Raw genomic sequence first — 115,343 nt, 5'->3', positions numbered from 1 at the left:
TCAGGAGTTCTGTACAACAGACTTGCATGATAATATTGAATGATGATGAGGAAGCAAAAGATGCTACTCAAGACATCTTCTTGAAAATCTGGGAGAATAGATCGGAGCTTGATGAGGTGGTTTATCCTAAGGCTTTTATGATAAGAATAGCAAAGAATTATTGCTTAGATAAGTTGCGGAAACAAAAAAATGATACATCAGTAAGAATTGATGATTTCGATATTGATATTCCTGCTCAAGCTAAGGATGCTGCTGAACACCTAATAGCAAAAGAAAATCTGCATATGGTAAGTCAATGGATCCATGATCTCAAAGAGCCTCATAGATCTATAATAAAACTGACTCACATAGAACAGATATCCAATAAAGAGGTTGCCGAAAGGCTCTCTATCTCAGAAGGAAATGTGAGAGTAATACTCTCGAGACTAAGAAAAGAAATAAAAACAATAATAGGAAAAAACTATTGATATAAAAGTCATGAATGTTTTAGATAATAATAAGATCAAAGAACTCCTCGAAAGATATTATGAAGGGACATCCAGCAGAGAGGATGAACTAAAATTATACCTTTTGTTGATGGATGCGGATGAAAATTCGCCCTATCATGATGATGCTTTAATTATTCGCTCACACTTCGAAAATGACGAAGCTACCCTTCATGTATTAGAAGATGAAGATATAAAATTAAAAACGATGTTGGAGAGTAACTCCACTTCTCTAAAAGCACAGCCGATTACTCGTAAAAGAAATATATCATTATTATTCAAAGCTTCTTTAAAATATGCAGCCGTGGCACTATTGGTTATATCCTTAGTAGGAATTACTGTATATAAAATAAATATTCTCCATAATGATGTATCTACCAAAAACGGGATTCCCCTCACTAAAGAGGAAGCCAATAGAGAAGCCCTGCAAGCCATGACAATCATATCAAGTACACTGCAAATAAGCCGTGATGCGCAGAAGCAAGTACAATATCAATTGATGCAAATTGATCAAAAATTAAATAACTATTTGTCAATATTTAATCCTCAAATAAAAAACGACAATGAAAAAAATTAGCTTCAAATCCGCATTATTAGTGATATTATTGATCTTAATATCATATGCGAGCAAGGCACAGGGTGTTAATTTTCAGAAATTAATGAATATTAAGGAAATAAACACTGTGTATATCACGGAAGCCATGCTCAAAAATGCATCAGGAATGATAGGACAGGAGGCCGGCTCTGATAATAAAATGATGGGAGATATGGTGAAAAGTACAGAACAAATGTACGTCTTCACTGCTCAAGGAGATAAAAATAAACAAGTTCTCAAGCAAGAATTCGAACCCATAATGAGTGGCAAGGATAAGAAAGCAGAGGTATTAATGATCTCTAAGAATGGTAACAATGAGAATAGGATTATTGGCTATAAGAACAATAAAGGAGGCTATAATACTATTTACATCATTAACGAGGCCGATAGTACTATGAATATCGTGAGCATGCTTGGAAACTTCTCGAAAGAGTCCATCAAAAACTTCTCAAAATAAAATGGAAAATAAGTGATAGAAAGATAGCATAATCTCTATTTTGCAGGAGGGTGTGTCAAGAGAAGTATTTCTCTTTGACACACCCTCAGCTTTTTTGAGACCGTTGTATAGCAGGCAAATTGCTTCGTTGCTTGCGAGATTCGCGCTTGGTCATTTACCTGAAACAATAAGCTCTTGTCTATAAAGCGACACCGATACAACGCCTAGGCCATGTAGAGCTGTTTGGTTATATTAACATCACGTGAGTTCGATATAAGGGATAATAGGAATAATAGAGTTTAGAAAGTGTTGTAAATCAGTGTAATTTCTTATGTATTTCATTGCAAAAGTGGTGAATTATTTGTATCTTAGTAGTTGATAATCAATAAGATATAAACAAACAAAACACCACTTTATGAAAACAAATATAGTTGAAATTTTCTGTCTTACCGATGATTTTTCCAAACTTTTCGATACCTTGATTCAGCAAAGAACCCTTTGCGAAGGAAACAAAAAGCGAAGAAATCGCAAGTTTAGGATGTCCGATGCTGAAATCATGACTATTCTGATTCTTTTCCATCATTCGAGGTATCGCGATTTTAAGTCCTTTTATCTTCAATATATTACGCAACAATGTCATTCGGATTTTCCTTCGTTGGTCTCTTACAATCGTTTTGTGGAATTACAAAGCAAGGTGGCATTCAAACTAATTTCATTTCTCAATATGTGTTGTTTGGGCGAATGCACCGGTATCTCATTCATTGATTCCACACCTTTACGCACCTGCCATATCAAGCGGGCACACGGGCATAAGACCATGAAAGGATGGGCCCAAAAGGGCAAATGCAGTATGGGATGGTTCTATGGTTTCAAACTGCATATTGTGATTAACGACCGGGGTGAAATCATTCAATATCAAATCACACCGGGGAATACGGATGACCGTGCTCCACTTAAAGGCGGAACCTTCACGAAGAAACTTTTCGGCAAACTTGTTGGCGACAGAGGATACATCTCACAAAGTCTTTTCGATAAGCTCTTCATTGACGACATACACATGATTACGAAGATAAAGAAAAACATGAAAAACACACTGATGAGCCTGTATGATAGGATATTACTCAGAAAAAGAGCACTTGTGGAAACCGTTAATGACCTACTCAAAAACGTTTGTCAAATAGAGCATACACGACATAGAAGCGTCAATAATTTCGCCATTAATTTGATTGCCGGCATAATTGCCTACAATCTGCTACCCAAAAAGCCGGAATTAAACCTAGAAATCATACACAATCCATCAACCCTCTTAGTACACCACGCTTAGACCGAACTCACGTTAACATCGATTTCCCCTCCCTAATACTAAGGATCGTATGGGTAGTTATTTGCTTTTTATCTTATTCCTTTATTCGCTTTAAAACAGAATCCATCACAAAACATATCGCTTGCTCGGTTTTTATCATTGTGACCATACATTAGCAAAATACTTTGAAAAGATGGCTTTTACCGATTGAACCTGAGCTTGAGTAGGCTCCACAACTCCATCAAGTTGATATTTCTCTCCAAGTGATTCGTATTTGTGCTTACCATACGTATGGTACGGCAATACCTCTACCCTTTCAATATTGGAATATGATCCGAAATGCCTCCCTAAAGCTTCCAAATCATTTACATCATCTGTATACCCCGGAACTAATACATACCTCAAGCGTATAGGCTTATTTATTACAGACAAATAATGAGCTGTAGCCAGAGTCTGCTTATTGTCACGTCCTGTGATTGCGAGATGTCTTTCAGAATTGATTTCTTTGCAGTCGAGCAACACCATATCCACAATACCAAACAGCTCTTTCACATCATCATTCATAATGCTGCCATTGGTATCTATACAGATATGTATGCCATTTTCTTTGAGCATGCGACATAAAGGGATCAAAGCTTTTGCCTGAAGTGTAGGCTCTCCTCCACTAAAAGTAACGCCGCCTCTGCGTCCAAAAAAAGGTTTTTCACTCACGGCTCTCCTTACAATCTCTTCAGGAGATACAAACTGTCCCCCCTGATTACAATTTATCGTATCAGGGTTTGCACAATAAAGACACTTGAAGTTACATCCTTGCAAGAAGATGACGAGCCGGAGACCCGGCCCGTCAAAAGTTCCCATTGATTCGAAAGAATGAACTCTTACAGGAAGATTCATTACAGTTATCGCATACGTTTGTGGAAAGAACGAGATATCACCTCAAGCTGGTGTTCACGACTGAGTTTCGTGAAGTTTACAGCATAGCCGGATACACGTATGGTAAGCTGAGGATAATTCTCAGGATGCTCCATAGCGTCTTCCAACATTTCTCTATTGAGCACATTTACATTCAAGTGGTGAGCACCTTTGCTAAAGTAACCATCCATCATACCCGTAAGATTCTCTACTTGTTCACCTTTATCGGAGCCCAATGAATGAGGTATGATTGAGAAAGTATTGCTGATACCATCTTCTGCATCTGTGTAGTCAAGTTTAGCAACAGATGTAAGTGAAGCAATTGCACCGTGATTGTCACGTCCGTGCATAGGATTAGCACCCGGAGCAAAAGCTACCCCTTTTTCACGTCCATCAGGAGTAGCTCCTGTTTTCTTTCCATACATTACATTACTTGTAATGGTAAGGACTGACAAAGTAGGCTGTGCATTTTTATAAATAGCAAGTTCCTTGAGCATTTGGCTGAAGGTATGGGTAATGTTTTTGGCTATTACATCCACTTGGTCATCATCATTACCATAGCATGGGAATTCACCTTCCGTATCAAATCCGACAGTAAGTCCTTGCTCATTTCTGCGAGCAGTTACTTTGGCATGCTTGATAGCCGAAAGCGAGTCTGTAGCGATAGAAAGTCCTGCCACTCCGTATGCAAGGTTGATTCTGGGATTGGTGTCAATAAATGCCATTTGGGCGCGTTCATAATAGTATTTGTCATGCATGAAATGAATGATGTTCATAGACTCATTGTATACACGAGCAACTTGTTTGAGTACGAGCAAGTAGTTGGCCCATATTTCATCAAAATCCAATACATCACTCTTCAGAGCAGGAATACCTTCAATCATAGTTGTTCCGGTAAACTCGCAACGTCCGGCATTCATGGCTAAAAGTAAAGCTTTTGCCAAATTGGTACGTGCTCCGAAGAATTGTATCTGTTTTCCTATTTCTTGGAAAGACACACAGCAGGCAATACCATAATCATCACTGCATCTGGTTTCTCTCATCAAATCATCATTCTCATACTGAATAGATGAAGTATCAATGGAGACCTGAGCACAAAAATCTTTGAATCCTTGTGGCAGAGATTGTCCCCACAGTACAGTTAGGTTAGGTTCCGGACTTGCTCCAAGGTTATAAAGAGTCTGCAAAAAGCGGAATGAGGTCTTAGTCACTTTGTGACGGCCATCAGCTAAGCTTCCTCCTATAGACTCTGTTACCCAAGTAGGGTCTCCGGCAAATATTTCGTTGTATGAATTCATTCTCAAGTGACGAACCATACGAAGTTTCATTACAAATTGGTCGATCAATTCCTGAGCCAACTCTTCTGTAAGGCCTTTATGATCCATATCGTATTGGATATAGATATCTAGGAAAGATGAAACATTACCCATAGACATGGCTGCACCATCCTGATCTTTTACAGCGGCAAGGTAAGCAAAATAAACCCACTGAACAGCTTCCTGAGCATTCAATGCAGGGCGATGTAAATCAAAACCATACATCTCACCCATTACAGCTATTTCTTTGAGGGCTTTGATCTGCTCGCTCACTTCTTCACGTAAGCGAATACGATCTTCGGTCATCGGGCCCACAAGGTTCTTAAGATCTTCTTTTTTTGCCTCAATAAGCCTATCGATACCATATAGAGCAAGTCTGCGATAGTCTCCGATCACTCTGCCTCGAGCATAATTGTCAGGCAAACCGGTAAGAAAGCCTAATGAACGGAACGAACGAATCTCATCGGTATAAGCATCAAAAACTCCGTCATTATGAGTTTTTCTATAGTGTGTAAAGATATCGGTCACTCTCTCATCCACCTCAAGACCATTCTCTTTTACGGCTTTTTCCACGACTTTGTATCCACCCAGAGGTTTCATCGCTCTGCGCAGTACTTCGTCGGTCTGAAGACCTACAACAACTTCGTTGTCTTTATCTATGTATCCGGGTTTGAATGAAGTAATAGAGGAAATTGTCTTAGTGTCTATTGAACGAACACCATTGTTGTCACGCTCTTCTTTTAGGGCTACTAAACATTTTGCCCATACAGCTTTGGTTTTTTCCGTAGCAGGCTTTAGAAAAGAGGCATCTCCATCATAAGGAGTCACATTTTTCATCACGAAATCGCGGACGTTTATTTCTTTTTCCCAAACTCCGCTTTTGAAGTTCATTGCTTCTTCCATTAAAAGTATGATCTATTAGGTTTATAATAGGCTATTTTGCAAACTACAGTTTGCGTTTCGACCACAAAAATAAGACAATTATTGAAATACAGAAATATTTAGAGATTGCTAATTATAAAAATAGCACTAAATAGGTAGAAATATTGTAGAAAAAAACATTAAAGAATAATCTCACGATCTTGGAATATTATTTTTTTAACATGAAATAACCTGTTCATATTACAAAACAATATCAATATTTTGCACATAAAAAACCAATGATATAATACAACACTTATTAATCCAAGAAATAAATATAGCAGTATGCTAAAAGAAAAAAATGAATAAATTATTTTGATAAATTCTTATGCCCCCCCTTTTTTCACATAGTCACAAATCGGTATCATCAAAAAACAAAATGTAATCTGTAGACATCGCACCTATACAATAGAAAAATGAATATATCTACAAAAGCTGATAGACTTAAAGGAGATCTATCCCATTTTGATCCAAAAATAAGGTAATGGCACAGCAAGCCTCTGCATCTGCCATAGCATGGTGGTGGTGGCTTAAGTCAAAGCCACATCTATAAGAAACAGTATGGAGTTGGTGATTCGGTAATTCTTTCCCAAAAATTCTTCGAGAAGTTTTGCAGGTACAATAGAACTTATAACTTTCCGGATATTCAAGGTTAAAATATTGATGTATAGCTCTGAGGCAACTTTCATCGAAAGGACTATTATGTGCTACAAAAGGCAAACCCTCCACTTGCTCCTTGACATAATCCCAAAATTCATAAAAATACGGTGCCGGATCAGTATCTATCTTGGAGAGCCCATGTATGGCTGTATTGCCCGGCGAGTAATAATTGGGTATAGGATGTATGAGGCTATATATTTTGTCTTGGATAATACCATCTCTTACAATAACCAAACCCGCACTACAAATACTTGATCGTTTGAAATTGGCTGTTTCAAAATCTATAGCGACAAAGTCTTTCATATCAATATGGGAATCTCTTTATTTGGGAGGTGATACAATATAAATAAAAAGGCTATGCTCCTATAAAAATTATAGAACATAGCCTTTGAGGTATCCACTCTATAACGTGTTTATTCTTTTACACGGCCTATATAAGACCCATCGCGAGTATCTATTTCGATGAGCTCACCTTCAGTAATAAACAAAGGCACACGTACCTCAGCTCCTGTTTCTACAGTAGCAGGTTTGAGGGTGTTAGTAGCAGTATCGCCCTTAAGTCCGGGCTCTGTATAAGTTACTCTCAATATAACATGAGCAGGAAGTTCGCAAGTGAGAATGCTTTCAGACTCGGCATGTACCATAGCTTCTACCATATCACCTTCCTTCAGGAACTGTACACCATCGATAGCAGCTTCAGGAATAGAAATTTGATCAAAGGTTTCAGGATGCATGAAATTGAGTCCCATATCATCCTTGTAGAGGAATTGATATGGACGACGTTCTATGCGTACTTCATCCACCTTTACACCACTATTCCAAGTTTTGTCAATCACCCTGCCTGTAGTAACATTCTTCAATTTAGAGCGAACAAAAGCGGGACCTTTACCGGGTTTAACATGGAGGAATTCAACAATGAAATAGTATTGTCCGTCGATATCAAGACACATACCATTGCGAAAATCTGCTGTACTAGCCATAAATAAATTATTCTTGTATGTATTTGTTTATATTTTGGAGATTACAAAAATAATGAAACAATCCGAATAATAAAGAATCCTTCATGACAATGCTTGCCATAGAAGAATATAGCTTACCTAATGGTATTATTTCTCGTTATTAATAATCTTTCTGGTCTTTAGTGGTGTAGCTCCAAACATTTTACGTGAAAATACACACAGGTAACTAATAGACGAAAAGTGATACCTGTCCGCTATTTCCTGTAGAGTCATTTTTTGTTCCGCAAGATCTCGGTAGATATATTTGGCTCTTTGTTCGTGCATCCATTTCAGAGGAGGAATACCAAATTCTTCCAAAAACATCCTTTTGGCACTACTCGAAGAAATACCTATCATCTCTGAAAGCTCCTCGACCGTTTTACATTCCAGGTGATGCCTGAAGACAAATGACCGAAAACCAACATTACGACAATGATATGACACAAGGAATTCGTCCAACTCAATTGTTGTAAGGGATAAGCGTAACACGTAGAAAAACTCACGTAGCTTAATCTCATAGACGGAGATATTCTTTGTATCATTCTCAAGGTAAAACAATACGGAGTTTAACCAAGAAACCATAGCTCCTTTAAATTGTAAATTAGTTATTCTACCATCTCGTCTGCCTGATGAAGTGTGGCAAAAATTATGCTTCCCTAAATGGCGATTAAGATCATGGGGGCATTTGCCCAAGCAAAGATTGATACTGGGCGAAAAGTGAAAAAGCAAGAATTTAGCTCTCTCCTGAGCATGAACCTCGAAAAGCTTACCCATGGGAATGAGATAAACGTGATCATGAAAGAAGTCCACAATCTTCTCACCCATAGAAGTAATTTTGAGGGATCCCGATATTAAAAAGACAAAAGCATAATCCCCCTTAGTCTCAATAAAATAAGGCTCATCTTTGCCAAGTTCCAAAAGCAAAGGTATATCTACTACAGAGTTGGCAACAGTATGCGTAAGGGAGTTGTCCGAGAACATAAGATCTGCATCTATGTCAACCGGTGAAGTTATATTTTGGGTAGAAGTCATACTTTACAGTGAAACGGGTTAATGTTTAATAGCAACTAAGATGTAAAATTAATAAATTTGGCTTTTATACTACCTATTTTTAAAGCAAAAAATCCCTCTCAAGTTACATATTTTATTCAGATAAAATTTTATTCTGAAAAATTTAACTTTACAAAAGTACCATTATACCTATTATCTTTCAAAATACACTTAACATCAGGGGTATAACAACGTAAATATTTCAGGAAGATATTTACATAAATCAGATTATTAAAAGATATATCAATATTTATTTGAGAATGAAAAAGAATACAAAAATCAACAAAAAACTTATTGAGCTAAACGTCATAAAAAGCATTGAGTATTTATGACAAAAAGAAAGAATCGATCTCCATAAATCACAACAAGCGAAAAAATCATATTAACACAAAATCAAACGAAATAAAAACAAAAAAACACAATACGCCAACATTATAGTTTTTTTTAATATCTCAGGACTGTACATTTATCCATAAAAGAAGGGAAAAATAAACCGATGTTGATACGCCATATAAATCTAACTAGGCTTTTTCAGATTCTTAGTTAGGTTCTATTATTTTTCTAACTACGCTTTTAGATTTTCTTAGTTAGAAAAAAATAAATTCTTAGTTAACGTGAGTTCGGTCTAAGCGTGGTGTACTAAGAGGGTTGATGGATTGTGTATGATTTCTAGGTTTAATTCCGGCTTTTTGGGTAGCAGATTGTAGGCAATTATGCCGGCAATCAAATTAATGGCGAAATTATTGACGCTTCTATGTCGTGTATGCTCTATTTGACAAACGTTTTTGAGTAGGTCATTAACGGTTTCCACAAGTGCTCTTTTTCTGAGTAATATCCTATCATACAGGCTCATCAGTGTGTTTTTCATGTTTTTCTTTATCTTCGTAATCATGTGTATGTCGTCAATGAAGAGCTTATCGAAAAGACTTTGTGAGATGTATCCTCTGTCGCCAACAAGTTTGCCGAATAGTTTCTTCGTGAAGGTTCCGCCTTTAAGTGGAGCACGGTCATCCGTATTCCCCGGTGTGATTTGATATTGAATGATTTCACCCCGGTCGTTAATCACAATATGCAGTTTGAAACCATAGAACCATCCCATACTGCATTTGCCCTTTTGGGCCCATCCTTTCATGGTCTTATGCCCGTGTGCCCGCTTGATATGGCAGGTGCGTAAAGGTGTGGAATCAATGAATGAGATACCGGTGCATTCGCCCAAACAACACATATTGAGAAATGAAATTAGTTTGAATGCCACCTTGCTTTGTAATTCCACAAAACGATTGTAAGAGACCAACGAAGGAAAATCCGAATGACATTGTTGCGTAATATATTGAAGATAAAAGGACTTAAAATCGCGATACCTCGAATGATGGAAAAGAATCAGAATAGTCATGATTTCAGCATCGGACATCCTAAACTTGCGATTTCTTCGCTTTTTGTTTCCTTCGCAAAGGGTTCTTTGCTGAATCAAGGTATCGAAAAGTTTGGAAAAATCATCGGTAAGACAGAAAATTTCAACTATATTTGTTTTCATAAAGTGGTGTTTTGTTTGTTTATATCTTATTGATTATCAACTACTAAGATACAAATAATTCACCACTTTTGCAATGAAATACATAAGAAATTACACTGATTTACAACACTTTCTAAACTCTATTATTCCTATTATCCCTTATATCGAACTCACGTTAGTTAGAAAAATCCAAACACGTAGTTAGGAAAATAGCATAAGACAGTTAGAAAAATAGCTCCACCTAACTAAGAAAAAAGTATCATAGAGCTCAAAAACAAAAAAAGCCGTAAAGAGGTGTATACATCCCCATTACGGCTTTTATTGTTAACGTCAGGTGCCTTTTTACATTCTGACAATTTGATATTTATTTCTCATTACCTTGTTTTGACAAAATGATAGTTTAGCTATAGTTAGGATACTTCGATTACTTTATTAAGTTTTACTCTCTTCACAGGTCTCACTTTTGAGTTTATAATACACTTAGATTTGATTATAGTTGATATCATGATTTCGTTAGTATAAATTTGGATATGGACAAAGATACAACATCCTCCCTCCTGTTGTCAAGAGCTCACTGTTTTTTATGATATAAGTCCTCCACGCATATGCAAAACAGAATGGTGTTTGGTCTCTTAATATACATAAATTACGACTAATAGTAATCCATTTATATGGAGTATAAGCTTAGAATAATAAAATATCAATTTATATGGATCCTTCTTAGAAAATGATTGCAAGATTTTTATCTTTGTATAAAAAGATAAATAATTAAAGATGGATAATATTATTGATAATTATAATAGTGTAGCGCGTTTTTCAGATATTGAGATACTTCGCTATCATGTGAGCGATTTTGAGACCTTACCGCTGGAACACAAGATATTGATATTTCATTTATCTCAGGCAGCTTTGTCCGGTCGTGATATTATCTTTGATCAAAACTTTAGCTTCAACCTTAGAATAAGAAATTTATTAGAATCTGTATACACACTATATTCAGGGGATAAGTCTACAAAAGAATTCAAAGATTTCGAGGAATATCTATTCAGGGTTTGGTTTTCATCAGGGATCCATCACCATTACAGTAATAAAAAGTTCAAGCCCTCCTTTCCAAGGAATTTTTTGCTTGATATGATCAAGCAGATTCAGAACAAAGGACAATTACCCGCTTTTACTCCTCGTGAAATCACTCCCCTACTTGATGTTATTTTTGATCCTTCTATAGCACCCAATAAAACGGAGCAGAGCGGAAATGCTGACTTGTTACAGAGTTCATGTGTCAATTTTTACGACCATTCTATCACCCAAAAGGAAGCCGAAGAGTTTTATAATTACCAACGATTACATCCACAACCTGAAACAAAAGATACACCTTCTTCTTATGGGCTCAACAGCAGGTTGGAAAAGGATGAAAACGAAAATCTATTCGAGCGTACTTATCAAATAGGAGGGCTTTATAGCAAGGCTCTTAGTCGAATAACAGTGCATTTGGGACAAGCTCTTCATTATTGCCAAACTGAAGAGCAAAGCCGAGCCATGAAATCACTGATCGACTACTACAATACAGGAGATCTCCAGCTATACAATGACTATTGCATCTCATGGCTGAGAGACACAGTAAGCACCGTCGATTATATCAATGGTTTTACTGAAACATACTCAGATCCCATAGGGCTCAAAGGTAGCTGGGAAGGATTGGTACATATCAGAGATATTGAAGCAACAGAAAGAACACAAAAAATCAGCCAAAATGCCCAATGGTTTGAGGATCACGCACCTATTGATCACAGATTCAAGAAAGAAAATGCTGTGGGAGTCATTGCCCATGCCGTAAACGTAGTGATGTTGGCCGGAGATTCATATCCTGCTACTCCCATTGGGATTAATCTCCCAAATGCTGACTGGATAAGAGCAGCTTACGGCTCAAAGTCTATTACGATAGAAAATATACAGCAAGCATATAATATAGCTTCTCAAAACAATGGATTACTTGAAGCTTTTGTGACAGATGCGGATATGATATCCAAAATCAAGCAATACGGACCAATAACGGATCGTCTTCATACAGATCTGCATGAATGTCTGGGACATGGATCAGGTAAACTACTGGATGATACTTCTCCCGATTCCCTGGGACAACACGGCTCCACATTGGAAGAAGCCAGAGCAGATCTTTTTGCTCTCTACTTCATAGCTGATCCCAAGATTCTAGAAATAGATCTTTTGGACGATCCCGAAGCCTACAAAGCTTGTTACTATCAATATATCCTCAATGGTCTCATATTACAATTGTGCCGTATCAAACCTGGAGAAAAGCTTGAAGAAGCTCACATGAAAAACAGGGCTCTTATCGCCCGATATATTTTGCACAAGGGTACTTTGGCGGGCTATCTGAAGCTTGAAAATACTTCTCTCACAATCAGTAATTATGGAGGTATAAGAGGAATAATAGCAGAACTGCTAGCAGAGGTGCAAAGAATAAAAAGTGAAGGAGACTTTGATGCAGCCGGTAAATTGATTGAGAAATATGCCATAGATGTAGATAAAAAACTTCATAAACAAGTATTGGACAAATATGAGAAGCTTAATATAGCCCCATATAAAGGTTTTGTAAATCCCAGGCTTACTCCTGTGTATGATACTGTAGGCAATATAATAGATATTACTATATCTTATGGAGAAAGATACGCCGAACAAATGCTAAGATATAGCCGTGACTACAGCTATATGTCACTCAACCCCACCCTCAGCGCCCGTATAAAGGAAGATAAACATATCAGCAAGCGTACGCTGGATATCGCCAATGAATTGAGAAAGAAATTACGTATCAGTATGGATGGTGTAGTATCTACCATGATGCGGGAAAAAGGGCTCAGCTACGGTATAAACTTCGGCCTCACACGTGAGTATATTACCAAATTGGCAGCAACCCTACCCCATGATCTTGAATTGGCTCGTTATTTATGGCACAGAGATGTAAGGGAGCTGAAGATAATAGCGACTATGATTTTCCCTGATGATAAGCTTTTCTATGAGGAAGCAACAGAGATGGCTGTAACAGCATCACAACATGTAGAACTCAGAGAGCAGCTCACCATGAATCTCTTGAGCAGATGCAAAGAAAGCCCTCTTTGGGCTGCAGCGTGGCTATTGAGCAAAGGAGACCCGCATCTCAATGAAAATAAGCGTGAAAAGCTCTCTATGGTTGCATTGATATTATTAGCTCGGATGGCAAGGAAAGGATTGAGTCTAAATCATATTTTACTAAAAAAATTGCTTTTCAGGACTTATGATATAATGCTGGATCTCCATAAACCATCTACCACTGACTTCACCGATGCCCGACAACAAGCTGCGGTATTATTTCTAAAACGAATAGCATGTACCGGAGATTTGGAAGAATCTATGGTGAAAGAATTAATAAAAGAATTGGGTAGCTCATCAAATCCTATCGAAAAAGAATTTTACGATGATATCATGTTTGATATTGAATTTAACACTAAGGATTAAGCAATAGCAAATACTGTTGATTTTAATACATTTATCAGGTATTTGTACTCAAAAGATAAGGTAATGTCTACCCAGCAATAGATATTATCTTATTATTTTTTGATAGTATCTGAAGCCTTTTTTTGCATCGTCTGATAGTAACGACAATATGGTGTAAGCCCACACTCATTACATTTGGGCTTCCGAGCCAAGCAGACATATCTGCCATGTAATATAAGCCAATGATGAGCCTTGGCGATGAGAGGCTCGGGAATATACTTGATCAACTCTAATTCTGTCTGTAAAGGAGATTTGGAGTTAGTAGTAAGTCCTATTCGATTGGATACTCTAAATACGTGAGTATCGACAGCCATAGCAGGCTTGTCAAATATGACTGATGCAATCACATTGGCTGTTTTGCGACCTACTCCCGGAAGCTTTATAAGATCACTCACTTCATCGGGAACTTCAGAGTGGAATTCCGAAACCAACATTTTAGCCATGTTGCTAAGATGCTTGGCTTTATTATTAGGGTAACTGACACTTCTGATATAAGGAAAAATATCCTCAGGTTCGGCTTTAGCCATAGCCTGAGGATTTGGATATTGCATAAGTAATGCAGGCGTAATCATATTAACACGTTTATCAGTACATTGAGCTGACAAGATTACTGCTACCAGCAATTCAAATGGAGTAGTATAATGAAGCTCTGTTTCTGCAATAGGTCTGTTTTCTTCAAACCATTGAATTACGTGTCTAAAACGCTCCGCTTTTGTCATAATATTAGTGCACGCTCTTGAACTGCTCCAAGAATCTCTGATCATTTTCAGAGAATAAGCGTAAATCCTTTACTCTATATTTAAGATTGGTAATACGTTCTATCCCCATACCCAAAGCATAGCCTGAATATATAGAACTGTCGATACCACAATTTTCCAAAACATTAGGGTCTACCATACCGCATCCCAAAATCTCTACCCAACCTGTATATTTACAGAATGCACATCCTTCGCCTCCACAGATATTACATGAGATGTCCATTTCCGCTGAAGGTTCGGTAAAAGGAAAGTAAGAAGGACGTAATCTTATTTTTGTATCAGGGCCAAACATCTCTTGGGCAAAATACAATAAAACTTGCTTAAGATCAGCAAATGATACATTCTTATCTACATACAAAGCTTCTACTTGGTGAAAGAAACAATGTGCACGGTATGAAATCACCTCATTACGATATACTCTACCCGGACAAATGATACGAATAGGAGGTTGTGTCTCTTCCATTACACGGCTTTGGACTGAGGAAGTGTGTGTACGCAATACTACATCGGGCTGATGCTGAATAAAAAAGGTATCCTGCATGTCACGGGCGGGATGATCCTCTGCAAAATTTAAAGATGAAAACACATGCCAGTCATCTTCAATCTCAGGACCTTCTGCAATGCTAAAACCCATACGAGCAAAAATCTCACATATTTCCTCTTTTACCAAAGTCAAAGGATGTCTGGTACCAAGCCTATGGGGATACGCAGTACGCGACCAATCAATACTATCAACCTCACTATGCTGTAAAGAAAGGTTTTCCCGTAATTGATTGATGGTATCGGTAGCTTTGTTCTTGAGCTGATTCAACTGTTGCCCCAAAGCCCTCTTCTCTTCCGCTGAAACCGTTTTGAAGTCATCAAATAATTTGGCAACTTCTCCTTTTTTACTAAGATATTTGATACGGAGAGCTTCTACCTCTTCCGTGGTTACGGCTGTAAGATTTGCTATCTCTTCTAACAGCGCCTTGATTCTATTTTGCATATTCTTATAATTTCACCATGCCAGATTACAAATTTAGCTGTTTTTATCGAACTATTAAGATTTTTTGAATTATTGCTAAACAAAAAGAGCTGCCATATATGACAGCTCTTTATGTATTAAATAAAACCTTTAAAGTTTCCTTACAATATCTTTGAAGGCATTATTATGCCATACCGACCATACCCGGTACAGAGTTGAAGATAAGGATAGACACAAGCAAAGCCAAAATAGCATACAGCTCAGGGAATACGGCCATCACCATTGTAGCAGAGAAGACATTGTGTCCTGATCCGATAGCCTGAATACCATTGGCACAAACCTGAGACTGGCGAATGGCTGAGAAAAGGCCAACAACACCCAAAGCCAAACCGGCTCCGAAAATTGCCCATGCAGCCACAGCTCCCAGTGCTTGAGCAGCAACCAACTTACCGATCAGCGATGAAGCCATAAAGAAACCAACGAAACCATAAAGACCCTGAGAACTTGGTAATGCGCTCAAAGCAATGTAAAGACCCAAAGAATCAGGATTCTTTCTCATAGCACCAACAACAGAGTTACCGCAGATAGTTACACCAATACTACTACCTATACCGGTAAGTCCGACCATAAGTGCAACTCCTAAATAAGCCAACATTTCGTTCATAACAATTCAATGATTTGATATTAATTATACTTTTAATTATTTGTTTTTTTATTTCTAAAAGGTTCGTATTGATTACCCCCACCCTCAAACTCACTATTCTTGTAAAACTCTACATAGGTAAGACGAAGCGGGTGTACCAAAGATCCGATCATAGCTAAACCAAAATTTATAGCATGCCCCACAACAAGGATAATAAGCATCACAGGTATGCGGGCAAGAATAGGCATCGACTCCGTTTGTACGACTGCCAACTGATTAAATACCCCCCCAAGAATAGAGCCGGTAAGGCCGATAGCAAACAATCGGATGTAAGATAAGGTATCGCCCAATAATCCGGATGCATTGTTGTAAGTATCCCAAAGCCCTGTGCCGAAATTGATAAATATGTTTTTTCCGGGTGTATTGTAAAAATAAGCCACTAACAAACCTGCTAATGCTACTCCCCACAATACATTTCCTATCATAGAAGGAGCTGTAGGGGCAAGCTTTGGGAAAGCCAAAGCAAGTAAAGAACATAGAATTACAACCACCCAAGCAAAACGAGAAAGGCTGTATTTGATACCCTTCTGTTTTTTTACCTTGATGGCAGCAAGAACTTTTCCGTACAATATCTGAATAAGTCCTATTATAAGGGACAGAATCATCAGATTGTTCTGATTGAGGAAATAGTCTTCCGGTTTGGCATATCCCAATGTGACACCAAAAAAGGATCCCATAAGCATACCCACCACAAAGGCAGAACCGCCCAACCATTGCATAAGTCCCAAAATAGGCTTTTTATCAGGTTTAGCCTTGATTTTGAGTAATGTGCAGAGAACTAATACAAACAGTCCATATCCGCCATCACCAAAGCACATACCAAAGAAAAGCATAAAGAAAGGCGCAAATAAAGGGGTGGGATCCAACTCATAATAATTAGGCAAAGAGAACATCTTGGTTAGAGGTTCAAAGAGCTTTGTAACCTTATTATTTTTGAGTTTAATAGGCACTTTTTCCCCCTCTATTATCTCCATTTTATGGAAATAATAATTATTTTGGCTCAATGCATTCTCCATTGATAAGGCTTTATCCTCAGGCACCCAACCTTCCAGAACCATCAACGCATTTTCTGCTTGAAGATCAGCCTGTAAGATAGCATTGCTGAAAGAAAATTTATTATCGAGGTAAATATCATACTGAGCTAAGAGATTGGCTTTATGATCAGCAAATTGCTTAAGCTGCCCAACGACTTCTTTTTGCTCCTCAATAATTACCTTTTGCTCATGGTCAAGAGTAGAAAGACTTTTGACAGGAGCTTTCACAATATCAGCCTTGGGACGTTCATAGTCATCATCAAATTTATTGATGGTGATGAAGTGTACCTGAGACTTATCGCTAGTTACCTCTATAGCATTGAACTCATTGACCCAATCAGGGGAATAATTTGATTTGGATGTCACATAAAAGTCAATGACATACCCTGCTTTACGAAGTTTTGATACTTGCTCTACATCATAGTCTCCCCATACCTCAACATCTGTATATTCTTTGTTCTTGGCAAGGAACTCCTGATCCAAACGATTCTTTTTATCGAGCAATTCTTTAGCCTCGGCTAAGACCTTTTGGCCTATTTCCTCTGTAAAGTCATCAGAAAGTTCTACTTTTTCCTCTTCAAGTTTAACGTCGGTTCCGAAAGAAGCAACATTATGCCTGACTTGGGTAATCTCCTTACGAAGATTGAGCAGATCCTGTAATTCTTTAATTTCTTTAGGGTTCTTAGACTCCTGAATATGCACTACGCCTAAACTCCGAAGCTTTAATAAAAAGTCATGATACTCTTTATGGAAAATTACAAAAGAGTATTTGTTCATTGTAGTTATCATAATGAAGCCTCCTCAATTTTTTCGTATTTCTTTTCCAAATTTGCCCTCATAATCTTTTGAGCTGATTTGGAAAGACTCTCTTCATCTTCAAGGAAACGCTTGATCTTTCGAATAGCATCTTGGTAACCGGGAATCTGCACTTTCTCAAAAAGATTGACCTTTTGAGTAGTTTTCTTACGTGCATGCTCCAGAAACTCCAGCTTTAGTCGCAAAAACTCAGCCTCAACACCTGTAGTGGCCAAACTCTTGAGGAGATCAATCCCCTCTGCATACCACGAAGGTGAGTTGAAAAGGCTAAAAGGCTTTACATCATAATGTATATGATCCAAAACAGGAATGACCACTCCGGCAATCTTCTTTGTAGACAAATCTACACTATTGACTGATATAAGCTCCGGATTAAACTCATCCCACAAACTCACCATGCTTTGGTAACCTTGAATTTCCTGCTCAAGCTGCTGTTCCAATCGGTCAACCTCTCTTTTGGTCTGCTTCACCTGAACACGCAAAGCACTCTCCTTGCTCTTGATTGTAGGCAGGGTTCGCACACGCATTTTCAGGTTCTTTTCCTGTTGCTGAAGAGATGTTTTATTATATTGAAACTTTATCGCCATTTTGAATTATTTATCAAGCGTTTTCTTTCCAGTATTTATCTACAAGCTGCTGCTTGATATTGACTTCTGTGGGTTTGAAATACTTTGAGAACAGATCCCAAGCTGTATCCAACATTTCGGTGGTATTCAGATTGACGTCGATAGCGAGCAACTCTGTTGCATAGTCATCGGCAAATTTCAATGTTCTGTTGTCATAGTCTGTCAAATCGAAACCATTCTCCATCTTTGTTTGAGCATTGGCAGCATCAGAGAACAAACGTACAGCGGCATTCATAACCTGCGGATGATCTTCTCTTGTTTTCTTACCAATTACAAGTTGTTTGAGACGAGACAAACTTCTGAACGGATCCACAATAACTTTACCCACATTAGCATCACGTCTTAGATACAACTGTCCTTCTGTGATGTAACCGGTATTATCAGGAACAGCATGGGTAATATCCCCTCCTGAAAGTGTAGTAACTGCAATAATAGTAATAGAGCCGCCTTCAGGAAACTGTACAGCCTTTTCATAAATCTTGGCCAAGTCAGAATAAAGAGAACCCGGCATAGAGTCTTTAGATGGAATTTGATCCATTCTATTGGATACGATTGCTAAAGCATCGGCATAGTTGGTCATGTCTGTTAGTAACACAAGCACCTTCTCATTTTTCTCCACAGCAAAGTACTCTGCTGCAGTAAGTGCCATGTCAGGGATAAGTAATCGCTCAACGGATGGTTGTTCTGTAGTATTGATAAAACTTACAATACGATCCAGAGCTCCGGCATTACTAAATGTATTTTTGAAAAATAGATAATCATCATTGGTCATACCCATACCACCAAGAATGATCTTATCACTCTGAGCTCTCAATGCTACCATGGCCATTACCTCATTGAAAGGCTGGTCAGGATCGGCAAAGAAAGGTATTTTCTGACCGGTAACCAATGTATTGTTCAGGTCAATACCCGCAATACCTGTAGCAATAAGCTCTGAAGGTTGTTTACGTCGGACAGGGTTTACTGAAGGACCTCCGATTTCTACTTCATTACCATCAACAGCTGGGCCGCCATCAATAGGATCTCCATATGCATTGAAGAAACGACCGGCCAACTGATCACCAACTTTGAGTGAAGGAGCTTTCCCCATAAAAATAACTTCGGCATTCGTAGGGATAGCTTCAGTACCACCAAATACCTGCAAAGTTACCTCATCCCCCATAATCTTTACTACCTGTGCCAAACGGCCATTGATTGTAGCAAGCTCTTCATTACCAACGCCGGTAGCCTTGAGCATACAAGTAGCCTTGGTAATATTGGTGATTTTGGTATATATCTTTTGAAACGCTTTTGTAGCCATATCTATATTTATCTTATTTAGTACTTAAACGTTTATTTACAAGCTCTTGAAGTTGTGATTCAAACTTCTTGAATTCTTCGCTGTTAAACTCCGAATAATTCATTTGCTTAAATATATTGATCATTTGCTTGAAGTACTCGCTGACATCAACAAATGTGTCAAAAGTAAAATTGGAGTGACAAAGCTCCATGACCTTTTTGAGCATATATTCTTGACGTTCAAGGGAGGTATTACAGTCTACATCATCGAAAGCATCTTGTTGAAGGATAACAAAATCTATCAATTCAGCCTTCCAAAAGACTACGTGATATTCCAAAGGCACACCATCATCCCCGAGGATATTGATTTGCTCTGAAATTTCTTTACCCTGGTGAAGTCTCATTTTCACTTCATTTACCATCTCAATCCATTTGTTTCCTACCTTCTCAGCAATATATTGCTCAAACTCGGGATATTCCAAGTACTTTGAGTAACTATCAATAGGATTTACAGCAGGATATCTCTTCCTATCAGCACGTTCTTGTTCCAATGCATAAAAACAGCGTGCTACCTTCTTGGTATTTTCAGTAACTGGCTCTTTCAGGTTACCTCCCGCAGGAGATACTGTTCCGATAAAGGTTACCGAACCTGTAGCATCATTATTCAAATGCACAAAACCAGCTCGGGCATAGAAATTGGCGATGATTGCAGATAAGTCCATGGGGAAAGCATCAGGCCCGGGAAGTTCCTCAAGACGGTTGGACATCTCTCTCAAAGCCTGAGCCCAACGAGAAGTAGAGTCGGCCATCAAAAGGACTTTGAGTCCCATGCTTCTATAATATTCGGCGATGGTCATAGCCGTGTATACTGACGCTTCACGAGCCGCAACAGGCATGTTAGAGGTATTGGCAATAATGATGGTACGTTCCATCAATTTACGTCCTGTATGCGGGTCAATCAAGTGGGGGAACTCGGCAAAGATCTCCACAACCTCATTGGCACGCTCACCACATGCTGCTATAATCACAATATCAGCCTCGGCTTGCTTAGATATGGCATGCTGTAGCACTGTTTTACCAGTACCGAAAGGTCCTGGGATAAACCCCGTACCACCTTCTACAATAGGATTGATAGTATCAATAACACGTACTCCTGTTTCAAGAAGTTTGTGCGGCCTGGGCTTTTCTCTATAGCATGTTATAGCTTTTTTTACAGGCCATTTCTGAACCATAGAGATATCATGGTCATTGCCCTCGCTGTCTGTAATAACAGCTATAGTATCATTTACCTTATATGAGCCTTCGGGCGATAGACTTTTTACAGTATAACTCCCTTGAAAAGTAAAGGGAACCATAATTTTATGTGGTTGGAAGTTTTCATCCACTTGTCCAAGCCAAGCTCCACATTGTACTTTATCGCCCACTTTCGCAAGGGGCTTAAACTCCCACTCTTTATCATCGTCCAAGGGGTAAGTATATTCTCCTCGTTTAAGGAATACCCCATCCATCTTATCCAAATCATGTTGCAAACCATCATAATTTTTGGAGAGCATACCCGGACCCAGAGTAACCTCAAGCATATGTCCTGTAAATTCTACCGGGTCATTGATACGCATACCGCGCGTACTCTCAAAAACCTGAGCATATGCAGAGGAACCTATCACCTTAATTACTTCACTCATCAAGGCAATACCATTGACTGTGATGTAACAAATCTCATTCTGAGAAACAGGCCCGTCAACTTCAATTGTCACCAAGTTGGAGACAATTCCTTTAACAATTCCTTTTGTAGCCATTATAGTATTATTTCTGTTGTTTACGTTTAAATTCATCTAAGGACTTGCGACTTTCCTGTTTCAGAGAGTAAACTATTTTTCTAAAAGTTTCTTCTCCCTTAACTTCATTGAGATTAACCCACCTCTCAATAATACCAAGCTGCAAATAATACCCCAACACATGCTCTATACCAAATACATTTCTGAAGTATTTTTCCTCAATCCAATTCCATCTAAATAAATCTAGCATTCTTTCGCGGCGAGTAATATCCGTCTCCTCTGCAATCTGTATTATAGAAGGCAAATAATCAAGCTCTTCACTCAACCCAAAATCTTTGGAAGAAGATGTTCTCAATTGTTTTTCAATGTGCGAATCTCCTATAATAAATTGATTGGGATCCCACCCTAACTTACGACAAGTATAAACAGCCAATATGTTTTTTATATTGAGATTGAGTTTGAACCAATCTGAAACAAAATCATTGGATTGTTTAATGGCGTATTCATAGTATAGCATGGAAAGCCTATCTTCAGGAGAAAGGACTTTAAGGGGATCATGCTCTCTCTCTCCGTCTTCTTTTTCAGAGTACTCATAATCTAAGAAAGTATACACGTAAGAGGGCAGGTTTTTATACAAAGGAGGTTTCATCCCTTGCATATAGAAAGATATTATGGTATTGATTTGATTAGAATCAAAATAAACATCTTGTTCAGAATCTTCATCAGAGTGAGGTACAGATTCTTGCGTGGTTGTTTGTATAGCGTCTAAATCTATATTCTTTTCCTTATCCGGCAGTATCTTCAACAAGTGTCTATTGAATTGCTCCAGCTCAAGAAGTCTAAAGCTTTTATAATCATAACTCGTCAGAACATCTTTGAGCTCCTCACCGAAATCCTTTTGAGAAAAAGGCATCTTTCTTTGTTCTACTGAAATATCTGGAAGACCGGAAACTAACGCATAGTAATTAGCCATAAGATCTTAATTTCAGAATAACATTTTGGACAATTGTGGTCTCAGGAAACTTTTGAATAGTTCGACAAACTCATTTTCACCAAAGACAATTTTATACGAACCGTCTTTAGGGGAGATCTGGAATGATGTAGCATGCCCACCTACTTCTTTTATTTCAACTCCTTTGTCCAGTAAATCCTTGGCATTTGACTCGAAATAAGAGCGTAAAGAGTCGGCTTCCGGAGCTTTGATCTCAACTCCTTGTGAAAGGTCCCAGTTTTTTACTAATTCAAGGATTACTTTTTGCATAAAATCTTTATCGGATACAGCAGCTTTTACATTTTGTGATACAATATCACCTGAGATTTGATCTGCAATAGCACTTTTCACTGATTCTACTACCTGATCAGCGTAAAGCTTTAGTTCCGATTCCGTATTGGAGCGCAAAGTCTGAGCTTGCTTCTCAGCATCTTTGATTATTTGCGATGCTTTACCCTCCGCATCCTTTACAATGGCATCGTGTTGCGACTGCGCTTGGGCTATTATCTTTTCAGCCTCAGCATTTCCTTTTTGAACACCTTCGTTGTAAATCTTTTGGGTTAATTCTTGGATTTTAGAGTCCATATGATAGATGTAATTAATAGTATTGATCCTTGATTATTTTTTAACAGCACAAAGTTAAAATAAATCATAATTGTAGCATCATGAATACCAAATTATTAGAACCAACAGGTTATTTTTCTTTAGTCTTTTCTAAATTTTATTTATAAGCATAAAGATAAGACTTACTTATTAAATATATAGCATTTTAAATGTAAATTTTTGTCGATATATAATGATTGTATTTAAATATAGGTTTTATTCTTAAGTTTATAAGGTGGAATGTAAAATGTATTTCAAAATAAACTTCTGGTCTATATATCAATAAAACACGAGTCCTAAAATTCCGGCTATTACAATGAGCAGTATAGGGTGAATCATTTTCTTTATTGTAGCTATAAATGCAAGAACAAAAAAGATAAGACTTTTGGTGTCAACAAAATTCTCAGTAACCACTATGCTTCTCAGAGAAATCTCACCGGGATGAGCGATATAAGTGAGCAAAGCTTGAGCGTTGAACGAAAGCAATAGAGCAGCAGAAGCTACCAGGCCTATAGTTGTAGGCCTTACACCCACAAAAACGGCTTCAACATACTTATTATTTTGGAATTTGGAAAAGAAATATGAGATTACCAAGACTAAAATAAATGACGGTAACATGACAGCTAAGGTAGCAGCCATAGCTCCCCATACGTTTCCTGTAACAGTATACCCTATATAAGTAGCACTATTGATTCCGATAGGGCCGGGAGTCATTTGACTTATAGCAACAATATCAGTAAATTGCTGTGGAGTAATCCAGTGGTAATTATTGACGACATCATCTTGGATTAGAGAAAGCATAGCATAGCCTCCACCGAAGCCAAACAAACCTATCTTTATATAAACCCAGATCAATTGCAAATAAATCATAACTATACCCTATTGATTTTGTGTTGAATATAAAATGTATAAATGAGTCCACCTATTGCTCCTGCAATAATGATGATAATAGGCGAAATGCCTAATAACCATACAAGCAATGCCGACAAGGCGGGGATCCATACAGCCGTTTTTTTCATTTTCATTGTTTTCCACATCACAAATACCGGAGCTGCTATCATAGCAATAACTACCGGTCTAATGCCCTTAAATATCCTTTCGACCACAGGATTCTGATTGAATTGGGCAAAAAAGATGGCGATAGAAAGAATAATCAGAAAAGAAGGCAATGTTGTGCCTAGTGCAGCCAGAAAAGCTCCTTTGAAGCCCCTTAGTTTATATCCTGTGAATATGGAAATATTTACGGCAAATACCCCCGGCAATGACTGTGACATGGCAAAGAGATCCAAAAAATCCTTCTGCTCCATCCAATGATGCTTATCGACAATTTCCACCTGTATAAGGGGAAGCATAGCATAACCTCCGCCAAAGGTAAAACCACCTATTTTGAAAAAAGTGGTAAATAATTTGAAATAAGGTACACTTTCGTTCATCAATAATGAAGTTTTTAAAATAAAATCAAGGCATATCCTTCATTTTATATACAACATCAATACAAAGACCCAACCGAATCCTTGCACTGCTTACAACATACGTACAAGCCATGTGTTTACTGATAACAAGTTAGATTGAGAGTAATGAGAGATTGTTTTTTTGTTGTCAATACACATATTCTGGTACATGCTCAAAGTTAGAGTATTCTTTTTAGTCGGGCAAACAATAAACTATTTCATACACAAATAAAATTCATCTCTTGATTCATAAAATTTTAAAATGAAATAGCCATCCATATATATGGATGGCTATCAAATGACGTGAAAAACATAGGACTATATTTCCTCAACGGTAAACTCAATCAAAGGACTGTCGCCTTTGGACGTTTTACCCGTCAGCCTGATGTTATCTTTTGTTTTTTTGATTTCAGGACGAGTACTATTATGCTCCAAATTTTGTTGGGTGATTTCACCGAACTCAACCAAAATATTATTGGTATACGCCCAAGACCATGGAACGTAGGTACCAAAGCTTATATTTTTACCTCTAATTAGATATGAAAGCTGATTGAAGACTCCGGTAGCTTGCCCAGTATTGTGTGTAGCCAGTACTACTCCGTATTTACCCGCAGGTATCGATGTGGGTGAGGTATAGAAAGTACTGTTGTACCATGAGGTTTTATTTTTAAATAAAAGATCCTCTTTTGTTTTATTATGAACAATGATACGTGCAGTAGAACCGGTCCCGTATGAAGACAGGAAACCATCAATATTTCTTTTGGCCTCCTCATAGTTATTCGCGGTGTATTTATTATCCAATTGTATTTTTTTCTTCAAAAGCAATGTTGCTTCCAAAGCATAATGATCAGAACACGGAGCTTCTTTATGGAGTGAAGGAGAATTATACATACAGCGATTGTTAATTGCTGCGGATACAGGTTCTAATCCATCAGAAACCAAGAAATAGTCGAGGCGTTGACGTGATGCACCATATTTCTTTACGGGGAAAAAGTAATCAGCCAAATCATTGATAGTATTGTCATATGAGAAACCCGGTGATTTTGTAGTATCAGGATTTGTCTCTCTATATGAGTCTTTAAAATTCGAGAAAAAGCCTTTTACAATATCCTTATATTCGGCAGATACATCGCCTATGACATTCAAATCTCCTACAATCATAGCAGGTACACCATTGAGATCCTGCATAGACTGTTTCATCTGTTCAAACTGCATTTTGCGGGTTCCTGCTTTATCCTCATCAGCTTGAGTATGGGTAAAAAAGGAGTAAAAGTCACCGTAAGGAGTAGAAAAACGAGTTTTGTGAAACCCTTTGGGAGTAAACCAATCAAAGCCCTTTCCCTTACGAAATACACTAAAATGATTTTCCATAATTGGAAATTTTGAGAGGATCAGCAAGCCATCTCCCTGATTTATATTTACAGCATTGGAATGTATAGAATAAGGATAAATATCCTTCAGGGATTCAGCCATTTCATTCTTAACATAGTCACTCCATACTTCAGAAAAAAACAAAACGTCATTGGAGCGCAGGTCTTTTCTTACAAAGTCTACAATCGCTTTTTGCCTCATTCCGTCTTCAAAAAGAACGGGCTCCAGAAACATATGAAGATTATAGGTAGCTACTTTTATAGTATTACTTTGAGTTTTCAGAAACGAGTGATTACTTGCATCTTCTTTTGAGTTTTTACCTAAAACAAAGTCATCCTCTTGTTGGCTACAGCCAATACTCAATAAGGGTAAGAGAATGAAAAACAAACGTATAAATTTCAATTCTAATTTCATCTCGTTTTGGTTTTAAAAATTAATAAAAAGTTTTTGATTATATAGAATAAGCATATACACGGACTATTAATATATAATAGAGTGTTTGATATACTTACTCTATTTTCACAAAAATGTAAAATTCTCCTTATTCATACATATACACGAATATACAATTAATATCTATGATTCAGTTAATGGATCGATTAATTTTTTCAATGGTATACATTGATTAATGAATGATTTATAAGAAAATTTTAATTGAAACCAGAATTCTTATACATACAATATATTCATTGTCATGACACAATTTACCTTAAAATACAAGGGGGGGGGGGATAAAATAAGAATATAGTGATTTAAAGTGGTGTGAAAAATGGATTCATGATATGTAAGTGACTCGGGTGGGACTCAAACCCACGACCTTCAGAACCGGAATCTGACGCTCTATTCAACTAAGCTACCGAGCCAATCGGATGCAAAGATACATTTTTGTTGTAATAAAAACGAATATAAAATCCCAACTTCAGCCTTTTTTATATAAGATAATCATTAATAGCCTGACACTAATGATTGTATATTAATCACATCTGCGGGTACAAATAATAAATGTTTCGGCTTGATAACGGGCGCTGAAATTCTATCATACAAAGTCAACGATTTTATCCTAATAGGTCGAACGTTTTATCCTAATAAGTCGAACGTTTTATCGTACACAGACAATCATCCTATTATGATAAGATCTTCAGCACATCATATAAGAATTGAGGATGCCCTATCAGCATCCTACAAGGACTTTTAAAAAGAAGAATTTAAGGTTAGGAATTATCATAAATATAGAAAGAATGAAAAAGGAATGACACCTTTACCTATAAGCATAATAATTCGGGGGTAAATTTACGACCGATGAGTTCTACCCCATTGCCCGCATCATACTCCTGATTTTTTACAAGTCCATTTCTTATTTCTAACGTTACGGCAATATTTGTAGCATTTTCAAATTGAGCTGTAAAGGTCGGAGTCTGTCCAAAATTCCATTCCCAAGATTTATACCTGCTCGAGAGTTTATCTTTGATCTCATCATTCTCTTCTTCTGAAGGATGGTATGATGACAAAGCTCCGTAAAAAGACTGATATTCGTCTAATAACAGATCTCTAAAAGCAGATATTGTCATGTGAGATTTAAGATGCGGTAAGATATTATCGACAGGGCTTTTTACAGAGCTTACCGCTTTGGAAGCTGTAGGTATAATTGATGGTTTGAGTGCTTGTCTGAGGTCATCCAAAACAGAATCGAACAATAGACAACCATGATAGAGCATTCTTTTCTTCTTAAAAGCTTGTGCGGTACCACAGATCTTCTTTCCATCAATGAGAATATCTCCTCGTTCACTTCGAGTAGAGTGTACTCCTAACTTGTGGAGTAATGTATGTATTGGGGTAGTAAATTCTTTGAGATCCAAAGGCTCGTTATCAATCTGATTCTTGATGACAGTGAAATTCAGATTATTAAGATCATGGTATACTGTGCCTCCGCCGGAAATTCTTCTTATTACAGGTATCCCTTTATCCTCAGTGAAGCACAAATTGACCTCACTCCACGGATTTTGATATTTACCTATAATAACTGATGGACTGTTGATCCATAATATCACAATCACATCGACATGCGTGTACTTTTTATAAAGTAACTCTTCAATGCTGAGATTATAATACGGATCAGTGGATGGACTAAGAAAATAAAACATAAAACAAAAGTATGGGATTACGACTCATCATTATAAATAAGAAAGAAAGCATCGCAAGAAGTCAATATTATATAAGTATTGGTCTTTTGCGATGCTTATCTTTAACATTATAGCAGTTTATTTCTTCTTAGGAGGAAGGTGTATTGCCATTCCCAAAGTATCAGCACAAGCTTCATATAAAGCTTCGGAAAACGTAGGGTGGCCATAGATCGTTTTGATAACCTCATTCACCGTAATCTCCAACTCCATGATAAGTGAAGCCTGATTGATAATTTCTGCAGCAGCCGGGCCTATGATATGTATACCCAATATCTCGCCATACTTATTATCAGCTATGACTTTGACAAAACCATGTCCTTCATTGGAAGCCAAGGCACGTCCGTTAGCTGCAAAATGGAATTTTCCAATGCGGATATCATCATTATAAAGCTCTCGGGCTTTTTCTTCAGAAAGTCCTACCATAGCAACCTCCGGCTGTGTATACACTACTGAAGGAGCTGAGATCAACTTGATTACTTCGGTATTACCTTTTACAGCATTTTCGGCTGCTACCTCACCCATGCGGAATGCTACGTGGGCTAACATCTTTATACCATTGATATCGCCAGGAGCGTAAATACCCTTGACACTGGTTTCCATGTATTTGTCCACTTTGATCTTTCCTTTTTCGATTTCAAAGTCTATCTCACCAATGCCCTCAAGATCCGGAATACGACCTATAGACACCAATACCTTATCAGCTTCTATGATCTTACCATCATTAAGTTTTACACCGACCTTGCCACCTTTGTCCAAAAGCTCAGAAACTCCTGATGATGTAAGGATCTCTATTCCTTTTTTGCGCAGAAGATCGGCAAGGGTTTGTGACAGTTCACCGTCAAGAGCAGGTATAATGCGATCCGCCATTTCCACAATGGTAACTTTGGTACCCAAAGCTTCATATGCCTGAGCCATCTCTACCCCTATAACGCCTCCACCAATAACAACCAAAGATGAGGGCAATTCCTGGAGAGATAAGATATCATCACTTGTAAGCACATTAGGATTATCTATTCCAGGAATATTGATCTTAGTTACTTTGGATCCTCCGGCGATGATGATTTTATCAGCTTTGATGATCTGCTTACCATCGATCACAATATCCTTGTTCTTATTGATCTTTGCAACTCCCTTGTAGATATCCACGCCATTGCCCTTGAGAAGCGAAGCTACACCTCCGGTGAGCTTTTTGACAATACCGTCTTTATACTTCACCACTTTGGGCATATCTACACTAAACTTAGGACTTTCAATATTGATGCCTCTCATAGCGGCTATGGTAAGACCTTCTATGATTTCAGCATTTTTGAGATATGTTTTAGTAGGAATACAGCCTTTGTTGAGGCATGTGCCTCCTAACTCTGATTTTTCCACAATAGCCACTTTGGCTCGCAGTTGAGCAGCTTTTATGGCAGCAACATATCCGGCAGGGCCACCACCGATTACCGCCACATGATATGAATCCTCCATAGAAGGAAGGTCTGCGGCATCTTCCACTTTTTTTACAGGCTCTTGGTCTTCTATTGACTTACTCTTAACTCCTTCAATAGACTCTCCTTGGTCTCCGATGTATGCGATCACTTCCGCAATAGGTACAGTCTCACCTTCATGATGTAATATTTTGAGTAGATAACCGGAGGCTTCTGCTTCTATTTCCATGCTTGTCTTGTCAGTCATGATTTCAAGGATGATCTCTCCTTCCTCTACTTTATCACCTTCCTTCTTTAGCCATTTAACAATTTCGCCTTCAGTCATGTCAATACCGGCCTTAGGCATAATTACTTCTGATATCATCGTTGTAGTACTTTTATATTAATAATGATAAAGGATTCTCAAGAACTGACTTGAGATCTTGCATAAATTTAGCTGCAGCGAGGCCGTCTATCACCCTGTGATCACTGGTAAGACTTACTTTCATGATAGGTTTGATTACAACCTGTCCATCTCTAACCACAGCAGTATCCTTGGTGCCGGCTACACTAAGTATGGCACTATTGGGCTGATTTATAATAGAGGTAAAGGTGTCTACACCATACATACCCAAGTTGCTGATTGTAAACGTACTGCCGCTCTGTTCTTCAGGAAGCAGTTTTTTGGACATAGTACGCTCTGTAAGATCTTTGAGTGAAGCCACCAACTCGCTCAGGGACATTTTTTCCGCATTTTTCACTACGGGAACAACAAGTCCTTCGGGTAGACCTACTGCCATTGCCAGATTTACATAATTATGGTAAATAACTTTGGTACCATCCTCTGACAATGATGCGTTGATAGCTCTGTGCTTCATCAGCAATTTTACTACTGCTGCAGAGATAATATCTGTTACAGTAAGCTTCTTGCCTATACGTTCCATGATAGGATCTATCAACTTCTTGCGAAGAGCTAAACTCTCAGTCATATCCACTTCATAGGTTACTATGAAAGTTGGAGCAGAGAAGTAACTCTCAGACATTCTTTTGGCGATGATCTTCCGCATCATATTCATAGGCACCTCTTCCGTATCGGCAACAACGGAAGGAGAAGTTACAGCAGGAGCAGGTGCAGATGAAGAAGCCACAGGCTTATTCGACATGTTTTCGGAAGCCTTGTGAGTAGGTTTGAGAGACTCAGCAAAAATATCCAGCGAAAGCTTCCTCTTGGCTGCTTCATCCGGAATAAGATTCACAATATCGTCTTTCATAATCTTACCACGGTAGCCCGTGCCCTTGATCCCATTCTTCCAATCTATACCATGAACCTCCGCAATGCTGAGAGCAAGGGGAGATATAGCTACCTTGTCAACATAATTGAATCCTGCAACATCATCTTTGTGTATACGTCCTTTCAGTCCCGTACCCTTGACATCAATCAGGTTTACACCCAACCTTTTTGCCAAAGTACGTGCTGCAGGAGTAGCTTTTATTCTTTCTGTGTTCATTTTGTACTCTCCCCTCTTATCTTTTGTTTACCAAGTGAAGAATCTCTTGTTTGATCTTCTCAACATTGGGCAACATAGCTGTTTCCAAAGTATGGTTATATGGTACGGGTACATCTTCAGCAGCTAATCGTATAATCCTATTATCAAGATAGTCAAAAGCTTCGCTCTCAGCTATCATAGCAGCAACTTCGCCAATGAAACCATTTGTTTTGTGAGCATCATTTACAAGCATCAAGTGCCCTGTCTTCTTCACTGATTCTATAATAGCTTCTTTATCCAAAGGTATCAGTGTAAGTAAGTCTATAACTTCCACGCTCACACCGTCAGATTCTTTCACTTGATCTACAGCTTGAAGCACTCGCTCAAGCATTCGGCCATAAGTGACGATAGTCAGATCGGTACCTTGCCTCTTAATATCGGCTTTGCCCAAAGGCAATACGAAGTCGGGATCCAATGGTACTTCTCCTTTTTGATTAAATAAAGCTTTATATTCAAGAAATACCACGGGATTATTATCTCGTATAGCTGCTTTCAAGATTCCTTTTACATCAGCAGGTGTGCCAGGAGCTACTACTTTAAGACCCGGAATATGACAGAACCAAGATTCCAGTGATTGGGAATGTTGAGCAGCCGATCCTACTCCGGACCCTGCTGCACAGCGAAATACTACAGGGATAGTACCTTTACCACCGTACATATAACGAGTCTTCGCTGCCTGATTGACAATATTGTCCATCATATATACAGCAAAATCCATAAACGTAACATCTACAATGGGACGCAAGCCTGTCATTGCAGCACCAATAGCACAACCTGATATAGCATTCTCTGATATAGGTGTATCTCTTACCCTATCTTTCCCAAATTCTTCTAACATACCTACAGATGTACCGAAGTCACCTCCGTAGATGCCTACATCTTCGCCCATGAGAAACACATTCTCATCTCTTCTCATTTCTTCTGACATTGCCATGATAATAGCATCACGCGTTGTCATCAGTTTTGTATTATTTTCCATTTATATAATAGTCGTTTTTATTTTCAATGATTAATCTGCGAATATGTCTTCATATAGACTGTCGAGAGATGGTTCCGGGCTTTCGATACCGAATTTCACCGCTTCTTCTATAGCATTCTGCGAATCTGCATCGATCTTCTCAAGCTCTTCAGGCGTAGCAATATTATTCTCGATCAGGTGTTTTTGGTAAGCAATTATAGGATCTTTGGCTTTCCAGTTATCCACTTCTTCTTTTGTTCTATATTTGCCGGGGTCAGATGTAGAATGCCCAAACCAACGATAAGTAAGGCTTTCTATAAATATAGGGCCATTACCTGCGCGTACATACTCGGCAGCCTCTTCCATCTTTTTTCTTACTGCCAAAACATCATTACCATCTTCCACCAAATGTCCGGGAATGCCGTAAGCTTCCGCTCTCTGGTAATTGTAATCCACATTGATCACACTTTTTATAGGTGTACTGATAGCGTAAAGATTATTGATAGAATAGAAGATTACAGGAAGTTTCCACACTGAAGCCATATTGACAGTCTCATGGAACGTACCTTCATTACAAGCTCCATCTCCAAAGCAGCAAAGAACTATCTTGCCTGTCTTCTTGAGCTTTTGCGTAAGAGCAGCACCAATGGCTATCCCCATTCCTCCGCCAACAATACCATTGGCGCCAAGATTACCATTGTCAAGATCCGCAATGTGCATTGAACCACCTTTACCTTTACAAGTACCGGTAGCTTTACCCATGATTTCAGCCATCATTTCATTCAGATTGATACCCATGGCAATGCTTTGTCCATGACCTCGGTGATTAGATGTTATTAAATCACCTTTGTCCAGTACAGCCACTGCTCCTACATTTGCTGCCTCTTCTCCTACCGAAAAGTGTGTCATTCCCGGCACTTTACCCTTTCTCACCATCTGGTTCACCCTGAGATCAAAATGCCTGATATCAAGCATCTGACGATACATCTTCAAGTGATCTTCTTTATTTAAATCTTTCATCTTTACTTTGAATAATTATGTTAATTGCATTCTATCTTATAACACCTATTTTGCTAAATAAGATTAGCAAAAAGCGCCTAAACTTACAGTTTTTGGAATAGAATTTTATTAAATTATATCAATCGCTGTATTAATTTTATCAATTAAGGGCCTAATTCGGCCTTTAAAACAATAGACTTCGCATCTTCTTTTCATAAGAAATACACCCAATACATCTATAATAAAGATGTGATATGATTCATGAATATAGATCTGAGCTTTTGAGATATTCTCTACTTATCAAATAACATTCCCGGATAAGGCAATTATAGATTTGGGGAGAAGGAAAACCTTTTAAATTATTGAAGCGGGGCTATTGGTGATGTTAAGATTATGCCTATCTTTACAACAGTGTTAATAAATTACTAATACATGTTGTAATGAAAAAAACTCCTTTTACAGACATTCATATTAATCTAGGTGCAAAAATGCACGAATTTGCAGGTTTTAATATGCCCATTGAATATTCGGGAATTATAGAGGAACATATGACAGTTGTTAACGGCGTAGGCGTTTTCGATGTATCTCATATGGGTGAAATTTGGGTCAAAGGCCCACATGCTCTCGAATTCCTCCAAAACGTCTCCAGCAATGATGCTTCAAAGCTGAAGGTTGGCGATATACAATATACATGCTACCCCAATGATAAAGGAGGCATTGTAGATGATTTCCTTCTCTACCATTATGAGGATGAAAAATACCTTATGGTAGTAAATGCTTCCAATATTGAAAAGGATTGGGAGTGGTGTCAAAAAATGAATAAGGTGGGAGCAGAGTTGGAAAACGGCTCTGATCGTACAGCCCAGTTAGCTGTACAAGGGCCCAAAACTGTGGCTGTATTACAAAAACTAACAGATGTAGACCTGTCAGACATCCCTTATTACACATTCAAAGTAGGCAAATTTGCCGGATGCGATGAAGTTATTATCTCCAATACGGGTTATACCGGTGCGGGTGGATTTGAATTATACTTCTATCCGGAATATGGGGAGAAAATATGGAATGCTATTTTTGAAGCCGGCAAAGAAGAGGGCATAAAGTCCATAGGCTTAGGAGCACGTGATACACTCCGTCTTGAAATGTGTTTCTGCCTTTATGGCAATGATATTTGCGATACTACTTCGCCCATTGAAGCCGGTTTAGGATGGATCACCAAATTCGTTGACGGCAAAGAATTTCCCAGCCGTAAACTAATGGAAGATCAAAAAGCAGGCTCACTTACAAGAAAGCTTGTGCCATTTGAACTCAAAGACAAAGGAATTCCTCGTCAGCACTATGAAATAGCCAATGAGAATGGTGAGATTATTGGAGAGGTAACATCGGGAACAATGTCACCCTATCTCAAGAAAGGCATTGGTATGGGTTACGTGGCTAAAGAATATGCCAAAGTAGGTACCCCTTTAAAGATCATGGTCAGAGGCAGGGGCTTAGCTGCAGAGGTAGTAAAAGGCCCATTCAGGAAATAAACTATTGACAGACTTATTATACACTTAATACTTCAGAGAGGTAGATACAAATGGCACCATTGGAGTATAAGATATAATCAAGTCGAGTTATATCTCATCCGGCAAGAAAGTTTCTTGCCGGATGTTTTTTGTCACATGTAGCAAGTATCCTCGACCTATTTCCATAATTGAAATTGACCTCATATCTCTCAAAATACTTAATCATTCATCACATTTAACAATCTGATTATTGAATATTTCAAAATTAAATACTATACTTGAATAAGCTATCATTAAAAAGAATTTGAGATAAGAGAGCTATTAACTTGATTTAAAACCTATGAGAATGCCTATAATGAAAGACATATTTAAAACACTCATCCTTTCGCTATTGAGTATCAACTCACTACAAGCTCAAGCACCGATCAATCTTAGGATACACTATGAGACGAAATACCAAGATGTATATATTGAAGACAAAATATGCAAGTACAAAGCTGATGAAATGATACTTGATATCACTCCTACAAGCTCCGAATTTTACAGTTTATGGAAGAGGAGTTATGATGCTTCCGACAAAAAAATATTTGATAAAGGAGGTACGCTTGCCGATGCAATCAAAGCTCGTGAGCAACTGCCTTACCCTAAAAGCCAAAATTCTGAAATATTCTATAAGGGCTTACCGCAAAAAGGTATGATCACTGTAATTGAGGAAAGCTTGGCTAATATAAAATACTCAGACAAAGAAGTAAAAATCCAATGGGATATAATACCCACAGATACACTTACAATAGCCGGTTACCATTGTAATAAAGCCATTGGCTCCACATCAGGCAGGAAATGGATAGCATGGTATGCTCCTGATATTCCTGTGCCCAATGGACCACGCATGTTAGGGGGATTGCCGGGACTCATTCTCAAAGCTTATGATTCACAAGAACATTACATCTATGTTTGCTCTGGTATCGAAACCGAATTTTCACAGAAAGAGAATGTACAATTACTCAAAAAGCCGCTAAAAACCATATCACACAAAGAATACAACAAAATAAGAAAACTATTTTGGGAGGACACCAAGACCTATATGCAATTATTGGGTCAGTACTATGATCAAGGTGTAGGAGCAGATGGCAGACCATTGAAGCAAATAAAAAGAAAAAGCAATTTTATAGAACTAATGCCCTGAATTTTATCTCATGATATTTTCTCGCTTTTATATTCTACTAAGTTTTATTATTTTGCATGGATGCTTGTGCCATGCTCAATCCCCAATCCATGGCAAAATAGTAAATAAAAAGGATTATCATCCCATATCTGATGTTTCGGTAACAGTGTTGGACGGACAAAAAGTGTTGGAATTTACTTTCTCTGACAACAATGGAAACTTTCGGCTCAACAAAGTCTATGACCCAAAAATCAATGCTCAAATAAGCTTCCGTTGCATGGGATTTACGGTACTTACTTTACCACTGCACCAACTTTCCCAAAATCCTAATATCAGCTTAGTGCCAAGCGATATAAAACTGAAAGCTGTAGAGGTAACCACTCAAAGGATCAAACAACGCAACGATACTATCATATATAATGTAGTGGCAATGAGGGTGAAACAGGACAAAACCATAGCAGATGTACTGAAAAAAATACCGGGGATTGAAATTGGGAAGACGGGGCAAATATCATACATGAACAAACCTATCAACCGATTTTATATTGAAGGCAATGACCTTTTGGGTAATAGATACACTCTTGCCAGTAACAATATCAGCCCTCAGGATGTAAAGGATATAGAAATTTTGCAGAACCATCAGCCTATAAAAAGTCTCAATCACAAAATTGCCAGTGATCAGGCTGCAATCAACCTTAAGCTCAAAGGAACTGCAAAAGGGAGGATAGTCAGCTTTTTTGACCTTTCAGGAGGTATCAGTCATAAACCCTCCGATTTACTTTATGACGAAAATATCATGGGGTATCTATTTGCCAAAAAAATGCAAAATCTTAGTATATACAAAACAAACAATACCGGTAAAGACTATTTACAAGAGAGCAATACCGTAAATCTTATTTCTGACATACACTCACTGTATCATGATCCAGAAGAATCGAGTATACTTTCAGAGGATAACCCTATGATACCCTTAGAGTCTCAAATCCAACGGAATAATCAAAGCCATTATATCAGCACCAATCATTTGTGGAATATAAATAAAGACGGTTCTCTGCGACTATTGTTCGATTTCATGAAAGATCAGAACAAATATGAAGAAACAGCGAATACTTCTTACTTCTCAGGTGATCATATTGTGGTATTCGATAATCAAGAATACGGGCACACCTACAACTTCAAATACAGAACAAATATCAATTACGAGTTCAACAGTAATAATAAATACTTCAAAAACAACCTTTCAATCGATATTCATAATTATCGATCAGATGTCTCCCTACTCTCTCGAGGACAAGATCTTTCTTTTCATAAAAAGATCAATCGATATACAATGAACAATGATTTTAGATATATCAAAGCCATAAAAGACAATATCTTTGAATTCAAGAATATCACTGCTTACACATCATTACCCGAAAGGTTACACATTAACCATAAAGACCTACATCAACAGATATATCTCACAAGTGTCGAAAATACATCTGCCTTGAAATACCGACACAAAATATTGGGTATATATGTTAATTATGAAGCAGGTTTGAATTTAAAAAGCAAAATGCTGACATCGGACTATGATAATAGGCTTGGAAATGAACCATCAACAACACTCCGCCTTTCTAATGATTTAAAAATCAAAAATGCAACCTTGTATCTATCACCTTCTATCAATATTCACTCCGATAGGCTGGATTTTACTGCGCAAAGTCCTATTCAGCTAAAATATTTCAACCTCACCTATACCAAACCGGAAAGTCATAGCACATCAAAAAATATGCTACTATGGTCTCCATCCTTGAATATGCAATACAAACTGTCAGGTTATTGGACACTGACTACATCAGGGAAATATGACAATATTGAGCCTGATATTCATGAGCTATACATTGCACCTATTCTCAAAAGTCCAAGGAGTATATCGGGCTACAGCAACAAACTCAATTATCTTCGTAAATTGTTTGTATATGCATGGCTGAACTACAATAATCCCTTGCATGGATTTACCATGAGATTTGGTTCTACCTATGATAAAGAATACAGGGAAAAAACTACTCGAATAGATGTTGATGAAGACTTTGTAAAGTTTGTTCAGATTGATATTCCCTCGCATAGGCGGTTGGTCGGAGTAAATGGAATAGTGAGTAAACTTTGGGATTGGAATAAAACGTTTATGAAATTACATTTATCAGCAACACAAACAGTAGATGGGCAGATATTTGGATTGAATGAGACAAGCTTAACGTCTTTGAAAGTTAATGACATAAATGCAATACTATCTCTTTCCATGCAACCGTCCCGCTTTATCAATTATGAATTATCATCGGCATTGTATTGTTCTCAGATCAAGAACTCTTCAGTGACCCCATCCTCTAAAATTTATAATTACATCCATCAAGCAGAAATAAATCTGCAATTATCAGATAATCTTACGATAACACAACTTTTCAAGCTTATACATGGAGATAAATCAATAGTAAGTACCCCATTCTTCGCTGATATGCGAGTGATATACAATGTCAAGAATATCGAATGGGGATTGGATGTAAACAATATATTGAACAACAAAGTGTTCTATCGCCATTATTACTCAGGAGCCTCTGAAACGAATCAGATCAATCAATTACGCTGTAGACAAATACTGTTGCGAATGGCTTTTAGACTCTAATATTTTATTCGATCTCGCAAATAACCTATCAAATGATTCTCTAACCGGATTGTAGTTCCCGGCAGACGGATAATTTCAGCAGGTTATTTATTCCCAAATTTTGCAAATGACAAAAGGTTGTAATATCAAATTCTAAAAACATAAAAATATATCTGATAGCAAACTAAAAGCCGTATAGAAGATAGTCGCTCCTTAATGCTGTCTTTTTATTTGGGGAGACTGTTGCAAAAGTCAACAGTCTTGTGGATTTTGGAGGCAAAGCCGACAAAAGACACTTTGACCGGGCAGAGAGGGTAAAGTGCAAGGCGCTAAGAGTGAGTGCACAGGGTGTTTACTTCAGGTAAATGACCAAGCGCGAATCTCGCAAGCAACGAAGCAATTTGCCTGCTATGCAACGGTCTCTTTGGAGGTTAATCCGGTTTTTCCTAACTATGTTTCATAATTTTTCTAACTACATTCTAATATTTTCCTAACTAAGTGTTTGCATTTTCTTAGTTACAAAAATAAGACAACCTAACTAAGAAAATAATACAACCAAGTTATAGAAATATTGAGAGCCTTTAGGCTGCTATTTTAGGATCATTATACTTGAAAAATCAGTAAGATGGCATATTGTCAAGCTTTTTTTACACTTTTAACAGGATAATTTATCACAATTTAATGCTCAATCATATAACTCTCAGCCATTAAATAACAAGCTGATACTGAGCGTTTATTTCATGTGTCGTTTACAATAAATTGCTTGAAAGTTGGAAGAACAACGTATAAACTCGTATCTTTGACAAAAATAAAGGGGCAAAAACTAAAATATGGTTACTGCAGAAAGATATCACGATATATGTATGGGACATAGAGTTGTCGGACACGAAAACAAATGCCGACACCTCCATGGGCATAATTACAGAATATTTTTTAAATGCACTAGTGATCAACTCGACGAACTTGGGAGGGTCATAGACTTTGCCGTGATCAAAGAAAAGCTATGCATGTGGCTGGAAAACCAATGGGATCATAAAATGATACTATGGGAAAAAGACCCCTTACTCAAAGACTTGAAACAATTGATTCCTGAGGATATTATAGAAGTGCCGTTCAACCCCACTGCTGAAAATATTGCTATGTATTTGGTAAACAATGTGGGACCTGAACAATTGGGTGATACCGGGGTTACTTTGATAGAATGTCGAGTGGAAGAAACAAGAAAGTGTTCTGCCACATATCACACCGATTGATAGAATATATGATTATCAATGAAATATTTTACAGCCTGCAAGGTGAAGGAGCTAATTGGGGTAAAGCAGCCATCTTTATTCGTCTCACCGGTTGTAATCTGAGATGTCATTTCTGTGACACAGAATTTGATACAGGGAGCAAAATGTCTGATGAGGATATTTTGAACGCAATATCCCAATATCCCGGTAAATTTATTATTTGGACAGGTGGGGAGCCTACATTGCAATTGCGACTGCAGACAGTGATGTTTTTCAAAGAAAAAGGATATTATCAAGCTATTGAGACTAATGGCACACAGGCTGTTCCAGAAGGTATTGATTATATAACATGTAGTCCCAAACCTGAGGCAATACAATTACTTCATGATAACTTCCCAAACGGGATAAATGAGTTTAGGTATCCGATACAATCAAAAGGGTCTTTACCTCCTCCTGTAACAGAACTCCCACATGCGGATAACTACCTTGTAAGCCCGGTATTTATAGGAAGAGAAGCTATAGAACTTGACAAAGAAGCCCTGGAAAGATGCGTTGAGTTTGTCAAAGCTAATCCTGAATGGAGACTCAGTATACAAATGCATAAGATATTAGGTTTTCGATAGTCAACCGACCTTTGAATTCTAAAGCTTTTGTATATTTATAATTCACCAATGTAGCTTACAGCTCCCCTATTCTATCCAATTAAATGAATTATTTATGACAAGGCTTGTATCAATTACAGAGAATCTATTTTTCTCGCAGAAAAGTAAAACGGTATTAAATAAGATCACTGTAATATCCGCCATATTACTTTATACCTTACATATCATCTCCGTATTCTTCTTTGCAGGCAACCGTGATTGGACTGATGCCATCTTACGAGCCATCTACACTCCCTTTACCATTATCCTTGCATACGAGCTCTACCTGATAGCATATTATTTTCGCAAATCCACATCATATTACATTTTTATGCAATATGAGATTATCACATTGGTATTTGTGAGGGGCATTCTGGGATACCTGTCTAAAACGAACTATAAAAGTGTAGATAACTTCAAGTTCATTTCAGAAACTACAGTTCTATTATTTGGCTTGTTCATCGTAATACTATTGGTCAACTTGTTCTATAAACGTATCATTATCAAAAATGAAGTCATTAATCAAGATCATACACCTTCTCTTTTCAAGCGCATTGCTTCTATAGGCTTGATGCTTTTTTTGCTGTATAATCTGGCAACAGATTTGTATATAATTATTCAAGAACTTTTAAGGCTTTCTGATATTACGGTATTTTATTCTGTAAACTGGCTAAGCAATAGCACTTTTATCAACTTCTTCACATTACTTATTATTTTGGAAGTTTTGATGTTATTATTTTCACTTCTAAGAGATGAATCATTTCCTATAATTGTAAGGAATACATCATATATTATTTCCACAGTGCTACTCAAGCTATCGTTCAGGTTTTCCGGTGTGGAAAATATGACAATCATACTTATTTCCATCTTATTTGGTTTTGGAATAGCATACTGGTATTATAATAATAGGAAATGCAAATGACATAGCTAAATAACAAAAAAGTCCTCACAGGCACCTGTGAGGACTTTTTTGTTATACATGATATCCTTCGTGTTATAAATATAATATCAAATTTATAATGAGCAGGGTAATCTTTTTACAACAGCTTGATAGCCATGAATTAGATCATCAAATATCTGAGCTACGGTTTCGGGTTTATTAGTAAGAGAGCATATCTGGCCTATTTCGAGTTCCCCCTCAATCATATCTCCTTCAAAAATACCTTTCTTGGCACGACCTTTACCCAGGAGAGCTTTCAACTCATCCGCCGAAGCAGCACGACTTTCCAGAGCCACCACTTTCTCATAAAAACTGTTTTTCAATAATCTTACAGGAGCAAGTTGCTTCAATACCAATTTAGTATCACCCTCTTGCGCTTTATAACACAGGTCCTTGAATGCATCAGATGCAGAACTTTCTTCTGACACGGCAAACCTGGATCCTATCTGTACTCCTTGAGCCCCCAAAGCTAAAGCAGCAGCAATGCTACGACCATCATATATACCACCAGCAGCAATCAGAGGAATAGAAAGATTGGGGGCAATAGACGGAATAAGACACATGGTAGTAGTTTCATCACGTCCATTGTGACCTCCGGCTTCAAAACCTTCTGCAATTACGGCATCAACACCTGCTTCCTGGCTTTTTAAAGCAAATTTTGCACTACTTACCACGTGCAATACTTTTATGCCGTGTTCGTGCAACTTTCCGGTATATGTCTTGGGATTACCGGCGGAAGTAACTACAATAGGCACCTTCTCATCTATAATAAGGTCTATGATGCTATCCAATTCGGGATATAACATAGGTACATTTACTCCAAAAGGCTTTTCGGTAGCAAGCTTACACTTTCTGATGTGTTCCCTCAAAGTTTCCGGGTGCATAGAACCTGCTCCAATAAGCCCCAATCCACCTTGTTCACTTACAGCAGAAGCCAAACGCCAGCCACTACACCATACCATACCGCCTGAAATAATTGGATATTGTATCCCAAGCAGTTCACATAATTTATTCATCAATATTTTTTTTTAGGAGTTTATCTCATCGAGTTGTACCAACTTGTTCATAATAGCATAAATAGTCAATCCACTCGGGCTATGAATCTGAAGTTTCTTAGAAATATTACGTCTGTGCGTAATAACTGTGTGTGTGGACAAAAACAACGCATCTGCTATCTCCTTGTTTGTCATACCTTTTACTACACATACTACAATTTCCTTCTCACGATTAGTCAATGTTTGAGTATCCATCACAGGAGTACTGCTCTTTTCTTCATCCATAAGCTTACCTATGATATCCTGAACATTTTCAAGGGAACTGTCAAGTTCCAAAACATCATCATATTCTTTGAGCAAGCATTTATGAATGAAAGTAGATATTATGGCTACCGTCTTAGATTCCTCAGGAATATTAAACGAGCGAGGATGCAAACCACATATAATAGGATTCAAGATGTAAATATCAGCCGAAAGATGCGAAGATATCTCCGTAAGTTCATGTCCATTGTCTTCGGAAAGCCACAGGATTTGTACTTTATAATTATTGAGTCTCTTTAGCATACTTTCAATACCTAACCTTATTATAGTTGAAGGTTCGGCAATAGCTATTTTGAGATATTTTGTTCCACTCATAGTTTTGGTTTAAATTAATTAGCTCTGCGATCTTGTTGCTCCATCAATTCAATAAGAGGAACAAAGATGTGGTCTTCAACATAATTGTGTGAAGCCAAATCCTCTTCCGATGAGAATATATCGTGCAACACGCTATTAAGTTCATACCCGCTGGGCGACGGATAATATTTAATCAAAATATTCTTGAGCTCTGTGATCTTCATCTCTATCTGATCATGTCTTTTACTAAATATCCCGATATTATAATTCTTATCTATACCTTTTTTTTCTAAATCCAAAGCATAAGGAAAGACTATTTTCTCTTCATAACTCATATGCTTTCTCACTTCCTCCACATAATCATCAAAAAACTTTCTAATGACAAACGCGACTTCAGCAGGGCAATCTGTTTTATTGATAGCATCCAGGAGCTGTTCTCTAAGATAAGGCAATCTGAAATCTAAAAAGAATGAATGAGAATTTCTTAAATACTCTATAAGACTTGAAAGCGAGATTTTCTTGAGTTGTTCATTACTCGGTTTATCATGAGTATTAATAAGAGTATTCAACACAAGTAACAAAGTATTTTTGTCCACATTGTGCTTCTGACATACTTGTTCCAAATTACTATCACCAAACCCTAACGGTATACCGAAACGTGTTATTACAAGGAGTAGTCCGTAGTTATCACATATCAGATCACTCATTTTAGTTTTAGCGGTTATGGGTTTATGAGTTTTACAACAAGTGTTACTATAAGATGATGACATATTTAATTACTTATTTTTGTTTAAGACAAAAATAATCTATTCGATTGTTATAAGCAATCATTATGATTAGGTAGTCCCTAAAATATATATCAATATTTATAGGTATAGGAGTCAATGCTATTTAGGTATACCTTTGTATCAGTAATAATAGAAAGCCTATCAACCAAGGCCAGACTAATCTTACTGTAACCGTTTAAGTGATATATCTCAGAATAATTTGTTCGGGAGAATAGATTATATCAATATTAAAAAGGGGTTTGAGTCGAAAAAAAGGCTTAGATCCCTTTTTTTATCAGGGTTTTCGCTTGTTTTATTAATAAAGATGATTATCTTTGCGGTGCTATTTAAGTAATGAGCCTTTAACCAAGACCTCATTTAAGGGAATTCGGTGTAAATCCGAAGCTGTTTATACAGTCACTCATCTTTTTTACGACTGATTATGCAATTCTTTCACCTCGTTCATGGTGATTTCGAAAAAGCTCAGATTGTAAAAAAAACAAAAAACCCGCTTACATAGTTTTAGTGTGCTTTTTTCACCTTTGTAAATACGAAGGGGGGATAGGAAGTCTATGTTGTAATTTATTTTAACTTATGATATAATTTTGATTTTTCGAGTCGATTATTAGGACAAATAAAACCTTACACATCAAGGAAGGAATATACGCCCCAAATCAGACTCATAAAGATACCGGAGCATACGTTAACAATCTATTAACCAAAGCCTACTTTTCAGCTCCGCAAATCCCTCAATTGAACACGTTGAGGGATTTTTTATTTCCATTCATTTCTGCAAGCTTACTTTGATATAAATACCTTATCTTTAGGCCGATTTAAATTTTTAATATTATGACATACATTACTAAGAACATCAAAAAGCTTTTTATCCTTACCTTATTATTATGTGGCAATGTAGCCTTGGCTCAGGACAAAACCATCAACGTGGGCGTGTTTAAAGGCTTTGGAGGTGCAGTAGAGTGTGTGGAAGAGGCTTATTATTCATGCCTCATTGATCCTGATATGAAAGTCAACTATATTACACCCGAGCAACTGGCCACATCACAGATAAAACAGTATGATATAATTATTATTCCGGGAGGAAGTGGCAGCAAGCAATATCTTGATATGGGAGGATATAATAGGAATAAGCTAAAAAGTTATGTCTCACAAGGTGGATCACTCATGGGTATTTGTGCAGGGGCTTATATGCTATCATCCACTCCAGAATATTCCTGTTTGTCTATGTCAGGAGCACAAGCTATCGACATTGAACATGATAACCGAGGACACGGCTTGTGCAAAGTTGCACTCTCTGAGGAGGGCAAAAAAATATTTCCTGAATTATCCGGTAATGATATAGCATATATGATGTACTATGAAGGCCCGGTATTAATTCCTCATAATTCAGGCATGCCTTACGAAACTATGGCCGTAATGAAAAGCGATGTACATAGTGAGGGAGGTGCACCGGCAGGTATGACTACCGATAAACCATTCATCATCAAAACAAATTATGACAAAGGCAAAGTTATCTCTATCGTCGGTCATCCTGAAGCTACTCCGGGAATGCAATGGACAATCCCCCGCCTCATCAGGTATACCTTAAATAAGAAATTGATACCATATTCTGCACAAGCAGTTGCTCCCAATGTATATGGAAAAGAGATCATATGTACAGAAGCGATGCTCAAAGAAGAAAAAGCACATTACAAAAAGCTTATCTACGGAAACGCAGAAGAAAAGCTGAAAGCATTGGAATATTTCGATAAAATTGTTTCATGGGATGCAAAAGAATGGATAAAAGGATTACTTTTCGATGATGATGCAAGAGTTAAGATACGTACAGCCGAATTAATAGTCAAATGCAGATATTTACGACTCCAACCGGCTCTATCGGCTGCTGCTATAGCAGAGAAAGACCCTGCTACAAAGAAGACTATGATGAAGATGCTCACGGAACTTAATAAAGCTTCAGCACAACTACAATGAGCATGTATAACTAGAGGAAAAATAAGAAAACCTCTGACAGAATTTGTATACCTATAATGCAACCCTCAAAACATCATAATTAATAAAAAGCGAATCTCAACCTCTTTTGAGGGAATAACATAAAAGAGAATACAATCCGGCTTCTTAGTAAAACTGTTTATAACGACGATCTAATACACTCAATATGACAAAATGAATGGGCAATACACATCTATTGCAACTTGTCTATAAAAATTATTATTCGTACCTTTGCCACGCTAATTTTATCAAATAGTACCAAAAAAGGTTGATTATCAATTGCTTTTATGCTACTTTCTCTTCCTAGAGGAAGGCTTTTGATGTTTTGTGTCCGAGACGTTAAAACTGAAGCACTAAGCAAAGGATTGAAATCTTTAACAAGTCTATTATTAACAAATTAAACAATTAAGAAGTGGATACTTTAAGTTTTAAGACCGTTTCTGCAAACAAGGCAACTGTTACCAAAGAATGGGTTATCGTTGACGCTGAAGGTCAGTCATTAGGCCGTATTTGTGCCAAAGTGGCTAAATTGCTTCGCGGAAAGTACAAGCCCAACTTTACTCCTCATGTAGATTGTGGAGACAACGTTATTGTCATCAATGCAGACAAAGTAGTTCTCACAGGTAAAAAGTGGGACGACCGTGTTTATCTGAAATTTACCGGCTACCCAGGTGGTCAACGTCAGTTTAGCCCTCGCCAATTGCAGGCCAAAGGTTCAGACCGTCTTTTTCGCAAGGTAGTAAAAGGTATGTTACCTAAAAACCGTTTGGGCGACAAGATCTTGAACAACTTGTATGTGTACGAAGGAACAGAACACAAACAAGAAGCTCAAAAGCCTCGCCTTATTGATATTAACACACTTAAATAAGACAAACAATGGAAGTAGTAAATGCTATTGGCCGTCGTAAGGCCGCCGTTGCCCGTGTGTATGTATCAGAAGGCACCGGCAAGATTACAATCAACAAACGTGATATTGCAACTTATTTCCCCTCTTCTATCCTTCAGTTTATCGTACGTCAACCTCTCAACAAGCTTGAAGTTGTAGAAAAATACGATATCAAAATCAACCTGAATGGTGGAGGGTTTAAGGGTCAGAGCGAAGCAGCTCGTTTGGCTATCACTCGCGCTCTTATTAAGATCAATCCCGAAGACAAACCCGCATTGCGTGCAGCAGGTTTCGTAACCCGTGACCCACGTACTGTTGAGCGTAAGAAACCGGGTCAACCGAAAGCTCGTAAGAGATTCCAATTCAGTAAGCGTTAATATTTGGGACTTATCCCTTATATTATTTCGCGTTTAGTATCTAAATTCCTCGGATTTCAACCTCAAGGGATTTGATCTACCGGGCGAATTGAAAGTAAATATTATTACATTTATAGAACGTAAACGAAATTATGTCAAGAGTATCTTTTGAACAATTATTAGAGGCAGGTGCACACTTCGGACACTTAACAAGAAAGTGGAACGCTGCCATGGCTCCTTACATTTTTATGGAGCGCAACGATATACATATTATCGACCTACACAAAACAGTTGCCAAAATAGACGAAGCGGCTGAAATTGCAAAAAACATGGCTAAGAGTGGCAAAAAGATTCTTTTTGTTGCCACAAAGAAACAAGTAAAAAGCCCTGTTGCAGAATTAGCAGCATCAGTTGGTATGCCTTTTGTTACTGAGCGTTGGCCGGGCGGTATGCTCACCAACTTCCCTACAATCCGTAAGGCTGTAAAGAAAATGACTCAGATTGACAAAATGACCAACGACGGTACATTTGATAATCTTTCAAAACGCGAGAAACTCCAAATAACTCGTCAGCGTGCAAAGCTTGAGAAAACATTGGGATCTATCGCAGACATGAACCGTTTGCCTTCAGCTCTTTTCGTAGTAGACGTTATGAAAGAGCACATCGCAGTACGCGAGGCAAACCGTTTGGGAATTCCTGTATTCGCTATCGTGGACACTAATAGCGATCCTTCAAACGTTGATTATGTTATCCCTTCCAACGACGATGCTTCAAAAGCAATCGAACTTATTATGGGAGCAATCACACAGGCTATAAGCGAAGGTCTAATGGAACGTAAAGCCGAAGGCAAGGGAGAATCAGACAACGAAGAAGAACCTCGTCGTGTACGTCGCTCACGTAGTGGCGCCCGTCGCGAAAGAATCAACCGCAAGGATGATGAAAAACTCGACAACGAAGGTGAAGAAATTGAAGAAAGCAACGAAGAAGTAAGCTCTACAGAAGAATAAACTTTTTCTTTCTTTAAAAACAATTTCAAATTCAACGGCTAACGAGGTTCAAGATTTTTATATACGTCTTGACCTCGTTGCTTTGTTAAATTAGGAAAAACATAACTTATTAACTCAATCAATATGGCTGTATCTATTCAAGACATCGCTAAATTGCGCAAGATGAGTGGCGCAGGTATGATGGACTGCAAAAAGGCTTTAGAAGAGTCAAACGGCGACTTCGATAAAGCAATGGAAATTATCCGCAAAAAAGGTCAGGCGGTTGCCGCTAAACGCTCTGATCGTGATGCTGCCGAAGGATGTGTTTTGGCTGCTGAGCAAGACGGCTTTGCTGCTCTTGTCGCTCTTAATTGCGAAACAGACTTCGTAGCAAAAAATCAGGAGTTTATTGATCTTACACAAAATATCCTGAATGTAGCAATGGACAAGAAACCGACTTCAAAGGAGGAACTTCTGGCTTCTACTTTTGCTGACGGACGCTCAATCCAAGATCACATCACTGACCGTATCGGGGTTACAGGCGAGAAAATGGAAATAGGTGCTTACGAATTTGTAAACGGAGCAACTAGTGTTTCATACATCCACCCGGGAAACAAACTGGCTACAATTGTTGCTTTCAATGAAACTGTAGACCATCAGGTGGCTCGTGACATAGCTATGCAGGTTGCTGCTATGAATCCGCTTGGTATCACCTCAGAAGACGTTTCTCAGGAAGTAAAAGATCGTGAGCTCGAAATCGCTCGTGACAAAGCACGTGAGGCCGGCAAACCTGAAAACCTTATCGATCGTATTGCAGAAGGTTCTTTGCAGAAATTCTTCAAAGAAAATACACTTCTTCAACAAGAATTCGTTAAGAACAACAAAGAAACTATCGAACAATATCTCCACTCTCAGAGTAAAACCTTGAGTGTTGTAGCTTTCAGACGTTTCACACTCAACGCAGAATAATAATTCTGCACATAGCTCAATAGCTACTGTACAGAATACATCCGCAAAGCGCCTCGAAGTTAATTCTTCGGGGCGTTTTTTTGTTTTTTAGTATATTTGTAATGATCAGATTCATTTTGGCAATAGCTTTTATTATGATGCCTTGTCTGATTTTAAGAAAAGGAATTCTATTCCAATCATTTTAGATTCAAAGCGGTTAAGCAATAAATTACATATGAGTGTAACTCCCGAACATTACTTACTAGTAGTCTCTTTATTAATATTTATCGGCATCCTTGCCGGAAAAATCGGTACTCGTTTCGGGTTACCGGCTTTATTACTCTTTCTATTTACAGGTCTTATCTTCGGACCAGAAACTATAGGTCTGAAATTCTTAGACACATACTCTGCACAATATATAGGTGTCATAGCTCTGTCAGTCATTCTTTTTTCAGGAGGAATGGATACAAAGACAATCGACGTACACAAAGTATACCGTGAAGGTCTTACGCTTTCTACTTTGGGGGTAATACTTACCACCGTAATCTTTGGAGCATTCCTTTACTGGATGGGTAAGTTCAGTTTTACCCCGTTGCATCTATCCTTCCCCATATCATTATTGCTGGCAGCCACTATGTCCAGTACAGATTCGGCGTCAGTATTCGGAATCTTACGTTCCAATAATATGCACCTCAAACAAAACCTGCGTCCTACACTCGAACTCGAAAGCGGTAGCAATGACCCCATGGCTTATATGCTTACCATTGCGTTGATACAATATATCACTGCGGGAGCAAACGTAAGTGGATGGGATATTGTAGGTAATTTCATGCTCCAATTTGCTGTGGGAATTTGTATGGGGATGCTGTTGGGGCGTTTTGCTGTCTATATTCTCAATAAGATCAATATTGACAACTATACACTATACCCTATCATCTTGGTATGTATTGTTTTCTTCACTTATGCTTCCACAAGTTTTCTCAAAGGAAACGGATACCTTGCAGTGTATATAACAGGAATCATCGTAGGGAATAAAAAACTTGTACATAAGAAAAGCATCCAGCGTTTTTTCGATGGTTTTACCTGGCTGCTTCAGATCATTCTATTTATTACATTAGGATTGCTTGCCAATATACACGAAGTGTTTTCTGTAGCCCCCTTTGCATTGCTGGCAGGGCTGTTTATGATTTTCATGGCCCGACCGCTGGCTGTCTTCTTATGCCTTATTCCATTCAAAGGCATAACATTCAGAGGTAAAGCTTTCCTTTCATGGGTAGGTCTTCGAGGCGCTGTGCCTATTATATTTGCCACATATCCCATGATGAGTAATGTCCCCGGAGCTGATAAGTTGTTCAATGTAGTCTTCTTCATTACCTTCTTATCACTTCTCATACAAGGTAGCAGTATACCCCGAGTAGCTCAATGGCTAAAACTTGACGAAATTATAGAGGCAAACCCCACTCTTTTCGGAGTAAAGATACCCGAAACAACCGGAGCTCAAATGGAGGAGCGTCTCGTAACCGAGGGGATGTTAGATGGAGGGAACAAACTTATGGAGATAGATCTCAAAGAAGAAGAATTGGTTATACTCGTTCGTCGGGGGGACAGGTATATGGTGCCCAAAGGCAAACTAGAGCTTCACTCCGGAGATGTATTGCTTATAGTCTCTGAGAAAGATACTATAACTGAATAAAGCACATCTCCAAGTAATGCTTAACTATAAATTTCAATACAGATGAAAAAAATAGCTCTTTCTTTAAAACTAATGAAACGACTCGAAGACGTCTCTGTTATCAGAGATTATCAAAAAGGGCAAACCATCCTTGCTGAGCAGGCTTATATCAACTCCATTCCTGTAGTTCTTTCAGGAAGTCTCAAAGTGTTACGTACCGACGAAGACGGGCGCGAGATATTACTGTATTATATACGTCCCGGCGAAAGCTGCATTATGTCTTTTCTTGGCAGTATGCATCAGGAGGCCAGTATGGTCAAAGCTATTGCATCGGAAGAAAGTGAGATCATGTTTGTTCCCTTGAAAGAAAGTAATATACTGGTTCAGGAAAATCCTGAGTGGATCAATTATATTTTGAGACTTTACCACATGCGGTTCGAAGAGCTTTTGCAGGTAATAGACGACATTGCCTTCAGGAAGATGGACGAAAGACTCCTCAACCTTCTACATAAAAAAGCCGCCGTTTATGGGACAAAAACCTTTAAGATCACGCATGAAGAACTAGCCAACGAGTTGGGAACAGCACGGGTAGTCATATCAAGGCTTTTAAAAAAAATGGAAGAACAGTCTCTCGCTACTTTGGGGAGAAATAAAATCACTTTATTAGATTAATCAAAAGGTATTCATAGCTCCAATAAATGTAATTCATGGCATTATTTGGGCGCAAATTAAATCTTTTTGAAATTTTTTTCATGAAAAATTTGGCAGATTGATTTTTTATGACTAATATTATCATCGAAGAATACATTATATCCTCTAGTTTTATTGCCTCGGACTTTGGTCTTTTATAAGTAAAGACTTTACTCTACTTTATATTTTCTGCTGATACGATTTTTTACGTTTCCATTTGATCACTTATTATAAAACACTTACGCCTATAATTTTTACAATAAGTAAACATCTGATCCTACATTACTGTAGAGTGTAACATTTGTAACAATAGATTTAATATGTTTTACTCAATTTTGTAACAAGAAAACTACTATTAAGTTACAGCTATTACTAAACGTAAATAAGAAAGAAGATGTTTAATTTTTTGAATAACCTGATTGGAGGAAATAATGACTCCGAAATAGAACAAGCGATTAAAGACGGAGCTATACTTTTAGATGTACGTGAACCCATCGAATTTAAAATGGAAAAGATACCGGGGGCTATTAATATCCCTGTTGGTATTTTGGGAGGCAATATTTCCAAACTCTCCAAGGAGAAGCCAATTGTAATTTTTTGCCTTAGTGGAAGCAGGAGCTCTCAGGCAATGAGAATCCTGAAAAGCAAAGGTTTTGAGAAAGTAATTAATGGAGGCTCATGGATGCATGTTGCTAAAATTATTAAAAGGATAAAGAGCTAGTTATATTCGTGCTTTTATTTGATTTTATCTTTTTTCAACTGAGGAAAAGATTGAAGAGGGGCTGTCCGTTTACGGGCAGCCTCTGCTGTTTAGTTTTATACGCGTATAGTTGTTTATAATCAGTTGTGCTCTCAAGTTGAGACCGTTGCATAGCAGGCAAATTGCTTCGTTGCTTGCGAGATTCGCGCTTGGTCATTTACCTGAAGTAAACTCCCTCTGCACACACTCTTAGCGCCTTGCACTTTACCTTCTCTGCCCGGTCAAAGTGTCTTTTGTCGGCTTTGCCTCCAAAATCCACAAGACTGTTGACTTTTGCAACAGTCTCAAGTTGTAACAATTCATAAGTAAATAAAAAACTTATACTTCACGAAACAATATTTATTAGTCATAAGTCGTATAATTTTGTCTTTGCTCTTGACAAGAGGGGGTGTAATGTTGTATCTTTGCCTGTATACCAAATTATATTCAATACTTATATTTACAAAATTTATGATAACAACTACAATTCAACCTAAGTGCATTACCTATTCCTATCCAAGACATTTGAAGAGCATAGATCGTATAAAACGGGTGAAAAGATCCATAAACACATCACAAGTATCATTTTGTCAGAAATAATAATAGAGAACTAAAATATCAAAAACTAAAAAGGCATAAAATCATGTTAATAAATGTCCGTAAACAGACTTATTTAGCCTGTTTGCGGATTTTTTATTAGCCCTTTACCCCCACGGATTTTCTTAACTAAGCCATGATTTTTCTGTAACTATGCTATGATATTTTCTTAACCTGGAAGCAAGAATTTCTTAGTTAGAAAAATAATAAAACCTAACTAAGAAAATATTTCATTGCAGTTAGGAAAAAATAAGAAGCCCCAAATATTTTCTGGAAGAAAAAATAAAAGCACAAAGTAAAATACACAATGATAAAATTAAAGGCTTTATAAAATCAAAAAGTATAACAAAAACCCAAAATAACAACTATTTTTCAAATAGTTCAAACTACTCTTGTCATTAAATACCTTGCAAAATAGATAAAAAACATTTAGATAAAAACAAAACGTCAGATTATTAATAAGAGTTTGACAATAATATTTGTAAAGGGGAAAAGTTGTTAATCTATATTTCTTACAAAACTGCTACATTCCTTTTCTTCAATGTATTCTCTTTTAATAGCATAATGGCTTTCTAAGTATATATCAATAAAACATTTCCCCACATCCAAGAGTACAAAAAGAGACCGTTGCATAGCAGGCAAATTGCTTCGTTGCTTGCGAGATTCGCGCTTGGTCATTTACCGGAAGTAAACTCCCTGTGCAATCACTCTTAGCGCCTTGCACTTTACCCTCTCTGCCCGGTCAAAGTGTCTTTTGTCGGCTTTGCCTCCAAAATCCACAAGACTGTTGACTTTTGCAACAGTCTCCACAGTCTCAAAAAATCTTTTCGAGAGAAAGGCTCTAAAAGAAGAATCCGCAGTAATACCGATGTACTACTGCGGATATTCTTCTTATATTATCTACGTTTTGTAAAACTGTTGGTTATTATCGTAGGTCTATGACTTCTACTTTGGGGTAATTGCTTCTATTGAGTCTAAAAACACTATCGGCGTATTTACGGCCGGGCATAACATCTCTGAGCTTAATGTCTATTTTAGAGCCGTCTGTGGTCTCTATATTTACACTACCGGGTAATGAACTGTTTGAATAAAACTGAGCTGTAAAAAACTTAACACCCGTTTTTTTGATAGGAATAAACCGTAACGAATATCCACCCTTGAACTGCCCGTTTTCTACTACCTTATATCCTTTCCCCTGAGAAGCGAGGAAAATTAGAGGATTGATCTGCAAAAGCTCATCTTGTGAAGGAGTAGACATAGTGAGCGTATTCTCAGTACTATCATAATAAGAAAGCAGTCTTCCTGAGTAAGCGGCAACAATATCACCATATTCAAGACGGAAGTTCTCTCCTTGGATGTGAAGAGTACCATTTACTACTTCTATTGTACTACGACCGGGAGTATTGATCTTGGAAGTAAAATTCACTTGAGCGCCACCTTGCGCAAGTAGAGCGTTCTGTGCCTTACTCAAAATACTTGCCGGATTTTGAGCAAAAGAATTGAAAGTCGCTACGAAAGTAAAGAGCGTTACCGCAATAGCGATTCTGATTTTTTTCATCCTTAAAATGTTTTATTGTTTTTTCATTAGAAAACGAATTGGTACATAAGTTTAGTGCAGCATATTGAATAGATGATCCAGAGACATTTCATCCTTGATGAGGACATCTCGGGGCTTGCTTCCATCTTGGGGAGAAACTATACCTGCTGCTTCAAGCTGGTCCATCAATCGGCCGGCACGATTGTAACCGATATTAAACTTCCGTTGAATATTGGAGGTAGATCCTATTTGCGAATTTACAACCATCCGAGCCACGTCTTCAAACAAAGCATCCTTTTCATTAGGATTAAATGTCTTGACGGAGTCATCCCCTTCAGGCACATATTCAGGCAGATCATAGGCTTTGCCAAAGCTCTCCTGATGCTTGATATGAGATACCACTGCCTCGCTCTCCGGAGTATCCATAAAGGCACATTGGAGACGTATCATGTCTTTCCCCTGATAAAACAACATATCACCGCGTCCTATGAGTTGGTTGGCTCCCGGAGCGTCCAGAATAGTTCTGGAGTCTATCATTGAAAATACCTTGAAAGCTATACGTGCAGGAAAATTGGCTTTGATAATACCGGTAATGATATCAGTAGAAGGTCTTTGAGTTGCTATCACCATGTGTATACCTGCAGCACGAGCTTTTTGAGCAATACGAGTAATAGGTGTTTCCACTTCCTTACCCGATGTCATGATAAGGTCTGCAAATTCGTCCACAATAAGCACAATATAAGGAAGGAATTCGTGCCCGTCGATGCGACTTAGTTTCCCATTTTTTACCTGATCATTGTACTCTTTTATATTCCTTACACGAGCAGAAGTAAGCTTGCGGTATCGATTGTCCATCTCAATACACAATGAATTGAGTGTAGGAACTACCTTGGTCATATCGGTAATAATAGCATCATCCTCATCAGGCAGTTTGGCAAGGTAATGATTTTCCAATTCCTCATACACGGAAAACTCCAGCATCTTAGGATCCACCATGACAAATTTAAGCTCTTCCGGCCTTTTGCTATACAAAAGAGAGGTGATCATAGCATTGAGCCCCACACTCTTACCTTGACCTGTAGCACCGGCAATAAGCAAATGGGGCATCTTTGTCAAATCGAAAATAAATGGCTCATTGGTTATGGTCTTACCTATGGCAACAGGCAATTCCATTTTATCTTTCATCTCATCGAACTTTTTCGAAGCCAGGACTGTCTTCATCGATACAATCTGAGGCGTAGAGTTAGGCACTTCTATACCTATAGTACCCTTACCCGGCATTGGCGCTATGATACGTACACCTTCGCTTTTGAGACTCATAGCAATGTCATCCTCCATGGCACGTATACGAGATATCTTGATCCCCGCATCGGGTACCACTTCATAAAGAGTTACGGTAGGGCCTATAGTAGCTTTATAGGGCGTTACACGCATCTTGAAGCTATCCAACGTAGATATGATCTTTTGCTTATTGGCCTCGATCTCTGAGGAGTCCTGTTCATTGGACCCGTGCTCGTAGTTATTGAGAAGATCCAAAGACGGTTTTTTGTAATGTACCAGATCCATCCCTGGAGCTATGGAAGATGATCTTGATTCCCGTTCATCTATAAGATCGTCTTTGGGGGCGTGTTCTACAATCATTTCGCCTTTTTCCCTTTTCTCCACAACTTGATTATTTACAACCGATGAGTGCCCGACACTGTTTAGGGTAGTAGCGTGCGGAACAACATTTTTTATTTGAGAAAATTTATGTTCATTGGGCTTAGAGCTCTGAAGTTCCTGTTCAACCTTGAATATGGATTCAGACAGATCATCATCAGACAGATAGTTATTTTGTCCTGACTGAATTTCCTCATCCTTCTCTGTTCCATCATTATCATCTTCATCATTGCTATCTTTACCTTTGCGAGGCTTGAACTTTATATGAGATGTCCAAGAAAAGGCGAAAAGACTCCTTACATAATTGATGGATCTGGAGCTGGTATAGACAGAGATGATCATACCGGAAAGCAACATCAATAATACAATACCTACCTGACCGATACTTCTCTGTAACCAAATAGCCCACTGGTAACCATGTGTACCACCCCATAATAAATAGGTATCGTTGCCAAGGAGCGACTCTAACCACCCCGCAAAGACAGATAGCCACAATGTGGCCGCTCCGCAAAACACAAAACGCTTTACAAATGACACACGCTTCATGACTCCCATTAATTTGAGACCGATGGAAAAAAAGAATATCATGACAAACACGACACCCAAGCCAAAAAGTCCATTGAACAAAAACTCACTCCAATAGGCTCCTTGAGGACCACAAAGATTACGTACACGGATATGCCCCAAAAGAATTTCAGACATAGGTGTCCCCCTTACTATGCTTTGGTCATCGCCTCCGGTAAATAGGAATGATGCTACGGCGACACTACTGTAAAGGGCGATAAAGAAAAATAGAAGCCCGAAGATAAATCCAACCCGATCTCGATTGAATGTTTCTTTGAGCGAAAAACTCAAAAATCTTCTGTATGATTTCGTTTCTTTCTTAATTTTACGTTGCGTAGATGACGGTCTTCGGATGTTTTTCCTTGAAGAAGAGCCATTTTGTTGTTTTGCCATTATGATTCTTTATGAGATAATACCATACAAAAATAATAAAGATTGTAACTTTGTACACTATGAATATGTCAGACCATTCACAAAACTCGGTGTACACTCAAGAGATTATTGAGTTTGCCGCTGCAGGCGTTGAGTTTGCAAATAAATTAGAACATGCTTCAGAGTTAGAGTTGAGCGAATTTACGGAAAAGATGTTGAAAATCTTACCGACTCTTTATCTAAAAACTCTGGCGTTGCCTCCATACCTATATAATCCGGAAGAAGACCGTGTAGATGAATATATCAATGAAGTGGCATACGAAAAAATCAAAAACGATGTATCAATCTTGCTTGAAGAGCATGATTCCTATCTTACCACACATCATGAAGATATGCAATATAGCGATACACCCATAGCAGTATCAGTGTCAGAATTTCTGGCCGATGTATACCAGCAGGTAGGAAATCTGTTGGGTATCCTCAAAGAAGAGAATGAGTATGCCCTGCCCACAGCTATAGGGAAATGCTTGTTTTACTTTGGCGAATACTGGGGACGCAACTTACTCTCAGCTCTAACCACCCTACATGAAATCAAATACCAAATACTGGTTGGTGATACAGATAACACAGAACTCAATGAAGACTACTAAACATACTCACGAATACCCCTACCCTGAAGCCATTGATAAAGAGAATATAGCGGGGATGGAAAAGGCTGCATACAATGGAGCCATCCATGTTATAGATACCATAGATAAAGCTGAAGAAGCAGTAAAGAAACTGGAAAAATCATCAATTATCGGTTTTGATTCGGAGACAAAACCCTGCTTTCAAAAAGGGTGTCGTACAGAAGTAAGCTTATTGCAACTATGCGATATGACTGACTGCTACTTGTTCAGACTTAATATTACAGGTATCCCCGATAGTCTCATCAGACTTTTGGAAAACCATCATATCCTCAAAATAGGACTCAGTATCAAAGATGATTTTACTGCCCTGAGACGTAAAAGAGTTTTTGAGCCGGGAGGGTTTGTTGAGTTGCAAAGATTGTGTCCTGCGTACGGTATCAAGGATGCAAGCTTACAAAAAATATACGCAATTATCTTCGGTGAGCGCATCAGCAAGTCTCAGCGATTGAGTAATTGGGAAGCAGCTGAACTCACAACTTCACAACAATTATATGCAGCATTAGATGCTTGGGCTTGTTTGAGGATTTTCAAAGAACTAATGTTATTACCGGCACCTTCTCCTGTTCAATTTGCTTTATTATAACCCTATGAATAATATTACCAGTATAATCCTCTTGCCGAATAAAGAGGAATCCATCAAGCGTTTTCATCCTTGGATATTCTCGGGAGCGATAGCACATATCGAAGGTGAAGCTAATGAAGGCGATATCGTAAAAGTTTTCAACCACAAACGCGCGCCTTTGGCTATAGGTCACTATGCAGGGGGGAGCATAGCGGTAAGAATACTCACGTTCGACACGGGAGAAGAAATAGACAGCATCTTTTGGCAGAAAAGACTTTCTAAAGCATGGGAGCTGAGGAAATCGTGTAAGCTGATGCGCTACAGTGAGAATAATGGCAAAGAAGACTACATTTCTACAGCCCATATGCCTTCTACACCCAATAATGTATTTCGTTTGGTCCATGGCGAAGGAGACAGATTACCAGGACTTATTATAGATGTCTATGGAGACACGGCAGTCATGCAAGCTCATAGTGCGGGCATGCACCATGTACGCATGGACATCGCTGAAGCTTTGATGAAAGTATCACAAGGTAGCCTCAAAGCGGTGTATTATAAATCAGAGGGCACGCTTCCCTTCAAAGCTAATCTGGATGTACATGATGGTTTCCTTATAGGTCATACGGAGGCTGTACCGGTAGAAGAAAACGGAATTAAATTTTACCCTGATTGGATCAAAGGTCAAAAGACTGGCTTTTTTATTGACCAAAGAGACAATCGTTCACTACTTGAGTTTTACGCTTCAGGGCGCAAGGTCCTTAATATGTTTTGCTATACGGGGGGATTTTCACTATACGCACTAAGAGGGGGTGCTATACAAGTAGACTCTGTAGACAGTTCTGCCAAGGCAATGCATCTCACCAAAGAGAACGTATCACTAAACTTTGCTCAGGATGACGAGCGTCATAGAGCCATTACAGCAGATGCTTTTGAATTTTTGGAGCAGATGGAGCAAAATTCTTATGATCTGATCGTTTTGGATCCTCCTGCATTTGCGAAACATCGCAAAGTACTCAGAAATGCGCTGATTGGATACCGCAAGATCAATACTATTGCATTTAAAAAGATTGCCCCGGGTGGTATTTTATTCACCTTTAGCTGCTCACAAGCCGTTTCTAAGGAAGAGTTTAGGCTGGCGGTGTTTTCTGCTGCGGCAGCTTCAGGACGCCATGTACGCATCTTACATCAACTTATTCAACCGGCAGATCACCCCATCAATATCTATCACCCTGAAGGTGAATATCTAAAAGGACTCGTATTGCAAGTCGAATAATATGAACTGATATACCAAAATGGAAGAAAAGTTTATCTCACTTTCACGAGAAAATATAGATGAGGAACATATTTGTTGCGCTTTTTCGGATAAGAAATGCGCAGAAGGCTATTCTTTAAAAAAAGAATGGCTCAAGCGTGAATTTGAAAATGAGTATACTTTTGTACGTCTTGATGAGCGAGCCAAGGTATTCATCGAATATGGCCCTGCCGAAAAGGCCTGGACTCCTATAGATGCCCCCAATTATATTATGATAAACTGTTTTTGGGTTTCAGGCAAATATAAAGGAAACGGTTATGGTAAAAAACTACTCAAACAAGCACTAGATGATGCTGTAAAAAAGAGGAAATACGGCCTGGTTACAGTAGCGGGAGTAAATAAATTCCATTTTATGAGCAACACTAAATGGCTTATAAAACATGGATTCGAAATTGTGGAACAACTACCTTCCGGCTTTTGTCTTTTGGTATTGAAATGTCAATCTCAAGCACCTTCACCCTCCTTCAAACCTCATCTAAAGGGAATAGAGCCAGGTGAAACTCAAAAAGGATTAGTTGCTTACTATTCCGACAGATGCCCTTATGCCCAATATTATGTACAGGGAGAATTACCATTTACTGCAGAAAAAAGAGGTTTGCAATTGGAGATAAACCACTTGCAAACCAGAGAAGAAGCACAAGGAGCCCCTATCCCCGCGACTATTTTCAGCTTATTTTACAACGGCAAGTTTATTACAACAGACATCAGCATATGTCTGGATAATAGATTTGATAAAATAATGGGTAAAATAAAGTAAATCCTCTTCTTCTGCGACAATATAGAGTATAAGATTTCGATAAATACGAAGGAACTAATTGGACTTATAAAAAATACATTAATTAGATTGTTTTTTATCAATTTTTATCTGTAAATTCGCACTCAGATTCTTAGAGGTTGGGTGTAATTCCCTACCGGTGGTAATAGTCCACAACTCTTTTTTTAAAGAAAAAGACTGATATGGTGAAACTCCATAACCGACGGTAAAGTCCGGATGGAATATGAGTCTGCTTAGATCACTGTGCCCTAATATACCATGTAAAGGACACTTTCCTCAAACGCACCCTTGCTCCGTCACATCTCGGAATCATCACGAATGATTTTTTACTTAACGGATAAAAACCACGAGACAATGACAAAATCGATTAATCTTTTCGGAACTGATTACAATGCACGTATTCAATCGGCAATAAATGCACTTCGAGAAGGAAAAGGAATCTTATTGGTCGACGATGAAGACCGCGAAAACGAAGGGGATATCATTTTTCCCACCACTAACCTTACAGAAAAAAACATGGCACTAATGATCAGGGAATGTAGTGGTATTGTATGCCTTTGCCTGAAACCTTACAAATGCGATGAACTCAACTTACCACCTATGGTGACGGACAACACTTGTAAAAATAAAACAGCTTTTACCATCTCGATAGAAGCACGTGAAGGGGTTTCTACCGGAGTATCAGCAGCCGACAGAGTACGTACCATCAAAGCTGCAGCAAACAAGGCTGCTAAAGCTGAAGATCTAGTGCACCCGGGGCATGTATTTCCCCTAAAAGCGCAAGAAGACGGAGTTTTTTCACGTCGCGGACATACGGAAGGAAGTATTGACATTGTAGCATTGGCAGGACTGGGAGACTCTGCAGTATTATGCGAGCTTACCAATGAAGATGGGACCATGGCTCGCTTACCTGAAATCATTGATTTCGGCCTAAAACATGAAATGCCTGTTCTTACAATTGAAGATATATATTGCTATCGGAAAGACAATAGCCAGTAGGTCTGATAATATTACTAAGCACAAAAAACCGTCTCTATGCAGCTATCCTTATATAGAAAGGATAGACTGGAGACGGTTATTATTAAATGTTGTATCTAATACTTGCGTTCAATAAGCATACAGCTCATTACCTTTAACGATAAAAGGATGATGTGGCAAATAAGATTCCTTTGAAAGAGATATCATAGCATGGGCTACTTGGGCTGTTTTGATAGGACGATATTTATTGAATAACCCAACCTTGTTCATTATATTGAGAATCCAAAGAGCAATCTTTTCTCCTGATCTATCTGTATCCTTGCGATCCAACAAATTAGGTCTCACCACAATGATTTGTTTGATTGGGAGACTGGCAATGCTATTGTCCAGCTCACCTTTGATGCGAGGATAAAAGAGTCTAGCTCGGGCATCGGCGTTGGCACTTGATATATACACATATCGTGGGACATGATACTTACTTGCTGCTTGTGCAAAAGCGAACTGGTAAGTATAATCAATACGGTATTGATTATCTTTAGATCCGGCATCTTTGATGGTAGTGCCCAGACATGAAAATGCCACATCAATATCTGCCAAATACTTTTCCCATTCATTCGGCTTATCAAAGTCTATTACAATTTCCTTTAGTTTTGGATGCTTTGTCAATGTGTTGCGACGAACAAGACAAGTAATGCTATCAAACGAGCTATCGGCAAGAAGTTGGCTCACCAATTCACGGCCGGTAGCTCCTGTGGCTCCAATAATGCAAGCTTTCATATCTAAGATGTTTTTATTTGGCACATTGTTTATCTAAGAAATAGATTATACAATGATATTGTTCATTATAAACGTAATCTTCTTGTTGGAAACCAATCAAAAACAGATTTTAAATGCTGAGCAGGCCTTTTTTAATTGTAACAATAGGTAGCTTTGCGCATATCCTTTTCATCTTTGAATGGTTTGGATGGATGGAGGTATTTCTCCAAAAACTTATGTACTGTATATCTGATGTCAGTTGCTTCTTTAGAATCTATACGATCGAATCCATGCCCACCGGATGCTGCATCAAATATTTTATAGCTAAAATCCTTATCTGCTTTCTTGAGCCGATCTATCATTGATTTCACTTCCTCTACATATACATCATTATCATTCGTATTGGTATATATCAAGAGAGGCTTCTCCAATTTTTGAGCATAATATATAGGAGCGCGTCTAAGATACTCTTGCCTGTCATTTTCTATAGATTGACCTATATGATACTTGGCAGTAAAAAGCTTAGTGTAATCCTTATCATGAGAAGCCAATCTATTTTCCAAATCACTTACAGGAACTCCGGCGTAGGCGCATGCATATTTATCACCGTGTTGTAGAATCTGCATCAGGGCAATCATACCGCCATGACTCCAACCCACAACTCCGACACGAGTAGAATCGACAAAACTGTAATTTTCCAACACATAATTACGACTTTCCAAAACATCATCATTTTCACGACCACCATAGTCTATATTTTCATAATAGTCTTTGCCATATCCGGTACTTCCTCTATATTCTGCTGAGACTATAACATAACCCTGAGAAACAAACTCTCGAACTATATGATAATAATATGTCGAAAAATCAGCATGAATACCACTATGTGGCAATACTATGAGAGGATACTTTTGGGAAATATCTATGCCTTTGGGGATAAATATGTATGAATAAAACTGCAGTTTATTACCCGAAAACTTATCATCTTTATGTTTAGGGCGCCATCTAGGGGTGCTTGTCAAACGTACTTTATCCACAAAAGCTATATCTCCCATACGTTGAAACCACAAAACATCATCAATCTTTTTCTCCAATATGTCCATGCGGTGCTCCATGTCTCTTGTCGCTTCTTTGAAACCCTTAGTATCAAATATTGTTTCGGGATTAAAACTCTGTGCATTGGAAAGAGTAAAACATCCCTCCAATAATACAAAAAGGCAAAAGAGACGTTGTAAATATGTGTTCATAGCTACTATATTTTATGATTATTATTCGTCAAAGTACTGTATGATCAAAGATAAGAAAAACGGACAAAATTAATACTTGGGCATATGAATAAGAGGCTATTAATATTTGCTATGCAAAATCATTATTGTATGTTTGTCATTTGTAAATAAAAACAATTTATCATGAAAAGAATCTATCGAATCGGACTATTGAGTTTACTCTTTTTCGCTAATATAGCTGTAACTTTTTCCTGTACCACCGCTGTAATATCAGGTAAATTCACAAAATCAGGAAGACCTATGATTTGGAAAGTGAGAGATACAGATTATCTGTCAAATGCAATGAAGAGCTTTGATGACGGTAAATGGGAATATGTAGGACTTATCAATGCACAAGATACGCTGGGCAAAGAAATATGGGGAGGACACAATGCCATGGGATTTGCAATCATGAATAGTGCATCATTCAATGTAAACCAGGGAGATCCGGATAGTATTGCGAATAAAGAAGGCGTATTCATGCGTGAAGCCCTCAAAACCTGTATCACATTAGCAGACTTTGAAGAGTTATTGAACAAACGACCACGCCCCATGGGACTTGCAGCCCACTTTGGTGTAATAGATGCAAAAGGAGGTGCAGCGTTTTATGAAGTAAATAATGAGACATGGACAAAATTTGACGCCAACGACTCCAATGTGGCGCCTCAAGGTTATATATTGAGAACCAATTTCTCCCACACGGGGGAAAAAGATAAAGGATTGGGATATATAAGATGCCAAACAGCCGAATTACTATTCAAACAAATCCCGATGGGAAGTCTTACAATAGAAAAATTGATGCAAGACTTTTCCAGATGTACTATAAATCCAATATTAGATGTAAACTACAGAAAAGAATATTCAGCCCTGCCTTTCTCTAATAAATTTGTTAATTCCGATGATCTTATTTGCCGTCATGGTACCTCTTCAACCATAGCTATTGAAGGGATTGTTCCAGGAAAAGAAAAACCTGAATATACGACCACATGGATTCAGCTGGGATTACCTTATATCTCAGTGACTATACCAGTATGGACAGGTTATGATATTCCAAGAATACTCAGACAAGAACAGCCGGGAGAAGATGCCCCCCTAGCTCATGCCACCTTGGAGATTAAACAACGAAAGATATTTCCTATAGGTCGCAGTGATGGATATCATTACTTATCCATCTCACACCTTTTCAATAAAGAACAAACAGGGATTACCCAAAGAATAGAAAATATAGAAAAAGACATTTTCCAACAAACAGAAAGCTGTCGTAATGAATGGGGTAATAAAGGGCGCAACAAACAAAATAATCCTACAGCTTTGTACAAACGTTTTATGTCCAAAGTAGAAAGATTGTACCAAGAACTTCTTTTAGAGAAATAGATATTCATTTTAAATTATTTTTCACAGATACGACAAAGATCCTGATATAAGTGATTTTTGTCGTATTCTTTTATACATAAGGCTCAGGAGGATAGAAGAGGTAGTATGATAAAGTCAGAAAACAGAGAAATAAGACATTGATCAATCGTGAAAAAATGGTTATATTTGTAAAAAACAAAAGGTTATTCATGCAGAAGAAATCTACTCTTATTTTAACGTTGGCTGTAGCACTCTCTCACAGTCTAACAGCCTTTCCCGGGGGAAATTATTATAAAACTACGCCTGCCAGATCTATTCTTTCGGTTGGTGATACCATATTCCCCAATGAAAAGTCTATATATACACTAAAAAATGTAAGTGCTAATCCAGACAAAGGGTTCTATGATGTACGCCAGATACGTGACACAACAATATCTAAAACAGGTTTGGATACCCAAAAGCTAATTGACTATTATCTCAAAGGGGGAGAAATAGCGCAGAGAGATTATCATTATCTGGCTACCATACTTAAATTACCCTTAGTGACTCGTCAGCTTTTGTACAAAGAAGATCCATTTGCCTTCAAATACAAACCCACAACAGATCTGAATCCGACCGTGACCAATCCGATGAAAGAGCATAAGCTTTTCATGCCGGAACTTGAACTTACCAGAACAGCTCTGGAACGTATGCAGGTACAAAATCCGAGTTTATTTGCAATACCTGCTAGCGAACTTGAGAAGTATCGCGTGGTAATGAACAAAATAGATGTATCAGCAGATAAGATCTCTCTTGGCAAAATAGAGGATGCCAATATATTGGGTAAAATGAATCCGCTGGGAAATCCTGAAAATAAAAAGTTGAAATGGATACCCTCTTTTGAAAGTAGTATACAGTTCTCGCAGAACTACGTCTCTTCAAATTGGTACAAAGGCGGATCATCCAACCTAAACCTTTTTATGAGAAACTATTTTGCAATGCTTTACATGTACAATCGAGTGAAGTGGAATAGCCTTATAGAAAGTAAGCTTAGTGTTTACAATGCTGCCAACGATACAATACACAAACGTCGTGTAGGCGATGACCTCTTAAGATTACGCTCGACATTCGGATATAAAGCCTTTTCCAATTGGTATTACTCCATAGATGCCGAATTTAGGACTCAGGTATTCAATGGTTATAAAGAAAACAGCAAGCAGTTGCAAGCCTCTTTCTTGTCGCCTATGGCTACGGATATAGGTCTCGGTATGAGCTATGAGTACGAATATAAATCCAAAACAGTCTATGGGCGCAAATTTAAGTTTGGAATGAACATCGCCCCTTTTGCTTATACATTCAAGACTTCATTACGTGATGATATCGACTTGGCGAGACATGGATTGAGCAAAGAAAAAAGAACTTATTCTGAGTTTGGCTCTTCTTTAAAAGCTCAAATGCAATGGGATTTTGATATGGATATCTCTTGGCAATCAAGATTATATTTCCTTACCTCATACAGTAATGTCCAAGCGGAATGGGAGAATATTGTAAACTTCTCTTTCACCAGATTTTTCTCAACCAGACTTTATGTAAATTTGAGATACGATGATGCTGTGCCCCCGTCAAAAGAATGGGGTAAATACTTCCAATTAAACGAATTGATCAGTTTAGGATTTAACTTCAAGATATAAACATCAGTAAAAAACAAAAGGGCGAATGAGATTTCGCCCTTTTATTTACATTATAATTCCCTTGAATTAAATTTTAGTAAAGCCTCCATCAACAGCAATGAGTTGTGCTGTAATATAAGCAGAAGCATCCGATGCCAAGAACACAACAAGACCGTTGATTTCATCCGTATTGCCCGGACGTCCCAATGGGCAGAGCATATTATACTTCTCAACATAACCGGGGATAGCAAACAGTGTGTCTTGAGTCATCTCAGATTTAAAAAGCCCCGGAGCAATCGCATTTACCGTGATGCCATATTGCCCTAGTGATGTAGCCATACCTATAGTGAGTCCTACTAAACCTGCTTTAGAAGCATTGTAATGATGACGAGGTTGAAATTTACCTCCTATTAGGGCATTTACGGATGCAATGTTGATAATACGGCCGTATTTTTGATCTTTCATGCAAGGTACTGCATAGTGCGAAAGTAAATACGCAGCAGTCAGGTTAGTATTTATCACCCTATTCCAATCTTCAAGAGTTATATTCTCTACAGATCCTTCCCATGCTATACCTGCATTGTTTACCAAGATATCTATATGACCATAGATTGCCAGTACAGCAGCAATAGCTTCTCTTACCTGCTCCTCCACACATACATCGCAACCAATAGCCATAGCAGTGCCTCCGTCTTTTTCGATCTCAGCTTTCAAAGCATCCAGACGCTCTTTGCGTCGTGCCAATAAGGCCACACGTGCACCGGCCTTAGCTAAGGCTTTGGCCAACTCGTGCCCAATGCCACTTGATGCTCCGGAGATTACAGCGACCTTATTTTCCAAAGAAAAAATGTTATTTCCCATGATGCAAAAGTTTTAGATTGTTGACCTATAAATGTAACAAAATTAGTTGAAATATACTACTTTAAACTTTATCGGACAGCCTCTACCTCAAGATCCAAAGTCTATTTAAAGGGGGAACGAAACATCTGATTCTATAGATCAAATTCACGATAACTTTCTAGAATGATTAGGAGACTTCTTTTACGTTAAAACTTGTTTATCTCTCCAATACAAAAAATTGAATAAATGGCAGAATATCTCCCTTGTGTAAATTATTATAATATAAATTCTTTCACACTGCAAGCAAGGTAAAAAAAAGGTAATAACAATAATAAATTAGATTAGTTAAGAGTTTAATTTTTATGAAGGCTAATGCTCATGTATAAATTTAAAATCTAATCATCGATTTGATTAATTTTCACAGATGAATACCGATTTTAGCATAAATAATTATCTTTGTATGAAGAACTCATTTGAATTGTGACTTATAACTTAGTAACTTAACAAAATAAAGATTATGAAAAAGACGGTTATGGCCCTTGCGGCCCTTAGCATGATGATTGGATTCAGTTCATGTCAACCTAAGAAAAGCGCTTATCGTCAGGCATACGAACAAGCAAAACAAAGAGAAATAGCTGTTCAAGACGATCAAACTAGCAAACCTCAAGAGGATGTAAGCGTTTCAAGACCGGCATCAGATTATGTTTCTGCACGCAAAGAAAAAATATCTCCTGTTCAAGGTGAAGATGGAAATAATCTGAAGCAATTCAGCGTAGTTATCGGTAGTTTCCAAAACGCAACCAATGCCCGTTCTCTCAAAGATCGTATGGTAGCAGACGGCTATAACGCTGTATTGGCACAAAACGAATTCGGCATGCTACGCGTAATCGTTTCAAGCTTCCCCACAAAAGAAGAAGCAGCAGCCAGTCGTGATGCTATCAAAGCTCGTTATACTCCTAACTTCCAAGATGCTTGGTTATTGGAAAGAACATTTTAATGGAAATTAAACAAAGTTTTCTGCTTTCGGATTACAATACTTTTAAAATACCCGCTACTACTGATTATTGGGTAACTTATGATAGTATAAAAGATTTGGAGCTGTTGATCAGCGACGAATTTTTCCAAGAATCCAGAAGCTTACACATTGGCGAGGGGAGCAATTTGCTCTTCCTCGCTAATTTTCATGGCATCATTTTATTTTCACGGATTGATAGTATTGAAGAGATAAGCAGAACCTCGTCAGATATAACTCTGATGGTAGGAGCAGGTATGAATTGGGATAAATTTGTAGAATATACTGTGCAGCATGGCTACTATGGTATAGAGAATCTATCTCTCATTCCCGGACAAGTCGGCTCATCAGCAATACAAAACATTGGAGCATATGGTGTAGAAGCCAGCCAATATATCACTGCAGTACATGCCATAGACAAGAGAAATGGAGAGAAGCGGAGATTCGAAAATCGTGAATGCGACTATTCATACCGTCATAGCATATTCAAGGAGCCGGAGTATGATAAATATATCGTTACTCATGTAGAATATACACTCAAGCTTGTACCCGAGCTCAACTTGAGCTATAAAGATCTATCCAGTTATTTCGAAGCATCCGCAGAAACTCCTTCCCTTGAAAAAGTACGAGAAGCTGTAATAAAGATCAGACAAAGCAAATTGCCCGATACGGAAATATTGGGCAATGCAGGTAGTTTCTTCATGAACCCGATCATCACCTCGGATGAATTTGCAAAACTCCAACTTAAATACCCTCACATTCCCCATTATGTTATGGAAGGAGGCTTGGTAAAAGTACCTGCTGGATGGCTTATTGATCAGTGCGGCTTTAAAGGACATCAAGATGGTCATGCCGGAGTATACGAAAAACAAGCACTCGTATTGGTAAATCTGGATGGAAAAGCCACAGGCAACGACATAGCAAATCTGGCAGAAAAAATAAAAGGAGAGGTGAAATCAAAATTCGATATCACTATTGAGCCGGAAGTAAAGTATATTTTCTAATTTTATAAAGGAGACTCATAAAGTCTCCTTTATAGTTAGCAAGTGTTTCATTAGACAAGCATATTCAATGCAAATAATCACTTTAGGGACGGGTACCAGCACAGGAATCCCCGAGGTTGGATGTGGCTGTACGGTGTGCAAAAGCCACTATAGTAAGGACAACCGCCTACGCTCATCGGCAATGCTTATTACAACATCCGGAAAAAGAATACTTATCGATTGTGGCCCGGATTTTAGGCAGCAGGCAATAAGAAACAATATAGATCGTATAGATGCGATATTGATAACTCACGAGCATTATGACCACATAGGAGGTATTGATGACTTGAGAACCATAGCATGGAAAAATGAAATACCCATTTATGCGGAAGAAAGGGTGCTCAAGTCAATAAGAGAACGCTTACATTATATATTTGGGCCCCATCCTTACCCAGGAACACCCCAATTGATTCTTCACCCGATAGAGAACAAGAGCTTTGAGCTGTACGATGTAAAAGTCGAACCTATAAGAATAATACACGGTTCACTACCTATCCTTGGCTACAAAATCGGCAACATATGTTATATCACTGATATGAAAACCATTTCACCGGAAGAATATAACAAAATAGCAGCTTCTGACGTCATCATAATCAATGGGCTTCGCCAATCCAAACCGCATCCATCACATCAATCCATTGATGATGTATTGTCACTTGCACAGTCATTGGGTTGCGACAAACACTTGTTCATTACTCACATATCACATCATGCACCGCTGCATGATATTATGGAGCGTGAATTACCTCCACATATTCGACCAAGCTATGATAATATGTGTATTGAAGTAAAAGATAGAAACATTAAAATATTTGACTTTATCCCTATGAAAGATCCATTTATTTACCTCGACAAAGGATTTATAAAATATCAAGAAGCATGGGAGCTTCAGAAAAAGCTTTTCAATGAAGCTATTGAAGAAAAGAGACAAGGCATCGTTCCTTCTAATTATTTACTTTATTGTGAGCACAACCCTGTATTTACTCTAGGCATCCATGCCAATAATCAGAACTTACTTATAAGTAAAGAGATGCTGGAAGGTCAAGGGATCGAACTTTTCGAAGTAGAACGAGGAGGAGATATTACATATCATGGTCCGGGGCAAATTACCGGCTATCCAATATTCGATTTAGAACAATTTGGTATAGGTCTCAAAGAGTATATTGATATTTTGGAAGAATGTATCATCAAGCTCATCGGTCTGTATAATATAAAAGGTGAAAAAAAGGCTTCTGCAACAGGAGTATGGATTGATGCTGACAATCCCGCAAAAGCCCGCAAAATATGCGCCATAGGAGTAAAGAGTTCACGTTATGTAACCATGCATGGATTTGCTCTCAATGTAAATACAAACCTCTCTCACTTCAATCTTATCAATCCATGCGGGTTTGTAGCGGGGAGAGTAACTTCTATAGAGAAAGAGGTAGGACATGCGGTGGATTTCACTGTAGTCAAACAGCAATTAGGCGATATATTTTACAAGAAATTTGCGGTTCTTCAAAAGAACATCAAAGCAAAAGAATAATTACTCCAAGAGATTTTGCTCTACAGAGGCTGAAGAATTAAGGATAAGCCCTTGACCGCAACGAGCACAAAACCTGTCTTCTCTATCAAATGATGGTTTACCACATTCATGACAGTAGCAGACAGGTTTATTTTCTTGTGACTTTAGATCTCTTCGGATTCTTCCCTCTTCATTCATTTCGTGTGATATAATACCTGTAGGCACTGCAATAATAGAGTAACCCAGCAGCATGATTATCACTGACACAAACTGTCCCAAACCTGTCACAGGTGTAATATCACCATATCCCACAGTGGTGAGCGTAACGATAGCCCAATAGATAGATCGCGGTATACTGGAAAAACTGGGATTTACACGCCCCTCAATAAGATACATGATACAGCCCAAGACGGTCACAAGCAAGACCACAAAGAGCATAAATACAAGTATCTTACCGGAACTTTTACGTATGGAATTAAGAATAAAACGCCCCTGACTGAGTTGTCTTCCCATACTCAGTATTTTGAATATTCTCATTAGACGCACTACCCTTACGACCATGATAAAGTGCAGTAATGGGAAAATTATAGCCAGGAAAGTCGGTAAAAACGAAATCAAATCAATTATTCCCCAAAACGACCTCGCATATGCCTTGGTATTTTTTGCACAATAGAGTCTCAATATATATTCAATAGTGAAAAGAATGGTAAAAGTCCATTCTGCCGTATTGAGTCTTTGCTTTACCCGTGGAGAGATATTAGGCAAGCTATCCACTGATACCACAATAACACTGATAACGATGCAAACTATGAGTACAATATCAAAAATCTTTCCGGATCGTGTCTCTGATCCGAATATTACTTCTCTAAGGCTCTCCTTAGAATACCACGGAGCTTTGGGTCTGTTTGATGAAGATTTACTATTCATTTTATAAAGGTTTACGCAAAGTTAGTGATTATTATTCTGTATAGTTTGTGTGTTTTTAGTTCCATGAAGGAGAGAAATGCTTTAACTTTGCAAAAAAAATAAAAAAACGCAGGTTTAATGAGCAATTTTTGGATTTATCAGTCGTCCATTGATATTCTCACCATACTTATCCTGCTGATGTGGGCTACAGCAGCCCTTATCATCAGTAAGGTTCCCGGCCTTCTTTCCAATATGTTTATCGCATTGGTAAGCAACAGAGGTGAGGACTTCAGAACCTTTATCACGCGCTTCATGTCCCAAGGCATATTTGTGCACCTATCGCATATTATGAGTGCATTGGGTATAGCTATCGTGGTTTACAACTTCTATCTGACGCAAAACATGCTGTCTTTGGCTGATTTTAATGAAACGATATCTTTTTTGGCTTTCTTTACTGTTATTATTCTGGCCTTTTTTCTGATCAGGCGCATAATATATCATATACTCGGATATATTTTTCTAAAAAAAATATCGGTAAAAGAATTCCTACAACAGTATTACTTATTGGAGTGGGTATGGTATTTCTTTCTGCTTCCCACAATGCTTCTCACCCTTTTGCCTGAGACTCGGTTGATAGCAATCTATATCTTTATTTTCTTCTTTGTTGTATGGCGAATATTGGTATGTATAAGTCTTCTTAGAATAAACAGGAGTGAAATGGGCAATCCTTTGCATCTTTTTTTGTATCTTTGCGCCCACGAAATACTACCTTTTGTGTATGCAGCGGTAGGAATTAATTACTTGGTTAATAGCAACACGTATTTGATGATAATCTCATGAGCGTAAAGAAAATACTCGTTTCTCAGCCTAAACCGGAATCAGGCAAATCTCCCTATTATGACATAGCTGAGAAGAACCATGCCATTGTTGAGTTCAGACCATTTATTAAAGTGGAATCTCTATCAGCAAGGGAATTCAGGAACCAAAAGGTCAACATTCTTGATCATACAGCTATTATCTTCACCGGCAAGAAAGCTATCGATCATTTCTTCGAACTGACAGAACAACTCAGGATAGTTATGCCGGAGACTATGAAGTATTTTTGCGTGAGCGAGCAAGTCGCTGTATATCTCCAAAAATACATAGTGTACAGAAAAAGAAAGGTTTTCTTTGGACAAACAGGGCAACTACCCGACCTCGTTACCGTCATCCACAAGCATAATAAAGAGAATTACTTCTTGCCCCTTGCCGAGGAGCATAAGTCAGATCTCATAGACATGCTACGTGCCAAGAAAATACAATTTTCTACAGGTATTATGTACAGAACGGTAAGTAACGACTTCGATCCTGAAGAAAAATTAGATTTCGATATGATTCTATTTTTCAGTCCGGCCGGTGTATCAGCCTTGTGCAAGAACTTTCCTGACTTCCAACAAGGAGACATCAAACTGGGAGCTTTCGGCCCTTCAACATCTAAAGCGATTGAAGAAGCAGGACTGCGATTAGACTTATCCGCACCTACACCCGAAGCCCCTTCCATGACTATGGCTTTGGATCAATACTTGGCTAAGCATAAGAACTAATCCATAGTTAATGTCCCTATCCCTACACCCTCCTTGTTCAATACACGGAGGGTATTTATTTTGTATTATTGGCTATCTTAGCTTAAATTTACAAGGTCTTCATTTCGAATTATCCAAAGTTGGAAGATATTAAGAACAACAAACTCCCTAAAGCAGAGCGGTTATATCTGCGAGATCATATAAACGATCTATTTCAAGAAGGGAAGGCTTTCATAGCCTATCCTTACCGCGTCATATACCTTCTATCAGAAGCACCGTTGATGGCTCGTGCAGAAGTGATGGTAAGCGTACCCAAAAAAAGATTCAAAAGAGCAGTCAAACGCAATAGAATAAAAAGACTTACACGTGAAGCTTATCGGCTCAACAAGCATGGGCTCATTGCAGCTTTGGAAGAAAATAATATGTATCTTAGAGTTGCATTTACAATCATTTCAGACGATATGCCTGACTATCCCAAAGTAGAGAAAGGGATAAACAAGGCACTTACTAAACTTATTGCACTCCTATGAATACAATAAAAAAGATACTCTCACAGCTTCTTTTGTTACCGATATATTTCTACAAAAGCTGTATCTCCCCCCTCACCCCCCCATCATGTCGCTTTACTCCCACATGCTCTACTTATGCAGTGGAAGCAATCAAAAAGCATGGACCATTCAAGGGGGGCTGGTTGGCTATCAAAAGAATATTCAGATGCCACCCCTGGGGAGGAAGTGGCTATGACCCTGTACCATGATTATTGATATTCATACACACCACACGCATACCGACTCTCTCGAGCTATCGATACGTAATATTTACCCTCGAGAAATCAATCAGGAGTCTCTGACAGGTTATTACTCTACAGGTATTCATCCTTGGCATTTGTCCCGAGCAGAGAAGGATATGGAGCTAATCAGGAATAACATCAATGACCCTAAATTATTGGCGATAGGAGAATGTGGATTGGACAAACTAAGCCAATATCCCATGCAAACCCAAGAGCACATATTGATACAGCAAGTAGAATTGGCTCGCGAAAATACCTTACCTCTGATTATACACCTCGTCAAAGCACAAGACCTACTTATTTCTATAAAACGTGATCATCCCACCGGGCAAGCTTGGATCATCCATGGCTTCAGAGGTAAACCCGAGCAAGCAAAACAGCTTTTGAGCCATGGATTTCTTCTGAGTTTTGGGCACCTGTTCAATTCCCGGAGTGCACTACTTGCTTATCAGGAGCACTCCATGTTCATAGAAACAGATAATGACACGAAACACTCCATCTCTTCTAATTACCAAATGATAGCATCTTCACTCAACATTTCACCCACTACACTCGAAGAAAGGTGTTATAATACATTTCTAAATACTTTTACTAAAGTGAAATCACTATCTTTGTAAATATTTACTAATTCTTAATAGTCTTTTAATTAATATGAACTTTGTAGAAGAATTGCGCTGGCGTGGAATGATACACGACATGATGCCGGGTACTGAAGAATTGCTTAATAAAGAGATGACCTCGGCTTACGTGGGTATAGATCCTACAGCAGATTCACTGCATATAGGGCACCTTGTAGGAGTCATGATGCTACGCCATTTACAAAGAGCTGGACACAGACCTATTGCCCTTATAGGAGGAGCTACCGGCATGATTGGTGACCCGTCTATGAAATCTGCGGAGAGAAATTTATTATCCGAGGATGATCTGCGTCACAATCAGGAATGTATCAAAAAACAGCTCAGTAAGTTCCTTGACTTCGAAAGCGATGCACCCAATGCTGCGGTCTTGGTCAATAATTATGATTGGATGAAGGACTATTCCTTCCTCACCTTTATCCGTGATATCGGTAAGCATATTACTGTAAACTATATGATGGCAAAAGATAGTGTAAAGAAAAGACTTAGCTCGGATAGTGGTGTGGGTATGTCTTTCACTGAATTTAGCTACCAACTCCTGCAAGGCTACGACTTTCTTTATTTATACCGCAACCTGGGCTGTAAGCTTCAGATGGGGGGATCAGACCAGTGGGGCAATATCACTACCGGTACAGAGCTGATACGCCGTAAAGAAGCCGGTGAGGCCTTTGCACTCACATGCCCTCTCATCACCAAGGCTGACGGCGGTAAGTTCGGTAAAACGGAGAGTGGCAATGTATGGCTCGATCCCGAGAGGACATCACCCTACGCATTCTACCAATTTTGGATCAACGTCAGTGACTCTGATGCTGCTAAATATATCAAGATATTTACCTCTCTGAGTGAAGAAGAGATAAATGCTTTGGAGAAAGAGCAAGAGGCTGCACCCCACTTGCGTGCACTCCAGAAGAGACTTGCAGAAGAGATTACCGTGATGGTACATAGTCGTGAGGATTACGAGGCTGCAGTAGAAGCATCCAATATTCTATTTGGACAAGGTACTGCAGAGGCTCTTCGCAAACTAAGCCCCAAGATGATCGAAGAAGTCTTTGCCGGAGTACCTCAATTTACCATCTCCAAAGATGAGTTGCAGCAAGGTGTCAAGGTAATTGATCTCCTTACCGAAGAAGCTGCAGTATTCGGTTCCAAAGGTGAATTACGTAAACTAATCCAATCAGGAGGTGTAAGCGTGAATAAAGAAAAGATTTCTGAGCAGGATCATCTCATAACTACGAAAGATCTTCTTGGAGACAAGTATTTGTTGGCACAGCGTGGTAAGAAAAATTACTTCCTACTCAAGGTAAACGAATAGTTAATTATTTTCAGAGTAGCTTAACAAAACTATTATACTGGGTGCGGTTCAAGAAAGAGGTCTTGATACCGCACCCTTTGTTTTCGGGGGGTATCATGAAATAGATGGATCAAAAGGGAGATCTATTTTCCTGTCAATTGAGAACAATGACACACTGTATAATACAGAATTATACTCCGTTTGCAATTGAGATATATTGAGAGAAGATGAGGACCACAAACCTTTACCATATTGATACGAAATATGGTAAAAATAAATCATATTGTTAAAAACAGATATCATTCTCTCCTCTTGACAAAGGCGGGTGTGATGTTGTATCTTTAGGAGATAAGACACTGCTTAATAAAATATAAACCGAAAAAATGGATAATAGCTCTATAAATAAACGTGAGTTCGATATAAGGGATAATAGGAATAATAGAGTTTAGAAAGTGTTGTAAATCAGTGTAATTTCTTATGTATTTCATTGCAAAAGTGGTGAATTATTTGTATCTTAGTAGTTGATAATCAATAAGATATAAACAAACAAAACACCACTTTATGAAAACAAATATAGTTGAAATTTTCTGTCTTACCGATGATTTTTCCAAACTTTTCGATACCTTGATTCAGCAAAGAACCCTTTGCGAAGGAAACAAAAAGCGAAGAAATCGCAAGTTTAGGATGTCCGATGCTGAAATCATGACTATTCTGATTCTTTTCCATCATTCGAGGTATCGCGATTTTAAGTCCTTTTATCTTCAATATATTACGCAACAATGTCATTCGGATTTTCCTTCGTTGGTCTCTTACAATCGTTTTGTGGAATTACAAAGCAAGGTGGCATTCAAACTAATTTCATTTCTCAATATGTGTTGTTTGGGCGAATGCACCGGTATCTCATTCATTGATTCCACACCTTTACGCACCTGCCATATCAAGCGGGCACACGGGCATAAGACCATGAAAGGATGGGCCCAAAAGGGCAAATGCAGTATGGGATGGTTCTATGGTTTCAAACTGCATATTGTGATTAACGACCGGGGTGAAATCATTCAATATCAAATCACACCGGGGAATACGGATGACCGTGCTCCACTTAAAGGCGGAACCTTCACGAAGAAACTATTCGGCAAACTTGTTGGCGACAGAGGATACATCTCACAAAGTCTTTTCGATAAGCTCTTCATTGACGACATACACATGATTACGAAGATAAAGAAAAACATGAAAAACACTCTGATGAGCCTGTATGATAGGATATTACTCAGAAAAAGAGCACTTGTGGAAACCGTTAATGACCTACTCAAAAACGTTTGTCAAATAGAGCATACACGACATAGAAGCGTCAATAATTTCGCCATTAATTTGATTGCCGGCATAATTGCCTACAATCTGCTACCCAAAAAGCCGGAATTAAACCTAGAAATCATACACAATCCATCAACCCTCTTAGTACACCACGCTTAGACCGAACTCACGTTAAATAAAGATTATATCAAACAGAAAGCTCAAAGAGCTGTAGCAGGCATAAGCTTAAGTCGCCTTGAGCTTCTTTGGGATAGCTATGTATCCGTTATTGGCAATACACAAGCAATATCATATTGTAATCTAAATCATTAGGGGTTTTATCTTATACTTGCCCGATACCATCTTTAGCTAAAAAGGCTTTCCATTTCTCATCCAAATCATACCATCATCCTCATTTTTCACCAATATTATAACTAAAGTAGCGCAGTATTACAGTTAAGGCACGATTGTGTTTCAACTGTAATATTTCTGTATTTTAACTAAAATATCAAAACGTTTTAGTTAAAACACAATCGTGCCTTAACTGTAATACTTTGCCGTATTTTCAGATATTCAATCTCAGATTAAGCAAAAAATAAAAGACGCCTATTTTACTACCAAAGAATAAAAATAGGATAAAAAAGACGTACTTATTACTCACAGGGGCTATTTGCAAATAATTTAATTTTCAGACAATGTGTTTATTACAACTTTTTTTCACTTCAAGCAATAGCTATCACAACTATCATATTAACAGGATAAGATTAAATAAAAAGTCATTTTGTTATTTACATAAAATCCTTGTTAAAGTCAGATGGTTCAGAATATCATCAGATAAATCAAGAGTATATAACCGACAAAAAATGCAACGTTGAGCTTTGTGATATATTTCATAATGAGAACAGAAGCTATTTTTAACATGGTGATACCATAGTATATTTTGAGTATTGATATTCTCGATAGACAATAAAGCGGTACTTGAAACTAAAAAAATCCGACAAGGATTTCTCCCCGTCGGATTATGATATGATCTACAGATGTAGGTGCAGTAGGTTAGATGATAGAATTCTTCTTGGTGAATTCTATGATTTCATCAATATAACCGAATGCCAGCCCTGTAACGGTATCAGCACATCCATAATATACAGCAATGCGTTTTGACTCAGGATCATGCAAGGCTGCACAAGGGAATGTAACATTAGGAACATCGCCCATACATTCGTACTCCTCTCTCGGGGATATCAAATAAGGGCCAGAACGGAACTTGACCTTCCAAGGTTCATCGAGATCCAAAATGGCAGATCCGAAAGCGTATACAAAGCCATTGCAAGAAGCCAAGACTCCGTGATAAATGAGTAGCCATCCCTCGCTCGTTTCGATAGGTATAGGCCCTGCTCCAATCTTGGTACACTGCCATGCACTATCCTCAAAAGGTGCGGGTGACATCACATGACGATGACGTCCCCAGTACTCCAACTCAGGTGATTCGCTATAGAAGATATCACCAAAAGGTGTATGACCATTGTCACTGGGACGGCTCAACATTGCAAAATTGCCATTGATCTTTTTGGGAAATAGTACGCCATTGCGATTGAAAGGTAAGAAAGCATTCTCAAGCTGGTGGAAAGTCTTGAAATCGAATGTATATGCTACCCCGATGGTAGGGCCGTGATAGCCGTTGCACCAAGTTACATAGTAACGATCATCGATATACGTAACACGAGGATCATATCCGTACACCCACTCGCCTATCTCTTTGTCTTCGCATTGGAATGTCAGCGGTTCAGGATTGATATCCCATTTGATGGCATCTTTGCTAAAACCAACATGCAGTCGCATACGGCGATTGGTATCGTCACAACGGAACACACCGGCATACCCATTTTCAAATGGAACTACAGCGCTATTGAAAATACTATTTGAAGTAGGTAACAGATCTCTTGGGATAATGGGGTTGGCACTATAGCGCCACATTACATCTTTAGAGCCAGCGGGACGATCCTCCCATGGCATATCCGGCAATGCTTGTCCGACAATTTTCAAATCAGTCATTTTATTTCTATGTTATACAGTAAAGTTCAATAATCTTATTCTTCAGCTTTGTCCGCGTGAGTAAACGGCACAAAGTAGGTAGTGATCAGTGGCAGTATAGTGAGACATACCACAACGATAAAGAAGTTTTTGTAACCAAGCATGGTGCTGAGTTTACCACTGATCATACCAGGGATCATATACCCTAAGTTCATGATACTTGTAGCAAAAGCGTAATGAGCCATCTGATATTTGCCAGGAGCAATCTGCTGCATCATAAACAGCATGAGACCTACAAAACCTGAGCCAAAAGCAAAATACTCCAATATGATACCTACGCTGATCCATACCATACTCGATGGTTGATAAATAGCGAAAAGCATATATACTATAAATTGTACGTTGAAGATAAGGGCTAGGGAGAATAAGGTCTTTTTGAGCCCAAAGTATGAAATGTAATACCCTGAGAGAATAGAGCCTATGATGAATGCCAAAGAACCAAAAGTACCATAGATAAGCCCGTACTGACGATTGGATAATCCTAAACCTCCCATAGCTATATCTGCTTTGAGGAAGAGTGGAGCTATCTTGAGGGCCAAACCTTCAGCAAAACGATACATGATGATAAAGAATATGTAGTAAAAGATATGCTTCTTGACAAAGAACGTGCGGAATACTTCACCAAACTCTTTCATTGCTTCTTTGAAAGTAAGCTTGCTATGGGTAGCTTCATAATCAGTGACAGCACGTCTGCCCGAAGGAAGAACCCACGAATGGTAGATAGCCAATAGAAGGATGAGGACACCACAGATAAACATGATAAATGCCCAGCCTTTGGCTACGCCGTAGTGATCACCCAAGACTCCTGCCAAATATACGAGTCCGCCATTGGTAAGAATTTTGGCAAGATTATAAAATGCTCCCTGCCAACCGGCATACTGTCCCTGTTGCTTTTTGCTCAGCTCGGTAAGGTAAAGACCATCTCCTGCAATATCCTGAGTGGATCCGCAAATGGCAAGCGCCCCCATAAGCATAATGCTGATGGTAAAAAACGACGGGAGGTGAAGAGAAAAGGCAATAAGACCGAACATCAAAGAAATGATAAACTCGGCAAAGACCAAGTATTGCTTTTTGGTTCCCACCAATTCCATGATGAGGCTGAAAAAAGGTTTCAGAGACCATGGCAACACAAGTAGTGATGTCCAGAAAGCAATCTCGGTATCGCTGATGCCCATATCTTTGAACATCAGTGATGATACAAGGGAGATAGCTATATAAGGTATCCCCATTGCAAAGTAAACCGTAGGTACCCAAGCTATAGGATTACGGTTTCCTGTATTCAATTTGTTCATTATTTTTTACCTGCTTGTAAGGTATTTAGCATGAGAGAAACGATGGTCATGGGGCCTACACCGCCAGGCACAGGCGTAATATATGAACACAAAGGGGCAACTTCGTCAAACTTCACATCACCTGTGAGTCTGAATCCGCTTTTTCTTGAAGCATCAGGAACTCGTGTGGTGCCTACATCAACGATGACAGCTCCTTTTTTCACCATATCAGCCTTAACAAACTCGGGACTTCCCAGTGCAGCAATGATGATATCCGCTTGCAAACAAATCTCTTTAATGTTGGGCGTGCGGCTATGACACACAGTCACAGTGCAATCACCGGGATATCCTTTCTGCAAAAGCAACAGAGATATGGGTTTACCTACAATGTTGCTACGCCCCAGCACTACACAATGCTTTCCTTGGGTAGGAATCTCATATCTCTTGAGAAGTTCTACGATACCTTGTGGTGTAGCTGATACAAAACAAGGCAACCCGATACTCATACGTCCCACGTTGATTGGATGAAAGCCATCCACATCCTTAGCAGGATCTACAGCCTCTATGACCTTTTGTTCATCTATATGTTTGGGAAGAGGGAGTTGTACAATGAAACCATCGACATCCTCATCGTTGTTGAGTTTTTCCACACAATCAAGAAGTTCCTTTTCAGTCACATCTGATTCGAAACGAAGCAGCGACGACTTAAACCCTACTTGCTCACAAGCCTTTACCTTGCTCGCTACATAAGTTTCGCTTCCGCCATCGTGCCCTACCAATACTGCTGCCAGGTGAGGACGCTTCTTCCCTGCTGCCACCATAGCGGCAACTTCTTCTGCTATTTCCTTTTTTATTTGATCCGAGATAGCTTTACCATCAAGGATTTTATATGTATTAGTTTCCATAGTAATTGTTGTTAATGTGTTTTTAAGATTATCTCATTTTAGGCATTCCCGGCACGCGTGGCATTTTCTTGCCGCCTTTGAATCCTTGGATTGTCTTCATCATCTTGCGTGTTTGAGCAAACTGTGTGATAAGCTTATTTACCTCTTGTACCGTGGTGCCGCTACCATCGGCAATTCTCTTTCTACGCTGACCATTGATGATAGATGAGTTCTTACGCTCCTCAGGTGTCATGGAGTATATAATAGCTTCTACACTCTTGAATGCATCATCATCGATATCCAGATCCTTGATTGCCTTGCCCACACCCGGAATCATGGATGCCAGCTCTTTGATGTTACCCATCTTCTTGATCTGATGAATCTGTGCAAGAAAGTCATTGAAATCAAATTGATTTTTGGCGATCTTTTCTTCGAGACGACGAGCTTCTTTCTCATCGTATTGCTGCTGGGCCCTCTCCACTAGAGATACAATATCACCCATACCCAAGATACGATCAGCCATACGCTCAGGGTGGAATACATCCAATGCATCCATCTTTTCGCCAGTACCAACAAACTTGATAGGCTTATCTACCACAGTACGGATAGAAAGAGCCGCACCGCCTCGGGTATCACCATCCAACTTGGTCAATACTACACCATCAAAGTCCAGTCTTTCGTTGAACTCCTTAGCAGTGTTTACGGCATCCTGCCCCGTCATAGAGTCTACCACGAAAAGAATTTCCTGCGGTTTAATAGCATCTTTGATAGCTGCTATCTCTTCCATCATTTGCTCATCAATAGCAAGGCGACCCGCAGTATCCACAATCACTACGTCATACTTATCTTGGATAGCATAATCGATAGCATGCTTGGCTATTTCTACAGGATTCTTACTTTCGGGTTCGCTGTAGACAGGGACATTGAGTTGCTCACCCAAAACCCTTAACTGCTCTATAGCAGCAGGACGGTAAACATCACAAGCAACCAACATAGGATTGCGTCCCTGTTTACTTTTGAGCATATTAGCCAGCTTACCGGAGAAAGTAGTCTTACCCGATCCCTGAAGACCTGACATTAAAATCACCGAGGGAGCTCCCGTAACATTGATTTCAACAGCTTTACCTCCCATCAATTCGGCTAACTCGTCATGCACAATCTTGACCATAAGCTCTCCGGGGCGTACTGAAGTAAGCACGTTCTGCCCCAAAGCTTTGGTCTTTACCGTTTCAGTAAACTGCTTTGCAACATTGTAATTTACGTCGGCATCCAATAATGCACGCCTTACATCCTTAAGAGTCTCAGCTACATTGATCTCGGTGATGGTACCTTCACCCTTGAGTATCTTGAACGATCGCTCGAGTCTGTCACTTAGATTTTCAAACATCTATTTAAATATCTTTTATTATTAATTGATAGTCTTACCTCAAAACCTGCAAACAGCGAAAACTAAACCAGACGATTGGTTTTGCTATCCGGAAATACCACGGCAGGCTTGAAGGTCTTGGCTTCTTCATACGTCATCCAGGCGTACGCCATAATGATAACGATATCTCCCGGCTGCACCATACGGGCAGCAGCACCATTAAGGCAGATAACTCCGGAATTGCGCTCGCCGGGTATAACATAAGTCTCCAGCCTGGCTCCATTATTATTATCTACGATTTGCACCTTTTCTCCAGGCAAAATATTAGCTGCATCCATCAGATTCTGATCGATCGTAATACTGCCTACATATTCAAGGTTTGCCTCTGTTACCTTAACACGGTGAATTTTTGATTTTACTAATTCTACAAACATTTTCAGGTTGTTAGTGTAGTGAGTTACAAAGATACATAAAACGTGAATATAACAGTTAAATGGATGCCAATTTAACCTTTGTGAGATAAAAGAGTGCCTGAAAAAAGCTATTATGAGAGCCAAGAATTAGATTTGAAAGGAAAGGAAGATTGGTCCGTCCATAGAGAAAGGTAATAAATAGGCATAAACGTGTTGTCACTTTTACCGGGGATTTAGATGTAAAACACAGATTGTGTATTTTTTTGTAAATTGCACCCCTAAACCAATACAAAATGGTATGAGAATAGGTTTAAGAAAGCTTGTTCTACAAGGTGTTTTATTGTCTGCAATGTACACTTTCTGTCACCAATCGGCAGAAGCTCAAACACAAGGCAAAGCCTCCTTTTACGGAGCTAAAGCACATGGTAGACTCACTGCTTCCGGTGCCAGATTTCATAAAGATAGTCTGACTTGCGCTCATCGATCATTTCCTTTTGGAACTCTTCTCAATGTGAAGAACCTTAGTAATGGAAAAGTAGTTACGGTGAAAGTAACCGATAGAGGTCCACGCCATAAAAGATTGATAATAGACCTTTCTTATGGAGCAGCCAAAGCGATCGGGATGCTAAGAGCCGGCATTTGTAAGGTGGAGGTAACTAAACTACAGAAAGACTCTACCAGGCTCCCGATAGACTTCAAAAATCCATTTGCAATCACTGCAAAATAATTAAACATTTTTTAAAAGCCCCACACCGTTGTTACACAGTATGGGGCTATTTAATGATCAGGAATAGACTAAAAGAGACCGTTGCATAGCAGGCAAATTGCTTCGTTGCTTGCGAGATTCGCGCTTGGTCATTTACCTGAAGTAAACTCCCTGTGCACTCACTCTTAGCGCCTTGCACTTTACCCTCTCTGCCCGGTCAAAGTGTCTTTTGTCGGCTTTGCCACCAAAATCCATGAGACTGTTGACTTTTGCAACAGTCTCTAAAAGAGAAAGCACCGTTTACAACCGACGGATGATATTCATCAACTGCTCTCCTAATCCAATGGTATAACCTTGACTAACAAAAACAACTCTACCAAAAGAGTCTCCTATGATAAATATCGGTAGTGATGATGAGCTATGCAGATTGGTTGCCTTAGCAATCATATCCGTATTCTTACCATCAATATCCAATCCCCAAACTACTGTATTGGGAAGATTGGGAAAGTCTGTTTGTTTGAAACGTTTGTAAGAATCCTCATTAGGGAAAAGAAGTACCATCTTCCTACCCCACTTTTCAAACTCTGTCTTCAAAAGTTGAATATCTTTGAGCGCATGGTTGGTAGGTTCTTGTCCCGCTCCCAAAATACCGATGATGAAATAACCTCGACCAGTCGTTTGTAAGATAGATGTCGGGGCATTTGTTTTCAAGTCATAATAAATATTCTCTGCATTTATAGACCCAATCACCTGAATATCTGTACTATCTTGAGGAAGTATCAAAGGGATGCTTACTTTAGCACCTGCCGGCACTATCACTTTTTGTAAACAACAAAGCACGCTACCCGAAGCCATGCGGGTGCCCGATGTAAGGATATAATTACCTGCATCTACACTTTTGGGTTCTTTGAAGAGCTTACTCCAAGCATTTTGTCCGTCCCAGTCATAATACAATGTATTGAGTTTACCGGCTGGAGTCAAATAATCAAGAGTAAATCTACTGTAATATTCAGGGTCAGGAGCTACATTGGTCGGCTTGTATGACATACTGATCATACCCTGTGGAGTCTCTTTGCTGGTATTAGCCTGAATATTCACATCCGTCCATGCAGCTCCTTTGTTCATGGAGTATTGCACTTTGCCTGTTACCGGATCTATTCTGGAAGGAATATCCAGACTTCTGGCCATCGCAACAAAAAATAAATTGCGTGAAGGTGCGTCTCCTCGTCGAGCCTTGAGTACTCCGGAAGGACTGATGAGTAACCTTTGGCTATTGTACAAAGTATCTAATTGGATATTTGTATTGATCCATCTTGCAAGAGCAGAAGGATTGGCTCTGAACCCTTCTTTATCACTATCATTCAAAGCCTTTGTCAAATCACTTCTAAAATCCGTGATATACTCATCACTTATTCGGGGAGAGCCTATGTATTTCAGACCAAACTCATCCAAACCTCTAGGCATGTTTTTGAAAATTGCCTTAAGTTTAGTCGCAGGGGTATCGGTCAGATCTTTTTCAGATAATACATTGAGAAATCCTATAGCATCATTAAGCTCTTCTTGGGAAACTGAGCTCAAAAAATCTGTAATTTCTTTGTGATTCCCTCTTGACTGAACAAGCATTTTGGTAACAACATCTTTTTTCTCGGACGGTAGTGACTTACAATATTCCTTGGCAGTATCTTCATTGTAAAAAGTTTTCTCATACGCCGTGCGAATAGAATCCTCCTTCAACATGCGCTTTTCATTATCAGAGACTTGTTGTGGTGTAGAAGATACAGCAATGGGAGTACCTGAGGGGGGTATTAATTTCAGGAAAGTAGTCTCAGGCAGTGCTTCGAAATCACCCAGTTGTATAGTCAAAGCTTTTCTTTCGTCAGCTTTGCTGACTTGATATCCAAACTTTCCATCCTTGAACGCCCAAACCATCATATCTCCTTTTCCAATCCTGAGAGAGGATTTGCCTTGTTTGTCTGTAGATTTCTTCACCACAGGATAAAACTCAGCATAGTTATAGATACAATATTCCACATTGGCATTAGGCACAGCTTTGCCGTGCTGATCCACCACAGTTATTGCCAGCTCATCCGTAGGAGCATAGTTGTCAATTACATTTATCTCCGTATAGTTATCCGTGTTGTAAAGAATCTCTTCAGGACCGTCATATCTACCGAAAACCTTAGTATGAATCAACATAGCTCTTACTACAGAGCTATTGAACCAAGCATCATCAAGTCCGGCTTTAGGCTCACATGCACCCATAAAATGCCATTTGCCATCAACCCAAACTTCAACCCAAGCATGATTATCATCAGTATGTGCCCAACGAGGAGTATAGACCTGCCTTGCTGGAATACCTACCGACCTCAATGCTGCTACTGCAAAAGTAGACTCCTCACCACAGCGTCCCAATGCCGTCTTTACAGTAGCCAATGGACTTCGTGTACGAGCATCACTGGGTGCATAGATAGCTTTTTCGTGGCACCAGTGATTTACCTCCAACGCTGCATCTTTCATGGAAAGCCCTTTGACGCGATCTTTTAATTCTCCGTAAAACACAATTCTGCTACTATCAAGGCTTTCATTATTGACACGAACGGGCAAAACAAAATGTCGGAATAGTTTTTCCGGGACATCTTTGCCCCAAGGCATCTCTTCCTGAGCTTTGAAAGAAGCTCTGACATTTTGCAAATAAAAATCAGAACTATAATCAACAATATCCGCCAAATTCATATAGGCGTACAAAAATTGCATAGCCTCATGTTCCTTGGTTTTCAATGAATCATTGTCCAAGAAATCAAATAGCTTTCCATCCTTGATGACTTCTCTTTTTTTGGCCAAGTCTTTCTCTACGGTCTGTCGATATGTAGCATCCGTTATAAAATGGGAATTCTTTGGGCTACATCCCCATAAAACAAATACAAAGAACAAGATGCCTAGTCCAATAAGTCTATTTCTCATCGTGATTTTGAATTATATATTAGTAATCATTGTTTTAGAAATCTAATCATCTGATAGAGGTTCCCCACATGAGTTTACGTCTCAGTGTATCAGCAAAAGACTTCTTCTCTAAACGAATCATATTGACTACATGGGATGCTTTCATGATCTTAATGGTATTGTCACAGGGCAATATTTTGGTCACTCCATCCAATGAAATCAGGAAGGTATTGCTTCTTGAGTTTACTTTAAGGGTGATAATCTCAGAGTCTGGTATCACCAAAGGTCTCATATTGAGCACATGTGGAGCGATGGGGTTTATGATTATATCTCGGCAGCCGGGCATCATAATGGGGCCATGAACGCTCAATGAATATGCGGTAGAACCTGTGGGTGTAGCAATAATGAGTCCGTCAGCATCATAGCCTGCCAGATAATCTTCACCCAAATAGGTGTCAATGGTTATCATGGAACCGGTCTCTCTCTTGAGTATGGCGACTTCATTGACCACATTACCTAAATAGACATCATTGATCAAAACCCTGAGTTGGCTACGTTTTTCAATGGTATATTCCTTGTTAAACAATCGGGATATATGCCCCGATGCATCTTTACAATCAATATCGGTAAGGAAGCCGAGGCGTCCCAAATTGATCCCCAAGATAGGGGTTTCCCTCTTACCTACTCTTCTTGCCGTACGAAGAAACGTACCGTCGCCTCCCAGGCAAATGACATAGTCTACTTTGGGGAATACATCTTCTATGATACCCGAGATAAATGGCTTGAGCCCGAAGTCACTTATAAGGGCATTATAAAATGCTTTTTCTATATAAACTTCCGGTTCAAATTTTTGAATTTCATCAAAAAGATATCTGAGGCATTCAGAGTGTTGGACTTTGTGTCTGCTTCCAAAAATTGCAATTTTTATCATCGGGACTTATAACATTTAGTTTAATGATACTGGGAAATAAACATTATATTTGCATTAACCACAAATATACTAATAAACAGCGATGGCTAGACTAAGTGTAAATATTAATAAAGTTGCTACGTTGCGCAATGCCCGGGGAGGGAATCTGCCCAATGTCGTAAAATTCGCGCAAGACTGTGAAAAATTTGGAGCTCAAGGGATCACTGTTCATCCAAGACCTGACGAACGTCATATCAGATACAGTGATGTTTTTGATCTAAAAGCTGTCATTCAGACTGAATTTAACATTGAAGGAAATCCAACCAAACAGTTTATTGAACTTATAGAGCAGATCAAGCCTACACAAGTAACGTTGGTGCCTGATGCCCCCGAAGTTCTAACGAGTAATATGGGATGGAAGGTTTCTGAGAATTTCGACTTTCTTCAAGACATTATTGCCAGATTCAAGAGTATGGGTATAAGAACATCCATATTTGTAGATACGGATTTACATAATTTGGAAATGGCTAAAAAAACCGGCACAGACAGGATAGAACTTTATACAGAGCCCTATGCTATGGATTTCAAGAGATCTCCTGACGCAGCCATCAGTTCTTTCATTTTAGCTTCTGAAGTTGCCCATGGCTTAGGCTTAGAAGTCAATGCGGGGCACGACCTCAATCTTGATAATTTACCCTTTTTTGCTGCTAATATTCCATATCTTGATGAGGTATCTATAGGGCATGCTTTAATATCAGAATCATTATATTTAGGACTGGAAGAAACAATATCTAAGTATCTAATTGCATTAAAAAAATAAACGATCGTTATGAACACATCTGCAGCAGACACTCTGTCGCAAGTTTTAGAAATGGGACAGGCAGCTCACACACCAGCTTCTCTTTCTGTAATTGATTTAGCCATGAAGGGTGGTTGGATTATGATAGTACTTCTTGCGCTTTCACTCATTGCCCTTTATATATTCGTTATCAAATTGCTTGAAATCAACTCTGCCGGAAAAGAGGACAGCTCTTTTATGGACAGAATAAAAGACTACATACACGAGGGTAAAATCAAATCAGCAGAAAAACTCTGCGAAGATAAAAAAACTCCTTACTCACGCATGATCCACAAAGGAATCACTCGTTTGGGAAGGCCTATGAACGATATTTTAGTGACAATAGAGAATGTAGGAAATGTAGAGATTGGCAAATTGAACAATGGCTTGCCCATTCTTGCCACTATAGCTGCGGGAGCACCCATGATAGGTTTTCTGGGTACCGTTACGGGTATGGTAAGGGCATTCTTCGATATGGCTAATGCCGGCAGTTCTGTAGATATAGCTCTACTATCGAACGGTATTTACGAAGCCTTGGTGACTACCGTAGGAGGTCTCATTGTTGGTATCATCACCCTTTTTGCTTATAACTACCTTGTAGCCAAGCTGGACAAAGTAATCAATAAGATGGAGACCAAAACAATAGAATTTATGGATCTTTTGAACGAGCCTGTATGAGTCTGAAAAGAAAAGCGAAAGTCAACGAATCATTCAGCATGGCATCCATGACTGATGTGATCTTTCTGCTCCTTATATTTTTCATGGTAACAAGTACTCTTATTGTACCCAATGCTATCAAAGTCACTTTGCCTGCATCACAGCAACAAGCTCCCCCTGAAGTTCCTCCCGTAAGGGTAATAATCACGCAGGATTTACGCTATTTTGTTGCTTTTGGACAGAATGAAGGATCAGAAATACTACCGGACGAATTGGAAGCCACGCTCTCAAAATATGCAACATCAGCAAAAGACAATCCTTTCTTGGCCATCTATGCTGACGAAACGGTACCTTACAAAGAAGTTGTGAAGGTGATAAACATTGCGAGCCCATTAGGGATGAAAGTTGTATTGGCAACTCGCCCACTGGCAAATAACGAAACGAAGGAATTCTAAAGCATGTCAAAAAACAGAAAACCCAAAGATATAGGAATAGCCATCGGGGTTACCTTGCTGGCACATGCTATGCTTATTGGGCTATTGTTCTATATACATCTTACTACCCAAGCCCCACAAAAGCAGCATATCCCTGAACTTGTATTGGTCAATGCCGGTAATACCGATTTTACTTCTATGGGAGATGAAGAGCCTTTGGGTAATGACTTGAAAAACCCCCAAAGTGAAGCTAATGAGCCACAAAACGCTCAAGAACCATCCAACCCATCGGCGACTGCTCCACAAACAACGCCTCGGGAACCTTTGGCTACTCAGAAAACTGAGCCTTCTATAAATGCAGCAGAACTGGAAAAACAAAAAAAGAAAAAAGAGGAGGATATAAAAAAACGACAAGAGGAAGAGCGGAAGAAAAAGGAAGCCCAAGAAGCTGAGCGAAAGAAAAAAATAGAAGCACAGGTAGGCAATAATGTAGCTGGAGCATTCAATGGTAGCAAAGCTAAAACGAGCAACCAAGGTACCGGCAATACTGCACAAGGTAATCAAGGAAATCCCAATGGGAGCGGAGACAGCTACTCCTTGACAGGCAGAACAATTATTTCCAACGGAGGTATGCTCACGAGACCCAATGATGTAAAACCAATAAGAGGTCGCATCAAAGTGCGTATTATAGTCAACAGTAGTGGCAAGGTTACTGATGCTTGGATAGAGCCCAACGGCACTCAAATATCAGATGCAACCATGAGAGCATCATCAGTGGCAGCAGCCAAAGCTACCAGATTTAATGCTGTTTCTGCAGGAAACGATCAACGAGGTATTATAACCTACTATTTCGACGTTAAATAAAAGAGAAGTAATTTTTTTATAAAACTATTATAATTTTCTTAGCTATGAAGACAACGTATTTATTTCTGGCAAGAGGTTTTGAAGAAACAGAAGCTATTGCAACCGTGGATCTGCTGCGTAGAGCAGAGATTGATGTAAAAATAGTATCCATAACAGGTAAAGAAACCGTAACCGGTGCTCATAATATCAAGATCAAGGCTGATGTACTTATGCCTGATGTGAGTTTGATGGACGCACAAGCAATGATATTGCCCGGAGGAATGCCCGGTGCAGAACATCTGCTTCACGATGCAGATCTCAGGCTGTTACTTTCTGAATTTCATAAATCGGGTGGCGTGATTGCAGCTATCTGTGCAGCTCCCATGGTCTTAGGTGACTTAGGGATACTGAGAGACAAAAAGGCAACTTGCTATCCCGGCTTTGAAAAGTTCCTTATCGGAGCCGAAGTTACCGGCAATAAAGTTGAGGTCGATGGTAATATAATTACGGGTAAAGGGCCTGCATTCGCTTTCGATTTTGGGCTAGCCATTATCACCAAGCTTACCTCTGTCGCAAAAGCAGAAGAAGTGGCTAGTGGCTTCCTTCTTGCTTGATTTTATTACAAGTAACTCCCTATTACATCCCCCTGAGTTACCCTTAAGAATATTATTATTCTCTGAGGACTCAGGGGGATTTTTCATTTAATTCTTAGCGTTTAGTAGCTTGATTTCAAAGAATAATATGAAAGCTTTTGAGCTTTTTATCAAATAATATTCATATGTAATCCTCAAAACAAGAACTACGACAAATAATAAATCGACACAAAAATAGACATAAACAAGCCATATTGAATATGAAAGACCAGAAACGATGACTTTTTGACAATAATTTACAATCAATAATTAGAGCTTATTAAACATAACATACAAGCAAAAAAGCTTTCTGTATCTATTTTATGACAGCGTGTTATTTTCTTAGTTAGGTTTTATTATTTTTCTAACTAAGAAATTACAAACACCTAGTTAGAAAAAAGCCAACACTCAGTTAGAAAAATAATAAAACCTAACTGAAAAAAAGCCCTACAAAAGAAAAAAACAACAAAAGCCGTAAATAGGAGTAGATATCCTCTTCATGGCTTTTTAATATTATGACAAAGTATTTTTTACATTTTGACAATTTGATATTTTACCCTCATCACCTTATTCTGACAAAATGCAACACCGAACATTTACATATTCAAGTATAAAGGAAATACTTATAAATTAGCTCTGATATATTTTGGAATATTTTATTATTTGTTTGTGCTCTCATTTTTTTGAATAATAATAGTCGTTGTGTAAAATAGCTTTAGTTTATGCAAAAAGCATCTTCTCTGAAACAAAGATACAACACCCGCCCCCCCTTTGTCAAGAGATGGCTGCTATTTTTTCATGTAAATTCTGTAAAAGGAGTAGTATTAACTTTTCCCTCAAGAGTAGACAATGTGCGATTTGAGTCTATTAAAAACTTTTTACTGATTGTATGATATAATAGAATAAAAACTGTATGATGTGAATTACAACCATTAGGAGAAAGTTTATATACCAAATCTACACTTAGCTGACTGTAATAATTTTCAATTTATCTCCTATCTTTGCGTTCTATTGTGTCCTCTAAAAAACTTTTTTTCATGCGTTCTATTTTCTACACGGAAAGAGAAAAAAAAATATTCCAAGCCACACTTGTCGGCAGTGCAGTGAATGCCGTGCTGATGGTATTAAAGTTTATCGCAGGAATAATTGGACATAGTAGCGCCATGATAGCTGATGCTATAAACTCTCTATCTGATTTCATAACCGATATTATAACTCTTATATTCGTTAAACTATCCAGTAAACCATGTGATGAAAATCACAAATACGGACATGGCAAATATGAAACCCTCGCATCTGCTATCATCGCTATTGCCATGATCATTATAGGCACTATGATGTTTATGGAAAATGCTGCTACAGTAAAAGAGGTGATCATGAATAATAAGCAATTGGTAAGACCTGCCCCTATAGCTATGGTAGTGGCCATAATATCTATTGTAAGCAAAGAATTTCTATTCCAATACACCAATAAAAAAGGTAAGAAACTCAACAGCTCCAGCCTTAGAGCCAAAGCATGGGATCACCGTAGCGATACACTGACCTCATTTGCAGCGCTTATAGGTATCAGTTTTGCTATGTTTATGGGTGAAAAAGGGATGGTGATGGAACCTATAGCGGCAGCAGTGGTAAGCATCCTTATTATACGAATAGGAGTCCTTTTAGTCCTTCCGGCATTCAAGGAACTTCTTGAAGAAAGTTTACCCCAAGACATCCAGGATGAAATATCCTCTATTATACTAAATACACCTGATATACAAGGAATAAATAACCTCAATACCCGTAGTATTGGAAGCAAATACGCTATCGAAGCAGATATTCTAATAGATGAGAATGCAACCGTAAAAGTAGCTCACGATATCACGAAAATGGTAGAAGATAACTTAAGAGACAAATATGGAGAGGATACTCATGTGGTGATACATGTAGAGCCATATAAGTGTGTATTATAAATTTTACAACAATGAAAATAAGTTTGAATGACATGCGTTTCTATGCCTTTCATGGGGTAATGGAACAAGAAAAAAAAGTTGGCAATAAATTCACAGTAGATATAGAGATAGATGCCGACGTAGAGAAGTCTACTATAACTGATCATATTGAAGATACCATAAACTATGCTGAGATCTATAATATCGTGAAAGAACAAATGGCTATCCCATCCAACCTGCTGGAGCATGTAGCGGGAAGGATAATCGACAAATTACATGAGAATATTCCTCAGATTACCGGCATCAGGGTGAAAGTATCCAAGATAAATCCTCCATTTGGAGGAGATTTGCTCTCGGCTAGTGTGACACTTGATCAAACTTTCTAAATGGCTACATAACTTTAGCACTCACTCTCGTGATGAGCATAAAGAGTGATTGGAATTATTTTTATAAACAACCTTATTTACCAAGAAATTCTTGTTCCATCAATGTGAGTTCTACGAACTGCTCCACAGTAAGTTGCTCTGGCCTTTTTGAAAAGATATCCATGTGATAGAGTTTGAATTCGGTGCCAAATATCGGCTTTAGGGAATTTCTCATGGTTTTGCGCCTTTGGTTGAAAGCAGTCTTGACAATTCTCTTGAAATGATCTTCATCACACCCCAAGGTAACCCGTTCATTCCTTACAGCTCTGATCACTCCGCTTTTTACTTTGGGGGGTGGATTGAAAACATGTTCATCTACAGTAAAGAGATACTCTACATCATACCACGCCTGTAACAACACGCTGAGAATACCGTAAGCCTTGGAACCCGGGCCTGAGGCCAAACGCTGGGCAACCTCTCGCTGTAACATTCCGGAACAACAGGGTACCTGATCTCTATACTCCAACAATTTGAAAAATATTTGACTGGAGATATTATACGGGTAATTACCAATGATGCAAAACTTCTTATCCGACGGGAAATACTCCTGAAGATCCATACGCAAGAAATCACCTGATATAATGCGCCCCTCCAACTCACTATATTTTTTTTCCAAATAAGCCACAGATTCCTCATCAATCTCGACAACTTTGGTATCATATCCCTTGGATAAGAGATATTGAGTAAGGACTCCCATACCGGGACCTATTTCCAAAACAGGGAGGTTCTTATAATCTTCCAAAGTATCGGCGATACGTTCGGCAATAGACAAATCCGTGAGGAAATGTTGCCCCAAAGCTTTCTTAGCTCTTACTTGCGACATCGTTTGTTTTTGTATTACTTTTGTCATGAATAATTTTGACGAAGTTACAACAATAAATCTTAAAGAGCGGTTAGTAAAGCATCCTCATTAGACATATTGTTCGCAAAAGACAGAAGCAACGATATTACAATATATTGATGAAAGTAAATAAGCGACTTAAAGCAGTACTCAAAATAATAATCCCCCTGCTACTGGGGATATTTATACTTTTCCTCCTCTATGGCAAAATGGACTTGAAGTCTATAGCTGATATTGCTCGTCACGGAGTCAACTACTGGATTATAGCGCTCTCCCTATTGTTTGGAGCAGGAGCAAATATCATAAGAGGTCTTCGCTGGCAAATATTGATAAATACTGTAACGGAAGGTAACAAAGCCAAGAAAGCCAATTCAATACTGACTACATTAGGCTCCTATACAGTAAACATGGCACTGCCCAGAGCCGGAGAGTTTTGGAGATGTGCCGAGATGGGCAGATACGAACAGATATCTTTTTCAAAACTATTGGGAACACTCTTTATAGACCGTATCACTGACATCTTGATGCTGGGTCTGATATTTCTGGGAATTTTCTTAGGAGCAGGAAGCTTCTTCTCTGAGTTTTTCACAAAAAATCCGGACATCACCTCCAATTTCTATGCTATACTCGGTTCTATATGGCTCTATGTTGGTATTGTAACCTTTGGCATTATGCTGTGGATGATCTACAAATATCTGATCAAGCGCAAACCCGACCACAAGGTCTCCATGATGTTTATGAAAGTAGGAGAAGGGCTCAAATCGATTTGGAAAATGGATCAAAAATGGCTTTTTATCATCTACAGCATTGCTATTTGGGTGGGATATTTCTTGTTTTTTTATACAACGTTTTATGCCTTTGACTTTACACAAACATTGGGCGTCGAAGTCGGTCTTATAGCATTTGCACTAAGTAGTATGGCTGTAATTGTACCTGTGCAAGGAGGTGTGGGGCCATGGCACTTTCTTGTGATATCTGCTTTGGTAGCATTCAGTGTTAATAAAGAAGATGCCGGAGCATTTGCCCTTATCGTGCACACAATTCAAACTTTATGGATAACTTTAGTGGGTTTAATCTCTATCTTTCTTTTACCTTTAATAAATAAAAACTATATTCGTAGTCAGAATGAAAGAGAGTAACATTAAATAAAACGAACATTAACTGACAATCGAACAACTATGGCAGCTGAAATTAAAAATCTTAATCCCAACGCTGTTTGGGGATACTTTTATGATCTGACACAGATACCTCGTCCTACAGGACATGTCAAAGAGGTTTGCGAGTATGTAATGGGCATAGGTGAAAAACTAGGACTGGAAACTCTTCAGGACGAAGTAGGGAATGTACTCATCAAAAAGCCTGCAACTCCCGGGCTTGAAAATAGACCTATTGTAACCATGCAGGCCCACCTTGATATGGTTCCCCAGAAGAATGCTTCTACTCAACATGATTTTATAAAAGACCCCATTGATGCATATGTAGACGGTGAATGGGTAACTGCCAAAGAGACTACTTTAGGTGCTGATAATGGCATTGGGGCAGCATATGCTCTTGCTATTCTTTCAGACAATGAACTTAAGCACGGCCCCTTGGAAGGTCTTTTTACTATAGATGAGGAAGTAGGTATGGTGGGAGCTAATGGGCTCAAACCCGGCTTTAGCCATGGCGATATCCTTATCAACCTCGACTCTGAAAGTGAAGGAGAGTTATTTGTAGGTTGTGCTGGAGGTATTGATGTATCTGCACATCTCGAATATAAAGAAGAAGAAAAAGTAGAGATCGGTGATGTAGCCGTAAAACTCTCCCTTACAGGACTCAAAGGCGGACATTCAGGTATGGATATCATTTTGGGAAGAGGTAATGCAAACAAATTATTATTCCGTTTTCTGAAAGAAGCAGTCGAGTACAATGGTGCTCGATTGGTATCTTTTGAAGGGGGATCTTTGCGCAATGCTATCCCACGCGAAGCTTTTGCTGTTGTTACCATCCCTCAAGACGAAGCTGATGGGCTTTGGGAATTGGTTTCCGATTACCAAGATCTTTACCAAAAAGAATTTGAGTCTATAGAAGACAGCATCTCATTCACTGCGGAAAAAACCGATTTGCCAGAGTACGTGGTGCCTGAAGAGATACAAGATAGCATTATCAATGCTATAGAAGCTTGTGCCAATGGTGTAATGTCTATGTTAACAAGCTTCCCGGGTACTGTAGAGTCATCAACCAACATGGCTGTGGTGAAACTGGAAAATGGAGTTTTTGACGCCAAATTTTTGGTAAGAAGCTCTTCGGAAAGTCGTAAAATGTGGGTTGCATCTGCTATCGAAAGTGTATTTAGCCTTTGCGGTGCAGAAGTAGAAATGGATGCACCGTACAATGGATGGGAACCTAATATCAACTCCCTCATCCTTAAGACGATGGAAAAAGAATATACCCAAGCCTATGGAAGAGAGCCCAAGATACAAGTGATACATGCAGGTCTTGAGTGCGGTATTATCCAAGGTGCAATGCCTGATATGGATATGATATCTGTGGGGCCTGAGATTCGCCATCCTCATTCACCTGACGAAAAAGTAAACATTGCTTCAGTGGAGAGAACTTATAATGTGCTCAAAAAGGCAATTGAAAACATTCAATAAAAACAAGTAAAGTTATACACGCCCCTACTATATGTCACTTAGTTGGGGCATGTATAACTAACGAATATTAGATTTATGAAAAAAGCTTATGTTTTTCCAGGGCAAGGAGCCCAATTTGTTGGAATGGGTAAAGAGTTGTATGACACTTGCCCCCAAGCAAAAGAACTATTTGACAAAGCCAATGACATCCTCGGATTCAAAATAACCGATATCATCTTCGGAGGTACGGAAGAAGAGCTTAAACAAACCAAAGTTACTCAACCGGCTGTATTCCTGCACTCCGTAATCAAAGCTATCTCTTTGGGTGAAGAATTCAAACCTGATATGGTAGCAGGTCACTCTTTGGGAGAATTCTCTGCATTGGTTGCAGCTAAGGCTATGACTTTTGAGGATGGACTGAAGCTTGTCTCAAAAAGAGCATTGGCCATGCAGAAAGCATGCGAGAACCAGCCCTCAACCATGGCTGCCATTATAGGGCTACCCGATGATACAATCAAAGATATTATCAACAGTATTACAGATGAAACAGTAGTGGCGGCAAACTTCAATTGCCCCGGTCAGATTGTTATATCCGGAACTATAGCCGGTGTCGACAAAGCATGCGAACTTCTGAAAGAAGCAGGTGCTAAGCGCGCACTCAAACTCAATGTAGGTGGAGCATTCCATTCTCCATTGATGGAACCGGCACGTGAAGAGTTGGCAAAGGCTATCGAAGAAACCAAGTTCTCAGAACCTATCTGCCCTATCTATCAGAACTATGTAGCACAGGCTGTAACAAATCCTGAAGAAATAAAGAAAAACCTTATTGCTCAGCTCACAGCTCCCGTAAGATGGACTGAAAGTGTCGAGCAAATGGTAGCTGACGGTGCTGATACGTTTATAGAAGTAGGCCCCGGCAATGTATTACAGGGCTTAGTTAAGAAGATTGCTAAAGACGTTACTACCGAAGGTCGCCAATAAGGCTTTTGACTCATAACAAACCCAGCATCCTTGTAAGAATGAAGGCATATATATATCAGCCTTCTCTTACAAGGATATTTTATTAACAAAACACCATTATCCAGCCCTATTTCAAATTAGGAGAAAAGAAAAACTCTGGATACTGTTTCCCAAAAAGTATGTGAGGCTCAAGAATGTTATCTTAGATTTTTCAATGAAAAAAGAGTAGCAGTAATGAGACTTACACAGATACAATTTAAGGAAATTATCTCGAATTTAATGACTTCTTGGCAAGGGATAAAACGTTTGATGGAATTGTAAAATCGCAGAGATTCATTCGCTTATACACTTTTGGGGATACTACAAAGTCATAGAATAAAATATAGCTGGTCATTTACCTCATATTATATGATTGGATTTAAAAGATAAGGCCCAATTTATTTATACTAATCTATCTAAAGCCTGCTTCAGATCGTCAATAATATCCTGAGCATCTTCTATCCCGACTGAAAGCCTTACAAGTCCTTCTGAAATATCAGAAGCAGCTAATTCCTCTTTATTGTAGGTCGAATGGGTCATACTGGCAGGATGCTGTATCAGGGTTTCTGTATCCCCCAAACTTACAGCCAATGAACATAAATAAACATTATTCATAAGTTTAATACCGGCATCATGACCACCTTTAATCTCAAATGCAATCATAGCGCCCGGCAATGACATCTGTTTTTTTGCCAATTCGTATTGAGGAAAACTCTTCAGTCCCGGATAATAAACCTGAGTAACAGCAGGGTGTTTTTCCAAAAACTCAGCTACTTTCTGAGCATTTTCGCAATGACGATCCATACGTATGTGGAGGGTTTTAAGCCCTCTATTAATCAAATAAGCATCAAACGGACTCATATTTGCACCGGTTAGGTCTTTTATTCCCAACATTTTGACTTCTTTGATATATTCTGCATCTCCTATAACAAATCCGGCGATGACATCACCATGTCCATTGATATATTTTGTAGCAGAGTGTACTACGATGTCAGCACCAAACTTCAAGGGGCGACAAATATAGGGAGAGCAATAAGTATTGTCCACCATTAGTTTAACCCCCTCTTGAGCATGAGCTATTTTTGCCACACCTTCTATGTCTGTGATATACATATTGGGATTGGCAGGTGTTTCTACATAGACCAATTTAGTATTGGGTTGCATGGCATTCTTTACTTCATCAAGATTGCGCATATCCACAAAAGTAACATCTACCCCATAGCGACTAAGTCCATGCTTGAGGAAGGAAAAAGTACATCCATATAGAGTTTTTCCTGCTACAATATGATCTCCTTTTTGAACACATACCCAAATAGCAGAAGCTATAGCACCAATACCGGAAGCGGCACTTGCACAAGCTTCTCCCCCTTCCAACATTGCCAAACGATCTTCTACCATTGTACAACTGGGATTTCCCAATCTTGTATAAATGTATCCGCTTTCTTCTCCGGCAAAACGTCTCCCACCTTGTTCTGCAGAATCAAATATAAAAGTTGAAGTCTGATAAATAGGAGCAGCCAATGATCCATACTCATTGGGCATGGCTCCTGCATGAACGGTTTTTGTAGCAAATCCACATTTGCTAATTTTTTCTTTTTCCATTATAGTATTGATTTATGAAATGATTATTAAAGCAACATTTGCCTCTCGATAAGAAAAGTATTGAAATAAGATTAAGGTAAGAGAGCTATCACTAAACAACCCTTACTGCAGTTCCTGATATGGTGACCATGAGCATAGAGCCATTGAGAGTCTCGTAGTCCAGATCGATACCAACAATGGCGTTAGCCCCTAGTGCCATTGCTCTTTGCTGGATGTCTCTCATCGCATCTTGCTGAGCTTCCCGTAAAACGCTTTCATAGCTCGCTGATCTTCCTCCGACAATATCTCTGATACCGGCAAAAAAGTCTTTGACAATATTAGCTCCGATAATGGCTTCTCCGGTGACTATACCAAGATATGTATCAATAGTATGTCCTTCAATGGTAGGTGTGGTAGTTGTAATCATAGTAGTTTCTATATTAATTCAATTGTATTTCCAGATATTTTAATCCATATAGTATCACCTATACAGAGATGCATAGACAAAATTAAACATGTCTTTTATTCAAGACATCAGTAGGTCATTCGGTCACCCTAATTTTAAATGATTTGCGATTGACTAAAAGTGTCCGGATACAAATATAAAAATAAAGTAAAATCAATGATACACTTTGGCTCGATTTCAGATAAAAAAGTTGTGCCCATATATTGCTTTTGATGTTTAATAGCAGTATATGGACACAAAAATAAAGAAGGCAAATAGAAAAGCCTAAATTTCGACTTGAGTATTTTCCGTCTTATCTCGTGGTATTATGAGATTCAATGCAACTCCTATCAATGCAGAAAGCCCTATACCCGAAAGTGAAAAATCGCCACATTGAAGAACAGCCCCACCTATACCAAAAGTCAGTGTCAAAGATATTATCACAATGTTGCGAGTCGAATGCATATTGACTTTGCTATGCATCAATGTATTAATGCCAGCACAAGCAATGGTTCCGAACAACAGCAACATAATCCCACCCAAAACAGCAGAAGGAATCGATTTAAGTAAAGCACTCACCTTACCGATTACAGAAAATATAATAGCAGTGATAGCAGCAATCCTCAAAACTTGCGGATTAGTCACTTTGGTAAGAGACATCGCACCTGTAACCTCGGAATAAGTAGTAACGGGAGGCCCTCCCAAGAAACCGGCAACGAGACAAGCTAAACCATCTCCCAAAAGAGTTCTATGAAGCCCGGGGTCTTTTACAAAATTCTTACCTGCTACGGCATTCACCACATATACATCACCCACATGCTCTATTACAGGAGCTATAGCTACAGGAATCATAAACAAGATGGGTTCCCATGAAAAAGTAGGAGTAACGAATTGAGGAAGACTAAACCACATTGCCTCTCTCACACCTGACAGATCAATGTTATAAAAAAGAATGCCGGTAACATATCCAACGATAATACCAGCAAAAATAGGAATCAATTTCAAAAGGCCTTTGGCTCTCATCGTAACAAAAACTGCGGTAAGTAATGATACCATAGCTAATACCCAGTTTTCCTTAGCCATATTAACCCCGGCTCCCGCCAAAGACAATCCGATCAAAATAATTACCGGTCCTATTACAACAGGAGGGAATAATCTATCAATAACTTTGATGCCCTGCCATCTGACCAAGGCACTTACTATAAAATAAACAACAGAAACTCCCACAATTCCCGCCAAGGCTCCTGTGAGGCCATATAACTCAGTGGCTTTGATGATAGGTGCTATAAAGGCAAAACTACTGCCAAGGAAAATAGGGACTTTACCTTTAGTTACCAAATGAAAAATCAATGTACCGATGCCGGCAGTAAACAAAGCGGTAGAGGGGTCTAGACCGACCAATAAAGGAACTAGAACAGTTGCTCCGAAAGCAACAAAAAGGTATTGAACTCCCACAATACCTCTACGAATGGGTGTAAGGTTGTTTGTATCCATAAATATTTTTGTGTGTGCATATCATATGTAAAAACATGACTGACAATGAAGTCAGTTGCTCAAGTGAACCTACACAAAAGATCTTGAGATGCCCAGCAAAACAAAGCCTACAATACGTCTATGCACAAAATTTGTCAAAGATACTAAGATTCCCTGTTTTATCCATATTTAAGGACCTATTTTATTTACAAATTGTAGTTCCACTCATATTTCTATTGTATTTTTCTCAGACGAGACCGTTGCATAGCAGGCCAATTGCTTCGTTGCTTGCGAGATTCGCGCTTGGTCATTTACCGGGAGTAAACTCCCTGTGCACTCACTCTTAGCGCCTTGCACTTTACCCTCTCTGCCCGGTCAAAGTGTCTTTTGTCGGCTTTGCCTCCAAAATCCATGAGACTGTTGACTTTTGCAGCAGTCTCCAGACTTAAATGTTCATCTTTGAGTAAAAATGTTTTCAATGTATATTTTTCTAAAACCAAATCAATTGATTTTCAAAGATTTTACATGAAAAATATAGTTTTGTTTAAAAGAAATAGCTATCTTTGCACCGGTTTTTTAGAAATATATCAATATAATGTCTAATCAATTAACTACAATTTTTAATTAACAGAATGGATAACTTAAAGAACATTCAGCCCATTGCAGATTTTAACTGGGATGAATTCGAATCAGGCAAAAGTGTAACTGATGCAAGCCGTCAAGAGCAAGAAGTTGCTTATGACAACACCCTAAATGCAATCAAAGAAAAAGACGTTGCTATGGGTACCGTAACCAAAATTGGTAAACGTGAAATTTTGGTTAATGTTGGATTCAAAAGCGAAGGAGCAATCCCTGCTTCAGAATTCCGCTACAATCCTGACCTCAAAGTAGGCGATGAGGTTGAAGTGTTTATAGAAACACAAGAAGACAAAAAAGGACAATTAGTTCTTTCACACCGCAAGGCTCGTGCTTCACGCTCATGGGAACGTGTAAACGAAGCTCTTGAAAATGACGAAATCATCAAGGGTTATGTGAAATGCCGCACTAAGGGTGGTATGATCGTAGATGTATTCGGTATCGAAGCATTCTTGCCCGGTTCTCAAATCGACGTACGCCCTATCCGTGATTATGATGCGTTCGTTGACAAAACTATGGAATTCAAGATTGTTAAAATCAATCAAGAATATAAAAACGTTGTTGTTTCTCACAAAGTTCTTATCGAAGCTGAGCTTGAACAACAAAAGAAAGAAATCATCAGCAAACTCGAAAAAGGTCAGGTACTCGAAGGTACCGTCAAGAACATCACTTCTTACGGTGTATTTATCGACCTTGGTGGCGTAGATGGTTTGATACACATTACAGACCTTTCTTGGGGTCGCGTAGCTCATCCGAGCGAAGTAGTAGAGCTTGACCAAAAACTCAACGTGGTTATCCTAGAATTCGATGATCAAAAGAAACGTATAGCTCTTGGGTTGAAACAACTTATGCCTCACCCATGGGATTCTCTTGATGCCGACCTCAAGGTTGGTGACAAGGTAAAAGGTAAAGTTGTGGTTATGGCAGACTACGGAGCATTTGTTGAAATCGCTCCGGGCGTTGAAGGTCTTATCCACGTTTCTGAAATGTCTTGGACACAACACCTCCGTAGCGCTCAAGACTTCCTTCATGTAGGTGATGAAGTTGAAGCTGTAATTCTCACTCTCGACCGTGATGAGCGTAAGATGAGCCTCGGTCTCAAGCAACTCAAAGATGATCCATGGGAAGGTATTGAAGAAAGATTCCCTATTGGCTCTAAGCACAAAGCTCGCGTCCGCAACTTCACAAACTTTGGTGTTTTTGTTGAAATCGAAGAAGGTGTTGACGGTCTTGTACACATCTCAGACCTTTCTTGGACTAAGAAAATCAAACACCCTAGCGAATTCACTGAAGTAGGGGCTGAAATGGATGTTCAGGTTCTTGAGATTGACAAAGAAAACCGTCGCTTGAGCTTAGGACACAAACAGCTAGAAGAAAATCCTTGGGATGTATTCGAAACTATCTTCAAAGTTGGTAGCATCCACGAAGGTACTATCATCGAGCTTATGGACAAAGGAGCAGTAGTTTCATTACCTTATGGCGTTGAAGGTTTTGCTACCCCTAAACATCTTGTAAAAGAAGATGGTTCACAGGCTACTCAAGAAGAAAAACTTCAGTTCAAAGTGATCGAATTCAACAAGGAAGCTAAGCGTATCATCGTATCGCACAGCCGAGTATTCGAAGATGAGCAAAAATCTGCACAGCAAGCTGAAGAAAAAGCAGAAAAGGCTGAATCAAAGCGTAGCAACAATGCTGTAGCTGCAAGCAATGCTTCAAACAACGAAAAGGCCACTCTTGGTGACCTTGACGAATTGGCTGCTTTGAAAGAAAAACTTTCTGAATAAAACCTCTTCAGATTGAGTTCATAGAAATCTCAATCACTAAAAATCAAAATGGCTGCATGATCTCATGTAGCCATTTTTGTTTTCAAATATCTTCTAAATCATAAATGATAATGTATAAGATAGCTAATAAATAAAATCCAATAAATTTACTCAATCATAGTATTTATACGCATTAGGTTAATCCTTATTAAAGTGTAAGTCCCCACCCTTTTTCTCATGTAGTGTATAGAATTTAGTGCTTTCAATTATACTAAACTATTAAACACAATTTCTATTTCTGATAATCTGACGAACGTGGCATGATGATGAAAATTAATCACTACTCCATTTTTCATGTGATTGAGATAAAATAAATCAGCCTCCACCTATTGACAAAGGGGTGTGCAATGTTGTATCTTTGTCTCAATAACATTAATTTCTTAAACTACACCAATGAGAGCTTGGATAAATAATATACCTCAAACGAATGCAGGTAATAACTTATTTACCGACATGTACTACATGCTTAACATCCTTTTTGAGTTTACATTTTATCAGATTGGAATAATGAGGATAAAATATCAAATTGTCAGAGTGTAAGAAAACACTATTAGTTATCATAATAAAGCCGTAAATAGATGTTTATATCTCTTTACGGCTTTGTCATTTCATATTATTAAAAGGCTTATTTCTTAGTTGTGTTGCATTATTTTTCTAACTACACTGTACTATTTTCCTAACTAGGTTGTACTATTTTGTTAGTTAGTCGCCCCTTAAAATCGCGTTTATTTTCTGATATACAGTGAATTACATTCTTATACTCTTTGATAAATCTGCAAGTTTTTGTATCTTTGGATGTAGAAACTTGCAGATTTTTTATGATACGCCCTACTCAAACAGTTCAATCTCTATTCTCTTCGCTGGACGATTTGCTTAACCAGCAACATCCTCTGTATAAACTTTCCCATAAAATCGATTGGAAAAGGTTCGAAGAGGATTTTTCTTCCTTGTATTGCCCTGACAATGGTCGTCCCGGTAAGCCTATTCGTTTAATGTGTGGTCTTTTAATTCTGAAGCATTTGCGCAATATTTCAGATGAATCTGTTGTAGAACAATGGAGTGAGAACGCTTATTTTCAATATTTTTGTGGCATGCAGGAGTTTACTCCTTCCTTTCCCTGCAATGCCTCGGAACTGGTTCACTTCCGCAAACGTATCGGCGAAAGAGGGATAGAGCTTATTCTTGCAGAAAGTATTCGTGTGAATGATGACAAAAATGAGAAGGATCACCACGATACCGCTTTTATAGACTCCACCGTGCAGGAAAAGAATGTGACTTATCCTACAGATGCCAAGTTGCATAAGAAGATAGTAGGCAAGGTTCTCAAAATCGTAAGGGCTCTCAATCTACCCATTCGTCAAAGCTATACTTTCGTATTGAAAAGAATTTATCGGGATCAACGTTTTCGCAACCATCCCAAGAACCGTAAGAAAGCTCTTAAAGCGGATAAACGGTTACGAACAATAGCGGGACGTTTGGTTCGGGAACTTAAACGAAACCTGGGTAATAACAGGGAGTACGACAAACTCATTTCCCTCTTTGAAAGGATTCTTTCGCAACGGCGTAATTCCACTCAAAAGATTTATTCTATTCATGAACCGGATGTTCAATGCATCAGTAAAGGTAAGGAGCACAAAAAATATGAGTTTGGAAACAAAGTCTCGATTATACGCTCCATGACGGGAGTGATTTTGGGAGCCTCTTCTTTCCGTAATGAGTATGACGGACATACCATAGAGCAAAGCCTCGATCAGGTGAAGAGACTCACGGGAGAAAGGATTAAGAAATTGGCCGGAGATAGAGGTTACCGTGGGAAAAAAGAAATAAACGGTACGCAAATATTGATTCCTGACACTCCAAAAGCTAAAGACAGTTATTATCAACGTAAAAAGAAGCATCGACTTTTCTGCAAGCGTGCAGGAATAGAACCAACTATCGGACATTTGAAGTCAGATTATCGCTTAGGACGTAACTTTTACAAAGGGCTCTTCGGGGATGCTATCAATGTAATGTTAGCTGCAGCGGCATATAACTTCAAAAGAGCCATGAAGCTTCTTTTGTACCTAATAAACAAAATCAGCGAAACACTCCCAATGGAGAGGATTGCGCTGAAATGTGCTTTTTAAGGGACGACTAGTTAGAAAACAGAAAAAGTGTAACTAAGAAAATAGTACAACCTAGTTAGAAAAATATTAAGAGCTTACTAGCTTTATATGGGGTGAAATGAGAATAATAACAAATACCCTTCTATTTTACAAAATGACAATAATTATCGACAAGTTACACCATTTATATATTATTAAATGAAAAATGACTGCAATATGACAACGACAAAAACTTTTCATTATGTCAGATTACACTTCCTCAAAAGTTATAAAAACCAGGCAATTGTAAGAGACACCGATTTTTGCAATCAATTCTCGATATCACTTTTAGGATTAAAAGAGAACCATGATGTATTCAAGGGTATAAAAGAAGAAAGGCTGACTTCCTGTTAAAGAAAGAAGCCTTTCGATCATTAAGCATAAATACTGTCCGTCGCTCTCATAAGAAGAGACTGTTGCAAAAGTCAACAGTCTCATGGATTTTGGAGGCAAAGCCGACAAAAGACACTTTGACCGGGCAGAGAAGGTAAAGTGCAAGGCGCTAAGAGTGAGTGCACAGGGAGTTTACTTCAGGTAAATGACCTAGCGCGAATCTCGCAAGCAACGAAGCAATTTGCCTACTATGCAACGGTCTCAAGAAACTTTTACGCAATAGTCACAGATAAATAAATCCAATAGCTTTCTACTAAAAATTGGAGAAAGGTTAGATACTCTGCTATCAGATCTTCTCGAGTTCTATAGTAAAGTGTCGCATCACCGGAGATTCGTAAGTAATACGATAACCATGTGTAATACTTTCACGACGATCATACACATTCTTTACTGCGGCAGCAACCACATCCATATGATTATTGGTATATGTACGTCTCGGAATTGCCAGACGAAGCAACTCAAGACGTGGATAACGATTTTCCCGGGTTTCAGGGTCTCTATCAGCAAGTATAGACCCGATCTCTACCCCACGCACACCGGCTTCGAGGTAAAGCTCCACGCCCAATGTTTGAGCTATAAATTCCTCTTTGGGTACATGCGTAAGAATTTGTTTTGCATCCAAGAATATAGCATGTCCACCGGCAGGACGTTGATAAGGAATGCCATATTCGTCCAATTTTTGACCTAAATACTCCACTTGTTTGATTCGGGTTTCAAGCATATCAAAATCTGTTCCTTCATCAAGGCCTTGAGCTAATGCATTCATGTCTCGTCCGCTCATTCCTCCATAAGTAATAAAGCCTTCATTCATGATGCAAAACATCTGACATTTTTTCCATAGATCAGGATCTTTAAAGGCTACAAAACCTCCCATATTCACAATAGCATCCTTCTTACTGGACATGGTCATCATATCACCATACGAGAATATTTCTTTGACTATCTCTTTGATTGTCTTGTCAGCATAACCGGGTTCACGTGTTTTGATAAAATAGGCGTTTTCGGCAAAACGAGCTGAATCAAGCAACAATCTGATACCGTATTTATGGCACAACTCTGATGTCTCTCTGATATTCTTCATAGAAACAGGTTGCCCTCCTGCGGTATTATTGGTTATAGTGAGTACTACACAGGGTATTTTTTCTTTGGGCGTTTCTTTCAGTATTTTTTCCAATTTTTTTAGGTCCATTTCACCCTTGAACGGAATCTCAAGCTGAGTATCCGCAGCCTCATCAATAGTACAATCAGGCGCCAGAGCTTTACGGAACTCAATGTGACCTTTTGTGGTGTCAAAATGTGAATTACCGGGTATAATATCTCCTTCCTTTATAATTGTAGAGAACAAAACATTCTCAGCTGCCCGTCCTTGGTGGGTAGGTAAAAAGTAATCAAAACCCAAAATATTTTTGATCGCATCTTTCATCTTATAGTATGAGCGAGCTCCGGCGTAGCTTTCATCACCCAGCATCATTTCAGACCATTGTTTGTCGCTCATCGCACCAGTACCGGAATCTGTGAGTAAATCAATAAATACATTATCGCTTTTCAGCATAAAAAGGTTGTACTTAGCATCTTTGATCCATTGTTCACGCTCTTCACGTGTACTTTTACGAATAGGCTCAACCATCTTGATACGGTAAGCCTCGGAAAAAGGTAGTTTCATGTTTTAGTATTTTTGATTAGTTAGTTACTTATCAATGTTCATCACGGTTAAGCTCGGTAATTATACACCGATCCAACGGCTTAAATATACTAAATATTTAGCAACTCCTTTGATTTTTGTATATGATGTCATCATATTGATTCTTTATATTATCAGAATACTCATCTAGTGTCCATGGACTGTCATTCTTTTAGCCAGGAGATAAGAAATAAAGGAAGCACAATTCATATCATTCTGACAAAAGATTGCATAAAAAGATGGGGCTTTCCGAATATTCGAAAAGCCCCATCCATCTCTACTTATGCTTTATTATTCCCAAGTTATCCATGCGGAAATTAACCAATGATTAAGTGCATTATCTTTTGCCGGTTGAGCTTGAGGGATAGCAATTTTAAGGATATTAGAAGTCTTGCTTATTTTCCCTAAAGGAATTGTTACAGGACTAACATCACTCCCGGGACACCAGTTGGATCGAGACAAGTCTGAAGAGGCTATCGGCTCTTCTACAACTTTCTCGACACGCTTTCCTTCGTCTGAGATATAGGCTACATTCCTCTTTTTGAGCCATACACCTGTAGAGGGATTATAACGACGAAAAGAAGCGCAATCATTTCTCCAAGGAATAAAATTGTAAATTTCATTCCCATTCAATGATATGATGTTTCTGCGCTGTACAAATTCATCCCCACCTTCATGTCCGCCATGTCCTGATGTTATATAATGAAGTCTTACATTTTTTGCATTTATGGGGATTGTAAAAGGTATTTCTACGGATTTGCGAGCAAAAAGATCAGGAATGGACTGACCGGGGTAATATACGGTATTGATCAGTGACTTGAGATACGTTTTTTTCTGATGATCCGATTTTATATTACTTTGAGAGATCATAAGCTCCACTGATATTTTATACCCCTTTTCTGTCCATGTATCTATGAATGTACCAACATAGACTTCACCTCTAAGCAGGGGTAAACGATCAGTTATTTCCTGATTCCACTCCATATAGGGAGCAAATCCATCAATATAAACAGGAGTTCTCTTTTCAGCCAAGAGACTGTCTTTTGGAGTAAAAGCCCCTACACCGAAAGGAGTCATAAAACGCATGAGTTCGACTACAGGTTCAAATCCTTTTCCGGGAACAATCCCCACAAATTTTTCAAGTTTATTGCTATCAATTATAGGATATTTGCCAGTGTTCTGAATTACCTTGATCATATTGATATCAGAGGTCGTGGGTAATACAAAACATGAGCCTGACTTATCCCACGGATCACCATTGGATTGCAATTTGATCTTGATATAAACTTTGGAGTCTCTCTTGAAATAAGGAATATTTATTTTCTTGAGCACTACCCTGCCATTGCCAAGGTAAACGACACCGTCTTTGAGTGCATATGCCTCAGGATGTATTTTAGGATTGAACACAATAGGTTGTTCTTTGAATATACTATTACGATAGACGGTGTCATATCTTGCTCCATAGGCAATGGGGCTAAAGATAAGAAAACAGATAGTAAGAGATAGGACTCTTGATAAAAATTGAGAAATACGCATTTGATGATATAGTTAATAGATTACAGACATCAAAGATACTCAAAGCACGGAAAAAATTCAGAGATTATCAGACCGATCATACCTGATTATTACAATAGAGATCGACCTCTAAATATAGATACGAACCAATAATGGAGGCTTTTAGGCAAAAACGATGTTCTTGTCCTGCAAACATTATCAGTTTTTTTAATAGACCATAAGAGACCGTTGCATAACAGGCCAATTGCTTCGTTGCTTGCGAGATTCGCGCTTGGTCATTTACCTGAAGTAAACTCCCTGTGCACTCACTCTTAGCGCCTTGCACTTTACCCTCTCTGTCCGGTCAAAGTGTCTTTTGTCGGCTTTGCCTCCAAAATCCACAAGACTGTTGACTTTTGCAACAGTCTCCATAAAGCATGTATTATGATTTGAATTAACGGATAATATGCCTTATCTTTAAGTTCGATAACATTCAAAGCATGAAAAGATCATCTATAGAAATTCCATATAAGATTGTTCGGAAAAATGAATTTTCCGATATTGAAAAGAAATTAGAAGACACGGCTATTAGTTTTGCTCTCAAAGCCCACGCTCCCTATAGCAGATTTAAGGTAGGAGCTGCCGTATTACTTGATAATGGCATCATTGTAGGCGGATCCAATCAAGAAAACGCCGCATATCCTTCAGGCACGTGCGCTGAACGCACTGCTCTCTTCTATGCAGGAGCAAAATATCCTGATAATTCTGTGGAGAAACTTTTGATTGTAGCCTTTAGCGGAGGCCAAAGGGTTCCCTTCATCTCACCTTGCGGTTCATGTCGTCAAGTGATGATGGAAACAGCTACAAGATTTCATCCTTTTGAGGTTCTCCTTTGTGGAGAAGAACAAGCAGTAATAATAGAAGACAATAAAACATTGTTACCTTTTGGGTTTGACGGTAGCGATTTGCCGGATATGAAATAATGTTCAAGCATATCAAAAGCTTCTGTCCCATAGGATTAATGTAGAGGTTTTCTCATTTAATTCACTCTATACCGTGTAGTCCATATCCGGTATAGGATCGTATTTTACAATGAACAAGCTGAGGAAATACATTTTTTACGCACTTATTGCACTATTGAGTATGTTGTATATACATGCTCAGCATAATAATACCCTTCCCTCAAATTTATTCAAAAAAGTCAATTCATCAGAGATGAATCGATGGGTAAATAGAACCATGCAAGGCATGACATTAGAGGAAAAGGTGGGTCAACTGATAATGCCTGTTGTAAACCCGTCAGATAGACCTGAATCAATCAGACTCATCAGAAATAAGATAGCCAAAGAGCATTGGGGAGGTATATTATTTCAGAAAGGATATTTAGAAACTCAGAAGACCATGTCTGATGAGTTACAACGGACAAGTAATATCCCTTTGCTGGTATCGCTGGATGGCGAGTGGGGACTCAATATGAGGCTCAAAGATGCACCAAGATATCCTAGAAATATGGCGTTATCCAACATCGTTGACAATAGCCTCATTTATCAATATGGCAGAGAAGTAGCACGACAATGCCGTATTATGGACATATTTATCAATTTTGCACCGGTACTGGATGTCAATAACAATCCCCAGAATCCCGTAATAGGTACACGTAGTTTTGGTAGTGATCCCATGATAGTCTCATGCAAAGCCATTGCTTATGCCAAAGGGCTCGAAGATGGTGGCGTATTGGCTGTAGGTAAGCATTTCCCGGGGCATGGCAATACGTCCGAAGATTCTCATAAGACTTTGCCAAGCGTATCAGCATCTCGGTCGTCATTAGAAAAGACAGAGTTGTTACCTTTCAGAGAGTATATCCGCTCAGGCTTAGGGGGCATCATGGTAGGGCATCTCAGAGTACCTGCATTAGAGCCTGAGCCTATTCCATCCTCATTGAGTTATAGGATTACTACAGACTTACTCAAAAACAAAATGGGTTTCAAGGGACTTGTTTTTACTGACGGTTTGGAGATGAGAGGAGTCCAATCCTCTTCCAAAAATCCTATATCCGTAAGGGCTCTTGCTGCCGGTAATGATATTTTGCTGGGACCTATTAGTCCATCAAAAGCTCTACAAGAAGTCGTGGATGCTGTCAAGACAGGTGTGCTGAGTGAATCCCTGATCAATGCTAAATGCAAAAAGGTATTGGAATACAAATACAGACTAATCATGGATGCCAAATCGGCTGAGCCTACACTACCGGACGATGTAAAAAATCAGATTTATACTCCTGCTTCCATCGCCCTCTGCCAGAAACTTTGGCGCAATAGCCTATTGGTTCGTAAAAACACTGATAACACTATTGAAAAACTTCGTGAGGGTAAATACAAATCCATAGCTGTATTAAACATAGGCAACCAAGGCTCTTTATTTGAGAATATGGTAAGTAAATATGGTACAGTAACACACATGGTACTGCCTGCCAATAGTGCAGAAGTTACAAAAATAGAACAAAAGCTGTCATCCTATGATATGGTAATCGTGAATCAGTACAACACTTCTACTAAAGCGGTACCACTAATAAGCCGATTGACAAAAAAGACACCTGTAATCCTCAACCTATTTACTTCACCGTACTATTGGGATCGAAATAGCTCATCCTTCTCGAATAGTAAAGCTGTACTCATAGCTTACGAATATTGTAAAGAATCTGTAGATGCCGTAGTTTACAGACTTTTTGGTACAGATGGCAAACAAAGCGTAAAACTCCCTACAATGCCTAATACCCTCTCAAAGCACATTATTAATCCTATTTCACTAAGTGCTATAGACCGATTGGCTAAGGAGGGCATTCAAAAAGGAGCTTACCCGGGATGCCAAATTGTGGTAATCAGTAAAGACAATATTATATACAATAAAAGCTTTGGTACACTCACAGGATCAGCAGGAGCACCTGCTGTGAATAATAAAACGCTGTACGATCTCGCATCTGTTACAAAAGCCATAGCCACAACACCTGCTGTGATGTTACTTATAGCACAGCACAAAATAAGTCTTAATACCAAGCTGGGTGATCATGTATACAGGTTTGCTGATACCCCTTTAGAGAACATAACAGTAAAAGAGTTATTGCTGCATCAGGCGGGACTTACACCTTCTATCAACTTCTATACGGATCTGATAGATTCATCAAGTTATTCAGGAGCACTTATCCGTTACAAACCATTCCGTGAAGGTATAAAAATAGGACGCAATGCATGGGGAAACCCATCATTTGATTGGGATGCATTATGGGTTTCTTCTAAACGTTCCAAGGAATATCCATATACTTTTGCCCCCGGAATATTCCTGAAAAATGGTTTCAAGGATAAGATGCTTGATAGAATTGCCTTTACACCCCTAAGGGGTCGAGGCAGCTATAAATACAGCGACATTGGCTTTTTACTTCTACAACACATTGTAGAGAATTCAACAGATATGTCTTTAGATGATTTTATTCAAAAAAACATCTATTCACCAATGGGTGTACACTTATACTTTAATCCTCTTGAAAAAGGAATCAAAAAAGAGACAATCGCTCCATCACATAAAGACAATTTTCTGCGCAAACGAATAGTACAAGGAACTGTAGATGATGAGACTGCTGCATGTATGGGAGGTATAGCCGGTAATGCCGGCTTGTTTGGTTCAGCGGAAGAACTAGCCAAAATACTCATGTTGTATATGAATAATGGAATATATGAAGGTAAACAGATCATCCCTTCCAAAATATTCAAACAATTTATTAGCAATACGGGGGTACACGGATATAGATGTTTAGGATTTGACAAGCCTCGTTTTACAGGAGCGAGTTTGGCTGCTTCTGATGCCTCTCAGCATCATCTTACGGACACACAGGCTTTACAGGAACATGTTTCTGGATAGACCCTGATAAACAAATCGGCTTTATCTTCCTTTCCAACAGAACATATCCATCACGCCTCAATACCTTACTTATTACAAATAATATCAGGCAACAAATACATCAAGCAATATATAATGCTCTATCTTACTGATTTATTGCAAGTAGCATTATTGTTTTTTTATATACATATTATGGTAATTAGCCTGATTAGAAACTGAACATATTGCAATCACTAAAGAATTACCTTAGGCTAAGACACCAGTATACTTGCCAAAAACGCAAAAATAAAAGCCAAAGAAAAACATGCTAGTGTACATTAAGCTATAAATACCGGGCAGATTAAAAGGATACAAAAGAACTGTGCAACTAAACAAATTCTCATTTGTTTCAATAAAAGTGAAATATGCGCGAAGATTGATATTGTAAAAATGGTGTCAAATGTGCGAAAACTTTATCTTTGCAAATTATGAACAAACTGAATAATAAAATAAATCAGATACCGTCATTTTCAGATGAAATGCTTTCACGCATTCATCAGTTGGATGAGCCTATTCCTCTTGTTCTGCAAAATGAATATTTCCACAACTCAGCACAACTCAAAGCTGCTAAATTCGCTATGGATGACGAAGAGATCATGTATGCCGAAGAAACTCTATTTGACCCCGATGTACCTGAAGACATCAAGAAGTTATACCTTTCCCGTATAGCATCCGGAGTAAGAATAGAAGCTCTGAGGCTTATTGAAAAATTTCTTGCCTCAAATATACTTTCGCAGTCATTACGCCAATGGGCTCTCATGGCTGAGATGGAAGCAAAGATAGGTGTAATATCAGAGATTATGGATGAAAAGCAAATAGCTCTTACTACAGGTCTTGGTGGTCACAATGGTATGATGCGTATGATGGGACTTGTATTCCATAAAAATATTCTGGACTTTGAAGTATATCAAGAAAACTTACTTAGAAAAGAATTTGAATTAGCAATCTCACAGAATAAAGGAGAAATAGAGATGTATGAATGCAAGGGTCATTATTGTTTATTCAAATTTTTGATGCCTTTTAGTGCCCCTATAGCCAATGTGTTTGAAGACTACATAAACAAATGCAACCAAATAGGTGATTTTCTTAGTCCAAAATATTATATAACCAATACGGAGATTATAAGTGAAGAAAGGGCAAAGCGATTGATCGAAAAATATAACCAAACCTCAACAACCGAATCAGATAACAAACAGGGGGATTGAACTAAGGCTTTATATCAAAAATCCACCTCAATTTTAAGTTTACACCTCTAAAAAACATCACAATGGGCATTATTAAAAGCATATTAGATACAGACTTATATAAGTTTACTACAAGTTACGCATATGCCAAACTTTTTCCGCGAGCATACGGACAATTTAAATTTATTGACCGAGGCAACGAGAGTTACCCTGAAGGTTTTGTTGAAAAACTGAGAGAAGAAATTCAGTTTATGTCTGACTTAGCTCTCACTGACAGTGAAGCTATTTTTCTGAGAAAAGAGCTACCTTATCTCCCCCCCATATATATTGACTTTCTCAAAGGTTTCCGTTTCAATCCTGAAGAAATAAAGGTGGAGATAGACAGTGACAACCATCTGTCTATTCTTGCGGAAGGGCTCCTATATAGAGTAACACTATGGGAAACACCATTACTTGCTCTTGTGAGTGAACTGTATTATAAAATAAAAGGTATCAAACCTAATATGGACTATGCCCGAGAGGCTCTTGACCTGAAGATTGATCTATTCAAGGAGAATGATATCAGGTTCTCATTCTTCGGGATGAGACGAAGATTTAGTTTTGATATTGAAGATTGGGTTACGGAAAGACTCAAACAACGTGGAGAAGAGTGCTTTTTCGGTACAAGTAATGTGTATCTGGCTTATAAACACAACATCAAGGTATCCGGTACTCATCCGCATGAGTGGATACAGTTTCACGGCGCCATGTTTGGATATAAAATGGCCAATTATATGTCCATGGAAAATTGGATCAATGTTTATGATGGTGATCTGGGAACAGTGCTTACGGACACTTAC

General features: G+C 38.6%; 102 protein-coding genes, 1 tRNA gene and 1 riboswitch (1 of these 104 running past the window's edge). Of the genes, 55 read left to right on the top strand and 48 right to left on the bottom strand.

Features of this window, described 5'->3' with window-relative positions:
• The first annotated feature begins 26 nt into the window (after window positions 1–26).
• The 4 genes from VYJ22_RS07310 (at window position 27) to VYJ22_RS07295 (ending at window position 2,840) form a co-directional block, all read left to right on the top strand.
• Window positions 27–467: an RNA polymerase sigma factor gene (locus tag VYJ22_RS07310; protein ID WP_329903262.1), complete on the top strand. Its 441-nt coding sequence runs from the start codon at window positions 27–29 to the stop codon at window positions 465–467.
• Window positions 468–477: 10 nt separating this feature from the next.
• Window positions 478–1,062, top strand: coding sequence for a hypothetical protein (locus VYJ22_RS07305; protein ID WP_329903261.1), 585 nt, complete (start codon window positions 478–480; stop codon window positions 1,060–1,062).
• Window positions 1,049–1,537 carry a DUF4252 domain-containing protein gene (locus VYJ22_RS07300; RefSeq protein ID WP_329903260.1) on the top strand — a complete coding sequence of 163 codons (489 nt, stop codon included), beginning with the start codon at window positions 1,049–1,051 and terminating at the stop codon, window positions 1,535–1,537. The genes VYJ22_RS07305 and VYJ22_RS07300 overlap by 14 nt, the downstream gene beginning before the upstream one ends.
• Before the next feature lie 394 nt (window positions 1,538–1,931).
• Window positions 1,932–2,840 carry an IS982 family transposase gene (locus VYJ22_RS07295; RefSeq protein WP_159036305.1) on the top strand — a complete coding sequence of 303 codons (909 nt, stop codon included), beginning with the start codon at window positions 1,932–1,934 and terminating at the stop codon, window positions 2,838–2,840.
• Between the two features lie 135 nt (window positions 2,841–2,975).
• On the opposite strand, the gene pflA is transcribed toward VYJ22_RS07295, so the two are convergent.
• From pflA to VYJ22_RS07265, 6 genes are all read right to left on the bottom strand, one after another.
• Window positions 2,976–3,713, bottom strand: a complete 738-nt coding sequence (gene pflA, locus VYJ22_RS07290; protein WP_329903259.1) for a pyruvate formate-lyase-activating protein — start codon at window positions 3,711–3,713, stop codon at window positions 2,976–2,978.
• Window positions 3,714–3,718: 5 nt separating this feature from the next.
• Window positions 3,719–5,950: a formate C-acetyltransferase gene (gene pflB / locus VYJ22_RS07285; RefSeq protein ID WP_329903257.1), complete on the bottom strand. Its 2,232-nt coding sequence runs from the start codon at window positions 5,948–5,950 to the stop codon at window positions 3,719–3,721.
• Between the two features lie 462 nt (window positions 5,951–6,412).
• Window positions 6,413–6,931: a 3'-5' exonuclease gene (locus VYJ22_RS07280; protein ID WP_329903255.1), complete on the bottom strand. Its 519-nt coding sequence runs from the start codon at window positions 6,929–6,931 to the stop codon at window positions 6,413–6,415.
• A gap of 110 nt (window positions 6,932–7,041) precedes the next feature.
• Window positions 7,042–7,608: an elongation factor P gene (efp, locus tag VYJ22_RS07275; protein WP_329903254.1), complete on the bottom strand. Its 567-nt coding sequence runs from the start codon at window positions 7,606–7,608 to the stop codon at window positions 7,042–7,044.
• A 126-nt stretch (window positions 7,609–7,734) separates the two neighbouring features.
• A complete protein-coding gene (locus VYJ22_RS07270; protein WP_329903253.1) occupies window positions 7,735–8,658 on the bottom strand; it encodes a helix-turn-helix transcriptional regulator in 924 nt (307 codons plus the stop codon).
• Between the two features lie 643 nt (window positions 8,659–9,301).
• On the bottom strand, window positions 9,302–10,210 hold the full coding sequence (locus VYJ22_RS07265; protein WP_159036305.1) for an IS982 family transposase: 909 nt from the start codon (window positions 10,208–10,210) through the stop codon (window positions 9,302–9,304).
• A 753-nt stretch (window positions 10,211–10,963) separates the two neighbouring features.
• On the opposite strand from VYJ22_RS07265, the gene VYJ22_RS07260 reads away from it, so the two are divergent.
• On the top strand, window positions 10,964–13,699 hold the full coding sequence (locus VYJ22_RS07260) for a dipeptidyl-peptidase 3 family protein (protein WP_329903252.1): 2,736 nt from the start codon (window positions 10,964–10,966) through the stop codon (window positions 13,697–13,699).
• Window positions 13,700–13,791: 92 nt separating this feature from the next.
• Here the strand turns inward: VYJ22_RS07260 and nth are convergent, their stop codons facing one another.
• From nth to VYJ22_RS07170, 18 genes are all read right to left on the bottom strand, one after another.
• Window positions 13,792–14,457, bottom strand: a complete 666-nt coding sequence (gene nth / locus VYJ22_RS07255) for an endonuclease III (RefSeq protein WP_329903250.1) — start codon at window positions 14,455–14,457, stop codon at window positions 13,792–13,794.
• Window positions 14,458–14,461: 4 nt separating this feature from the next.
• Window positions 14,462–15,481, bottom strand: coding sequence for a phenylalanine--tRNA ligase subunit alpha (pheS, locus tag VYJ22_RS07250; RefSeq protein WP_329903249.1), 1,020 nt, complete (start codon window positions 15,479–15,481; stop codon window positions 14,462–14,464).
• Window positions 15,482–15,644: 163 nt separating this feature from the next.
• Window positions 15,645–16,124 carry an ATPase gene (locus VYJ22_RS07245; protein ID WP_329903248.1) on the bottom strand — a complete coding sequence of 160 codons (480 nt, stop codon included), beginning with the start codon at window positions 16,122–16,124 and terminating at the stop codon, window positions 15,645–15,647.
• Window positions 16,125–16,156: 32 nt separating this feature from the next.
• A complete protein-coding gene (locus VYJ22_RS07240; RefSeq protein WP_329903247.1) occupies window positions 16,157–17,974 on the bottom strand; it encodes a V-type ATP synthase subunit I in 1,818 nt (605 codons plus the stop codon).
• Between the two features lie 8 nt (window positions 17,975–17,982).
• Window positions 17,983–18,600, bottom strand: a complete 618-nt coding sequence (locus tag VYJ22_RS07235; RefSeq protein ID WP_329903245.1) for a V-type ATP synthase subunit D — start codon at window positions 18,598–18,600, stop codon at window positions 17,983–17,985.
• A gap of 13 nt (window positions 18,601–18,613) precedes the next feature.
• Complete coding sequence (locus VYJ22_RS07230; protein ID WP_329903243.1) at window positions 18,614–19,939, bottom strand: V-type ATP synthase subunit B; 1,326 nt, start codon at window positions 19,937–19,939, stop codon at window positions 18,614–18,616.
• 13 nt (window positions 19,940–19,952) lie between these two features.
• Window positions 19,953–21,713 carry a V-type ATP synthase subunit A gene (locus VYJ22_RS07225; protein WP_329903242.1) on the bottom strand — a complete coding sequence of 587 codons (1,761 nt, stop codon included), beginning with the start codon at window positions 21,711–21,713 and terminating at the stop codon, window positions 19,953–19,955.
• 7 nt (window positions 21,714–21,720) lie between these two features.
• The gene (locus tag VYJ22_RS07220; protein ID WP_329903241.1) at window positions 21,721–22,665 is read right to left on the bottom strand and encodes a DUF2764 family protein; all 945 of its coding nucleotides are present in this window, start codon (window positions 22,663–22,665) and stop codon (window positions 21,721–21,723) included.
• A gap of 12 nt (window positions 22,666–22,677) precedes the next feature.
• Window positions 22,678–23,268 (bottom strand): hypothetical protein, encoded by a 591-nt coding sequence (locus VYJ22_RS07215; protein WP_329903240.1) that lies wholly within the window; start codon window positions 23,266–23,268, stop codon window positions 22,678–22,680.
• Between the two features lie 297 nt (window positions 23,269–23,565).
• Entirely contained in the window at window positions 23,566–24,156 is a 591-nt protein-coding gene (locus tag VYJ22_RS07210; protein WP_329903239.1) for a chromate transporter, read from the bottom strand.
• A gap of 2 nt (window positions 24,157–24,158) precedes the next feature.
• Entirely contained in the window at window positions 24,159–24,719 is a 561-nt protein-coding gene (locus VYJ22_RS07205) for a chromate transporter (RefSeq protein ID WP_329903237.1), read from the bottom strand.
• Window positions 24,720–25,055: 336 nt separating this feature from the next.
• Window positions 25,056–26,522, bottom strand: a complete 1,467-nt coding sequence (locus tag VYJ22_RS07200) for an endonuclease/exonuclease/phosphatase family protein (protein ID WP_329903236.1) — start codon at window positions 26,520–26,522, stop codon at window positions 25,056–25,058.
• Between the two features lie 375 nt (window positions 26,523–26,897).
• Window positions 26,898–26,971: transfer RNA gene (locus tag VYJ22_RS07195), tRNA-Arg, on the bottom strand.
• A gap of 399 nt (window positions 26,972–27,370) precedes the next feature.
• The gene (locus VYJ22_RS07190; RefSeq protein WP_329903235.1) at window positions 27,371–28,249 is read right to left on the bottom strand and encodes a lipoate--protein ligase family protein; all 879 of its coding nucleotides are present in this window, start codon (window positions 28,247–28,249) and stop codon (window positions 27,371–27,373) included.
• Window positions 28,250–28,366: 117 nt separating this feature from the next.
• Window positions 28,367–30,082 (bottom strand): dihydrolipoyl dehydrogenase, encoded by a 1,716-nt coding sequence (gene lpdA, locus VYJ22_RS07185; protein WP_329903233.1) that lies wholly within the window; start codon window positions 30,080–30,082, stop codon window positions 28,367–28,369.
• 13 nt (window positions 30,083–30,095) lie between these two features.
• The gene (locus tag VYJ22_RS07180) at window positions 30,096–31,205 is read right to left on the bottom strand and encodes a dihydrolipoamide acetyltransferase (RefSeq protein WP_329903232.1); all 1,110 of its coding nucleotides are present in this window, start codon (window positions 31,203–31,205) and stop codon (window positions 30,096–30,098) included.
• A 16-nt stretch (window positions 31,206–31,221) separates the two neighbouring features.
• A complete protein-coding gene (locus VYJ22_RS07175) occupies window positions 31,222–32,223 on the bottom strand; it encodes an alpha-ketoacid dehydrogenase subunit beta (protein ID WP_329903230.1) in 1,002 nt (333 codons plus the stop codon).
• A gap of 30 nt (window positions 32,224–32,253) precedes the next feature.
• Complete coding sequence (locus tag VYJ22_RS07170) at window positions 32,254–33,222, bottom strand: thiamine pyrophosphate-dependent dehydrogenase E1 component subunit alpha (RefSeq protein WP_329903229.1); 969 nt, start codon at window positions 33,220–33,222, stop codon at window positions 32,254–32,256.
• A gap of 419 nt (window positions 33,223–33,641) precedes the next feature.
• Here VYJ22_RS07170 and gcvT point away from each other — a divergent pair, with 419 nt between their 5' ends.
• The 7 genes from gcvT to VYJ22_RS07135 all read left to right on the top strand — a co-directional run bounded on the left by gcvT (window position 33,642) and on the right by VYJ22_RS07135 (window position 41,307).
• Window positions 33,642–34,727 (top strand): glycine cleavage system aminomethyltransferase GcvT, encoded by a 1,086-nt coding sequence (gene gcvT, locus VYJ22_RS07165; protein WP_329903227.1) that lies wholly within the window; start codon window positions 33,642–33,644, stop codon window positions 34,725–34,727.
• A gap of 334 nt (window positions 34,728–35,061) precedes the next feature.
• A complete protein-coding gene (locus VYJ22_RS07160) occupies window positions 35,062–35,892 on the top strand; it encodes a GLPGLI family protein (protein WP_329903226.1) in 831 nt (276 codons plus the stop codon).
• Window positions 35,893–35,902: 10 nt separating this feature from the next.
• Window positions 35,903–38,533: a hypothetical protein gene (locus VYJ22_RS07155; RefSeq protein WP_329903225.1), complete on the top strand. Its 2,631-nt coding sequence runs from the start codon at window positions 35,903–35,905 to the stop codon at window positions 38,531–38,533.
• 344 nt (window positions 38,534–38,877) lie between these two features.
• Window positions 38,878–39,006: a hypothetical protein gene (locus tag VYJ22_RS07150; protein WP_329903223.1), complete on the top strand. Its 129-nt coding sequence runs from the start codon at window positions 38,878–38,880 to the stop codon at window positions 39,004–39,006.
• 336 nt (window positions 39,007–39,342) lie between these two features.
• On the top strand, window positions 39,343–39,765 hold the full coding sequence (locus VYJ22_RS07145) for a 6-pyruvoyl trahydropterin synthase family protein (protein ID WP_329903222.1): 423 nt from the start codon (window positions 39,343–39,345) through the stop codon (window positions 39,763–39,765).
• An 8-nt stretch (window positions 39,766–39,773) separates the two neighbouring features.
• Window positions 39,774–40,367 (top strand): 7-carboxy-7-deazaguanine synthase QueE, encoded by a 594-nt coding sequence (locus tag VYJ22_RS07140; RefSeq protein WP_329903221.1) that lies wholly within the window; start codon window positions 39,774–39,776, stop codon window positions 40,365–40,367.
• Window positions 40,368–40,461: 94 nt separating this feature from the next.
• Entirely contained in the window at window positions 40,462–41,307 is an 846-nt protein-coding gene (locus tag VYJ22_RS07135) for a hypothetical protein (protein ID WP_329903220.1), read from the top strand.
• A 92-nt stretch (window positions 41,308–41,399) separates the two neighbouring features.
• Here the strand turns inward: VYJ22_RS07135 and VYJ22_RS07130 are convergent, their stop codons facing one another.
• From VYJ22_RS07130 to VYJ22_RS07120, 3 genes are read right to left on the bottom strand one after another with little or no spacing between them, the layout of a single operon-like run.
• Window positions 41,400–42,341 carry an NAD(P)H-dependent flavin oxidoreductase gene (locus VYJ22_RS07130; protein ID WP_329903219.1) on the bottom strand — a complete coding sequence of 314 codons (942 nt, stop codon included), beginning with the start codon at window positions 42,339–42,341 and terminating at the stop codon, window positions 41,400–41,402.
• A gap of 12 nt (window positions 42,342–42,353) precedes the next feature.
• Complete coding sequence (locus VYJ22_RS07125; RefSeq protein WP_329903218.1) at window positions 42,354–42,956, bottom strand: response regulator transcription factor; 603 nt, start codon at window positions 42,954–42,956, stop codon at window positions 42,354–42,356.
• 14 nt (window positions 42,957–42,970) lie between these two features.
• The gene (locus VYJ22_RS07120) at window positions 42,971–43,642 is read right to left on the bottom strand and encodes a hemerythrin domain-containing protein (RefSeq protein WP_329903217.1); all 672 of its coding nucleotides are present in this window, start codon (window positions 43,640–43,642) and stop codon (window positions 42,971–42,973) included.
• Between the two features lie 909 nt (window positions 43,643–44,551).
• Between VYJ22_RS07120 and VYJ22_RS07115 the strand changes: the two genes are divergently transcribed.
• The 8 genes from VYJ22_RS07115 (at window position 44,552) to VYJ22_RS07080 (ending at window position 51,968) form a co-directional block, all read left to right on the top strand.
• Window positions 44,552–45,691: a BPL-N domain-containing protein gene (locus tag VYJ22_RS07115; RefSeq protein WP_329903216.1), complete on the top strand. Its 1,140-nt coding sequence runs from the start codon at window positions 44,552–44,554 to the stop codon at window positions 45,689–45,691.
• A gap of 430 nt (window positions 45,692–46,121) precedes the next feature.
• Complete coding sequence (rplM, locus tag VYJ22_RS07110) at window positions 46,122–46,577, top strand: 50S ribosomal protein L13 (protein WP_329903214.1); 456 nt, start codon at window positions 46,122–46,124, stop codon at window positions 46,575–46,577.
• Between the two features lie 8 nt (window positions 46,578–46,585).
• Window positions 46,586–46,972 carry a 30S ribosomal protein S9 gene (rpsI, locus tag VYJ22_RS07105; protein ID WP_329903213.1) on the top strand — a complete coding sequence of 129 codons (387 nt, stop codon included), beginning with the start codon at window positions 46,586–46,588 and terminating at the stop codon, window positions 46,970–46,972.
• Window positions 46,973–47,103: 131 nt separating this feature from the next.
• On the top strand, window positions 47,104–47,958 hold the full coding sequence (rpsB, locus tag VYJ22_RS07100) for a 30S ribosomal protein S2 (RefSeq protein WP_329903211.1): 855 nt from the start codon (window positions 47,104–47,106) through the stop codon (window positions 47,956–47,958).
• 123 nt (window positions 47,959–48,081) lie between these two features.
• Window positions 48,082–48,906 (top strand): translation elongation factor Ts, encoded by an 825-nt coding sequence (gene tsf, locus VYJ22_RS07095; RefSeq protein ID WP_329903209.1) that lies wholly within the window; start codon window positions 48,082–48,084, stop codon window positions 48,904–48,906.
• Between the two features lie 214 nt (window positions 48,907–49,120).
• Window positions 49,121–50,578 carry a potassium/proton antiporter gene (locus tag VYJ22_RS07090; protein WP_329903208.1) on the top strand — a complete coding sequence of 486 codons (1,458 nt, stop codon included), beginning with the start codon at window positions 49,121–49,123 and terminating at the stop codon, window positions 50,576–50,578.
• A gap of 42 nt (window positions 50,579–50,620) precedes the next feature.
• Complete coding sequence (locus VYJ22_RS07085) at window positions 50,621–51,229, top strand: Crp/Fnr family transcriptional regulator (RefSeq protein ID WP_329903206.1); 609 nt, start codon at window positions 50,621–50,623, stop codon at window positions 51,227–51,229.
• Window positions 51,230–51,641: 412 nt separating this feature from the next.
• Window positions 51,642–51,968 carry a rhodanese-like domain-containing protein gene (locus tag VYJ22_RS07080; RefSeq protein ID WP_329903205.1) on the top strand — a complete coding sequence of 109 codons (327 nt, stop codon included), beginning with the start codon at window positions 51,642–51,644 and terminating at the stop codon, window positions 51,966–51,968.
• 34 nt (window positions 51,969–52,002) lie between these two features.
• On the opposite strand, the gene VYJ22_RS07075 is transcribed toward VYJ22_RS07080, so the two are convergent.
• The 4 genes from VYJ22_RS07075 to VYJ22_RS07060 form a co-directional block, all read right to left on the bottom strand.
• The gene (locus tag VYJ22_RS07075; protein WP_329903203.1) at window positions 52,003–52,164 is read right to left on the bottom strand and encodes a hypothetical protein; all 162 of its coding nucleotides are present in this window, start codon (window positions 52,162–52,164) and stop codon (window positions 52,003–52,005) included.
• Between the two features lie 917 nt (window positions 52,165–53,081).
• The gene (locus VYJ22_RS07070; RefSeq protein WP_329903202.1) at window positions 53,082–53,261 is read right to left on the bottom strand and encodes a hypothetical protein; all 180 of its coding nucleotides are present in this window, start codon (window positions 53,259–53,261) and stop codon (window positions 53,082–53,084) included.
• A 247-nt stretch (window positions 53,262–53,508) separates the two neighbouring features.
• A complete protein-coding gene (locus VYJ22_RS07065; RefSeq protein WP_329903201.1) occupies window positions 53,509–54,141 on the bottom strand; it encodes a LolA family protein in 633 nt (210 codons plus the stop codon).
• Between the two features lie 51 nt (window positions 54,142–54,192).
• Window positions 54,193–56,736 (bottom strand): FtsK/SpoIIIE family DNA translocase, encoded by a 2,544-nt coding sequence (locus VYJ22_RS07060; protein WP_329903200.1) that lies wholly within the window; start codon window positions 56,734–56,736, stop codon window positions 54,193–54,195.
• A 65-nt stretch (window positions 56,737–56,801) separates the two neighbouring features.
• Between VYJ22_RS07060 and VYJ22_RS07055 the strand changes: the two genes are divergently transcribed.
• The 5 genes from VYJ22_RS07055 (at window position 56,802) to ribB (ending at window position 61,052) form a co-directional block, all read left to right on the top strand.
• Window positions 56,802–57,365, top strand: a complete 564-nt coding sequence (locus tag VYJ22_RS07055; RefSeq protein ID WP_329903199.1) for a DUF5063 domain-containing protein — start codon at window positions 56,802–56,804, stop codon at window positions 57,363–57,365.
• Window positions 57,352–57,987, top strand: a complete 636-nt coding sequence (locus VYJ22_RS07050) for a 3'-5' exonuclease (RefSeq protein ID WP_329903198.1) — start codon at window positions 57,352–57,354, stop codon at window positions 57,985–57,987. The genes VYJ22_RS07055 and VYJ22_RS07050 overlap by 14 nt, the downstream gene beginning before the upstream one ends.
• A 4-nt stretch (window positions 57,988–57,991) precedes the next feature.
• Window positions 57,992–59,239, top strand: coding sequence for a class I SAM-dependent rRNA methyltransferase (locus tag VYJ22_RS07045; RefSeq protein WP_329903197.1), 1,248 nt, complete (start codon window positions 57,992–57,994; stop codon window positions 59,237–59,239).
• 19 nt (window positions 59,240–59,258) lie between these two features.
• A complete protein-coding gene (locus VYJ22_RS07040; protein WP_329903196.1) occupies window positions 59,259–60,035 on the top strand; it encodes an N-acetyltransferase in 777 nt (258 codons plus the stop codon).
• A 123-nt stretch (window positions 60,036–60,158) separates the two neighbouring features.
• Window positions 60,159–60,285, top strand: a riboswitch (FMN riboswitch).
• Between the two features lie 122 nt (window positions 60,286–60,407).
• Complete coding sequence (ribB, locus tag VYJ22_RS07035; protein ID WP_329903195.1) at window positions 60,408–61,052, top strand: 3,4-dihydroxy-2-butanone-4-phosphate synthase; 645 nt, start codon at window positions 60,408–60,410, stop codon at window positions 61,050–61,052.
• Window positions 61,053–61,160: 108 nt separating this feature from the next.
• On the opposite strand, the gene VYJ22_RS07030 is transcribed toward ribB, so the two are convergent.
• Both VYJ22_RS07030 and VYJ22_RS07025 read right to left on the bottom strand, forming a co-directional pair.
• Window positions 61,161–61,808, bottom strand: coding sequence for an NAD(P)H-binding protein (locus tag VYJ22_RS07030; protein WP_329903194.1), 648 nt, complete (start codon window positions 61,806–61,808; stop codon window positions 61,161–61,163).
• A 131-nt stretch (window positions 61,809–61,939) separates the two neighbouring features.
• Window positions 61,940–63,034: an alpha/beta hydrolase family protein gene (locus VYJ22_RS07025; RefSeq protein ID WP_329903193.1), complete on the bottom strand. Its 1,095-nt coding sequence runs from the start codon at window positions 63,032–63,034 to the stop codon at window positions 61,940–61,942.
• A gap of 162 nt (window positions 63,035–63,196) precedes the next feature.
• On the opposite strand from VYJ22_RS07025, the gene VYJ22_RS07020 reads away from it, so the two are divergent.
• Window positions 63,197–64,426: a C45 family peptidase gene (locus VYJ22_RS07020; RefSeq protein ID WP_329903192.1), complete on the top strand. Its 1,230-nt coding sequence runs from the start codon at window positions 63,197–63,199 to the stop codon at window positions 64,424–64,426.
• Window positions 64,427–64,614: 188 nt separating this feature from the next.
• The gene (locus VYJ22_RS07015; RefSeq protein WP_329903191.1) at window positions 64,615–66,075 is read left to right on the top strand and encodes a DUF3078 domain-containing protein; all 1,461 of its coding nucleotides are present in this window, start codon (window positions 64,615–64,617) and stop codon (window positions 66,073–66,075) included.
• A gap of 66 nt (window positions 66,076–66,141) precedes the next feature.
• On the opposite strand, the gene VYJ22_RS07010 is transcribed toward VYJ22_RS07015, so the two are convergent.
• Window positions 66,142–66,915, bottom strand: coding sequence for an SDR family NAD(P)-dependent oxidoreductase (locus tag VYJ22_RS07010; RefSeq protein ID WP_329903190.1), 774 nt, complete (start codon window positions 66,913–66,915; stop codon window positions 66,142–66,144).
• 496 nt (window positions 66,916–67,411) lie between these two features.
• Between VYJ22_RS07010 and VYJ22_RS07005 the strand changes: the two genes are divergently transcribed.
• The 3 genes from VYJ22_RS07005 to lipB all read left to right on the top strand — a co-directional run bounded on the left by VYJ22_RS07005 (window position 67,412) and on the right by lipB (window position 70,474).
• On the top strand, window positions 67,412–67,891 hold the full coding sequence (locus VYJ22_RS07005) for an SPOR domain-containing protein (protein WP_329903189.1): 480 nt from the start codon (window positions 67,412–67,414) through the stop codon (window positions 67,889–67,891).
• Window positions 67,891–68,910, top strand: a complete 1,020-nt coding sequence (murB, locus tag VYJ22_RS07000) for a UDP-N-acetylmuramate dehydrogenase (RefSeq protein WP_329903188.1) — start codon at window positions 67,891–67,893, stop codon at window positions 68,908–68,910. The genes VYJ22_RS07005 and murB overlap by 1 nt, the downstream gene beginning before the upstream one ends.
• 67 nt (window positions 68,911–68,977) lie before the next feature.
• Window positions 68,978–70,474: a lipoyl(octanoyl) transferase LipB gene (gene lipB, locus VYJ22_RS06995; protein ID WP_329903187.1), complete on the top strand. Its 1,497-nt coding sequence runs from the start codon at window positions 68,978–68,980 to the stop codon at window positions 70,472–70,474.
• Here the strand turns inward: lipB and VYJ22_RS06990 are convergent, their stop codons facing one another.
• Window positions 70,475–71,380, bottom strand: a complete 906-nt coding sequence (locus tag VYJ22_RS06990; protein ID WP_329903186.1) for an ion transporter — start codon at window positions 71,378–71,380, stop codon at window positions 70,475–70,477.
• Between the two features lie 117 nt (window positions 71,381–71,497).
• Here VYJ22_RS06990 and VYJ22_RS06985 point away from each other — a divergent pair, with 117 nt between their 5' ends.
• The 7 genes from VYJ22_RS06985 (at window position 71,498) to VYJ22_RS06955 (ending at window position 77,107) form a co-directional block, all read left to right on the top strand.
• Complete coding sequence (locus VYJ22_RS06985; RefSeq protein ID WP_329903185.1) at window positions 71,498–72,199, top strand: DUF4271 domain-containing protein; 702 nt, start codon at window positions 71,498–71,500, stop codon at window positions 72,197–72,199.
• On the top strand, window positions 72,196–72,942 hold the full coding sequence (locus VYJ22_RS06980) for a uroporphyrinogen-III synthase (RefSeq protein ID WP_329903184.1): 747 nt from the start codon (window positions 72,196–72,198) through the stop codon (window positions 72,940–72,942). The genes VYJ22_RS06985 and VYJ22_RS06980 overlap by 4 nt, the downstream gene beginning before the upstream one ends.
• A 119-nt stretch (window positions 72,943–73,061) precedes the next feature.
• Window positions 73,062–73,451: a ribonuclease P protein component gene (rnpA, locus tag VYJ22_RS06975; RefSeq protein ID WP_329903183.1), complete on the top strand. Its 390-nt coding sequence runs from the start codon at window positions 73,062–73,064 to the stop codon at window positions 73,449–73,451.
• Between the two features lie 5 nt (window positions 73,452–73,456).
• Entirely contained in the window at window positions 73,457–73,678 is a 222-nt protein-coding gene (gene yidD / locus VYJ22_RS06970; protein ID WP_329905590.1) for a membrane protein insertion efficiency factor YidD, read from the top strand.
• Window positions 73,675–74,328 (top strand): TatD family hydrolase, encoded by a 654-nt coding sequence (locus tag VYJ22_RS06965; RefSeq protein WP_329903182.1) that lies wholly within the window; start codon window positions 73,675–73,677, stop codon window positions 74,326–74,328. The genes yidD and VYJ22_RS06965 overlap by 4 nt, the downstream gene beginning before the upstream one ends.
• A gap of 34 nt (window positions 74,329–74,362) precedes the next feature.
• Window positions 74,363–75,658 (top strand): tyrosine--tRNA ligase, encoded by a 1,296-nt coding sequence (gene tyrS, locus VYJ22_RS06960; RefSeq protein ID WP_329903181.1) that lies wholly within the window; start codon window positions 74,363–74,365, stop codon window positions 75,656–75,658.
• A gap of 540 nt (window positions 75,659–76,198) precedes the next feature.
• Window positions 76,199–77,107 carry an IS982 family transposase gene (locus tag VYJ22_RS06955; RefSeq protein WP_159036305.1) on the top strand — a complete coding sequence of 303 codons (909 nt, stop codon included), beginning with the start codon at window positions 76,199–76,201 and terminating at the stop codon, window positions 77,105–77,107.
• A gap of 873 nt (window positions 77,108–77,980) precedes the next feature.
• On the opposite strand, the gene VYJ22_RS06950 is transcribed toward VYJ22_RS06955, so the two are convergent.
• The 5 genes from VYJ22_RS06950 to panD all read right to left on the bottom strand — a co-directional run bounded on the left by VYJ22_RS06950 (window position 77,981) and on the right by panD (window position 82,973).
• Entirely contained in the window at window positions 77,981–78,979 is a 999-nt protein-coding gene (locus VYJ22_RS06950) for a glycoside hydrolase family 130 protein (RefSeq protein WP_329903180.1), read from the bottom strand.
• A gap of 35 nt (window positions 78,980–79,014) precedes the next feature.
• A complete protein-coding gene (locus VYJ22_RS06945; RefSeq protein ID WP_407989467.1) occupies window positions 79,015–80,301 on the bottom strand; it encodes an MFS transporter in 1,287 nt (428 codons plus the stop codon).
• An 8-nt stretch (window positions 80,302–80,309) separates the two neighbouring features.
• The gene (gene folD / locus VYJ22_RS06940) at window positions 80,310–81,194 is read right to left on the bottom strand and encodes a bifunctional methylenetetrahydrofolate dehydrogenase/methenyltetrahydrofolate cyclohydrolase FolD (RefSeq protein WP_329903178.1); all 885 of its coding nucleotides are present in this window, start codon (window positions 81,192–81,194) and stop codon (window positions 80,310–80,312) included.
• 28 nt (window positions 81,195–81,222) lie between these two features.
• Entirely contained in the window at window positions 81,223–82,560 is a 1,338-nt protein-coding gene (gene ffh / locus VYJ22_RS06935; protein WP_329903177.1) for a signal recognition particle protein, read from the bottom strand.
• A 62-nt stretch (window positions 82,561–82,622) separates the two neighbouring features.
• Entirely contained in the window at window positions 82,623–82,973 is a 351-nt protein-coding gene (panD, locus tag VYJ22_RS06930; protein WP_329903176.1) for an aspartate 1-decarboxylase, read from the bottom strand.
• 277 nt (window positions 82,974–83,250) lie between these two features.
• Here panD and VYJ22_RS06925 point away from each other — a divergent pair, with 277 nt between their 5' ends.
• The gene (locus VYJ22_RS06925; RefSeq protein WP_329903175.1) at window positions 83,251–83,679 is read left to right on the top strand and encodes a septal ring lytic transglycosylase RlpA family protein; all 429 of its coding nucleotides are present in this window, start codon (window positions 83,251–83,253) and stop codon (window positions 83,677–83,679) included.
• A 279-nt stretch (window positions 83,680–83,958) separates the two neighbouring features.
• On the opposite strand, the gene VYJ22_RS06920 is transcribed toward VYJ22_RS06925, so the two are convergent.
• Together VYJ22_RS06920 and VYJ22_RS06915 are read right to left on the bottom strand one after the other, a co-directional pair.
• Complete coding sequence (locus VYJ22_RS06920; RefSeq protein WP_329903174.1) at window positions 83,959–86,619, bottom strand: transglutaminase domain-containing protein; 2,661 nt, start codon at window positions 86,617–86,619, stop codon at window positions 83,959–83,961.
• Window positions 86,620–86,665: 46 nt separating this feature from the next.
• Window positions 86,666–87,529, bottom strand: a complete 864-nt coding sequence (locus VYJ22_RS06915) for an NAD kinase (protein ID WP_329903173.1) — start codon at window positions 87,527–87,529, stop codon at window positions 86,666–86,668.
• An 82-nt stretch (window positions 87,530–87,611) separates the two neighbouring features.
• Between VYJ22_RS06915 and VYJ22_RS06910 the strand changes: the two genes are divergently transcribed.
• The 7 genes from VYJ22_RS06910 to folB all read left to right on the top strand — a co-directional run bounded on the left by VYJ22_RS06910 (window position 87,612) and on the right by folB (window position 93,229).
• Entirely contained in the window at window positions 87,612–88,328 is a 717-nt protein-coding gene (locus VYJ22_RS06910) for a pyridoxine 5'-phosphate synthase (RefSeq protein WP_329903172.1), read from the top strand.
• A gap of 9 nt (window positions 88,329–88,337) precedes the next feature.
• The gene (locus tag VYJ22_RS06905; protein WP_329903170.1) at window positions 88,338–89,024 is read left to right on the top strand and encodes a MotA/TolQ/ExbB proton channel family protein; all 687 of its coding nucleotides are present in this window, start codon (window positions 88,338–88,340) and stop codon (window positions 89,022–89,024) included.
• Window positions 89,021–89,458, top strand: coding sequence for an ExbD/TolR family protein (locus VYJ22_RS06900; RefSeq protein WP_329903169.1), 438 nt, complete (start codon window positions 89,021–89,023; stop codon window positions 89,456–89,458). Before VYJ22_RS06905 ends, VYJ22_RS06900 begins: the two co-directional genes overlap by 4 nt.
• Window positions 89,459–89,461: 3 nt before the next feature.
• Entirely contained in the window at window positions 89,462–90,301 is an 840-nt protein-coding gene (locus VYJ22_RS06895) for an energy transducer TonB (protein WP_329903168.1), read from the top strand.
• Window positions 90,302–90,345: 44 nt separating this feature from the next.
• Window positions 90,346–90,894: a DJ-1 family glyoxalase III gene (locus VYJ22_RS06890; protein WP_329903167.1), complete on the top strand. Its 549-nt coding sequence runs from the start codon at window positions 90,346–90,348 to the stop codon at window positions 90,892–90,894.
• 1,055 nt (window positions 90,895–91,949) lie between these two features.
• The gene (locus VYJ22_RS06885; RefSeq protein ID WP_329903166.1) at window positions 91,950–92,864 is read left to right on the top strand and encodes a cation diffusion facilitator family transporter; all 915 of its coding nucleotides are present in this window, start codon (window positions 91,950–91,952) and stop codon (window positions 92,862–92,864) included.
• An 11-nt stretch (window positions 92,865–92,875) separates the two neighbouring features.
• Window positions 92,876–93,229, top strand: a complete 354-nt coding sequence (gene folB, locus VYJ22_RS06880) for a dihydroneopterin aldolase (RefSeq protein ID WP_329903165.1) — start codon at window positions 92,876–92,878, stop codon at window positions 93,227–93,229.
• 73 nt (window positions 93,230–93,302) lie between these two features.
• Here folB and rsmA read toward each other — a convergent pair whose 3' ends face one another.
• A complete protein-coding gene (gene rsmA, locus VYJ22_RS06875) occupies window positions 93,303–94,091 on the bottom strand; it encodes a 16S rRNA (adenine(1518)-N(6)/adenine(1519)-N(6))-dimethyltransferase RsmA (protein WP_329905589.1) in 789 nt (262 codons plus the stop codon).
• Window positions 94,092–94,228: 137 nt separating this feature from the next.
• On the opposite strand from rsmA, the gene VYJ22_RS06870 reads away from it, so the two are divergent.
• The 3 genes from VYJ22_RS06870 (at window position 94,229) to fabD (ending at window position 97,705) form a co-directional block, all read left to right on the top strand.
• Window positions 94,229–95,248, top strand: a complete 1,020-nt coding sequence (locus tag VYJ22_RS06870) for a lysylphosphatidylglycerol synthase transmembrane domain-containing protein (protein WP_329903163.1) — start codon at window positions 94,229–94,231, stop codon at window positions 95,246–95,248.
• A 39-nt stretch (window positions 95,249–95,287) separates the two neighbouring features.
• Entirely contained in the window at window positions 95,288–96,745 is a 1,458-nt protein-coding gene (locus VYJ22_RS06865) for an aminoacyl-histidine dipeptidase (protein WP_329903161.1), read from the top strand.
• Between the two features lie 75 nt (window positions 96,746–96,820).
• Entirely contained in the window at window positions 96,821–97,705 is an 885-nt protein-coding gene (gene fabD / locus VYJ22_RS06860) for an ACP S-malonyltransferase (protein WP_329903159.1), read from the top strand.
• Window positions 97,706–98,125: 420 nt separating this feature from the next.
• On the opposite strand, the gene megL is transcribed toward fabD, so the two are convergent.
• From megL to VYJ22_RS06845, 3 genes are all read right to left on the bottom strand, one after another.
• On the bottom strand, window positions 98,126–99,325 hold the full coding sequence (gene megL / locus VYJ22_RS06855; RefSeq protein ID WP_329903157.1) for a methionine gamma-lyase: 1,200 nt from the start codon (window positions 99,323–99,325) through the stop codon (window positions 98,126–98,128).
• Window positions 99,326–99,416: 91 nt separating this feature from the next.
• Entirely contained in the window at window positions 99,417–99,731 is a 315-nt protein-coding gene (locus tag VYJ22_RS06850; RefSeq protein ID WP_329903156.1) for a heavy metal-binding domain-containing protein, read from the bottom strand.
• 303 nt (window positions 99,732–100,034) lie between these two features.
• A complete protein-coding gene (locus VYJ22_RS06845) occupies window positions 100,035–101,243 on the bottom strand; it encodes a uracil-xanthine permease family protein (RefSeq protein WP_329903155.1) in 1,209 nt (402 codons plus the stop codon).
• A 611-nt stretch (window positions 101,244–101,854) separates the two neighbouring features.
• On the opposite strand from VYJ22_RS06845, the gene rpsA reads away from it, so the two are divergent.
• Together rpsA and VYJ22_RS06835 are read left to right on the top strand one after the other, a co-directional pair.
• Window positions 101,855–103,642 carry a 30S ribosomal protein S1 gene (rpsA, locus tag VYJ22_RS06840; protein ID WP_329903153.1) on the top strand — a complete coding sequence of 596 codons (1,788 nt, stop codon included), beginning with the start codon at window positions 101,855–101,857 and terminating at the stop codon, window positions 103,640–103,642.
• 857 nt (window positions 103,643–104,499) lie between these two features.
• Window positions 104,500–105,807, top strand: coding sequence for an IS5 family transposase (locus VYJ22_RS06835; RefSeq protein WP_329903152.1), 1,308 nt, complete (start codon window positions 104,500–104,502; stop codon window positions 105,805–105,807).
• 697 nt (window positions 105,808–106,504) lie between these two features.
• Here the strand turns inward: VYJ22_RS06835 and VYJ22_RS06830 are convergent.
• Window positions 106,505–107,881, bottom strand: a complete 1,377-nt coding sequence (locus VYJ22_RS06830; protein ID WP_329903151.1) for a tryptophanase — start codon at window positions 107,879–107,881, stop codon at window positions 106,505–106,507.
• 309 nt (window positions 107,882–108,190) lie between these two features.
• Window positions 108,191–109,435 (bottom strand): peptide-N-glycosidase F-related protein, encoded by a 1,245-nt coding sequence (locus tag VYJ22_RS06825; protein ID WP_329903150.1) that lies wholly within the window; start codon window positions 109,433–109,435, stop codon window positions 108,191–108,193.
• Between the two features lie 458 nt (window positions 109,436–109,893).
• Between VYJ22_RS06825 and VYJ22_RS06820 the strand changes: the two genes are divergently transcribed.
• The 5 genes from VYJ22_RS06820 to pncB all read left to right on the top strand — a co-directional run.
• A complete protein-coding gene (locus VYJ22_RS06820; RefSeq protein WP_329903148.1) occupies window positions 109,894–110,376 on the top strand; it encodes a cytidine deaminase in 483 nt (160 codons plus the stop codon).
• A gap of 232 nt (window positions 110,377–110,608) precedes the next feature.
• The gene (locus VYJ22_RS06815) at window positions 110,609–113,302 is read left to right on the top strand and encodes a glycoside hydrolase family 3 N-terminal domain-containing protein (protein ID WP_329903147.1); all 2,694 of its coding nucleotides are present in this window, start codon (window positions 110,609–110,611) and stop codon (window positions 113,300–113,302) included.
• A complete protein-coding gene (locus VYJ22_RS06810) occupies window positions 113,299–113,433 on the top strand; it encodes a hypothetical protein (protein WP_329905588.1) in 135 nt (44 codons plus the stop codon). Before VYJ22_RS06815 ends, VYJ22_RS06810 begins: the two co-directional genes overlap by 4 nt.
• Window positions 113,434–113,748: 315 nt before the next feature.
• Window positions 113,749–114,525 (top strand): hypothetical protein, encoded by a 777-nt coding sequence (locus VYJ22_RS06805; RefSeq protein WP_329903146.1) that lies wholly within the window; start codon window positions 113,749–113,751, stop codon window positions 114,523–114,525.
• Between the two features lie 62 nt (window positions 114,526–114,587).
• Window positions 114,588–115,343, top strand: partial view of a nicotinate phosphoribosyltransferase gene (gene pncB / locus VYJ22_RS06800; RefSeq protein ID WP_329903145.1) — the 5' portion only. 423 nt of this gene lie beyond the right edge of the window; 756 of the gene's 1,179 nt are visible here — the first part of the coding sequence; its start codon is at window positions 114,588–114,590; its stop codon lies beyond the right edge, outside the window.

It is taken from the genome of Porphyromonas pogonae (genome assembly GCF_036320655.1).
GTDB lineage: Bacteria > Bacteroidota > Bacteroidia > Bacteroidales > Porphyromonadaceae > Porphyromonas > Porphyromonas pogonae.
Note: the sequence above shows the minus strand (reverse complement) of the source record. Positions and strands in the feature narration are given on the sequence as shown.

Coding starts and splice junctions, on each gene's coding strand:
- VYJ22_RS07310 (WP_329903262.1), top strand. CDS start 27: ATGATAATATTGAATGATGATGAGGAAGCAAAAGATGCTACTCAAGAC.
- VYJ22_RS07305 (WP_329903261.1), top strand. CDS start 478: ATGAATGTTTTAGATAATAATAAGATCAAAGAACTCCTCGAAAGATAT.
- VYJ22_RS07300 (WP_329903260.1), top strand. CDS start 1,049: ATGAAAAAAATTAGCTTCAAATCCGCATTATTAGTGATATTATTGATC.
- VYJ22_RS07295 (WP_159036305.1), top strand. CDS start 1,932: ATGAAAACAAATATAGTTGAAATTTTCTGTCTTACCGATGATTTTTCC.
- pflA (WP_329903259.1), bottom strand. CDS start 3,713: ATGAATCTTCCTGTAAGAGTTCATTCTTTCGAATCAATGGGAACTTTT.
- pflB (WP_329903257.1), bottom strand. CDS start 5,950: ATGGAAGAAGCAATGAACTTCAAAAGCGGAGTTTGGGAAAAAGAAATA.
- VYJ22_RS07280 (WP_329903255.1), bottom strand. CDS start 6,931: ATGAAAGACTTTGTCGCTATAGATTTTGAAACAGCCAATTTCAAACGA.
- efp (WP_329903254.1), bottom strand. CDS start 7,608: ATGGCTAGTACAGCAGATTTTCGCAATGGTATGTGTCTTGATATCGAC.
- VYJ22_RS07270 (WP_329903253.1), bottom strand. CDS start 8,658: ATGACTTCTACCCAAAATATAACTTCACCGGTTGACATAGATGCAGAT.
- VYJ22_RS07265 (WP_159036305.1), bottom strand. CDS start 10,210: ATGAAAACAAATATAGTTGAAATTTTCTGTCTTACCGATGATTTTTCC.
- VYJ22_RS07260 (WP_329903252.1), top strand. CDS start 10,964: ATGGATAATATTATTGATAATTATAATAGTGTAGCGCGTTTTTCAGAT.
- nth (WP_329903250.1), bottom strand. CDS start 14,457: ATGACAAAAGCGGAGCGTTTTAGACACGTAATTCAATGGTTTGAAGAA.
- pheS (WP_329903249.1), bottom strand. CDS start 15,481: ATGCAAAATAGAATCAAGGCGCTGTTAGAAGAGATAGCAAATCTTACA.
- VYJ22_RS07245 (WP_329903248.1), bottom strand. CDS start 16,124: ATGAACGAAATGTTGGCTTATTTAGGAGTTGCACTTATGGTCGGACTT.
- VYJ22_RS07240 (WP_329903247.1), bottom strand. CDS start 17,974: ATGAACAAATACTCTTTTGTAATTTTCCATAAAGAGTATCATGACTTT.
- VYJ22_RS07235 (WP_329903245.1), bottom strand. CDS start 18,600: ATGGCGATAAAGTTTCAATATAATAAAACATCTCTTCAGCAACAGGAA.
- VYJ22_RS07230 (WP_329903243.1), bottom strand. CDS start 19,939: ATGGCTACAAAAGCGTTTCAAAAGATATATACCAAAATCACCAATATT.
- VYJ22_RS07225 (WP_329903242.1), bottom strand. CDS start 21,713: ATGGCTACAAAAGGAATTGTTAAAGGAATTGTCTCCAACTTGGTGACA.
- VYJ22_RS07220 (WP_329903241.1), bottom strand. CDS start 22,665: ATGGCTAATTACTATGCGTTAGTTTCCGGTCTTCCAGATATTTCAGTA.
- VYJ22_RS07215 (WP_329903240.1), bottom strand. CDS start 23,268: ATGGACTCTAAAATCCAAGAATTAACCCAAAAGATTTACAACGAAGGT.
- VYJ22_RS07210 (WP_329903239.1), bottom strand. CDS start 24,156: ATGATTTATTTGCAATTGATCTGGGTTTATATAAAGATAGGTTTGTTT.
- VYJ22_RS07205 (WP_329903237.1), bottom strand. CDS start 24,719: ATGAACGAAAGTGTACCTTATTTCAAATTATTTACCACTTTTTTCAAA.
- VYJ22_RS07200 (WP_329903236.1), bottom strand. CDS start 26,522: ATGAAATTAGAATTGAAATTTATACGTTTGTTTTTCATTCTCTTACCC.
- VYJ22_RS07190 (WP_329903235.1), bottom strand. CDS start 28,249: ATGTTTTATTTTCTTAGTCCATCCACTGATCCGTATTATAATCTCAGC.
- lpdA (WP_329903233.1), bottom strand. CDS start 30,082: ATGATATCAGAAGTAATTATGCCTAAGGCCGGTATTGACATGACTGAA.
- VYJ22_RS07180 (WP_329903232.1), bottom strand. CDS start 31,205: ATGAACACAGAAAGAATAAAAGCTACTCCTGCAGCACGTACTTTGGCA.
- VYJ22_RS07175 (WP_329903230.1), bottom strand. CDS start 32,223: ATGGAAAATAATACAAAACTGATGACAACGCGTGATGCTATTATCATG.
- VYJ22_RS07170 (WP_329903229.1), bottom strand. CDS start 33,222: ATGAAAGATTTAAATAAAGAAGATCACTTGAAGATGTATCGTCAGATG.
- gcvT (WP_329903227.1), top strand. CDS start 33,642: ATGAAAAAAACTCCTTTTACAGACATTCATATTAATCTAGGTGCAAAA.
- VYJ22_RS07160 (WP_329903226.1), top strand. CDS start 35,062: ATGAAAGACATATTTAAAACACTCATCCTTTCGCTATTGAGTATCAAC.
- VYJ22_RS07155 (WP_329903225.1), top strand. CDS start 35,903: ATGATATTTTCTCGCTTTTATATTCTACTAAGTTTTATTATTTTGCAT.
- VYJ22_RS07150 (WP_329903223.1), top strand. CDS start 38,878: ATGACCAAGCGCGAATCTCGCAAGCAACGAAGCAATTTGCCTGCTATG.
- VYJ22_RS07145 (WP_329903222.1), top strand. CDS start 39,343: ATGGTTACTGCAGAAAGATATCACGATATATGTATGGGACATAGAGTT.
- VYJ22_RS07140 (WP_329903221.1), top strand. CDS start 39,774: ATGATTATCAATGAAATATTTTACAGCCTGCAAGGTGAAGGAGCTAAT.
- VYJ22_RS07135 (WP_329903220.1), top strand. CDS start 40,462: ATGACAAGGCTTGTATCAATTACAGAGAATCTATTTTTCTCGCAGAAA.
- VYJ22_RS07130 (WP_329903219.1), bottom strand. CDS start 42,341: ATGAATAAATTATGTGAACTGCTTGGGATACAATATCCAATTATTTCA.
- VYJ22_RS07125 (WP_329903218.1), bottom strand. CDS start 42,956: ATGAGTGGAACAAAATATCTCAAAATAGCTATTGCCGAACCTTCAACT.
- VYJ22_RS07120 (WP_329903217.1), bottom strand. CDS start 43,642: ATGAGTGATCTGATATGTGATAACTACGGACTACTCCTTGTAATAACA.
- VYJ22_RS07115 (WP_329903216.1), top strand. CDS start 44,552: ATGACATACATTACTAAGAACATCAAAAAGCTTTTTATCCTTACCTTA.
- rpsI (WP_329903213.1), top strand. CDS start 46,586: ATGGAAGTAGTAAATGCTATTGGCCGTCGTAAGGCCGCCGTTGCCCGT.
- rpsB (WP_329903211.1), top strand. CDS start 47,104: ATGTCAAGAGTATCTTTTGAACAATTATTAGAGGCAGGTGCACACTTC.
- tsf (WP_329903209.1), top strand. CDS start 48,082: ATGGCTGTATCTATTCAAGACATCGCTAAATTGCGCAAGATGAGTGGC.
- VYJ22_RS07090 (WP_329903208.1), top strand. CDS start 49,121: ATGAGTGTAACTCCCGAACATTACTTACTAGTAGTCTCTTTATTAATA.
- VYJ22_RS07085 (WP_329903206.1), top strand. CDS start 50,621: ATGAAAAAAATAGCTCTTTCTTTAAAACTAATGAAACGACTCGAAGAC.
- VYJ22_RS07080 (WP_329903205.1), top strand. CDS start 51,642: ATGTTTAATTTTTTGAATAACCTGATTGGAGGAAATAATGACTCCGAA.
- VYJ22_RS07075 (WP_329903203.1), bottom strand. CDS start 52,164: ATGACCAAGCGCGAATCTCGCAAGCAACGAAGCAATTTGCCTGCTATG.
- VYJ22_RS07070 (WP_329903202.1), bottom strand. CDS start 53,261: ATGACCAAGCGCGAATCTCGCAAGCAACGAAGCAATTTGCCTGCTATG.
- VYJ22_RS07065 (WP_329903201.1), bottom strand. CDS start 54,141: ATGAAAAAAATCAGAATCGCTATTGCGGTAACGCTCTTTACTTTCGTA.
- VYJ22_RS07060 (WP_329903200.1), bottom strand. CDS start 56,736: ATGGCAAAACAACAAAATGGCTCTTCTTCAAGGAAAAACATCCGAAGA.
- VYJ22_RS07055 (WP_329903199.1), top strand. CDS start 56,802: ATGTCAGACCATTCACAAAACTCGGTGTACACTCAAGAGATTATTGAG.
- VYJ22_RS07050 (WP_329903198.1), top strand. CDS start 57,352: ATGAAGACTACTAAACATACTCACGAATACCCCTACCCTGAAGCCATT.
- VYJ22_RS07045 (WP_329903197.1), top strand. CDS start 57,992: ATGAATAATATTACCAGTATAATCCTCTTGCCGAATAAAGAGGAATCC.
- VYJ22_RS07040 (WP_329903196.1), top strand. CDS start 59,259: ATGGAAGAAAAGTTTATCTCACTTTCACGAGAAAATATAGATGAGGAA.
- ribB (WP_329903195.1), top strand. CDS start 60,408: ATGACAAAATCGATTAATCTTTTCGGAACTGATTACAATGCACGTATT.
- VYJ22_RS07030 (WP_329903194.1), bottom strand. CDS start 61,808: ATGAAAGCTTGCATTATTGGAGCCACAGGAGCTACCGGCCGTGAATTG.
- VYJ22_RS07025 (WP_329903193.1), bottom strand. CDS start 63,034: ATGAACACATATTTACAACGTCTCTTTTGCCTTTTTGTATTATTGGAG.
- VYJ22_RS07020 (WP_329903192.1), top strand. CDS start 63,197: ATGAAAAGAATCTATCGAATCGGACTATTGAGTTTACTCTTTTTCGCT.
- VYJ22_RS07015 (WP_329903191.1), top strand. CDS start 64,615: ATGCAGAAGAAATCTACTCTTATTTTAACGTTGGCTGTAGCACTCTCT.
- VYJ22_RS07010 (WP_329903190.1), bottom strand. CDS start 66,915: ATGGGAAATAACATTTTTTCTTTGGAAAATAAGGTCGCTGTAATCTCC.
- VYJ22_RS07005 (WP_329903189.1), top strand. CDS start 67,412: ATGAAAAAGACGGTTATGGCCCTTGCGGCCCTTAGCATGATGATTGGA.
- murB (WP_329903188.1), top strand. CDS start 67,891: ATGGAAATTAAACAAAGTTTTCTGCTTTCGGATTACAATACTTTTAAA.
- lipB (WP_329903187.1), top strand. CDS start 68,978: ATGCAAATAATCACTTTAGGGACGGGTACCAGCACAGGAATCCCCGAG.
- VYJ22_RS06990 (WP_329903186.1), bottom strand. CDS start 71,380: ATGAATAGTAAATCTTCATCAAACAGACCCAAAGCTCCGTGGTATTCT.
- VYJ22_RS06985 (WP_329903185.1), top strand. CDS start 71,498: ATGAGCAATTTTTGGATTTATCAGTCGTCCATTGATATTCTCACCATA.
- VYJ22_RS06980 (WP_329903184.1), top strand. CDS start 72,196: ATGAGCGTAAAGAAAATACTCGTTTCTCAGCCTAAACCGGAATCAGGC.
- VYJ22_RS06965 (WP_329903182.1), top strand. CDS start 73,675: ATGATTATTGATATTCATACACACCACACGCATACCGACTCTCTCGAG.
- tyrS (WP_329903181.1), top strand. CDS start 74,363: ATGAACTTTGTAGAAGAATTGCGCTGGCGTGGAATGATACACGACATG.
- VYJ22_RS06955 (WP_159036305.1), top strand. CDS start 76,199: ATGAAAACAAATATAGTTGAAATTTTCTGTCTTACCGATGATTTTTCC.
- VYJ22_RS06950 (WP_329903180.1), bottom strand. CDS start 78,979: ATGACTGATTTGAAAATTGTCGGACAAGCATTGCCGGATATGCCATGG.
- folD (WP_329903178.1), bottom strand. CDS start 81,194: ATGGAAACTAATACATATAAAATCCTTGATGGTAAAGCTATCTCGGAT.
- ffh (WP_329903177.1), bottom strand. CDS start 82,560: ATGTTTGAAAATCTAAGTGACAGACTCGAGCGATCGTTCAAGATACTC.
- panD (WP_329903176.1), bottom strand. CDS start 82,973: ATGTTTGTAGAATTAGTAAAATCAAAAATTCACCGTGTTAAGGTAACA.
- VYJ22_RS06925 (WP_329903175.1), top strand. CDS start 83,251: ATGAGAATAGGTTTAAGAAAGCTTGTTCTACAAGGTGTTTTATTGTCT.
- VYJ22_RS06920 (WP_329903174.1), bottom strand. CDS start 86,619: ATGAGAAATAGACTTATTGGACTAGGCATCTTGTTCTTTGTATTTGTT.
- VYJ22_RS06915 (WP_329903173.1), bottom strand. CDS start 87,529: ATGATAAAAATTGCAATTTTTGGAAGCAGACACAAAGTCCAACACTCT.
- VYJ22_RS06910 (WP_329903172.1), top strand. CDS start 87,612: ATGGCTAGACTAAGTGTAAATATTAATAAAGTTGCTACGTTGCGCAAT.
- VYJ22_RS06905 (WP_329903170.1), top strand. CDS start 88,338: ATGAACACATCTGCAGCAGACACTCTGTCGCAAGTTTTAGAAATGGGA.
- VYJ22_RS06900 (WP_329903169.1), top strand. CDS start 89,021: ATGAGTCTGAAAAGAAAAGCGAAAGTCAACGAATCATTCAGCATGGCA.
- VYJ22_RS06895 (WP_329903168.1), top strand. CDS start 89,462: ATGTCAAAAAACAGAAAACCCAAAGATATAGGAATAGCCATCGGGGTT.
- VYJ22_RS06890 (WP_329903167.1), top strand. CDS start 90,346: ATGAAGACAACGTATTTATTTCTGGCAAGAGGTTTTGAAGAAACAGAA.
- VYJ22_RS06885 (WP_329903166.1), top strand. CDS start 91,950: ATGCGTTCTATTTTCTACACGGAAAGAGAAAAAAAAATATTCCAAGCC.
- folB (WP_329903165.1), top strand. CDS start 92,876: ATGAAAATAAGTTTGAATGACATGCGTTTCTATGCCTTTCATGGGGTA.
- rsmA (WP_329905589.1), bottom strand. CDS start 94,091: ATGTCGCAAGTAAGAGCTAAGAAAGCTTTGGGGCAACATTTCCTCACG.
- VYJ22_RS06870 (WP_329903163.1), top strand. CDS start 94,229: ATGAAAGTAAATAAGCGACTTAAAGCAGTACTCAAAATAATAATCCCC.
- VYJ22_RS06865 (WP_329903161.1), top strand. CDS start 95,288: ATGGCAGCTGAAATTAAAAATCTTAATCCCAACGCTGTTTGGGGATAC.
- fabD (WP_329903159.1), top strand. CDS start 96,821: ATGAAAAAAGCTTATGTTTTTCCAGGGCAAGGAGCCCAATTTGTTGGA.
- megL (WP_329903157.1), bottom strand. CDS start 99,325: ATGGAAAAAGAAAAAATTAGCAAATGTGGATTTGCTACAAAAACCGTT.
- VYJ22_RS06850 (WP_329903156.1), bottom strand. CDS start 99,731: ATGATTACAACTACCACACCTACCATTGAAGGACATACTATTGATACA.
- VYJ22_RS06845 (WP_329903155.1), bottom strand. CDS start 101,243: ATGGATACAAACAACCTTACACCCATTCGTAGAGGTATTGTGGGAGTT.
- rpsA (WP_329903153.1), top strand. CDS start 101,855: ATGGATAACTTAAAGAACATTCAGCCCATTGCAGATTTTAACTGGGAT.
- VYJ22_RS06835 (WP_329903152.1), top strand. CDS start 104,500: ATGATACGCCCTACTCAAACAGTTCAATCTCTATTCTCTTCGCTGGAC.
- VYJ22_RS06830 (WP_329903151.1), bottom strand. CDS start 107,881: ATGAAACTACCTTTTTCCGAGGCTTACCGTATCAAGATGGTTGAGCCT.
- VYJ22_RS06825 (WP_329903150.1), bottom strand. CDS start 109,435: ATGCGTATTTCTCAATTTTTATCAAGAGTCCTATCTCTTACTATCTGT.
- VYJ22_RS06820 (WP_329903148.1), top strand. CDS start 109,894: ATGAAAAGATCATCTATAGAAATTCCATATAAGATTGTTCGGAAAAAT.
- VYJ22_RS06815 (WP_329903147.1), top strand. CDS start 110,609: ATGAATCGATGGGTAAATAGAACCATGCAAGGCATGACATTAGAGGAA.
- VYJ22_RS06805 (WP_329903146.1), top strand. CDS start 113,749: ATGAACAAACTGAATAATAAAATAAATCAGATACCGTCATTTTCAGAT.